This window comes from Peribacillus sp. NPDC056705, from assembly GCF_043656335.1.
This window is the reverse complement of the sequence record NZ_JBHTYI010000007.1, coordinates 1-115,049: the sequence shown is the minus strand read 5'-3', so window position 1 is coordinate 115,049 and position 115,049 is coordinate 1. Positions and strand designations below refer to the sequence as shown.

General features: G+C 42.3%; 123 protein-coding genes and 1 other annotated feature (1 of these 124 running past the window's edge). Of the genes, 21 read left to right on the top strand and 102 right to left on the bottom strand.

The genetic code is table 11. The annotated features are described in order from the left end of the window. Both rpmG and ACFRAK_RS11765 read right to left on the bottom strand, forming a co-directional pair. Positions 1-110 carry the 5' portion of a 50S ribosomal protein L33 gene (rpmG, locus tag ACFRAK_RS11770; protein WP_028391797.1) on the bottom strand. Its footprint begins 40 nt before the window's first position, so only the first 110 of its 150 coding nucleotides appear in the window; the start codon lies at positions 108-110; its stop codon lies off the left edge, out of view. A gap of 118 nt (positions 111-228) precedes the next feature. Further along, the gene (locus ACFRAK_RS11765; protein WP_387597963.1) at positions 229-837 is read right to left on the bottom strand and encodes a hypothetical protein; all 609 of its coding nucleotides are present in this window, start codon (positions 835-837) and stop codon (positions 229-231) included. 416 nt (positions 838-1,253) lie between these two features. Here ACFRAK_RS11765 and ACFRAK_RS11760 point away from each other — a divergent pair, with 416 nt between their 5' ends. Both ACFRAK_RS11760 and ACFRAK_RS11755 read left to right on the top strand, forming a co-directional pair. Continuing rightward, a complete protein-coding gene (locus ACFRAK_RS11760) occupies positions 1,254-1,634 on the top strand; it encodes a hypothetical protein (protein WP_387597966.1) in 381 nt (126 codons plus the stop codon). Continuing rightward, a complete protein-coding gene (locus tag ACFRAK_RS11755) occupies positions 1,631-2,089 on the top strand; it encodes a hypothetical protein (protein WP_387597969.1) in 459 nt (152 codons plus the stop codon). The genes ACFRAK_RS11760 and ACFRAK_RS11755 overlap by 4 nt, the downstream gene beginning before the upstream one ends. A 68-nt stretch (positions 2,090-2,157) precedes the next feature. On the opposite strand, the gene phoU is transcribed toward ACFRAK_RS11755, so the two are convergent. The 9 genes from phoU to ACFRAK_RS11710 form a co-directional block, all read right to left on the bottom strand. Next, complete coding sequence (gene phoU / locus ACFRAK_RS11750) at positions 2,158-2,811, bottom strand: phosphate signaling complex protein PhoU (protein ID WP_098187187.1); 654 nt, start codon at positions 2,809-2,811, stop codon at positions 2,158-2,160. An 18-nt stretch (positions 2,812-2,829) separates the two neighbouring features. Beyond that, entirely contained in the window at positions 2,830-3,663 is an 834-nt protein-coding gene (pstB, locus tag ACFRAK_RS11745) for a phosphate ABC transporter ATP-binding protein PstB (RefSeq protein WP_387597975.1), read from the bottom strand. 16 nt (positions 3,664-3,679) lie between these two features. Beyond that, entirely contained in the window at positions 3,680-4,558 is an 879-nt protein-coding gene (gene pstA, locus ACFRAK_RS11740; RefSeq protein ID WP_387597978.1) for a phosphate ABC transporter permease PstA, read from the bottom strand. A gap of 3 nt (positions 4,559-4,561) precedes the next feature. Then, positions 4,562-5,500: a phosphate ABC transporter permease subunit PstC gene (gene pstC / locus ACFRAK_RS11735; protein WP_377332255.1), complete on the bottom strand. Its 939-nt coding sequence runs from the start codon at positions 5,498-5,500 to the stop codon at positions 4,562-4,564. A gap of 87 nt (positions 5,501-5,587) precedes the next feature. Further along, positions 5,588-6,553, bottom strand: a complete 966-nt coding sequence (locus tag ACFRAK_RS11730; protein WP_098369797.1) for a PstS family phosphate ABC transporter substrate-binding protein — start codon at positions 6,551-6,553, stop codon at positions 5,588-5,590. Positions 6,554-6,919: 366 nt separating this feature from the next. Then, on the bottom strand, positions 6,920-9,094 hold the full coding sequence (locus ACFRAK_RS11725; protein ID WP_387705475.1) for a peptidoglycan D,D-transpeptidase FtsI family protein: 2,175 nt from the start codon (positions 9,092-9,094) through the stop codon (positions 6,920-6,922). A gap of 193 nt (positions 9,095-9,287) precedes the next feature. Next, on the bottom strand, positions 9,288-10,508 hold the full coding sequence (locus ACFRAK_RS11720) for an MFS transporter (protein WP_387597987.1): 1,221 nt from the start codon (positions 10,506-10,508) through the stop codon (positions 9,288-9,290). Between the two features lie 708 nt (positions 10,509-11,216). Beyond that, positions 11,217-11,825: a superoxide dismutase SodA gene (gene sodA / locus ACFRAK_RS11715; RefSeq protein WP_053346971.1), complete on the bottom strand. Its 609-nt coding sequence runs from the start codon at positions 11,823-11,825 to the stop codon at positions 11,217-11,219. Positions 11,826-11,968: 143 nt separating this feature from the next. Beyond that, a complete protein-coding gene (locus ACFRAK_RS11710) occupies positions 11,969-12,454 on the bottom strand; it encodes a DUF456 domain-containing protein (protein ID WP_394571768.1) in 486 nt (161 codons plus the stop codon). 162 nt (positions 12,455-12,616) lie between these two features. Here ACFRAK_RS11710 and ACFRAK_RS11705 point away from each other — a divergent pair, with 162 nt between their 5' ends. The 4 genes from ACFRAK_RS11705 (at position 12,617) to ispG (ending at position 15,640) form a co-directional block, all read left to right on the top strand. Further along, the gene (locus tag ACFRAK_RS11705) at positions 12,617-13,384 is read left to right on the top strand and encodes a DUF1189 domain-containing protein (protein WP_387597993.1); all 768 of its coding nucleotides are present in this window, start codon (positions 12,617-12,619) and stop codon (positions 13,382-13,384) included. A 353-nt stretch (positions 13,385-13,737) separates the two neighbouring features. Beyond that, the gene (locus ACFRAK_RS11700; RefSeq protein ID WP_387708231.1) at positions 13,738-13,875 is read left to right on the top strand and encodes an anti-repressor SinI family protein; all 138 of its coding nucleotides are present in this window, start codon (positions 13,738-13,740) and stop codon (positions 13,873-13,875) included. A gap of 119 nt (positions 13,876-13,994) precedes the next feature. After that, complete coding sequence (locus ACFRAK_RS11695) at positions 13,995-14,327, top strand: LysM peptidoglycan-binding domain-containing protein (RefSeq protein ID WP_260284709.1); 333 nt, start codon at positions 13,995-13,997, stop codon at positions 14,325-14,327. Between the two features lie 212 nt (positions 14,328-14,539). Beyond that, a complete protein-coding gene (gene ispG / locus ACFRAK_RS11690; protein WP_387598220.1) occupies positions 14,540-15,640 on the top strand; it encodes a flavodoxin-dependent (E)-4-hydroxy-3-methylbut-2-enyl-diphosphate synthase in 1,101 nt (366 codons plus the stop codon). Between the two features lie 90 nt (positions 15,641-15,730). On the opposite strand, the gene ACFRAK_RS11685 is transcribed toward ispG, so the two are convergent. Further along, a complete protein-coding gene (locus tag ACFRAK_RS11685) occupies positions 15,731-16,201 on the bottom strand; it encodes a DUF4190 domain-containing protein (RefSeq protein WP_387597996.1) in 471 nt (156 codons plus the stop codon). A gap of 166 nt (positions 16,202-16,367) precedes the next feature. Here ACFRAK_RS11685 and ACFRAK_RS11680 point away from each other — a divergent pair, with 166 nt between their 5' ends. Next, a complete protein-coding gene (locus ACFRAK_RS11680; protein WP_394571766.1) occupies positions 16,368-16,952 on the top strand; it encodes a 5' nucleotidase, NT5C type in 585 nt (194 codons plus the stop codon). A 36-nt stretch (positions 16,953-16,988) separates the two neighbouring features. Here the strand turns inward: ACFRAK_RS11680 and ACFRAK_RS11675 are convergent, their stop codons facing one another. From ACFRAK_RS11675 to ACFRAK_RS11665, 3 genes are read right to left on the bottom strand one after another with little or no spacing between them, the layout of a single operon-like run. Continuing rightward, the gene (locus ACFRAK_RS11675; RefSeq protein ID WP_214806778.1) at positions 16,989-17,414 is read right to left on the bottom strand and encodes a Fur family transcriptional regulator; all 426 of its coding nucleotides are present in this window, start codon (positions 17,412-17,414) and stop codon (positions 16,989-16,991) included. 15 nt (positions 17,415-17,429) lie between these two features. After that, positions 17,430-18,263, bottom strand: coding sequence for a metal ABC transporter permease (locus ACFRAK_RS11670; RefSeq protein WP_137019139.1), 834 nt, complete (start codon positions 18,261-18,263; stop codon positions 17,430-17,432). Between the two features lie 21 nt (positions 18,264-18,284). Further along, positions 18,285-19,049, bottom strand: coding sequence for a metal ABC transporter ATP-binding protein (locus ACFRAK_RS11665; protein ID WP_387598003.1), 765 nt, complete (start codon positions 19,047-19,049; stop codon positions 18,285-18,287). A gap of 213 nt (positions 19,050-19,262) precedes the next feature. Here ACFRAK_RS11665 and ACFRAK_RS11660 point away from each other — a divergent pair, with 213 nt between their 5' ends. After that, positions 19,263-19,523 (top strand): DUF2624 domain-containing protein, encoded by a 261-nt coding sequence (locus ACFRAK_RS11660; RefSeq protein ID WP_260284714.1) that lies wholly within the window; start codon positions 19,263-19,265, stop codon positions 19,521-19,523. Positions 19,524-19,621: 98 nt separating this feature from the next. Here ACFRAK_RS11660 and ACFRAK_RS11655 read toward each other — a convergent pair whose 3' ends face one another. Next, on the bottom strand, positions 19,622-20,518 hold the full coding sequence (locus ACFRAK_RS11655; RefSeq protein ID WP_387598007.1) for a deoxyribonuclease IV: 897 nt from the start codon (positions 20,516-20,518) through the stop codon (positions 19,622-19,624). Between the two features lie 12 nt (positions 20,519-20,530). After that, positions 20,531-21,844, bottom strand: coding sequence for a DEAD/DEAH box helicase (locus tag ACFRAK_RS11650; RefSeq protein ID WP_098369785.1), 1,314 nt, complete (start codon positions 21,842-21,844; stop codon positions 20,531-20,533). Between the two features lie 401 nt (positions 21,845-22,245). Between ACFRAK_RS11650 and vrrA the strand changes: the two genes are divergently transcribed. After that, entirely contained in the window at positions 22,246-22,938 is a 693-nt protein-coding gene (gene vrrA / locus ACFRAK_RS11645; protein ID WP_387598011.1) for a VrrA/YqfQ family protein, read from the top strand. 126 nt (positions 22,939-23,064) lie between these two features. Then, positions 23,065-24,009 carry a 4-hydroxy-3-methylbut-2-enyl diphosphate reductase gene (locus ACFRAK_RS11640; protein ID WP_387598014.1) on the top strand — a complete coding sequence of 315 codons (945 nt, stop codon included), beginning with the start codon at positions 23,065-23,067 and terminating at the stop codon, positions 24,007-24,009. A 48-nt stretch (positions 24,010-24,057) separates the two neighbouring features. Here ACFRAK_RS11640 and ACFRAK_RS11635 read toward each other — a convergent pair whose 3' ends face one another. From ACFRAK_RS11635 to rpsU, 26 genes are all read right to left on the bottom strand, one after another. Continuing rightward, positions 24,058-25,176: a Nif3-like dinuclear metal center hexameric protein gene (locus tag ACFRAK_RS11635; RefSeq protein WP_387598017.1), complete on the bottom strand. Its 1,119-nt coding sequence runs from the start codon at positions 25,174-25,176 to the stop codon at positions 24,058-24,060. Continuing rightward, entirely contained in the window at positions 25,173-25,880 is a 708-nt protein-coding gene (locus ACFRAK_RS11630) for a tRNA (adenine(22)-N(1))-methyltransferase (RefSeq protein WP_192205583.1), read from the bottom strand. The genes ACFRAK_RS11635 and ACFRAK_RS11630 overlap by 4 nt, the downstream gene beginning before the upstream one ends. A 216-nt stretch (positions 25,881-26,096) precedes the next feature. After that, positions 26,097-26,465: a cytochrome c550 gene (gene cccA / locus ACFRAK_RS11625; RefSeq protein WP_260284719.1), complete on the bottom strand. Its 369-nt coding sequence runs from the start codon at positions 26,463-26,465 to the stop codon at positions 26,097-26,099. 221 nt (positions 26,466-26,686) lie between these two features. Beyond that, positions 26,687-27,217: a hypothetical protein gene (locus ACFRAK_RS11620; protein ID WP_394571765.1), complete on the bottom strand. Its 531-nt coding sequence runs from the start codon at positions 27,215-27,217 to the stop codon at positions 26,687-26,689. Positions 27,218-27,404: 187 nt separating this feature from the next. Further along, entirely contained in the window at positions 27,405-28,538 is a 1,134-nt protein-coding gene (gene rpoD / locus ACFRAK_RS11615; RefSeq protein WP_034308477.1) for an RNA polymerase sigma factor RpoD, read from the bottom strand. 35 nt (positions 28,539-28,573) lie between these two features. After that, positions 28,574-30,379 carry a DNA primase gene (gene dnaG / locus ACFRAK_RS11610; protein ID WP_192208344.1) on the bottom strand — a complete coding sequence of 602 codons (1,806 nt, stop codon included), beginning with the start codon at positions 30,377-30,379 and terminating at the stop codon, positions 28,574-28,576. Positions 30,380-30,430: 51 nt separating this feature from the next. Then, positions 30,431-30,886, bottom strand: coding sequence for a YaiI/YqxD family protein (locus ACFRAK_RS11605; protein ID WP_144526817.1), 456 nt, complete (start codon positions 30,884-30,886; stop codon positions 30,431-30,433). A 514-nt stretch (positions 30,887-31,400) separates the two neighbouring features. Continuing rightward, on the bottom strand, positions 31,401-32,222 hold the full coding sequence (locus tag ACFRAK_RS11600) for a pyruvate, water dikinase regulatory protein (RefSeq protein ID WP_370662553.1): 822 nt from the start codon (positions 32,220-32,222) through the stop codon (positions 31,401-31,403). A 16-nt stretch (positions 32,223-32,238) separates the two neighbouring features. Then, positions 32,239-32,877 (bottom strand): transcriptional regulator CcpN, encoded by a 639-nt coding sequence (gene ccpN, locus ACFRAK_RS11595; protein ID WP_034308483.1) that lies wholly within the window; start codon positions 32,875-32,877, stop codon positions 32,239-32,241. Positions 32,878-33,039: 162 nt separating this feature from the next. After that, positions 33,040-35,109 carry a glycine--tRNA ligase subunit beta gene (glyS, locus tag ACFRAK_RS11590; protein ID WP_394571764.1) on the bottom strand — a complete coding sequence of 690 codons (2,070 nt, stop codon included), beginning with the start codon at positions 35,107-35,109 and terminating at the stop codon, positions 33,040-33,042. Continuing rightward, positions 35,096-35,992, bottom strand: a complete 897-nt coding sequence (gene glyQ / locus ACFRAK_RS11585; RefSeq protein ID WP_034308488.1) for a glycine--tRNA ligase subunit alpha — start codon at positions 35,990-35,992, stop codon at positions 35,096-35,098. Before glyQ ends, glyS begins: the two co-directional genes overlap by 14 nt. 100 nt (positions 35,993-36,092) lie before the next feature. Continuing rightward, positions 36,093-36,269: a binding site (T-box leader), on the bottom strand. Positions 36,270-36,327: 58 nt separating this feature from the next. Next, complete coding sequence (gene recO / locus ACFRAK_RS11580) at positions 36,328-37,080, bottom strand: DNA repair protein RecO (protein WP_260284722.1); 753 nt, start codon at positions 37,078-37,080, stop codon at positions 36,328-36,330. 33 nt (positions 37,081-37,113) lie between these two features. Beyond that, entirely contained in the window at positions 37,114-37,257 is a 144-nt protein-coding gene (locus ACFRAK_RS11575) for a YqzL family protein (RefSeq protein ID WP_387598027.1), read from the bottom strand. Positions 37,258-37,354: 97 nt separating this feature from the next. Then, positions 37,355-38,284, bottom strand: coding sequence for a GTPase Era (gene era, locus ACFRAK_RS11570; RefSeq protein WP_260284723.1), 930 nt, complete (start codon positions 38,282-38,284; stop codon positions 37,355-37,357). Further along, on the bottom strand, positions 38,277-38,705 hold the full coding sequence (locus ACFRAK_RS11565; RefSeq protein ID WP_387707896.1) for a cytidine deaminase: 429 nt from the start codon (positions 38,703-38,705) through the stop codon (positions 38,277-38,279). Before ACFRAK_RS11565 ends, era begins: the two co-directional genes overlap by 8 nt. A gap of 9 nt (positions 38,706-38,714) precedes the next feature. Then, positions 38,715-39,092: a diacylglycerol kinase family protein gene (locus ACFRAK_RS11560; protein ID WP_387598033.1), complete on the bottom strand. Its 378-nt coding sequence runs from the start codon at positions 39,090-39,092 to the stop codon at positions 38,715-38,717. Then, positions 39,070-39,546 (bottom strand): rRNA maturation RNase YbeY, encoded by a 477-nt coding sequence (ybeY, locus tag ACFRAK_RS11555; protein ID WP_394571763.1) that lies wholly within the window; start codon positions 39,544-39,546, stop codon positions 39,070-39,072. Before ybeY ends, ACFRAK_RS11560 begins: the two co-directional genes overlap by 23 nt. Beyond that, on the bottom strand, positions 39,543-41,717 hold the full coding sequence (locus ACFRAK_RS11550) for an HD family phosphohydrolase (protein WP_387598038.1): 2,175 nt from the start codon (positions 41,715-41,717) through the stop codon (positions 39,543-39,545). Before ACFRAK_RS11550 ends, ybeY begins: the two co-directional genes overlap by 4 nt. Positions 41,718-41,895: 178 nt before the next feature. Next, positions 41,896-42,858, bottom strand: a complete 963-nt coding sequence (locus ACFRAK_RS11545; protein ID WP_387598040.1) for a PhoH family protein — start codon at positions 42,856-42,858, stop codon at positions 41,896-41,898. A gap of 3 nt (positions 42,859-42,861) precedes the next feature. Further along, positions 42,862-44,049 (bottom strand): sporulation protein YqfD, encoded by a 1,188-nt coding sequence (gene yqfD, locus ACFRAK_RS11540; protein WP_394571762.1) that lies wholly within the window; start codon positions 44,047-44,049, stop codon positions 42,862-42,864. Between the two features lie 15 nt (positions 44,050-44,064). After that, positions 44,065-44,349, bottom strand: a complete 285-nt coding sequence (gene yqfC / locus ACFRAK_RS11535; RefSeq protein WP_387598044.1) for a sporulation protein YqfC — start codon at positions 44,347-44,349, stop codon at positions 44,065-44,067. A 127-nt stretch (positions 44,350-44,476) separates the two neighbouring features. After that, on the bottom strand, positions 44,477-44,980 hold the full coding sequence (locus tag ACFRAK_RS11530) for a hypothetical protein (protein ID WP_260284730.1): 504 nt from the start codon (positions 44,978-44,980) through the stop codon (positions 44,477-44,479). A gap of 22 nt (positions 44,981-45,002) precedes the next feature. Further along, the gene (gene floA / locus ACFRAK_RS11525) at positions 45,003-45,992 is read right to left on the bottom strand and encodes a flotillin-like protein FloA (RefSeq protein WP_387598227.1); all 990 of its coding nucleotides are present in this window, start codon (positions 45,990-45,992) and stop codon (positions 45,003-45,005) included. Positions 45,993-46,042: 50 nt separating this feature from the next. Continuing rightward, entirely contained in the window at positions 46,043-47,362 is a 1,320-nt protein-coding gene (locus ACFRAK_RS11520; RefSeq protein ID WP_387598229.1) for an NfeD family protein, read from the bottom strand. A gap of 306 nt (positions 47,363-47,668) precedes the next feature. Then, the gene (locus ACFRAK_RS11515; RefSeq protein ID WP_192205606.1) at positions 47,669-48,112 is read right to left on the bottom strand and encodes a GatB/YqeY domain-containing protein; all 444 of its coding nucleotides are present in this window, start codon (positions 48,110-48,112) and stop codon (positions 47,669-47,671) included. A 14-nt stretch (positions 48,113-48,126) separates the two neighbouring features. Further along, positions 48,127-48,300, bottom strand: a complete 174-nt coding sequence (gene rpsU / locus ACFRAK_RS11510) for a 30S ribosomal protein S21 (RefSeq protein WP_028391853.1) — start codon at positions 48,298-48,300, stop codon at positions 48,127-48,129. A 235-nt stretch (positions 48,301-48,535) separates the two neighbouring features. On the opposite strand from rpsU, the gene ACFRAK_RS11505 reads away from it, so the two are divergent. Beyond that, on the top strand, positions 48,536-49,468 hold the full coding sequence (locus tag ACFRAK_RS11505; protein WP_394571761.1) for a Na/Pi symporter: 933 nt from the start codon (positions 48,536-48,538) through the stop codon (positions 49,466-49,468). A gap of 542 nt (positions 49,469-50,010) precedes the next feature. Here ACFRAK_RS11505 and deoC read toward each other — a convergent pair. The 13 genes from deoC to gpr all read right to left on the bottom strand — a co-directional run bounded on the left by deoC (position 50,011) and on the right by gpr (position 65,182). Next, positions 50,011-50,682, bottom strand: a complete 672-nt coding sequence (gene deoC / locus ACFRAK_RS11500) for a deoxyribose-phosphate aldolase (protein WP_260284732.1) — start codon at positions 50,680-50,682, stop codon at positions 50,011-50,013. A gap of 156 nt (positions 50,683-50,838) precedes the next feature. Continuing rightward, positions 50,839-52,176 carry a tRNA (N(6)-L-threonylcarbamoyladenosine(37)-C(2))-methylthiotransferase MtaB gene (gene mtaB / locus ACFRAK_RS11495; protein ID WP_387598054.1) on the bottom strand — a complete coding sequence of 446 codons (1,338 nt, stop codon included), beginning with the start codon at positions 52,174-52,176 and terminating at the stop codon, positions 50,839-50,841. A 6-nt stretch (positions 52,177-52,182) separates the two neighbouring features. Beyond that, positions 52,183-52,935 (bottom strand): 16S rRNA (uracil(1498)-N(3))-methyltransferase, encoded by a 753-nt coding sequence (locus ACFRAK_RS11490; protein ID WP_394571760.1) that lies wholly within the window; start codon positions 52,933-52,935, stop codon positions 52,183-52,185. Between the two features lie 137 nt (positions 52,936-53,072). Next, the gene (prmA, locus tag ACFRAK_RS11485; protein ID WP_387598060.1) at positions 53,073-54,014 is read right to left on the bottom strand and encodes a 50S ribosomal protein L11 methyltransferase; all 942 of its coding nucleotides are present in this window, start codon (positions 54,012-54,014) and stop codon (positions 53,073-53,075) included. A gap of 36 nt (positions 54,015-54,050) precedes the next feature. Continuing rightward, positions 54,051-55,166: a molecular chaperone DnaJ gene (gene dnaJ / locus ACFRAK_RS11480; protein ID WP_394571759.1), complete on the bottom strand. Its 1,116-nt coding sequence runs from the start codon at positions 55,164-55,166 to the stop codon at positions 54,051-54,053. Between the two features lie 295 nt (positions 55,167-55,461). Then, positions 55,462-57,294 carry a molecular chaperone DnaK gene (gene dnaK / locus ACFRAK_RS11475; RefSeq protein ID WP_260284737.1) on the bottom strand — a complete coding sequence of 611 codons (1,833 nt, stop codon included), beginning with the start codon at positions 57,292-57,294 and terminating at the stop codon, positions 55,462-55,464. A 37-nt stretch (positions 57,295-57,331) separates the two neighbouring features. Next, positions 57,332-57,928 (bottom strand): nucleotide exchange factor GrpE, encoded by a 597-nt coding sequence (gene grpE / locus ACFRAK_RS11470; RefSeq protein WP_260284738.1) that lies wholly within the window; start codon positions 57,926-57,928, stop codon positions 57,332-57,334. 99 nt (positions 57,929-58,027) lie between these two features. Continuing rightward, a complete protein-coding gene (gene hrcA / locus ACFRAK_RS11465; protein ID WP_387598068.1) occupies positions 58,028-59,056 on the bottom strand; it encodes a heat-inducible transcriptional repressor HrcA in 1,029 nt (342 codons plus the stop codon). Positions 59,057-59,180: 124 nt separating this feature from the next. After that, positions 59,181-60,332 carry a radical SAM family heme chaperone HemW gene (gene hemW, locus ACFRAK_RS11460; RefSeq protein ID WP_394571758.1) on the bottom strand — a complete coding sequence of 384 codons (1,152 nt, stop codon included), beginning with the start codon at positions 60,330-60,332 and terminating at the stop codon, positions 59,181-59,183. Positions 60,333-60,421: 89 nt separating this feature from the next. Continuing rightward, positions 60,422-62,257, bottom strand: a complete 1,836-nt coding sequence (gene lepA, locus ACFRAK_RS11455) for a translation elongation factor 4 (RefSeq protein WP_387598074.1) — start codon at positions 62,255-62,257, stop codon at positions 60,422-60,424. A gap of 175 nt (positions 62,258-62,432) precedes the next feature. Then, entirely contained in the window at positions 62,433-62,756 is a 324-nt protein-coding gene (locus tag ACFRAK_RS11450) for a YqxA family protein (protein ID WP_098369759.1), read from the bottom strand. 21 nt (positions 62,757-62,777) lie between these two features. After that, complete coding sequence (spoIIP, locus tag ACFRAK_RS11445; RefSeq protein WP_260284742.1) at positions 62,778-63,977, bottom strand: stage II sporulation protein P; 1,200 nt, start codon at positions 63,975-63,977, stop codon at positions 62,778-62,780. An 86-nt stretch (positions 63,978-64,063) separates the two neighbouring features. After that, complete coding sequence (gpr, locus tag ACFRAK_RS11440) at positions 64,064-65,182, bottom strand: GPR endopeptidase (RefSeq protein WP_342614176.1); 1,119 nt, start codon at positions 65,180-65,182, stop codon at positions 64,064-64,066. Between the two features lie 274 nt (positions 65,183-65,456). Here gpr and rpsT point away from each other — a divergent pair, with 274 nt between their 5' ends. Then, positions 65,457-65,723: a 30S ribosomal protein S20 gene (rpsT, locus tag ACFRAK_RS11435; RefSeq protein WP_034308554.1), complete on the top strand. Its 267-nt coding sequence runs from the start codon at positions 65,457-65,459 to the stop codon at positions 65,721-65,723. Positions 65,724-65,811: 88 nt separating this feature from the next. Here the strand turns inward: rpsT and holA are convergent, their stop codons facing one another. Then, positions 65,812-66,825: a DNA polymerase III subunit delta gene (gene holA / locus ACFRAK_RS11430; RefSeq protein WP_394571757.1), complete on the bottom strand. Its 1,014-nt coding sequence runs from the start codon at positions 66,823-66,825 to the stop codon at positions 65,812-65,814. 342 nt (positions 66,826-67,167) lie between these two features. Between holA and ACFRAK_RS11425 the strand changes: the two genes are divergently transcribed. Next, entirely contained in the window at positions 67,168-67,302 is a 135-nt protein-coding gene (locus ACFRAK_RS11425) for a YqzM family protein (protein ID WP_034308559.1), read from the top strand. 76 nt (positions 67,303-67,378) lie between these two features. Here the strand turns inward: ACFRAK_RS11425 and ACFRAK_RS11420 are convergent, their stop codons facing one another. From ACFRAK_RS11420 to ACFRAK_RS11410, 3 genes are all read right to left on the bottom strand, one after another. Then, positions 67,379-69,685 (bottom strand): DNA internalization-related competence protein ComEC/Rec2, encoded by a 2,307-nt coding sequence (locus tag ACFRAK_RS11420; RefSeq protein WP_394571756.1) that lies wholly within the window; start codon positions 69,683-69,685, stop codon positions 67,379-67,381. Between the two features lie 18 nt (positions 69,686-69,703). Next, positions 69,704-70,264: a ComE operon protein 2 gene (locus ACFRAK_RS11415; protein ID WP_387598083.1), complete on the bottom strand. Its 561-nt coding sequence runs from the start codon at positions 70,262-70,264 to the stop codon at positions 69,704-69,706. 84 nt (positions 70,265-70,348) lie between these two features. Then, positions 70,349-70,984 (bottom strand): helix-hairpin-helix domain-containing protein, encoded by a 636-nt coding sequence (locus ACFRAK_RS11410; RefSeq protein WP_394571755.1) that lies wholly within the window; start codon positions 70,982-70,984, stop codon positions 70,349-70,351. A gap of 110 nt (positions 70,985-71,094) precedes the next feature. On the opposite strand from ACFRAK_RS11410, the gene comER reads away from it, so the two are divergent. Continuing rightward, positions 71,095-71,925, top strand: coding sequence for a late competence protein ComER (gene comER / locus ACFRAK_RS11405; protein WP_387598089.1), 831 nt, complete (start codon positions 71,095-71,097; stop codon positions 71,923-71,925). A 105-nt stretch (positions 71,926-72,030) separates the two neighbouring features. On the opposite strand, the gene ACFRAK_RS11400 is transcribed toward comER, so the two are convergent. Genes ACFRAK_RS11400 through ACFRAK_RS11365 form a run of 8 tightly spaced genes read right to left on the bottom strand, consistent with a single transcriptional unit; the run spans position 72,031 to position 77,044 of the window. Continuing rightward, the gene (locus ACFRAK_RS11400; protein WP_387598092.1) at positions 72,031-72,774 is read right to left on the bottom strand and encodes a class I SAM-dependent DNA methyltransferase; all 744 of its coding nucleotides are present in this window, start codon (positions 72,772-72,774) and stop codon (positions 72,031-72,033) included. Beyond that, positions 72,771-73,127 (bottom strand): ribosome silencing factor, encoded by a 357-nt coding sequence (gene rsfS, locus ACFRAK_RS11395; protein ID WP_034308569.1) that lies wholly within the window; start codon positions 73,125-73,127, stop codon positions 72,771-72,773. Before rsfS ends, ACFRAK_RS11400 begins: the two co-directional genes overlap by 4 nt. Next, entirely contained in the window at positions 73,127-73,699 is a 573-nt protein-coding gene (yqeK, locus tag ACFRAK_RS11390; RefSeq protein WP_387598095.1) for a bis(5'-nucleosyl)-tetraphosphatase (symmetrical) YqeK, read from the bottom strand. The genes rsfS and yqeK overlap by 1 nt, the downstream gene beginning before the upstream one ends. After that, positions 73,689-74,258: a nicotinate-nucleotide adenylyltransferase gene (locus tag ACFRAK_RS11385; protein ID WP_192205662.1), complete on the bottom strand. Its 570-nt coding sequence runs from the start codon at positions 74,256-74,258 to the stop codon at positions 73,689-73,691. The genes yqeK and ACFRAK_RS11385 overlap by 11 nt, the downstream gene beginning before the upstream one ends. Before the next feature lie 11 nt (positions 74,259-74,269). After that, positions 74,270-74,560 (bottom strand): ribosome assembly RNA-binding protein YhbY, encoded by a 291-nt coding sequence (gene yhbY, locus ACFRAK_RS11380; protein ID WP_076365174.1) that lies wholly within the window; start codon positions 74,558-74,560, stop codon positions 74,270-74,272. Further along, positions 74,554-75,396 (bottom strand): shikimate dehydrogenase, encoded by an 843-nt coding sequence (aroE, locus tag ACFRAK_RS11375; RefSeq protein ID WP_192205673.1) that lies wholly within the window; start codon positions 75,394-75,396, stop codon positions 74,554-74,556. Before aroE ends, yhbY begins: the two co-directional genes overlap by 7 nt. Positions 75,397-75,416: 20 nt before the next feature. Further along, positions 75,417-76,526 carry a ribosome biogenesis GTPase YqeH gene (gene yqeH, locus ACFRAK_RS11370; RefSeq protein WP_387598099.1) on the bottom strand — a complete coding sequence of 370 codons (1,110 nt, stop codon included), beginning with the start codon at positions 76,524-76,526 and terminating at the stop codon, positions 75,417-75,419. Continuing rightward, entirely contained in the window at positions 76,523-77,044 is a 522-nt protein-coding gene (locus ACFRAK_RS11365) for a YqeG family HAD IIIA-type phosphatase (protein ID WP_076365171.1), read from the bottom strand. Before ACFRAK_RS11365 ends, yqeH begins: the two co-directional genes overlap by 4 nt. 465 nt (positions 77,045-77,509) lie before the next feature. Between ACFRAK_RS11365 and ACFRAK_RS11360 the strand changes: the two genes are divergently transcribed. Then, positions 77,510-77,650 (top strand): sporulation histidine kinase inhibitor Sda, encoded by a 141-nt coding sequence (locus ACFRAK_RS11360; RefSeq protein WP_034311351.1) that lies wholly within the window; start codon positions 77,510-77,512, stop codon positions 77,648-77,650. Positions 77,651-77,702: 52 nt separating this feature from the next. On the opposite strand, the gene ACFRAK_RS11355 is transcribed toward ACFRAK_RS11360, so the two are convergent. Further along, positions 77,703-78,488 (bottom strand): phosphatidylserine decarboxylase, encoded by a 786-nt coding sequence (locus tag ACFRAK_RS11355; protein ID WP_387598103.1) that lies wholly within the window; start codon positions 78,486-78,488, stop codon positions 77,703-77,705. 135 nt (positions 78,489-78,623) lie between these two features. Here ACFRAK_RS11355 and pssA point away from each other — a divergent pair, with 135 nt between their 5' ends. Further along, a complete protein-coding gene (gene pssA / locus ACFRAK_RS11350) occupies positions 78,624-79,163 on the top strand; it encodes a CDP-diacylglycerol--serine O-phosphatidyltransferase (RefSeq protein WP_192205680.1) in 540 nt (179 codons plus the stop codon). Between the two features lie 68 nt (positions 79,164-79,231). On the opposite strand, the gene ACFRAK_RS11345 is transcribed toward pssA, so the two are convergent. Further along, complete coding sequence (locus ACFRAK_RS11345) at positions 79,232-81,022, bottom strand: M3 family oligoendopeptidase (RefSeq protein ID WP_394571794.1); 1,791 nt, start codon at positions 81,020-81,022, stop codon at positions 79,232-79,234. 162 nt (positions 81,023-81,184) lie between these two features. Here ACFRAK_RS11345 and ACFRAK_RS11340 point away from each other — a divergent pair, with 162 nt between their 5' ends. Then, the gene (locus ACFRAK_RS11340) at positions 81,185-81,487 is read left to right on the top strand and encodes a hypothetical protein (protein WP_394571754.1); all 303 of its coding nucleotides are present in this window, start codon (positions 81,185-81,187) and stop codon (positions 81,485-81,487) included. Between the two features lie 192 nt (positions 81,488-81,679). Here ACFRAK_RS11340 and sigK read toward each other — a convergent pair whose 3' ends face one another. Then, positions 81,680-82,402, bottom strand: a complete 723-nt coding sequence (gene sigK, locus ACFRAK_RS11335) for an RNA polymerase sporulation sigma factor SigK (protein WP_048682796.1) — start codon at positions 82,400-82,402, stop codon at positions 81,680-81,682. 187 nt (positions 82,403-82,589) lie between these two features. Between sigK and ACFRAK_RS11330 the strand changes: the two genes are divergently transcribed. After that, a complete protein-coding gene (locus tag ACFRAK_RS11330) occupies positions 82,590-82,778 on the top strand; it encodes a hypothetical protein (RefSeq protein ID WP_260284755.1) in 189 nt (62 codons plus the stop codon). Between the two features lie 299 nt (positions 82,779-83,077). On the opposite strand, the gene ACFRAK_RS11325 is transcribed toward ACFRAK_RS11330, so the two are convergent. The 6 genes from ACFRAK_RS11325 to ACFRAK_RS11300 form a co-directional block, all read right to left on the bottom strand. Continuing rightward, a complete protein-coding gene (locus ACFRAK_RS11325) occupies positions 83,078-83,218 on the bottom strand; it encodes a YrzI family small protein (protein WP_260284756.1) in 141 nt (46 codons plus the stop codon). 481 nt (positions 83,219-83,699) lie between these two features. Next, entirely contained in the window at positions 83,700-83,963 is a 264-nt protein-coding gene (locus ACFRAK_RS11320) for a YrhC family protein (RefSeq protein ID WP_394571753.1), read from the bottom strand. Positions 83,964-84,077: 114 nt separating this feature from the next. After that, positions 84,078-85,214: a bifunctional cystathionine gamma-lyase/homocysteine desulfhydrase gene (locus tag ACFRAK_RS11315; protein WP_387706889.1), complete on the bottom strand. Its 1,137-nt coding sequence runs from the start codon at positions 85,212-85,214 to the stop codon at positions 84,078-84,080. 1 nt (position 85,215) lies between these two features. Next, the gene (locus ACFRAK_RS11310; RefSeq protein WP_394571752.1) at positions 85,216-86,139 is read right to left on the bottom strand and encodes a PLP-dependent cysteine synthase family protein; all 924 of its coding nucleotides are present in this window, start codon (positions 86,137-86,139) and stop codon (positions 85,216-85,218) included. Between the two features lie 93 nt (positions 86,140-86,232). Then, positions 86,233-86,928 (bottom strand): 5'-methylthioadenosine/S-adenosylhomocysteine nucleosidase, encoded by a 696-nt coding sequence (mtnN, locus tag ACFRAK_RS11305; protein ID WP_387706885.1) that lies wholly within the window; start codon positions 86,926-86,928, stop codon positions 86,233-86,235. Positions 86,929-86,944: 16 nt separating this feature from the next. Then, on the bottom strand, positions 86,945-87,583 hold the full coding sequence (locus tag ACFRAK_RS11300; RefSeq protein WP_387598123.1) for a class I SAM-dependent DNA methyltransferase: 639 nt from the start codon (positions 87,581-87,583) through the stop codon (positions 86,945-86,947). Between the two features lie 157 nt (positions 87,584-87,740). Between ACFRAK_RS11300 and ACFRAK_RS11295 the strand changes: the two genes are divergently transcribed. After that, a complete protein-coding gene (locus ACFRAK_RS11295; protein ID WP_048682770.1) occupies positions 87,741-87,953 on the top strand; it encodes a DUF2536 family protein in 213 nt (70 codons plus the stop codon). Positions 87,954-88,018: 65 nt separating this feature from the next. Here the strand turns inward: ACFRAK_RS11295 and ACFRAK_RS11290 are convergent, their stop codons facing one another. The 8 genes from ACFRAK_RS11290 to mltG all read right to left on the bottom strand — a co-directional run bounded on the left by ACFRAK_RS11290 (position 88,019) and on the right by mltG (position 96,613). Then, a complete protein-coding gene (locus ACFRAK_RS11290) occupies positions 88,019-88,726 on the bottom strand; it encodes a YrrS family protein (RefSeq protein WP_394571751.1) in 708 nt (235 codons plus the stop codon). Positions 88,727-88,813: 87 nt separating this feature from the next. After that, positions 88,814-90,565: a peptidoglycan D,D-transpeptidase FtsI family protein gene (locus ACFRAK_RS11285; RefSeq protein WP_394571750.1), complete on the bottom strand. Its 1,752-nt coding sequence runs from the start codon at positions 90,563-90,565 to the stop codon at positions 88,814-88,816. Positions 90,566-90,687: 122 nt separating this feature from the next. After that, a complete protein-coding gene (gene greA / locus ACFRAK_RS11280) occupies positions 90,688-91,164 on the bottom strand; it encodes a transcription elongation factor GreA (RefSeq protein WP_192205694.1) in 477 nt (158 codons plus the stop codon). 305 nt (positions 91,165-91,469) lie between these two features. Then, complete coding sequence (gene udk / locus ACFRAK_RS11275; protein WP_034308619.1) at positions 91,470-92,108, bottom strand: uridine kinase; 639 nt, start codon at positions 92,106-92,108, stop codon at positions 91,470-91,472. A gap of 1 nt (position 92,109) precedes the next feature. After that, on the bottom strand, positions 92,110-93,381 hold the full coding sequence (locus ACFRAK_RS11270) for a peptidase U32 family protein (protein WP_349727956.1): 1,272 nt from the start codon (positions 93,379-93,381) through the stop codon (positions 92,110-92,112). Positions 93,382-93,413: 32 nt separating this feature from the next. Further along, positions 93,414-94,343 carry a peptidase U32 family protein gene (locus ACFRAK_RS11265; protein ID WP_387598137.1) on the bottom strand — a complete coding sequence of 310 codons (930 nt, stop codon included), beginning with the start codon at positions 94,341-94,343 and terminating at the stop codon, positions 93,414-93,416. After that, the gene (locus ACFRAK_RS11260; RefSeq protein ID WP_081395487.1) at positions 94,330-94,995 is read right to left on the bottom strand and encodes an O-methyltransferase; all 666 of its coding nucleotides are present in this window, start codon (positions 94,993-94,995) and stop codon (positions 94,330-94,332) included. The genes ACFRAK_RS11265 and ACFRAK_RS11260 overlap by 14 nt, the downstream gene beginning before the upstream one ends. 481 nt (positions 94,996-95,476) lie before the next feature. After that, the gene (gene mltG / locus ACFRAK_RS11255) at positions 95,477-96,613 is read right to left on the bottom strand and encodes an endolytic transglycosylase MltG (RefSeq protein WP_394571749.1); all 1,137 of its coding nucleotides are present in this window, start codon (positions 96,611-96,613) and stop codon (positions 95,477-95,479) included. A 335-nt stretch (positions 96,614-96,948) separates the two neighbouring features. On the opposite strand from mltG, the gene ACFRAK_RS11250 reads away from it, so the two are divergent. Further along, positions 96,949-97,104: a hypothetical protein gene (locus ACFRAK_RS11250; RefSeq protein ID WP_207437078.1), complete on the top strand. Its 156-nt coding sequence runs from the start codon at positions 96,949-96,951 to the stop codon at positions 97,102-97,104. Positions 97,105-97,299: 195 nt separating this feature from the next. Here the strand turns inward: ACFRAK_RS11250 and ACFRAK_RS11245 are convergent, their stop codons facing one another. The 15 genes from ACFRAK_RS11245 to cymR form a co-directional block, all read right to left on the bottom strand. Further along, complete coding sequence (locus ACFRAK_RS11245; RefSeq protein WP_063232962.1) at positions 97,300-97,590, bottom strand: DUF1292 domain-containing protein; 291 nt, start codon at positions 97,588-97,590, stop codon at positions 97,300-97,302. 11 nt (positions 97,591-97,601) lie between these two features. Further along, positions 97,602-98,027, bottom strand: a complete 426-nt coding sequence (ruvX, locus tag ACFRAK_RS11240) for a Holliday junction resolvase RuvX (RefSeq protein ID WP_034308633.1) — start codon at positions 98,025-98,027, stop codon at positions 97,602-97,604. Further along, the gene (locus ACFRAK_RS11235) at positions 98,027-98,296 is read right to left on the bottom strand and encodes an IreB family regulatory phosphoprotein (RefSeq protein WP_034311358.1); all 270 of its coding nucleotides are present in this window, start codon (positions 98,294-98,296) and stop codon (positions 98,027-98,029) included. Before ACFRAK_RS11235 ends, ruvX begins: the two co-directional genes overlap by 1 nt. A 66-nt stretch (positions 98,297-98,362) precedes the next feature. Continuing rightward, entirely contained in the window at positions 98,363-100,999 is a 2,637-nt protein-coding gene (gene alaS, locus ACFRAK_RS11230) for an alanine--tRNA ligase (RefSeq protein WP_387598146.1), read from the bottom strand. Positions 101,000-101,306: 307 nt separating this feature from the next. Beyond that, positions 101,307-102,383, bottom strand: a complete 1,077-nt coding sequence (locus ACFRAK_RS11225; protein ID WP_394571748.1) for an AI-2E family transporter — start codon at positions 102,381-102,383, stop codon at positions 101,307-101,309. A 229-nt stretch (positions 102,384-102,612) separates the two neighbouring features. After that, the gene (locus ACFRAK_RS11220; protein WP_063233024.1) at positions 102,613-102,828 is read right to left on the bottom strand and encodes a hypothetical protein; all 216 of its coding nucleotides are present in this window, start codon (positions 102,826-102,828) and stop codon (positions 102,613-102,615) included. Next, positions 102,818-103,276, bottom strand: a complete 459-nt coding sequence (locus ACFRAK_RS11215) for a PRC-barrel domain-containing protein (RefSeq protein ID WP_387598150.1) — start codon at positions 103,274-103,276, stop codon at positions 102,818-102,820. The genes ACFRAK_RS11220 and ACFRAK_RS11215 overlap by 11 nt, the downstream gene beginning before the upstream one ends. Before the next feature lie 28 nt (positions 103,277-103,304). Continuing rightward, positions 103,305-103,637 carry a hypothetical protein gene (locus tag ACFRAK_RS11210; RefSeq protein WP_394571747.1) on the bottom strand — a complete coding sequence of 111 codons (333 nt, stop codon included), beginning with the start codon at positions 103,635-103,637 and terminating at the stop codon, positions 103,305-103,307. Then, positions 103,609-104,379, bottom strand: coding sequence for a TPM domain-containing protein (locus ACFRAK_RS11205; RefSeq protein WP_260284769.1), 771 nt, complete (start codon positions 104,377-104,379; stop codon positions 103,609-103,611). The genes ACFRAK_RS11210 and ACFRAK_RS11205 overlap by 29 nt, the downstream gene beginning before the upstream one ends. Next, positions 104,379-104,945 (bottom strand): LemA family protein, encoded by a 567-nt coding sequence (locus ACFRAK_RS11200; RefSeq protein ID WP_141992124.1) that lies wholly within the window; start codon positions 104,943-104,945, stop codon positions 104,379-104,381. The genes ACFRAK_RS11205 and ACFRAK_RS11200 overlap by 1 nt, the downstream gene beginning before the upstream one ends. Before the next feature lie 90 nt (positions 104,946-105,035). Next, on the bottom strand, positions 105,036-107,441 hold the full coding sequence (gene recD2, locus ACFRAK_RS11195) for an SF1B family DNA helicase RecD2 (RefSeq protein WP_394571746.1): 2,406 nt from the start codon (positions 107,439-107,441) through the stop codon (positions 105,036-105,038). 36 nt (positions 107,442-107,477) lie between these two features. After that, positions 107,478-108,143: a tetratricopeptide repeat protein gene (locus ACFRAK_RS11190; protein WP_387706693.1), complete on the bottom strand. Its 666-nt coding sequence runs from the start codon at positions 108,141-108,143 to the stop codon at positions 107,478-107,480. Positions 108,144-108,265: 122 nt separating this feature from the next. Then, positions 108,266-109,381 carry a tRNA 2-thiouridine(34) synthase MnmA gene (mnmA, locus tag ACFRAK_RS11185; protein WP_387706695.1) on the bottom strand — a complete coding sequence of 372 codons (1,116 nt, stop codon included), beginning with the start codon at positions 109,379-109,381 and terminating at the stop codon, positions 108,266-108,268. 29 nt (positions 109,382-109,410) lie between these two features. Then, positions 109,411-110,556, bottom strand: coding sequence for a cysteine desulfurase family protein (locus ACFRAK_RS11180; protein ID WP_387598162.1), 1,146 nt, complete (start codon positions 110,554-110,556; stop codon positions 109,411-109,413). A 60-nt stretch (positions 110,557-110,616) separates the two neighbouring features. Next, a complete protein-coding gene (cymR, locus tag ACFRAK_RS11175; protein WP_034308657.1) occupies positions 110,617-111,036 on the bottom strand; it encodes a cysteine metabolism transcriptional regulator CymR in 420 nt (139 codons plus the stop codon). A 600-nt stretch (positions 111,037-111,636) separates the two neighbouring features. On the opposite strand from cymR, the gene ACFRAK_RS11170 reads away from it, so the two are divergent. Further along, positions 111,637-112,908, top strand: coding sequence for a replication-associated recombination protein A (locus ACFRAK_RS11170; protein ID WP_387598165.1), 1,272 nt, complete (start codon positions 111,637-111,639; stop codon positions 112,906-112,908). A gap of 508 nt (positions 112,909-113,416) precedes the next feature. Here ACFRAK_RS11170 and ACFRAK_RS11165 read toward each other — a convergent pair. Together ACFRAK_RS11165 and ACFRAK_RS11160 are read right to left on the bottom strand one after the other, a co-directional pair. Continuing rightward, entirely contained in the window at positions 113,417-113,725 is a 309-nt protein-coding gene (locus ACFRAK_RS11165) for a hypothetical protein (protein WP_387598167.1), read from the bottom strand. Between the two features lie 118 nt (positions 113,726-113,843). Further along, positions 113,844-114,047 (bottom strand): hypothetical protein, encoded by a 204-nt coding sequence (locus ACFRAK_RS11160; protein WP_387598170.1) that lies wholly within the window; start codon positions 114,045-114,047, stop codon positions 113,844-113,846. Positions 114,048-115,049 lie beyond the last annotated feature (1,002 nt).

Below are 115,049 nucleotides of genomic sequence, written 5' to 3'. Positions count from 1 at the left end.
GAGCAGTATTTTTTAAGCTCAAGACGGTCTGGATTGTTACGTTTATTTTTTTTAGAAATATAGTTACGGTCTCCACATTCAGTGCAAGCTAATGTAATATTCACGCGCATTGTGTATTTCCCTCCAAACATATTGACATTTTCACATAGGACTTTTCTATAATAGCATTATTCAATGCGAATTGCTAGTATGTTTTTTGGGAAATCCAACATTTACTTTTTTGAATTCTTAATTGTTCACGTTTTGCATAGTCAGGAGGAGCTGATTATTTATAACTTTCGCTTCTTCTTTCGTTTCAGCATGAATGACCCAAGCCACGGCTTCCACACATTCTTTCGGTAAGATTTCCGTCTCTAACGTAAACACGCTGGTCACTTCCCCTTTGGCGAGCGGTGAATAAGCCAGGAGCCCTTCTTTCAATGATTTGAAGCATCCCTCTTGATAAAGGCTTCCCTTACCTTGGATGCAATATTGAGAGATGCTTTTTCCTTTCACAAATCCACCCAATAAGGCAATCGATTGAGGGGCTACATGTAAAATCGCCCGTTCATTCGGACTGTAAAAGGCTACTGCCTGCCTTTCGAAAGCGTTTTCATAGTGAAAAAACACTTTAGGGCGCTTAGTCTCGAATGAGGTATTCCTAATCGTGAACTTCGAAAAGGTCACCTTCCCCTGGGTATATGTTTGTGAAAGTGTCCGGATCTCTCCATTAGGATGACTCATCATATCTTCCTCAGGATACCAATCAAAACTCTCATCCATCCATAGTCCAACCTTTAGTCCCTTGCGAAATATATCCTGGTTATCCTGCGGCATATACGCGAATAGCGAATTCATAATAATCATCCCTTCCCCTTTATTTATCCTTATATAACTTATCGTTAGGCGCTGACAGTGAAACAATCCACTATAGAATCTGCACACCATTTTCTTATAGGTCACCCGATTTTTAACTATTCATAATATTTTGTTTTTTCGATTTATTCTATCTTTATGTTAGCACTGAATTGGCTTATGGACAATAAACACTTTTTGTCGAATTTTATGTATGTTATCTCTCAAAGGTTTTTTTCCCATTTTAATACCTATTTTTTTTTCTTCAACGACGGTCATAAGGCATTTCGACAATATTATTTAAAAAACAGGCAATAAATGAAGGATAAGGCCCACTTAGAATAGGAAAATCTCCATTTTTTTAAAAATATGTGTAAAATATAAGTATATTGTCGAAATTTATCATCTGAGGTGAAAACATGGAAATACTTATCATCCTTCTTTTTTCATTAGCGATCGTCCTTCTCATCATTTCCTTTTTCGGTAAAGATAAAGTTGCCAAATTAGAAGAAGATTTAGAACAGATGACACTAACGTATATGCAGGATATCTATCAATTAAAGATGAAGGTGAAGATTCTTGAAGAGGAATTCGTTATCCAGGACGACATTGTTCCCCCTGTAAAGGATAAATCACCTGTCAATCCCAACGATATCGAACCCATTCATGAAATTCTAAAAAGCCAGGTTCTATCTTTATATAGTCAAGGTCTCTCTTTGGACCAGATCGCTAGACAATCCTCGTTGACGAAGGAACAAACCATAACAGTGATCGAGCAGCAAAGAGTGCGGGGTGAATGAAGATGAACAAAGCAGGACTGCAAGGTCTTTCCGCCGGTATCATTTTTACCACAACAATCTTTGCTGGCTTTTATTATGGCACCGGATTATCCGCAGGCACTTCCCCTACTGCTGAGGAAGCTAAGGAATTGCTCGTGAAGAAGGGATTCGTCGTTACACTCCCTATGGAGGAAGTTAAAGAGAACGTCCAACCAAAGGATCCGGATAAGGATTCAATGGAGAAAGAGGCTTCGAAAAAAGACCCTTCCATCGTCACCTATACAATTAAAGTGAAAACGAATATGACCACAACCGAAATTGCCGATAGCCTTTACAAAGAAAAAATCATCGATGATGCTGCTGAATTCGAAGCTTACATGAATGACCGGGATTTCTCAAAAAAAATACAAATCGGCGAGTTTGTTGTTACTAATAATATGTCATATAGACAATTGGCCAATACTTTGACCCATTAATGAATAAGAGAGACTTTTAAATGGACGATGTCCGAGAAAAAGCCTCTCTTTTTTAAATTAGGAAGGGTTCATTCATTCCTGCCAATATATCTCCCTCTTACCAGAAAATAAATGTTTTCAGCTATATTCGTTGTATGGTCAGCCGTTCTTTCTAAATAACGGGCAATTAAAGACAGTTGTGTGATCTGCTGAAGGTTTTTTTCATCTGAAAGTCGAAGGAGACTTCGAATCATCTCTCCATAAAAGCGATCGACCTCATCGTCCATTTCAATGATTTCTCTTGAAAGAACAACATCTTCCTTCTCGAATGCATCTATCGAAAGTTCAATCATCTTTAATGTAATATCATGCATCTGCTTTAATGGTGTTAATGGCAGAATAAATGGCTGGTCACCGATTCGGATGGCTGATTTAGCGATATTCACGCCAAAGTCCGCCATCCTTTCAATATCTGAAGCTATTTTTATGGCAGCAATGATACGCCTTAAATCAATCGCAACCGGCTGCTGCTTAGCAATCAGCAAAATTGCAAAGTCATTAATTTCCTCTTCTAGTAAATCAGCTATTGTATCATCATCAATAACTTCAAGAGCCTCTTCAACATTCTTGTTTTCCAGTGCGGTAAATGATTTTGATATCGCACCTGAAGCTAAATTAGCCAACTTCACTATTTTCTCTTGCAATTCTTTTAATTGAAGCTCAAAATTTTCACGAACAACCATTGTCGCATCTCCTTTTCATTAACCAAAACGTCCGGTAATATAATCTTCTGTTCTTTTATCATTCGGATTAGAGAAGATGGTGTTTGTATCAGTATATTCGATGACTTCCCCATTTAAGAAGAAGGCCGTTCTATCAGAAATACGCGCAGCCTGCTGCATGTTATGGGTAACGATGATGATGCTGAAATCCTTTTTCAGTTCTTGAACCAGTTCTTCTATTTTCAAGGTGGATATCGGATCAAGGGCAGAAGTCGGTTCATCCATTAAAATGACATCTGGTTCGATTGCCAAACATCTGGCAATACAAAGGCGCTGTTGCTGTCCACCTGAAAGTCCATATGCATTTTCATGCAGACGGTCTTTCACTTCATCCCAAATGGCTGCTCCTTTTAAACTCTTTTCAACGATCTCATCAAGAATTTTTTTATTTTTAATTCCATGGATCTTTGGTCCGTATACAACATTTTCATAAATTGATTTAGGAAAGGGATTAGGCTTTTGGAAGACCATCCCCACCTGTGTCCTTAAATCTTCCACCTTATAGGACTGATCGAGGATATTTCTGTTCCTATATTTAATCTGGCCTGTCGTTTTCACATCCGGAACTAGCTCAATCATTCGGTTCAATGTTTTGATGTAGGTAGATTTCCCACATCCTGAAGGCCCGATAATGGCGGTCACTTCATTTTGATACATATCCAGGTTAATATTTTTTAAAGCATGGTTTTCACCGTACCATAAATTGAGATCTGACGTTTCATACACCGTTTCTTTTAAGAAAACGGAATCTGCATTTGCATTTTCTATTCCAACTGTTGGAGCCTTTTTGGGTCCCGTTAATGTCATATTCATTCTTTCCTTCCTCCAATCAGTATCTTTTCTGGAATTTGTTACGGATTATGACAGCTATCGAATTCATTAAAATTAACAGAGCAAGTAAAACGATGATACCTGCAGCCGCAACCTGCTGGAATTCTTCCTGTGGCCGGGATGTCCAGTTATAGATTTGCATCGGTAGCACCGTAAATGTATCCATGACCGATTGCGGTAAAAAGGCGATGAACAACGGGATACCAACCACCACTAATGGTGCCGTTTCCCCAATCGCCCGGGATAAAGCGAGTATTCCACCTGTCAAAATACCAGGTATCGCAGCTGGAAGAACCACTTTCAAAATCGTCTGCCATTTTGTTGCACCCATTCCATAAGAAGCTTCCCTTAAATCACGCGGTACAGAACGTATGGCTTCCTGAGCTGCAACAATGATGACGGGCAAGACGAGTAGACTCATCGTCAAACCTGCTGCCAACACTGAGCGATCCAAGGCTAGAGCCCTAACAAAAACCGTCAAACCGAGCAATCCAAATACAATTGACGGAACACCTGCCAGGTTTGATATATTCAACTTTATAAAAGATGTGATCCAATTCTTTCGTGCATATTCCTCTAAATAAATCGCCGTTCCCACACCGAGAAGAAGGGAAACTGGGGTAACGACGGCCATTAACCATATCGAACCGATAAGAGCTGCCTTTACACCAGCCTCTTCCGGTCTCCTAGAAGCGAAATTCTGGAAGAAATCAAAATTTAAATGACCAATTCCTTGAGTCAATATCCGATAAAATAAGATGGCCAATACCAGAAGGCCAAATAAAGTTGCTAAGAAGAATAAGCCTTTACATATCGTGTTAACCGCCAGCCGAGTGGGCATTTTTTTTACAACATGATTTTTGTTTATCAGTTTCATGTTTTAATATTCCTCCCTGAACTTGCGGGAGATGAACTGCGCCAATAAATTCATAATAAGCGTAAAGACGAACAGTGTCATTCCAACCGCATATATGCTGTAGTAAATCGTTGTCCCATACCCTGCGTCTCCAGTACTCACCTGTACGATATAGGCAGTCATCGTTTGAATAGAATTTGTGACGTCCATACTCATACTTGGAGTCGATCCACCTGCGACACTTACTATCATGGTCTCTCCAATAGCTCTGGATAAAGCCAGGACAATTGAAGCAACGATACCGGACATAGCCGCTGGTAATACCACTTTAATCGTCGTTTCCAGTTTCGTAGCACCAAGAGCATACGCACCTTCACGAATCGATTTCGGTACTGAGACAAGTGCATCTTCCGATAAAGAGGCAATCATCGGCATGATCATGATTCCTACCACAATCCCAGGACTTAAAGCATTGAACATGTCAAGGGAAGGGAATATATCCCGCAATACTGGCGTTACAAAGGTTAAGGCAAAGAAGCCGTAAACGATAGTAGGGATTCCAGCTAAAACTTCTAAAATCGGCTTAATGATTCTCCGTGTTTTCTCAGATGCATATTCACTCAAGAAAATGGCGGTTGCAAGACCTATCGGAACTGCAACTATCGCCGCTATTACCGTTACCTTTAATGTTCCAACAACAAGTGGCATAACCCCAAAGGAAGGCGTGGATGCAAAGGGTAACCATTTATGTCCTGTTAAAAACTCCACGATGGACACTTTCTCAAAAAATATAAAAGTTTCAAAAATCAACGTAAGGACTATCCCAATGGTTATAAATACAGAAATCACTGCTGTAAGGAACAACAGCTTAGGAATGATTTTCTCTATATTCCATCTTTTTTTGCTTTTTTTTTCTAGAATCAATCGCTGTACAGAATAGGTATCTGTTTGTTTCGGTTCCAACATGTATCCTCCATTCAGACACGCAATATTAAGGGGCTACCCAATCCCTCTATTTATAAGAAGAGATTGGGCAGCCTGTTAAATAGATTATTTTTTTAGTTCATTCAATTTTTCAAGATCCTTCTTGTACTCTTCTTCAGGTAAGCTGACGTAGCCTACTTCTTCAGAAAGCTCTCCAGCATTTTCAATGACGAATTGAGTATAATCAGCCACTTGTTCCTTTTCAGCTACACTTTTATTGGATACATATGTGTACAGAGGACGAGACAGTGGTGCATACTCTCCGCTTTTAATCGTTTCATGGGTAGGCTCAACAGCACCCTTACCATTATCAATTGATACAACTTTTAATTTATCCTTATTTTCTGCATAGTAAGCAAATCCGAAGAAACCAATCGCATTTTTGTCACCTTCGACCCCTTGTACAAGAACGTTATCATCTTCAGAAAGAGTCGCATTTTCGACCATTGGTTTTTCCTCTAAAATAACTTCGTTGAAATAATCGTATGTGCCAGAATCAGTTCCCGGAGAGTAAAATTTAATTTCTTCCTTCGGCCATTCCGGACGTATATCAGACCATTTCTTCACTGAGCCATTGTCAACCCAAAGCTTTTTTAGTTCGTCAACTGTCATTTTATCGATGAACTCATTATCTTTATTGACAACGATAGAAATACCATCAAACGCAAGTTTCATTTCTGTATACTTAACTCCCTTTTCATCAAGTAACGCACTTTCTTCGTCTTTGACTGGTCGGGACGCATTACTTAGATCCGTTTCACCAGCGATGAATTTTTTAAATCCGCCACCTGTTCCCGATGATCCTACAGATACTTTAACATCAGGTTGTTCCGCCATATATTCTTCAGCAACTGCCTCCATGATTGGAAACACAGTCGATGAACCATCCATAATCACTTCGCCCTTGAGTTGATCTGAAGCCGTTTCATTTCCTTTACCGCTGTTTGTAGTATCATTAGATCCACATCCAGCTGCCACTGCGATTACTCCACCCATTACTGCAGTCATTGCCATAAATTTGAAACGTCTCATTTGTATATCCCCCTAAGAATTTTGTATGAATATTTTGTCCTACTATCACATCATACTTTCAGACTGTAAATTCCGTTTAAAGCAATTGTAAATGTTCAGTAAATAATTGTTTATATATTGTAAAGGTAGTCAGAAAGTAATTAACAACAGTTTTTCCACTTTAATCACTCTCTTATTTTGTGCCCAGTGGCTGTTTACATGAGCGGAAAATTACTCCAACTCCTACTGAAGTGATTATAAGTCTTTTTCATAAGGGGAAAGTGCAAAGGTCGTCGAGGCATACTGATAGCATGACACCACTGAGCAATTTTACTTTATGACAAAAAAACACGTTTTCGGTTTTACCCAAAAACGTGTTTTAACCTTTTATTCATTTTCCTGGCTTTTCCTAACTTCAGCCTGATCCTTTTGAACGTCTTTACCATTCTCCACTTTCAAATCAGTCGAGGGTTCGGTATTTTCCTTATCCTTTTTAGCCCGTTCTTTTTTCAGTTCGAAATAAGTATCCATAATCTCTTCACCTATCTCTTTACTCATGCTGTGGCCTGTATGTCCTTGGTATGCCCACGGTACAACGACCGCAAAAGCTACCTCCGGATTTTTGGCTGGGGCATAGCCAACAAGCGTGATGTTCATCGTATCTTGGGGCTCGCTATAATCCAACCGGTTCGGGCCGTCATAGAATGCTTGCGCCGTCCCGGTTTTAGCTGCCACTGTATACGATTTATTCCCAAAATACTTATAAGCCGTTCCGCCTTGTTCCATCGCCACTTTATCGAAACCGCTCTGAACACGTTCAATCCACTCTTCCTTCATATCAAGACGATTAAGGACAGTCGGTGAAACATCTTCTGCAACAGGTCCCAATTCCTCGTTATTATCAACTGGATCGCGGATTTCCTTGACCATATGCGGCTTCATGCGGTTACCGCCATTCGCAATGGCTGAAACATATTGCACGAGCTGCATGGGTGTGTACGTATCATACTGTCCGATAGCCAGGTCAAGCAGCTTACCTGGAGATGTTTCGGAACCTTTGAACCCGCTCATTTCATTCGGGAGATCAATCCCCGTGCGGACACCCAAGCCAAACTGGGCAAATGAATTCCGCATGGTCGAAAAGGCACTGGAACTAACATTCAATGGCTCATTCGGCACATAATGCGCACCTGCAATATTAATTGCCGTTCTGAACATATAAACGTTCGAAGAAACCTTCAATGCTGTCAAATCATTTATGTTCCCGAAGTTACTATATGAACCTTTGGGCTTTGTACCTTTGATTTTCAACTTCGTATCATAAAAGTACGTACCCGGCTGGATCGCACCTTGCTGATAACCGGTTAAAACGGTAGCGCCTTTTACAGAGGAGCCCATCGTATAGGAAGTCGTGATATTCCCTAATGCAAAGTCCTCTATGGAAGATTTCCCTGTTTTCGGATCCTTCTCATATTTCTTGCCGGCCATCGTTAAAACTTCCCCTGTATAAGGATCCATCATAACGACAAAGGCCCTGTCCAAGAATTTGGTGTTACCCATTTTTTTCTTGGCGATCAATTGCTTTTCAATGATTTCCTCTGTTGCAAGCTGTAAATCCATATCTATTGTCAATATAAGATCTTTTCCTCGCGAACCTTCGGTAACCACTTCGGAATCGACGACATTTCCTGATTTATCGGTCACATTCCTTACTTTCGCTTTCTGCCCTTGGAGGATATCTTCATATTGCGCCTCAATATAACTCTTACCTACACGGTCATTCCGGCTGTAATCACGTGCAAGGTAGTAGTTCAGGCTTTCACTGGGCAACCCTTCTTCAGATGAGGAAACTTTACCCAATACAGATTTAAGTGTTTTATTATATGTATAAAAACGATCCCAATCTGTAGATACATCGACCCCTGGGAGAGAATCAAGGTTTTCACTCACCTTGGCGAATTCTTCTTTTGTTACTTTCTTGTTTTTCACAATTTGCGGGGTAAGGGCATATCCGCTTGCAAATTCCCTGTAGATGGCAAGGACTTCCAGATCTTTTTCCGAAAGCTTTGTTTCTTCTTCAGTAATCCGATCAAGCTGAAGCTTATACAAATCACTTTCTTCCATCTCGCCCTCTTCCACTTTTTTCCGTTCTTTATCCGTAATCTTTTTCTCGGCCAGCTTTGGATTTTTCAAAATCCAAAAATCCTTTTTATCGCGCTCAGTCACTTTGTCTGTTTCCTTTTCGATCAACTTCGCGAGTTTCTCGGCCGTTTCCACCATTTCCGTTTGTTTCGTACCTTGCTTTCGTGTATATGTAATTGCATCCAGTGGTTGGTTATCGACCATCATTTTTAAATTCCGGTCATACATTTTCCCACGGGGCACCGAATTATTCACGGTCACTTCCTCTGTTCTTTCAATCTCACGCCGGTAATCATCACCATAAACAATCTGTACAACACCCAAGCGTAAAATTAAAGCGGAAAACAAAACAAACACTAAAAAGAAAAGAATATTCAATCTGAAAGGCACATGCGTCTTTTTCTTTTTCTTTTTATTCACACTAAGCCACACATCCTTTTTACATAGTCATAATAGGTCCTATACTATTCTATAGAACATTTATATTTTTTTCTACCTTAGTGTTCTAGAAATATTAAACAACTAACGAACTTTACATAAAAAGTGACTTACGGCTCATAAATCCTAAAACCGTAAGTCATGTACATTGAAAAGAGGCCGCTAAGGCCTCTTTTCAATCTTGGTCAATGATATCGATTTTCCGTACAAACCAATATATCACGGTATGCCCTGCACCGACGATTAACAGATAAATCGGCAGTAATTGCTCTAGGTCGAATAACATGACGGAAATTATGAATCCTGAAATGGATACAATCCTTCCAATATGAACGAACAGTTCCCTGACAACGATATATTCAATCCTCATTTCCGCTGCTTTCCAAGCGCGGCCTATAATGTCATAAGTCAATGATATATAAGGTACCAAAAGAATTGGATAAGCGGTAGCGACAATTGCCCCATAAATGAGAAGCTTCCCGAATGTGATATCAAATGCAATCAATAAGACCCCTGCATACAACAGGATTCCTCCAATAAGAATTGCTTTTTTTCGCATCGGCTGTTTTATATACCGTGAAGCTAAAAAATACGCAACGAATGATATGGCCGAATTTAACAGTCCATAGCTCCCTAATGCAAGTTCACTTTCCGTCTGAATGAAAACGATAATCGAAATGATGAACATGAATGTGCCCTCTCGTATCCCTTGAAAAAAGTGAGCACGAGTAATCAAGAGCCAATTCCGATTATTTTTCCGTTCCTGCAATATCCGAAGGAAACAGTATCTGCCATGCGCTGGACGTCTTTTTAACGAAAAGCTAAGAAACACCGCAACGGAAAACAAAAGCAAAGACAATCCGAATACAATGGAATAACCCGTGAATTTTTCTAGCCTCGAAATGATGAACCCTGAAAGAATCGGACCGACCATTCCCCCAAATGATGATAGAATCCCTAAAAAACCATTGAAGAAATCTCTTGTTTCCGGTTCAGTTATTTCAAAAGTCAATACATTATAGGCAAGCCAATAAAACCCATAACCGATTCCTAACAGTCCTCCAAGCAACCAAAGGAATTCTGTAGCCCGTGTGCCGACCAATAGGACTGATAAATAAAATAGGGCCAAAAAGATAACACCCAGACGCAAAACAATGATTCGATCAACCTTTTTCGCCAGCCTGCCAGCAAAGACAAAAGTCAGCGGTTGAAATAGCACCACGGTTAGATTATACACGGCAATATCAACAATTTGACCGGATTGTTTCCACAAGTACACATTAACGAATGTATTGGATAAAGCAATACTTAGGCTGTACAGCCCGCCAATAAACAAAAGGAGGTGCAGATCCTTCTTCCCTCCCGCTTCACCCAACCATCTCTCTAAAATACCCATTGTTTTAACTCTCCTTTAAATTCCACTCTAGTGTTTGAAAAAACAAAAGAATTTATGTGAAAAAAGGTAAAGAAAACTCTTCGATTGGCGAAGACAGAGAAGTAGTTGCACTTACACTGTTTTCCTTTTGAACTTGAAAAAAATAAACAGTGTAAAGAAAACTCTTCGATTGGCGAAGACGAAGGGGATGTTCATGAATTTGGAGTGTTTACTCGTGAATTTCGGGCTTTTACTCGTGATTTTGTGTGTTACTCGTGAATTCGGGCTTTTACTCGTGAGTTTGTGTGTTACTCGTGAATTCGGGCGTTTACTCGTGAGTTTTGAGTGTTTACTCGTGATTTTGAAGATTTTATTCGTGAGTTTCGAGATTTCACTCAGGAATTTGAGCGTTTACTCGTGATTTTGTGTGTTTACTCGTGAATTCGGGGCGTTTACTCGTGAATTCGGGGCGTTTACTCGTGAGTTTTGAGTGTTTACTCGTGAATTCGGGGCGTTTACTCGTGAGTTTTGAGTGTTTACTCGTGAATTTGTGCGTTTCTCTTATATTTGCAGCTTTTACTGCTGAATTTCTTGCACTTCTTTTGGCGAACAGCAATACGAGTTGCCTTTATATTGTTTTTCATTAATTTTCCCTTTCGGATAAAAGAAACGAAAAAAAAAGACAGGATTCCTTTTCACATAAGGAATCCTGTCTTTTTTAATTACAAATTATTTTGCAGCACTGTAACGTTTTGCAACTTCATCCCAGTTTACAACATTCCAGAAAGAATTGATGTATTCAGGACGGCGGTTTTGGTAGTTTAAGTAGTAAGCATGTTCCCAAACGTCCAATCCAAGAAGCGGTGTTTTACCTTCTGATAATGGATTGTCTTGGTTCGGTGTACTAGTTACTTCTAACTCGCCATTGTTGACTGCAAGCCAAGCCCAGCCAGATCCAAAACGAGTAGTAGCCGCTTTAGCAAACTCTTCTTTAAAGCTGTCAAAGCTTCCGAATTTTGAAGTGATAGCATCCGCTAATTCACCAGTTGGTTGTCCGCCGCCGTTAGGTGAAAGGATTTCCCAGAATAAAGAGTGGTTAGCATGTCCGCCACCATTGTTGCGTACAGCTGTACGAACAGCTTCAGGTACTGCATCAAGGTTAGCGACGATTTCTTCAACGCTTTTGCTTAGAAGTTCTTGGTTGCCTTCTAGCGCATTGTTCAGGTTTGTCACATATGTGTTGTGATGTTTAGTGTGATGAATGTTCATTGTTTCTTTGTCGATGTGCGGTTCTAATGCATCATATGCATACGGTAATTGCGGAAGTTCAAAAGCCATAATAAAATTCCTCCCTATGTAAGCTGTTTTTTTGAGGGCTTCAGTTCTCGAAAGATACCTAAAGCTCGCTAGAAATAGAGTATCAAATTTTTGTAACCGTTTCAAACCTTATGCCTCAAATTTTCATTTTTCGATTATATTTCCTATGAGAATACCACGAATATAAAATATCCAATCATCAGAAGTTGAATGATGCCTTTTGTGATTACGCTGCTTATAAAGCCTATAACGGAACCAAGGCCGATTTTTGAAGCAGTGACCAGGTCTTTTTTATGTACAATTATCTCAGCCAGGAATGCCCCGATGAAAGGACCTATTAGTATTCCGACGAACGGAATCACGAATGGCCCGACCAGAAGCCCGATCGTACTGCCCCAAATCCCCGCTTTCGTGCCGCCATACTTTTTGACCCCGACCATATTCGCTATATAATCAGCTGCAAATAAAAGGATGACGAATAAAATTTGGACCGTCCAGAAAAACCAGCCAAATGGTTCAAAAGAATAAAATAGTCCATATAACAATATTCCGCCGAAAATGAACAAAACACTTGGGATGATTGGAAAAATCAGACCGACAAATCCCATTATGAACATGAGGGTAATTATTATCCAAAATAGTGTATCCATAACTAAACGCCCCTTTCTCAAATCATTTATGATTTGACTTTATCTCTCCATAATTGCCTCATTACTGATGATTGAAACCAATGAAGTGGAATACAGGTTGTTTTATTTTTCCCATATAGTTAAAATTGGTTAGGAATCTTATATAGTTAGGTGCTGAAAACATTGAACATATTCAAACAACTTTGGGTAAGCTTATATTCTCCTAAAGATATCGCTTCCTTTCAAAACCAAGGTATCGGGAAAACGATTTTATTCGTTTTCTTTATAAGTCTCATCGCCTTTCTCCCTTCAGCTTTTTATTTCGGTACAATGGTAGCTGACGGGATAGATGCCATGCACGAAACAGTATCCGAAGACTTACCGCCATTTGAAATCAAAAATGGCACGTTGACGACTGAAAAAGATGAGCCATTTAGCCTGAATAAAAACGGCTATCAAATTTTTGTAGATGGCACGGGAACCTTGGCCCCGGAAGAAGTAGCTGCAAAAGCTGATGAGGCTGTCGCGCTTTTAAAGTCTGATCTGGTTTTCGTATCCGGAGGCAACGTGCAATCCTCTCCATATTCAGTTCTGGAGGGAAATAATCAGGAAATATCCACTTGGCTTGATTCAGTGGAATCTGTGCTGCCAATCATCCTTCCATTGCTTCTACTTATATTATACCTGTTTACTGCTAGCGGAATCTTCATTAAAGTGACAATCCTTGCCGCTTTCGGTCTTTTTTTCAAAAATGCTCTTGGCCGTCCTCTTTCCTATAGGCATCTTTGGAGAATCAGTGCATACAGCATAACGCTTGCCACCATATTTTTCACCATCATGGATGCTTTTCAAGCAATTGTACCATTCGCTTCCATCATTAGTTGGTTTGTGACATTGATGATGTTATATTTATCCATTAAAGAAACATCAGCCAATAAGATCGGAAATTGAATTAAAAAGATTCGAACTCATACTATAGGCAAACTTGATTCTCATCGGGTTTGCCTACAGTATTTATGGGTTTGTAAAATTCGAACGTTGATTGGAACGTAGGACACTGACTTTCCGCTGGCGGTCCTCTTTGCTCCCGCGGGTTCTATCAACATGTTAAATTTAGATAGAACTCATTAGCCTCCAAACCAAGATCCGACGCACCTGTTCCGGATCTTTTTGCTTTTGTATAAAATCGATTAATCCGTGCCTTTCCGCATATGACTACAGTAATCATTTTTTTATATCTACTTAATTCGACAAAATACTCACCAAGTTATTCCTATACTTATGTTTGAAATAGTATTTAAGAGGTGATAGACGTGAAGGAGAGTCATATTGATGTACAGTGGTTGTTACTCATAATGGAGGCAAAAAAGATCGGCCTGACCCCAAAGGAAATTCGCTCCTTTCTTAGCACACATTCAAATATTAAGGATGTTCCTCAATAACCAAAATAGATATGAATGGTCAATCTCACATTCCATTTTAAAAAACCGCCCATTTTTAGGCATATTTTTTGTTCCCTCCAAGTATGATGAATTAAAGACAAGCTTGGGAGGATGGAAAATTGAAACGGCTACTGCTTTTTATCTCATTCTGTTTCACTTTATTCATTATTTATTTTGATTTGACTACTGGTACCCTGCCGGCTTCCCATCCACCGGCCTCTACAGGCGAACCGGCCGTGCCGGCCAGCCAGACAGCATCCGCACCATCTGCCGCTTATAAAGAAATCACCATGAAACCCGGGGATACCTTACTCTCCATTGTTGAAACGGAAAAAGACGGATCCAATCAGCCAATCGAAACGATCATCGCTGACTTTCAAAGTTTGAATGAAGGATTGAAACCCGAAAATATGCAGATTGGCAAAACATATAAGATACCCGTTTATAAATAACTGTCAAAAGGGATCTGCGCCTTCACAAGAACCATTAAAGTGGTTTTCCAAGCATCAGGTATATCCTGAAATAGGAAATATCTCATATTGAAAAAAGATTATGCGACCTATTTCCTTGTCAAGCGGTATGTACATTGATACAATATTTCAGAGAAGCAAATTAAAAATCAAAACTGATTTTTTCCTAAAGGAGAGAATTCCACTTGAGTGAAATCATACATCGCACCAAGACGCGGCCAATTAAAGTCGGAAACTTAACGATTGGCGGCAATAATGAAGTTATCGTACAAAGCATGACAACGACAAAAACACATGATGTTGAAGCAACGGTTGCAGAAATCCTTCGTCTTGAAGAAGCGGGATGTCAAATCGTACGTGTCGCCTGTCCGGATGAAAGGGCAGCTGATGCAATTTCTGAGATAAAAAAACGGATAAACATCCCTCTAGTAGTCGATATTCATTTCGATTACAAACTTGCTCTGAAGGCCATTGAAGGCGGAGCGGATAAAATCAGGATAAATCCTGGTAACATCGGACGCCGTGAAAAGGTTGAAGCAGTCGTAAAAGCTGCAAAGGCTAAAGGAATCCCAATCCGAATCGGGGTAAATGCTGGTTCTCTCGAGAAGAAAATCATCGAGAAATATGGCTTCCCGACTGCTGATGGAATGGTGGAAAGTGCTTTACACCATATCAAGATCCTGGAAGACCTCGATTTTCATGACATTATCGTTTCCATGAAAGCTTCCGATGTCAATTTAGCCATCGAAGCATATGAAAAAGCTTCAAAAGCATTCGATTATCCTTTACATCTTGGAATTACGGAATCAGGAACACTGTTCTCCGGGACCGTAAAAAGCGCTGCCGGACTAGGTGCCATCCTAAGTCAAGGTATCGGGAGCACGATGCGTGTTTCCTTAAGTGCCGATCCTGTCGAAGAGGTGAAGGTGGCAAGGGAGCTTCTAAAAGTATTTGGCCTTGCGTCTAACATGGCCACTTTAATTTCCTGCCCTACTTGCGGCCGAATCGAGATTGATTTGATTTCCATCGCCAATGAAGTTGAAGAGTACATCCAGACGATTAAAGCACCAATCAAGGTATCAGTGCTTGGTTGTGCGGTAAACGGCCCTGGAGAAGCCCGTGAGGCTGATATCGGCATTGCCGGGGCCCGAGGTGAAGGTTTACTGTTTAGAAAAGGTCAAATCGTACGTAAAGTGCCTGAAGAGACGATGGTCGAAGAACTGAAAAAGGAAATTGACAAAATCGCTGAAGAGTACTATGAAAAACAAAGAGCCGAAGCTGCTGTAAATAAATAAAACAAAAAAATCCCGAATTTTCATTCGGGATTTTTTTGTTTTATTTGAAAAACCCTTTGATGCATAATGACATCAAAGGGTTTAATGAAGCTAAAAGAACGGCAGGATGAATATGGCAACGATGATGGAGACTGCACCTATGCCAATGGCCCAGGTACCCAGGTTCGACCCTCGGCTTCTGGCCACTATTCCTACAATGATACCTACAATCCCTAAAATGAAAGGCATCATGAATAACGATAAAATGGAGATGATCAATGATATGACACCAATCGCTTTTCCTCTTGATGCCACATCCCCCGAACCATTATCCTCTGCAGGTTCATCATTTCTATATGACCCGATTCGCTGAGGTGGTGTTGAAATCTCGGCAGACGTTTCTTCCTGATACCGGTTATCCATATTGGTTATGGACCCACGACTCTCATATCGTCTGTCATCTTCAGGAGTATCTTCATTATAATACCGTTCATGATGCTGATCATCCACAACGGTTGGTTCACTGCCCTCTTTCGCCAATTGCATTTCATCGTCGATACTGGAGTATTGATCTTTTTCCATCGCGCATCCCTCACTTTCGTTTGTGAAGCATTTATAGTGTATGTAAAAATTGCAGAAACCATCGTGAAAATGGTTTCATGTCTTGGAAATAAATACGGGTTTTTACCAAAGCTCTGAGGGGATATGTTACACTATTACAAGTATTGAAAATGAGGAGAGATTCATCATGAAAAAACGTTTTGGCATCGATATAGACGGGACTGTCACAAGACCTGATTCCATGGTCCCCTTTTTAAATAAAGCTTTTCAGCTGAATTTAGCTTATGAAGACATTACCGAATATGACTTATTCCCTTTCGTGAATGTTCCAAAAGAGGATTTCACTAAATGGTTCATTGAGACCGAACCACTCATCTATTCCGAATCATTATTGGCTGAGGGTGCGAAAGATGTATTGGAAAAATGGACAGAACAAGCCAACCTTTATTTCATCAGTGCCAGGAGCACCCGTCTATTGGATGTAACGAAGGATTGGTTCACGACTAATCAAGTCCTATATGATCATATAGAACTTGTAGGTTCACATGATAAGATTGCTGCAGCCAAAAAATTCGAAGTCGATCTCTTTTTAGAGGACAAGCACGATAACGCAGTGGCGATTTCGGAAGAGTGTAAAATACCCGTGATTTTATTTAATACCCCCTACAACCAAGATCCTGTGCCTGAAAGGGTGATACGGGTCAACAATTGGCAAGAAGCCTCAGCCTGGGTGAATAATTGGATGTCAGGGAAAGTGGCGAGTATAAAATGAGACAAGAAAAAACCATTGACTGGAGGTCAATGGTTTTTATGCTTCCAAAGATACGCTACATGCGGGACAGCGTCCGTAAATTTCAAATTTATGCCCCGAAACATCGTATTCCTTCAAGCTTTCCTGAAGTTCCTGCATCGGGCACAGTTCGATTTCTTTCGTTTTTCCACAATTCAAACAGATGAAATGGTGATGGTGGGAAGAATGACCGCATGTAAAACGAAAACGCTTTTCCCCTTCCAACTCGGTCGCTTCAAAGATGCCAAGTTCGACAAATAAGGAAAGGTTCCTGTAAATCGTATCGAAGCTTAATCCTGGATAATCCTGCTTCATATTCTCCAATACATCTTTGGCCGTTAAATATTTATCACTGGAAGAGAAAAGCTGAAGCATTTCTTCCCTCTTTCCTGTATGCTTAAAACCTTTATCTTTTAAAAGTTGCATCGCAGTAGTTACGTTCAAAATACATCACCCCATCTATCGATTTTTCCACTTATCAAACAAAATTGACAAGATGAGAATTAGTACAGCTATTATTACAATGGTCCCACCAGGAGCGAGGTCAAGGTTGTATGATATGAATAATCCGCCAATGACAGAAACTTCACCGAATAATACCGAATAACCGATCATTTGCTTAAAGCCCTTCGCAAAGCGAAGACTAGCTGCTACCGGGAGCGTCATGAGCGAAGAAACAAGTAATATGCCAATGATTTTCATGGAAGCCGCAATGACCAGTGCGACCATGACAATAAAAATAAAATGTATCGCTTTATACGGTATTCCAGACGCTTTGGCATGCTCTTCATCAAAAGATAACAGAAATAATTCTTTATATAATAAGGTAAGCATCAAGGCTACGACTAACCCCACTGCCAAAATGACATACAGGTCCGCCCGGCTGACGGCACTGACACTGCCGAATAAATAACCATATAAATCGGTATTGAAACCATCTGCAATGGATATGAAAATGACACTAAGACCCATGCCTCCGGACATTATGATCGGGATTGCAAGCTCTTGGTAATGCTTGTACACCCCTCTTAATTTTTCAATGAATAATGAACCACCTACAGAAAACGCCATTCCAATATAAAGTGGATTCAATCCTGCTAAAGATAGAAAGCTCTTCTGCAGCAATAAACTAAACGCTATACCAGCAAGCGCTACATGACTGAGCGCATCGGAAATCATCGACATCCGCCTTACCACGACAAAAACGCCCACTAATGGCGCAATCGCTCCGATGATGATTCCGGTCAAGAATGCGTTCTGCAAAAATTCAAATTGCAATATCCCCGATATCATTGGGCTATCCTCCAAAACATATTAATGATCATGATTTAAAAATTGGACCCCATGTCCATAGATGGACGAGAGCTCACCTTCATCCAATTCATTATATTCACGGGCATCCCCATGAAAATGAAGCTTTTTATTCAAGCAGGCGACATGCGTGACTTTATCGGTCACAGTACCAACATCATGTGTTACTAAAATCAGGGTTATTCCTAATTTTTTATTCAACATCTCAAGCATTTCATAAAATTGATGGACGTTTTTTGAATCAACGCCAACCGTAGGTTCATCCAATATCATCAATTCCGGTTCGCTGACCAGTGAACGGGCAATGAATACCCTTTGCTGTTGGCCTCCGGACAATTCCCCGATATTACGGTTCTGATATTCAAGCATATCCACGGATTCCAGAGCCTTCTTCACCTTTTGCTTATCTTCTTTGCCTGCAAACTTAAACAAGCCAATTTTTTTGGTCAAACCGCTCTGAACCACTTCAAAAACAGTGGCAGGGAATCCTGAGTTGAAGGAATTCGCCTTTTGGGAAACGAACCCGACCTTTTGCCAATCTTTAAAGCGTCGTATGTCTTCCCCGAATATTTGAATTTTACCCTTTTGGAGCTTAAACAGACCAAGCAACAACTTCAAAAGCGTTGACTTACCGGATCCATTCGGCCCGACGATAGCTAAGAAGGCCCCTTTGGGAATTTCAAGTGAAACATGTTCCAGCACTAGATCTTTTGTATATTTGTAAGATATATCTTCAAATTTAACTATGGGGTTTACTACATTGTCCAAAGAGATCACCTATTTTTTAAGAATCATTACGATTAACAATCGTTAGTATAAATCAAAGAAGTCCAGTTGTAAAGAATCCGGTCTTCTTAACATGTGCCGATACACCCCGAAACACAAAAAATGTCATCTGAACCAATTTACCGTAACCAAAACGAAGTTTCATGTTCACATCCGCCGGCCTCCTTCATATGTTTTAACAAAGGAGGAGATCGTTTGAAATTATTTGAAATGATGGTCAATCATAAAATCAACAATATACGCCCCGGTGAACTGCTTTCCCTTGCTAAACAGCATAAGGTTGCACTCACTCAAAAACAGGCACAGGATATCACTGTACTTCTAGCCGGTAAAAATATTAACATTTTTGATATACGTCAAAGACAGAACGTACTTGGTCAAATTACAAAAGTTGCCGGTGCAAGCACAGCCAGGGAGATAGAATCCCTCTTCAACAACCTTACTTCCACTTTTTAAAGATCTTATGCCTGTTGCTATTTGAGCATACTTAATCCAAATACAAAATGAAAGGACGATTCATCTTCATTTCAATGAATCGTCCTTTTCTATAATGATTATTGTTGGAACCTGATCTTTTCCAATAAATCTTCTTCAAATTGATTATTCTTGAACATATCAATTTCGAATTTATAAGGTGCCCTTTTGTCTTTTTTGTCTTCCCCTACATAAGGTGTTTCCAGGATTTTCGGAACAGTGCTTAATTGAGGATGGTGCACAATATCATTCAGCGCCTTAAAGCCAATATGACCAAATCCAATGTTTTCATGGCGGTCCTTACGGGCGCCGCGTTCGTTTTTGCTATCGTTTATATGAAGGACCTTGATACGATCAACACCGACCAATTTATCGAATTCATTCAGTACGCCATCAAAATCCTCGATGATGTTATATCCGGCATCATGAGTATGGCAAGTATCGAAGCATACCGATAATTTTTCATTATGGGTTACACCATCAATGATCATCGCCAGCTCCTCGAAAGACCTGCCACATTCAGAACCTTTACCCGCCATCGTTTCAAGGGCAATCTGAACTTTATCGTCGGCAGTCAGCACTTCATTCAAACCCTCAATGATTCTCTTGATCCCCAGTTCACTGCCTGCACCAACATGAGCACCTGGATGAAGTACGATTTGCCTTGCACCAATCGCTTCAGTCCGGTCGATTTCGCTGCGTAAAAAGTTGACTCCAAGCTCATATGTGGCTGGATTCGTGGTATTTCCTATGTTAATGATATATGGAGCATGGACTACGATATCGCTGATTCCATTCTCCTCCATATGCAGTCTTCCGGCTTCGATATTTAAATCCTCGATTTTTTTACGTCTTGTGTTTTGAGGGGCCCCTGTATAGATCATGAATGTGTTGGAGCCATACGAAGCCGCTTCTTGACTCGCAGCAAGAAGCATACCTTTCCCGCTCATTGAAACATGCGATCCAATCTTCAGCATCTGATTTCTCCCCTATTTCTTTCTCTGTATACGACGTTCGCGTTTTTTAAAGTTTTCCACATCTCGTTGAATTTTCTTCTTGTATCCTGGCTTAACTTTAGTTGGCTTCTTGACGTGCCTGCTCGCTTTAACATCAATATCAGATTTTTGTTTTTTACGGTTTTTTCGTTTATTACGTTCGTCGATATCAACCCAATCACCATTTTGGATATCGGCATCACGGAACTGAATGCCCATTTTTTCAAGGCGGTTCAATGAATCTTCATCGGAAGTATCGTATATGGTAGTGGCAATGCCTGAATATCCTGCACGAGCGGTCCTACCCGTCCTATGGATATAAAAGTCCAAGTCTGAAGGCAATTCATAGTTAATGATATGACTTACACCTTCAATATCGATTCCACGGGAAGCCAGATCTGTCGCAACGATGAATTGATACTCCAAATCATTGATTTGCTTCATCATTTTTTTACGCTCACGAGGCGTTAAATCCCCATGAATTCGGCCGACATTCAATCCTTTTTCGCTCAAGGAATTAGCCACATGATCCGCCATTTTCTTTGTGTTCGTGAAAACAATCGCCAAATATGGATTATAACGAACGATGATATCATGAAGTAACTGCTCTTTGTTACGGTGGCGAAGCGGTATAAGAACATGTTCAATTTTCGAAGCTGTCGCTTGCTTGGGATTTACTTGAACATACTTTGGATTCTCCATATATTTATTCAAAAACGGCTTCAATTTTTCTGGAATGGTTGCCGAAAAGACAAGCATTTGAATTTTTTCAGCCATACGTGATGCAAATAAATCGACATCTTCAATGAATCCCATGTCTAGCATAAGGTCCGCTTCATCGACTACAAGCATTTTAGCTGTATACACCTGTAATGCCTGAGCTTCAACCAAGTCCTTGATCCGGCCCGGGGTACCAATTACCAATTGTGGCTGTGTCTTCAATTTATCTATCATTCGCTGTTTATCAGTGCCACCGATGAAACAACGGACTTGAATCTGCTCATCCTCAGGGAAATGGTCAGCAATTTTCAAAGCTTCTTTGTAGATTTGGTTCGCTAACTCACGGGTTGGTGCGGAAATAATCGCTTGAACCTCATTTTTACCAGCATCAAGCCTGTTCATGATCGGCAGCAAATAGGAATGTGTCTTGCCTGTACCTGTTTGCGACTGGCCAATTAAGCTACTTCCCTTTAAAAGCGACGGAAGCACGCGCTCTTGAATTTCCGTCGGCTTATCGAACCCTAAAGTACGAACCGCATCTAGAATGTAGCTTTTCAAATTAAATCGTTCAAATTGATTTTGTTTCATCAAAAAACTCCTTTATCCTGTCAGTCATTAGACATGTCCTGTTATTATAATAAATTTTACACAAAAAGCGCAAGCGCCTGGGTTGCTCGTGAAGAAAATAGGGATTGCCCCATAATGGTCAGGCCATCTACTTTTTTCCCTGTGACCCATTTACTTAAATCACAAAAGCGCATGCGCTGAGGTTAGTTCTCTTAAAATGGACTCTTGCAAACGAAAAGCCCCTGTCCTGGTCATAGCGTATCCCCCGCAGACATGGAGCTAAAAAGACTACCGTTACCATCTTACCTTCTTTCCGGTTACTTCACAACTGCCCAGTCACTCTTTCCTCAAACCTTTTCTGCCGAGTTGCATAATTTATATAGAAGAGTACATCGCATATAAAAACTGAGGAGGTGAAACCTATGTTCCCAAATAGAAATCGTCAACCCGGACCCGGTTTTCAGCCACCCAATGGCCGAGGGATGCAGCAGCAGCCTGCTCCTTTCAGACAGCCGCGGCAAATTCCCCATCCTTATCAGCAGATGCAGAGGCCGATGGTCCAAAACAGACCGCAGAGGCCACAGCCACAGGGACCTCAAGGTTTCCGAGGCCCTTTCTCCCAACCGCAGCGGCAGGAAATGCCGCCAGCAAAGAAAGAGGGGCTATTGTCAAAAATACTCGGTAAGTCGAAACAAAAAGGAGCTTCACCCAATTTGTTTGCGCCAGCCGCTTCCACTAACAAAAGTTCTTCAAGAAGCAGCGGAGGCGGTATTTTAGAAACATTAAAAAACCCCGATTCGCTTAATAATATGCTTTCCAACACGCAAAAAGTGTTGCAGGCCGCGGAACAATTCACGCCTATGGTGGAACAATACGGGCCAGTGATTAAAAATCTGCCTTCCATGTGGAAAGTTTTCAGGAGCATATCATCAGCCGATGAGACCAAGGATGCGGGAGCTACCGTTGAAAGCGGGCCAAAGGTTGAGGAACAAAAAAGCAGTGAAGTAAAAACAGATTCGAAGAAAAAAGATAAAGCTAAAGAAGCTAGCCCCATCGCCCAAGTTCGTACCGAAACGAAAAGGGAAAGATCATCCGGACCCAAGCTTTATATATAATGTCTGCAAAAATTTTTCCAATAACTGATTTTATGTAAATATGATGTTTTGTAATATCATCTATGGTCTTATATAATAGAAAGGTATAAAAAGTGGGAGTTTCTTGCCTTGAAGGAGGACACATAGATGAAAGTGATTAAAATTTCCCCGCGCGGCTATTGTTATGGCGTTGTCGATGCCATGGTCATCGCCCGAAATGCGGCTTTAGATAAAACCTTGCCACGTCCCATTTACATTTTAGGAATGATCGTGCATAACAAACATGTGACGGATGCGTTCGAAGAAGAAGGCATCATCACGTTGGACGGAAGCAACCGCAACGATATCATCGAACAGGTGGACAGCGGAACCGTCATCTTTACTGCTCACGGCGTTTCACCTGAGATTAGGAAGATCGCTGAGAAAAAAGGGCTTGTGACACTCGATGCAACATGTCCCGATGTTACCGCAACACATGACTTAATTCGGGAAAAACAAGCGGAAGGCTATCAAATCATTTATATTGGCAAAAAAGGGCATCCGGAACCAGAAGGTGCTGTCGGAGTTGCTCCTGATGTCGTTCACCTGGTTCAAAAGGATGAAGATGTGGAAGCCTTGACTTTGAATAGTGATAAGATCATCGTCACCAATCAAACAACGATGAGCCAATGGGATGTTTTGGATATAATGGATAAGGTCAAGGATAAATTCCCGCATGCCGAAGTCCATAAGGAAATTTGTTTAGCGACACAGGTTCGCCAAGAAGCGGTTGCCGAACAAGCTGGCGAAGCTGATGTTTTAATCGTTGTCGGAGATCCCAAGAGTAATAATTCAAACCGTCTTGCACAAGTGTCCCAAGAGATTGCCGGCACGAGAGCTTATCGAATCGCTGACATTTCCGAGCTGAATCTTGAATGGCTAAAGGATGCAGAAACGGTTGCCGTCACTTCGGGGGCTTCTACACCAACTCCGATCACGAAGGAAGTCATCACATTTCTAGAGCAATATGAAGCAAATGATGAATCGACTTGGAATACCGAAAAGAAAACGCCATTGCATAAGATTTTACCAAAAATTAAAGTGAAGAAATGATTGCACAAAAATAAAGGCAGCCACTAAGGGCTGCCTTTTTCGTGTTATTTAAATGAAGCGGAAAGGGTCTGTATTCAGCCGGGATGGAATGAATTCAACATCGTAGTTCTTTTCGCGGCACATTTTTTCAAGGATCCGTGCAACACCTTTTTTCATCACCTTTTCAACATTGTGGCCCGGGTCCACAATATTCAATCCAATCATCATCGCGTCATGGGCTGTATGGTAATACATATCACCTGTAACGTAAACATCAGCTCCCTTGAATTTCGCTGTCGTAAAGTATTTATTGCCGTCTCCGCCCAAAACGGCCACTTTTTTTATCGGACTTTGCAAATCTCCAACGACACGCACCCTTTCAACATCGAGAGTCCGCTTCACATGTTCGGAAAATTGTTCGAGTGTCATCTCTTCAGCAAGTACACCAACCTTTCCTAAGCCAAGAGACTCACCTTTGTTCTCCAGTTTATATATATCGTGAGCAACTTCTTCATATGGATGGGCTTTAATCATCGCAGCTAGCACTTTCTTCTCGATATTTTCCGGGAATATCGTTTCAATCCTCATTTCAGCTACCTCTTCAAGCTTACCTTTAGAGCCAATTACCGGTTCACTGCCTTCACCTGGCAAAAAGCGTCCGGTCCCTTCCCCGGAAAACGAACAATTGCTGTAGTTCCCGATCGCTCCGGCCCCTGCCTTACCCAGGGCATCCCTCACCTTTTGTTCGTCAGTCTTTGGAACATATACGACCAATTTCTTTAGAGCCGTCTCATAAGTCGGAATCAATACCTCTGTATCCTGCAATTGTAGCGCTTCGGCAAGTAAATCATTCACTCCGCCCTTAGCAACATCCAAATTGGTATGTGCAGCATAAACAGCGATATCATGTTTGATCAGCTTCTCGATGATTCGGCCTCCAGCTGCGTTTGTATCGATCTTTTTCAATGGTCGGTAAATAAGCGGATGGTGGGCGATGATCAATTCCACGCCATGTTCTATCGCTTCGTCTACAACCTCTTCCAGCACATCAAGGGCAATCAGCACTTTAGTAACCGGCTTATTGAGCTGCCCGACATGCAGCCCGATTGGATCTCCCTCCATTGCATAATGCTTTGGGGAGAATTGTTCAAACGTTTCAATGATTTCGTGGCCATTCACTGTCTTCACCCTTTAAGCACCTCCTCAATTACTGAAATCTGAGATCTTAATTCATTGCGCTTCGTTTCCAGTCCGCTTCTTCCGCTTTCATCCAATTGTTCGATGATTCTTTCCAAATGTTTTTTCTCAAGCTGCCATTTTTTTATGAAAATGTCACTGAATTGCTCTCTTAAGTATGGACCGAAAGTGAGGCCGGCTTGCTTGTTCACCCCATAAGGGCGTAGCGGTTCTCCTTTTTTCGCAATTAAGATCTCGTAGATTTTCCCATCTTCTTCAAGGATTTCCTCTCCACTAAGTTCCCAGCCGTTTTCGATTAACCAGCTGCGAACATTCGCTGCACCTACATTAGGCTGAAGGATAAGCCTTTCTGCCTTGCCGAGTTTTCCTTTTCCGCTTTCCAATATACTTGATATTAACGTTCCACCCATGCCTGCAATCGTAATGCATGTCGCTTCATCAGGATTCAATACTTCAAGCCCGTCTCCTTTACGGACTTCTATCTTGTCCCCAAGCCCCGTCATTGCCACTTGCTTGCGTGCTGACTGATAGGGACCTTCTACAACCTCACCTGCTATAGCACTGTCACACAAGCCGTTAGTCACCGCATAGCACGGTAAGTAAGCATGGTCTGAACCTATATCTGCTAGAATGCTTCCTTTTGGTATATGTATGGCAACACGTTCTAATCTCATCGATAGTTTTTCATGATTCATATTTATCAACTCTCTTAATTCAAATAATGTCTTACTATAATAAGTTTCCCATTCGATTATACCAAGTTCAATCGAAAAATTACAGATAAGAGAAATGGGGCCCTTTCTATGCAGTTGGCAAAAGAAATCTTCCACCTGGAATCTCCCTTTTCCGAAAAATGAAAAACTGACTCAAAAAGCTCGCTTTCCAACGATTTCTTGAGTCAGTTTCATGACTTATTTCAGTCCATGAATATATTCGGCCATGGCGTCAATATTCTGTTCTTCGACTAGACCTGGCGGCATTGCACCTCGTCCATTAGTGATCACTTCTTTAACCTCATCCACCGACAGACGATCGCCAACTCCTTTTAGGGCAGGCCCTACACCGCCTTGATAGGCGTCACCATGACAAGAGATACAGTTTTGCTTATAAATGTCCTCAGGTGATGCTGAGGCATTTTCTGTTTCTTCTGTCTTTTCGCCGCCCTCTTTTTCCTTAGCAAGATCTTTGGCATCACCCAAACCTTTAAACGAAAGTAAAAACATAAGTCCAATACCAAAAACCATGATAATAATAAAAGGCATTACTGGATTGCGATTCATAGTATTCCCTCCCCTATGTAGAACCTAAACTTACCATAATTAATATTATATACAAACAACTATATATTATTTTACTTGAAAAGAGTTTCAAGTAAAAGCCCAAAAATAGAAGATATTATATAATTTCTTAAAATTGTCAAAAACTTATGTATATTTCCAAACATTTTACTTTTTCTTACATATGTTCATAGTACCCTAAATTCATCATTTGAAACCGCTGGTTATGTTAATAAAAAGTAAAGAATGACAAGTGCTCCCAGGCCTCCCGCTATGGAAAAATGGAGCAGCTTCAGTTTTTTGCCCATTAGTATCCAGAGTCCGCAATTAATGAACAAGAAAATATAAAGGATACCTACTTTGCTGGGTGCCATGAATTCCGCAAAACTGATGGTTAGTAAAAGCAATGATAGCACCATTCCCATCAACGACATTTGAAAAATGATTTTCCTGCCGTTAAAGCGGCGGACCGCCAGCCAAAAGACAAGTATTGAAATTGTTGTCATAAGCATTTGCATTCTTATGGGTATTTCAGTAAAATAATTCAAAAATACAATAAATGCAAAAAGGGCTCCGATAAACAGCCCTGAAAAGATGCCGTTTTTTTTGCTCTCGGTTTTAATCGATTTAGATGGCGGCTGTTCGCCTTGACAGTATAATGCAAGCAGATAATTACAATATTGTTCTGGAAGCATACGGCTTTCCTTCCAGGAGTTTATTTCTTGAATGATGATTTTCTTTCTCATCTCATCCATGGATCTCACTTCCTCATCACTTTTTAACGGCTTAGCTTTTTAGTTATGTAAATTGTTTCCGATTCCCATTATACGGAAAAATGGATACGTATTGTTCTTTCAAGGATATTTTTACATCAAAATTTAAAAAAGAGCCGCTCCCGAACGCTAGGCATTCAAAGAGGGCTCTGTAAAGGACATATACATTCTATTCAAGGAAATCTTTCAAGCGTTTGCTGCGGCTTGGATGTCTCAGTTTACGTAGCGCCTTCGCTTCGATTTGACGGATACGCTCGCGGGTGACCCCGAACACTTTACCCACCTCTTCAAGAGTACGGGTGCGGCCATCATCAAGTCCAAAGCGGAGTCTCAAGACGTTCTCTTCACGGTCTGTAAGAGTATCCAATACGTCTTCCAGCTGTTCTTTCAAAAGTTCATATGCTGCATGTTCCGATGGGGAAGTCGCATCCTGATCTTCAATGAAATCACCTAAATGTGAATCGTCCTCTTCACCTATTGGCGTTTCCAATGAAACAGGCTCCTGAGCTATTTTCAAGATTTCACGAACTTTTTCAGGTGTTAAGTCCATATCCTCCGCAATTTCTTCCGGAGAAGGTTCACGGCCTAAATCCTGAAGAAGCTGTCTTTGGACACGGATCAATTTATTGATGGTTTCCACCATATGCACCGGTATCCGGATCGTTCGTGCTTGGTCGGCAATGGCACGGGTTATCGCCTGGCGAATCCACCATGTTGCATACGTACTGAACTTGAATCCCTTGCGGTAATCAAATTTTTCCACTGCTTTGATAAGTCCCATATTACCTTCCTGAATCAAATCAAGGAAAAGCATTCCGCGTCCGACATAGCGCTTGGCGATACTGACAACAAGACGAAGGTTAGCTTCTGCCAAACGGCGTTTCGCTTCTTCATCTCCATCTTCAATTCTCGTCGCCAGAGATATTTCCTCTTCTGCCGATAAAAGGTCGACCCGACCAATTTCCTTTAAATACATGCGTACTGGGTCATTAATTTTAACGCCAGGAGGAACACTTAAATCATTTAAGTCAAACTCTTCTTCTTTTGCAAGTTTCTTCTCATCTGGATCGTCTTCATCTTCGTCTTCCTCACCATCAGTGAGTATTTCGACGCCATTTTCTGCTAACACCTCATAGAACTCATCCATTTGATCGGAATCCAACTCAAAACCGCCAATCATTTCAGCAATTTTTTCTAAAGTCAAAGAGCCCCGTTTTTTACCTAGCTCTAGTAATTTTTCTTTCACCTGTTCAAGGCTAAATTCATTATCAACTTGTTTGGAACGTGCTGGTTTTTCAGCCATTAGTTCCCCTCCTTCCAGGACTTACACCTAAACGACTACAACATTTTACGCAATTTAATGATTTCCATGGCAATTTGTGCAGCAGTGACATAATCACTTCGTCTAACTGCATCTTTTTCTTCAACTTGTTTTTCTTTTATCTTTAACAACTTTTCATATTTCAACACTTGATTTATACAATCGGTCAGTTCTTTATCGGTAACTTCCTCATTCACTGACATCATTTCTATTTCAGAAACGATCCTTCTCAAGTTTGGATCCGGTAAATAAGTAAGGAAAAAGCTTGTATCCGGTTCGTGTCCATCTTCATAGAACGCATATAAATAGGTGATGATTGCCTGATGTTCATCTACATGAAAGACCGTTTGACCAAGCAACTGCTGAATTTTGAATGTCATATCCCTGCTTTTTAGCATATGGGCAATCAACTTCATTTCAGCATTATGGTGAGCAGGCTTTAACTTATGCTCATATTGCAGGGCCATCTTCTTTGGAGCTGCTGGCTGCGGCAGTGTCCCCTTCTTGCGTTCCGTAAAGAACACCTGACGCTGCTGCTGTTCCAGCGCATCCAATGAAAGGGAAAATTCAGAGGATAGCTGCCGGAGATAATGATCCCTCTCCACTGCATTGGGCAATCGCGAAATTTCTTTAAGGACTTCTTCGATATATTGAATTCGATCTCCTTCATTATTTACATTTTTCCCTCGACGCAAATAATGCATTTTGAATGCCATGTAGGTTAAACTGGCCCCTATTACTTCAGAAACAAAGCTTTTTTCACCGAATTCCTTTATGTAGTCATCGGGGTCCAAGTTATCAGGCATGAGAGCGACTTTCACGGAAAACTCATGGTCCTGTAACATATTAACTGCACGATTGGCAGCGTTCAATCCCGCAGAGTCCGAATCGTAGCAAATAAGTATCTGGTCAGTATTTCTTTTTAAAAGCTGGATATGCTGGTCCGTCAGGGCAGTACCCATTGTAGCGACCGCATTCTCCACACCTGCGCCAACTGCTGAAATGCAATCGGCAAAGCCTTCAAAAATGACAGCTTGTTCTTTCTTTCGTATGTGTGGTCTTGCATGATGGAAATTATATAAAGTTTTACTTTTATTAAAGATTGGCGTTTCAGGACTATTCAAATATTTGGGCTCATCGTCCCCCATCGCTCTTCCTGAAAACGCAATCGTATTTCCTTGATGATCCATAATTGGAAACATGACTCTATTTCTGAAACGGTCAAAATATGACTCGTCTTTTTCCCTGTAAATAATAAGCCCTGCCTGCTCCATGTATTCCGCTGGAAACCCGCGTTTTAAAAGGAATTTGGACACGAAGTCCCATGAATCCAAAGAGTAGCCAATTTGGAACTTTTCTATCGTTTCTTCAGTAAACCCGCGTTTAAGTAAATATTCGAGAGCATCCTGCCCCTCTTTCGTATTAACGAGGAGATGATGATAAAACTTCCTCAGCAGGTCATGGGCTTCAATCATTTGCTGAGAGCCTGCCGGCATGTTAGATCGCTTGGAATCCTTATTGATTTCAACATCCAAAGGAACATTTCCCTTTTCAGCTAAAACTTTTGCAGATTCCACAAAGCTGTAGCCTTCTATATCCATCAAGAAGGTAAAAATATTCCCGCCTGCCCCGCAACCAAAACAGTGAAAAATTTGTTTTTCCGTTGAAACGGAAAACGAAGGCGAGTTTTCACCATGAAAAGGACATAGGCCAAAGTAATTGCGCCCCTGCTTCTTCAGCTGGACATACTCCCCAATTAAATCAACAATGTCAACAGCTTCGCGAATTTGATTAATTTTCTCATCTTCTATACGGCCATTTATCATTTTTCCACCTTGCAATATTGGTGATAGTTTTTAATTCGATACTGATTCCTAATTCCCTGCAAAGTTCGACAATGTTTTCATAAGTTTATTTGTAAAACATGCACGGTCTTCCTTTGTGAATGCTTTCGGCCCTTTCGTATGCTTACCCTGCCTGCGGAGTTTCGCCGACTGATAACGCATATCCAAGAGCATGAAAATATTCTCGTCAGTGTATTCTTTTCCCCTTGGCGAAAGGACATAAACGTTTTTAGGAAGCAGGGTCCCAGCCAAACCAATATCTGCTGTAACGACAATATCACCCTTTTTTACTGAGTTTACTATATAAAGATCTGCCGCTTCTTTGTCTGCATCGACATAAACCCATTTACCTTCAGGGTTATTCATCATATTTTTATATGATGCAACAAAACAGACTTCAACATCGTGCAAATTTGCACAATGAAGGATTTCGTCTTTCACCGGGCATGCATCGGCATCGACGTGTATCGTAGGTTTATTATTCATACCTTCTAATTCTACATCTTTCTGCATAATCCTTTTTCTCCCCTAAAATTTATGAAGATATGGTGAATTTTCAGCATTGATTCAGAGGATTCCCTCTAAAAAGAGCACAAATCATTCTTCAAAGAATACCTGCTTATTTAAGTGAAAGCACCTCTTTTGCCTTGAAAAAGACCAGCCCTTCCTGAATTATACGGAACATGTCGAATTATTTTTATAATAAAAACCTTGACATCTCATTAACCTTTAGTTTATTCCTTATTAATTAAGTCTAAACCTTAAGATTACTTTTTTCTCACAATTTTTTATTATAGTCTATTTGATTAGAAGATGCCAACATTTAAATTCTGAATGTTTTTTCATGCAAATCAACGGATTTTCGTTTGGAAACCAAGAGGGATTTTATGTAATTATTTTGAACTTATTCTTGTTATTCCCTTTTTCGTCCTTGGCATTAAAATGTGAGCTGACACATAGAGTGTCTAGCTCACATTTTGATTTGCCTTAATTATAAGGATCAACGGTTTTTATTTTGAAGGATATTGATTATCAAATTGGCTGTTTCTTCGACAGCCTTATTGGTTACATCAATGATAGGACAGTTCAACCTTGATATGATTGTATCAAAGTATGTCAATTCTTCTTTTATTCGCTCCACATTTGCGTAAATGGCATGATCATTGAGCCCAAGTGACTTTAATCGTTCTTTACGAATATGGTTCAGCTTTTCCGGGCTGATCTTCAAACCGATGCATTTTTCAGGAGGTACCAGGAACAGCTCTTCTGGAGGTTCCACTTCAGGCACTAAAGGTACGTTCGCCACTTTATAGCGCTTGTGGGCTAAATACTGTGATAATGGTGTTTTGGAAGTGCGCGAAACACCCACAAGGACGATATCTGCACGTAAAATGCCCCGTGGGTCACGTCCATCATCATATTTCACAGCAAATTCAATGGCTTCCACACGCTTGAAATAGTCATCATCCAGCTTTCTCACCAGACCAGGTTCATTAAGCGGCCCTTTTGGCGCCCTTTCCTGAAGGATGTCCATGAGCGGCCCTAAAATGTCATAAGCAGACAGGTTTTCTTTCTCGACCTGTGCTTTCATATACGCTCTAATGGCTGGCTTGACAAGAGTATAAGCAATGATCGCCCCATCCAACTTAGCCAGTGATATCACTTCATCCACGTTTTGTTCATCTTCAATATACGGAATTCTCTTTATGGAAAAAGCAGATCCCGAGAACTGGCTTGCAGCGGCTTTTGTAACCAATTCCGCTGTTTCCCCTACTGAATCCGATACAACATATATAATTGAACCGTTCATATTCTCCGTCATTCCTTTTGCAAGCCCCCTAATAGCCTTCATCAGCCAAAGCTACGAATGCTTTCGTAATATTGGTTTTTGTAATCCTTCCAATTACTTCATAGCCTTTTTCTGTGTCTTTGACGACTGGTAATGAGTCGATTTGTTTATCAATCAATTTTTTGGCAACATCAATCAACAGGTCTTCTTTTGAACACATGGTTATATTGGGCATCCTAGTCATGATGATGTTGACTGGAATGGAGTTAAGCTCCTGTTTCCCAATACTCGCACGCAACAAGTCTTTCCTTGATAAGACACCAACAAGCAATGCATGCTTATCGACGACGAACATTGTTCCGACATCTTCTAAAAACATCATGACTATTGCATCATATACGGAAATGCCCTCGTCAACAACGACAGGTATCGATTGGTAGTCTCGTACATAAAGATGGTTGAGGCTATCTGTCAAAAGCTGTGTCCCTGACCTGCCTGTATAGAAATACCCCACCCGGGGCCTGGCATCAAGAAAACCTGCCATCGTTAAAATCGCTAGATCTGGACGAAGTGTCGCCCTGGTAAGGTTCAATCTATCCGCAATATGTTCTCCAGTAATCGGTCCGTTTTCTTTTACGATTTGTAAAATCTGTTCCTGACGCTTATTCAATTGGATTATAATCACCACCCCACTGCTTTCGCAGAGTAAAGTAACAAAAGTTGTTCATTTAATAATTATATACTAAATTATTTAATTAGGGCATTTTTGTCCTATTTATTGACCATTTATCTTTTGAAGAAATCGGAAGCCCTTATTTAAAGGGTTTCCGATTTCCATACATCCTTTCGATCATGTAAGGATGATTTTATTCATGGCAGCAAAACCTGCAACTAAATCACTGATTTCCTTCATTAAGGATAAACGGTTATTACGGATTGCTTCATCCTCTGCCATGACCATTGTATTCTCGAAATATGACTCTATTTCCGTTTGCAGCGAAACAAGCTGTTCAAACCGCTCATTCTCATCTTTGGATTCCATATAATGCTTTGCCACTTTTTGATATTTTTCGTATAACGCATTCTCTTGATCATTTTCAAAGGCACTAGGGTCGACAGTTACCTTTTTGTCACATTTCACGGCAATGTTCATGACCCGACTCAAAGCTTCCAGATTTTCTTTAAAGCCAGCTTCGTCTTTTTTCGCATTCAAGACATGTGCACGTTCCACGATGGAATGAATATAGCCGATCTCATTGAACAGAACTGCATCAATCAAATCGTAACGGATTTGCTGTTCTTGAAGCAGGTGTTTGACACGGGCTTTAAAGAATGTGAACATATCCGCTTTAACTTCTTCAAGATCACGTTTTAAGATGCCTTTTGATTCCAGTCCTTTAAGGCCTAAAACAATAAGCTCCTCTAAAGAAATATCCCATTTTTTCTCAGCTAGAATTTGGACGACCCCGCTCGCCTGCCTTCTTAATGCGTAAGGATCCTGGGAACCTGTCGGAATGACACCAATAGCGAAGAATGAAGACAAAGTATCAATTTTTTCAGCTAAACTCACAACCGCACCAATGACTGAAGGCGGTACAATGTCATCCGCATGTCTTGGCATATAATGTTCATTGATAGCCGCGGCCACTTCTTTGGCTTCCCCTTTTAGGAGAGCATATTTTTCACCCATATACCCTTGCAATTCAGGGAATTCATAAACCATATGACTCACCAAATCGAACTTGGCAATTGCCGCTGTACGAAGCGCCATTTCTTTTTCGGCCTTTAAATTCAAAGCATCCGCAAGGGCACCGGTCACTGCAGTTACCCGGGCAGTTTTCTCGGCTAATGTACCAATTTCTTCATGATAAACGATACTGTCAAGTTTTTTCAAAGCATCCGAAATCTCTTTTTTCTGATCTTCTTTATAGAAAAATGCTGCATCCGATAAGCGGGCACGCAATACTTTTTCATTCCCTTTAGAGACCTTATCCAAATGACGGTCATCGCCGTTACGCACGGTTACAAAGTAAGCAAGCAGTTTCCCGTCCTTATCTTTAACAGGGAAATAGCGTTGGTGTTCCTTCATTGAAGTGATAAGTACCTCAGCAGGAAGCTCTAGGAATTCTTCTTCAAAATGTCCAAATAACACCGTTGGATACTCTACCAAATTATTGACTTCTTCAAGCAGATCTTCATCGACCGGGATGATCCAGCCTTTCTCCTGCTCAAGCTCTTTAATCTGATCCAATATAACTTGTCGGCGTTTATCTGGATCCGCCATTATAAATTGTTCTTTTAGCGTATCCTCATACCGTTCCGGCTGCTCGATGATTGCGCTATCGCCCAAGAAACGGTGTCCTTTTGTTTCACGGCCCGTTTTCACGTCAGCAATGCTGAATGGAACTATATCATTGCCGAATAAGGCAATCAGCCATTTAATCGGACGGACGAAGCGGAGCTCCTGATTGGCCCAGCGCATATTTTTCGGGAACGTCATGCCGCTGATGATTTCCTGAAGCTCAGATAAAAGCTGAGCAGTCTGCTGTCCTTTTATGAATTTATTCACATGGGCATATTCCACACCCTTGAGTTCTTTAAAATAAATGTCCTCTGAAGTCATGCCTTGACCCCTGACGAATCCCAATGCGGCTTTAGACCAGTTGCCTTCACTGTCCAAAGCGATTTTCTTCGCCGGACCTTTTGCTTCTTCTTCGATATCCTTTTGGGATTCTTCCACATCTTTCACCAATACAGCTAAACGTCTTGGTGTGGAAAAAGCTTCAACCGTTCCGAATTCAATCGCTTTTTCCGTTAGCCATTGCTGTACTTTATCTGACAATTGTTTCATCGATGCTGTCACAAAACGGGCAGGCAGCTCTTCCAATCCAATCTCCAATAACAAATCACGCTTGCTCATTTGTATTCTCCCCTTTCACTTTCAGGATCGGGAAGCCTAATTTTTCCCGCTCTTCATAGAAGGTTTTGGCAACCTTACGCGCTAAGTTACGGCACCGGGCAATATAACCCGTTCTTTCCGTCACCGAGATGGCACCTTTGGCATCCAAAAGGTTAAATGTATGTGAACATTTCAAAACATAATCATATGCAGGATGTACAAGTCCTTCTTCCATTTGGCGATGCGCTTCCTTTTCATACATCGTGAAAAGCTGGAATAGCATATCAAGGTCGGAGGTTTCGAACGTATATTTCGAATGTTCGTATTCCGGCTGACCAAATATATCCCGAACTGTGAATCCATCTGTCCATTCTAGGTCAAATACGTTTTCCTTATCTTGAATGTAAGAAGCGAGACGTTCGATTCCGTATGTAATTTCCACTGAAACCGGCTTACACTCAAGGCCGCCCACTTGTTGGAAATATGTAAATTGAGTGATTTCCATTCCATCAAGCCATACTTCCCAACCTAGACCAGCACATCCTAGTGATGGATTTTCCCAGTTGTCCTCCACAAAACGAATATCATGCTCAAGCGGATTTATCCCTAATGCGCGTAATGAATCCAAATATAACTCTTGGATATTGTCAGGCGACGGCTTCATGATCACTTGGAACTGATGATGCTGATACAGTCGATTAGGGTTCTCGCCATAACGGCCGTCAGCAGGACGGCGGGAAGGTTCCACGTAAGCAACGCTCCAAGGCTCCGGTCCAATGGCTCTCAGGAACGTGTATGGGCTCATCGTTCCTGCCCCTTTCTCTACATCATAAGCATTCATCAATATGCAGCCTTGTTCAGACCAATGCTTTTGTAACGTTAAAATCATATTTTGAATATTCATCGTACACCTCCAGATTATTTAAAACGGCTCTTATTAAAATTCAGGAATAGGAACCCATTACATCTTGGCAAACAAAAAACTCCCGTCCCTATGCGAAATGCATAGGGACGAGAGTATACCCGCGGTTCCACCCTAATTGCCGTTTATAAAACGGCCTCTTTTCAAAGCAACATGCTCCGGAAACGCCCTTCCCTGTATATCCATATCCCGGCTTCCACCGTCCCGGGTTCGCTTTTTATGGAGAATGACAGATACTCTTTTCCATCAACGCAATCTTCTTATTTTAATGATTAGAATTTTATACAAACTAGCTTGGAATGTCAATAGGTCAGATCCTAAAACATATCTTTCATCGTATCAATCTGTTTCAGGAACTTTTTTGATTTCAAATGCAGACCGGAATATTCCTCATAATATGCATCGATGATCTTCCGAAGTTCTTTTTTCGTTTCAGGCTTAACGGAAATGTTTCCGAGCCTTGATAAATCGAAATAATAAAAGATTCGAAGCAGTTTGACGGCCGCAGGTGAAATTTTATAATGATAAGGGTCTTTTCCCAGACAGCGATGACAGATAAAGCCCGCTTCCCGAAGCGAGAAGGAGAATTCCCCTTCCGTTTCACCACATACAGCACACTGATTCAGCACTGGGTTAATCCCATTTACGGGCAGCATCTTCATTTCAAAAATGAATTTCAAAACCTCTGCGTCATATTCCTCGTTTATGTAATGCAAGGTTTGTGAAAGCAATTCATATAAATACGGATTCGGTTTCTTATCCTCGACACTTTTATCAAGCAATTCAACAATATATGAAGCATAGGCAGTGGCAAAAAGATCCTCCCGTATGAAACGGAGTGAATCGACCATTTCGCCTTGCTGAAGACTGCCGAGTCCGGTTGATGTGGTTACAAGAAAATACCCGGAGCAAAAAAGCTGTGTGACGGCAGAAAGCCTGCTGTTAGGTTTACTGGCTCCTCTAGCCATAACGCCAATTTTTCCTAGCTCACGGGTATATATAGTAATAATTTTGTTATTTTCTCCATATGCAGTTCGCCTTATGACAATGCCCTCACATTTTTGGAGCATACCAAGACACCACCCATGCTCGCCAAGACTAACCTATGAAACAGGAAAATCAATTTCTGCTAGCTCATCGTTCAAAACCAAGTGTCCTTCCTGTCTCTCGACTTCTATCTCCTTAAACAGCAAATAGGTGTCCACATTACCTGTTTCAGTAAATAACTCCCAGGTAAAATCCAACATATAAAGCCCACCTTTCATTTTTAACTAGCAATGAATATCCGACCATATGGTTAGCTTGACCGTTTTCCGAACTTTCATGACGCGTAAATTTTGTTAATTAATACTCGCTTTCATTGAAGCCATAATCGCGAAGCTGGCTTGCTTTGTTCCGCCAATCCTTCTGTACCTTCACCCATAGTTCCAAGAAAACTTTCGAGCCCAATAAGTTTTCGATATCCACCCTGGCACGGCTGCCGACTTCTTTAAGCATTTTCCCTTGCTTTCCGATGACAATGCCTTTTTGTGAATCACGTTCGACAACGATCGTCGCCATGACATTAATGGTATCACTGTTGTCCATTTTTTTAATTGAATCGATGACAACAGCCACTGAATGCGGAATTTCTTCACGTGTCAGGTGCAGTACCTTTTCGCGGACCAATTCGGAAATGATAAAACGCTCCGGGTGGTCTGTCACTTGGTCAGCTGGATAAAACTGGGGACCCTCTGGCAGATGTTCCTTGATTTGTTCAAGAAGTGTATCAACATTATTTCCTTCAAGCGCAGAAATCGGAACGACCGCCGCAAAAGGGTATAGCTGTTGGTATTTTTCTATGATCGGAAGTAAATCATCTGGATGCATCGCATCGATTTTGTTTACAACCAGGAAAACAGGCGTTTTTACGGATTGAAGTTTTTCGATGATAAACTCGTCACCGCGTCCGTATCCTTCCGTCGCATTGATCATGAAGAGAATCAAATCGACTTCCTTCAATGTATTCGTTGCCACTTTCATCATGAAGTCACCAAGCTTATGCTTTGGTTTATGAATGCCGGGTGTATCGATGAAAATCATTTGTGAATCGTTCTGCGTAAGTACACCCTGGACCTTATTTCTTGTAGTTTGCGGTTTATCGCTCATAATGGCAATCTTTTGACCGATGACCCGATTCAGAAATGTACTCTTCCCAACATTGGGTCGTCCAATAATCGATATGAAACCTGATTTGTAACCTTTTACTTGAGTATCATCAAATAGTTTATTCATTTAAATCCTCCGGTGAAAAAGCTCCTGGAAGCAATTCCTGTACTGTTAGTTCTTTTATATCCCCATGTAAGTTGGTTAAAACGACCGGCATATCCTTTTCACACAGTTCCGAAATAACTTGTCTGCATGCCCCGCATGGGGATACGGGACCATCGGTATCTGCCACGACTGCAAGTTTAGTGAATTTTTTATCGTTATGGGCATAAGCGCTGAATAAAGCTGTCCTTTCGGCGCAGTTACACATGCTGTATGCAGCATTTTCTATATTGCAACCATGATAGACCTTTCCATCAGAGGTTAAAAGGGCAGCCCCCACCTTAAATTTGGAGTAAGGCACATAAGCTTTATCCCTTGCTTTTTTAGCTTCCTCAATCAATTCGTTTGTATTCAATTCACATCTTCCTTTCAAATTGAGTACCATTTTGGCAACCTACAGGCCAAACTTGGGCAAAAAGATAATCAATCCAACTATTATAGAAAATATAGCATATATGAATACAGCTCCGGCTGCAATATCTTTTGCCTGCTTGGCAAGCGGATGGATTTGATCCGTTACCAGGTCCACTACCCTTTCAATCGCTGAATTAACGAGCTCCAGCGTAATAGTACCGGCTATTGCCGCTAAAATGAAAAGCCACTCCATCCCATTCAATGAGAAGTACCAACCAAAGAATACGACGATTGCCGTTATCGCGAAATGTATCTTGATATTGCGTTCCGTCCTAACGGCCTCCAAAATTCCCTGACAGGCAAAAGAGAAACTTTTTAATAAAGGATACTTTTTTTTACCCTTCTCTTGAAAGTCCATATTCTTCCAAGATCTCCTTTTGTTTAGTGAACATCACTTTTTCATCTTCTTCATTCATGTGGTCGAATCCTAATAAATGCAGAAAACCATGCAGTGCTAAAAATCCAAGTTCCCGGTCAAATGAATGACCATATTCTTCAGCCTGTTCTTTCGTGCGTTCAATGGAAATGATGATATCCCCTAACATGCGGGGCATTTCCGCACCGACGATTTCCACTTCATCTTCTCTCATTTCTTCAAGCGCAAAGGAAATGACATCTGTAGCTGAATCTTTATGCCGATATTCTTTATTGATTTCCCGAATCCTATCATTGTCTACAAATGTAACTGACAGCTCGGTGTCTTTTTCAATGTTTTCTTTTCTTGCCGCAAATTGCAGAATGCTTTCAACAAGCTGCTGAGCTTCCTCCGTTACTTCATTCGTTTCATCCATTAAATCGATAGCTAAAATCATTCTTTCACCTTCTGTCCTAATTTATCCGGCTCCGGATATTCAATCCTGGAGTGGAAGATACCATTCAGCGATTCACATAAGGAATGCTTCACGATACTCAATTCTCTCATAGTAATGTCACATTCATCAAATTGACCATCAGAAATCCTATCCTGAATGATGAAACTTACCAGCTCTTCAATTTTCTCCGGAGTTGGGTGCTTCATCGATCTCACTGCAGCTTCCACACTATCGGCTATGCCGATGACGGCCACTTCCTTCATTATCGCCCTCGGCCCGGGATATCGATAGGCAGCTTCAAGTGTGGACTCATCCTGTTTTTTTGCTTTATGGTAGAAAAACTTCAATAAAGTCGTGCCATGATGCTGCTCTGCAATATCGACAATCTCTTTCGGGAATTTGTGACCTCGCAGCATCTCCCCGCCATCTACGGCATGGGCAATGATGATATCCCTGCTCGTTTCCGGCTGCAGCCGATCATGCGGGTTCTCTTCATTCATCTGATTTTCGATGAAGAAGTGCGGCCGCTTCGTTTTACCTATATCATGATAATAGCTGCCGACCCTTGCCAGCAACCCATTCGACCCGATGGCTTCACAAGCCGATTCCGCCAAATTGGCGACCATTACACTGTGATGATATGTCCCCGGTGCCTCAATCAAGATCCTCCGCAATAACGGATGATTGGGATTCGAGAGCTCGATAAGCTTAATCGATGATAAGATCCCGAAACCTGCCTCGAAAAACGGTAACAGGCCCATTGTCAAAACGGCTGAACCCACTCCAGAACCTATGGCGGCAGCAGCATAATACAAGTACTCCATTCTAGTATAATGGCTGTCCATAATAAAGATGAGCGAAAAAACAAATGCCATATTGATTATAGACAATAGCAGCCCAGCTACCAGCACCTTTGATTTAAAATTTGGCCTGGATAGAATGATGATTGCCGTCAATCCCCCGAAAATGATATAAAGCCCCATCGAGAAATCCAGATTTCCAGGTGTATCACCATTAAATATAATCGTACCATACGAACCTAACAATATGATCATTGCCACCGCTAACTTATCATTCAATAATATCTTGATGAGCATCGCCGCCATGGCACCCGGAAAAATGTATTCCAAATTCGAGTTTTTCAAGTCTGCCAGAATGCTGACCGTTTTCATGGTAACCATTGAAAGGATAAAGACAAGACTGAAGATCAATAACTGATTGTACTTGTTATCCTTTTTGGAAATGGAATAGTAGAAATAGTAATAAAAAGCGGCAAAGGTCAGGAATATGAATAATAGCAGGCCGATATACGGGTAAATGGTAGACTCTGTATTTAAGAAGCCTGCCAATTCAAGCTGCCTATATACATCCCTGTCCACTAATTGATTTTCTTCAACGATGATCTGACCTTGAAGGATCCTGATCGGCTCCACGCTTTCAACCGCTTTCCTTCGCTGTTCCTCGGTTTTATCCTTATCAAAAAATACATTCTGAATGATTGCCGTACGTGCAAGGGAAGTGGAGGCTTTTTTCATATCGCCACTAATGCTCATATAATCCAATTCCTCTACAACCTTTTTCTTGGCATTTTCGACATCACTTGCAGCGATCCGCGAGCTCATCACATTATTCACGGCTGTAATGGTTGAATCCTTCGCTATTTTCAACTCATCTTCATCCGCCTGAACTAATGCCAGGAATACGGATTCCTCGATATTTCTATTCACTTCATCGGTCAATTTTTCTTTTAATATGGAAACTTTTTGAGCATCCGTCTTTACGGTCTCTTTTTTATTGTCTTTTCCCTCCTCTTCTTTATGGTCTTTATCGGGGTCCGTTTCTTTATTGACCTCTATTGCAGAATCGAAAATGGATGAAATCAGATCGACTTTATTTTTGGCATATTCCTTTTTTAAAGAATAAACATCCGCCACCTGTTTTGAAATCTCTTCTTTTTCCTGTTCCGTCTTATAGGTATCTTCCACAGTCTTGGTTGAACGGATTGTTTGTTCCGCAGGCTTAAAAAGCTCTACCTGGACCCTTTCCGGCTTAACATTGGAGAACATTAACGCATACGCAAATAAACCAAGTATGATGAACAGAAGCACTTGAAAAAAGCGATGGACCAACAGCCCTTTTATTTGAGTGAAAAATTTCTGGATACGATTCAAGGAAGGTCCTCCTAAAAAAATGATGTTTATTATTCTAGATATGTAAAATCATAACAGTTTTCATGTGAATTTTCACCTTCGTATTGATAAATGTAGCTTCTTATCCACTTTTTCCCCATAAAGTTTGTCATTTAGACACATCACGAAAAATCCGCCGATTGAAATGGCGGATTTTTTCTTATGACTTCGCCTGCTCGTAAGCAGTAATGATTTTGGCGACAAGCGGATGCCTTACTACATCACTTTGTTCAAAATAAACAAAGGAAAGGCCTTTAACATTCTTCAAGATCTCTTCTACCCGGACTAGACCTGACTTCATGCCTTTCGGAAGGTCAATCTGGGTCCGATCTCCCGTAATGACCATTTTCGACCCGAAACCAAGCCGGGTCAAGAACATCTTCATTTGGGCTTCCGTCGTGTTCTGGGCTTCATCCAATATGACAAAGGCATCTTCAAGCGTACGGCCCCTCATATAAGCCAGAGGAGCTATTTCGATCGTTCCGCGCTCTATCATCCTTTGCGTCTGTTCCATCCCTAGGAGGTCATGGAGAGCGTCATACAGCGGCCGTAGATAAGGATCTACCTTTTCCTTCAGATCACCAGGCAGAAAGCCAAGGCTTTCCCCCGCTTCGACGGCAGGCCGTGTCAGGATGATCCGTTTAACATGTCCATTTTTCAATGCGTTGATGGCCATCACTACAGCAAGGTAGGTCTTCCCGGTTCCGGCAGGCCCAATTCCAAATACAAGATCCTGTTTCTTTATAGCCTGAATATAGTATCTTTGCCCGATTGTTTTGACTTTAATGGATTTCCCCTTAGCCGTTTTAGCGATTTCCTCATCATATAATTCACCGAAGTACTCCAATGTGCCTTTTCTTGCCATTTCAATTGCATAAAGCACATCCCTGGAACTGATTGCGGTTCCTTTTCTCACCACTGTCAATAATGCATTGAGGATTTCCTCCCCCATCGTTACCCGCTCGATATCCCCGGCAACACTCACCGCTTCACCTCGGGTTATGACAGAAATGCCAAGCTCCTCTTCAAGCACTTTTACATTTGAATCTCCATTGCCCAATAATGCGATCGCTTCATTGGGTGATTTTATTTCGAGCTTAATTACTTTCACATCATCTGCCATTCGTTAGTCTCCTTGAATGATTGGCTGTCCAATCGCTATATCTTCAATAACTTGGTAATGTATAGATAATTTAACTTTACCATTCTCCATGCTTTCGTGCAAAATTTTTTCCTCGATGATTTCATCTTCCTCTTCCAAATGCTTTTTCAATTCTGCTTTAGCCATTTTCCGGCCTTCCTTCACCGCTTCTTCCTCGGTATAACTTCGTACAATATCTTCCTTGCTCCTCAAGGTCACTTGTTTATAGGAAACGGGTAGTTCCCATTGAAGAAAGTGAAAAGGCCTCACTGTCGTTTCTTTTTCCTGTTTTTCATATCCCGGATCCTTGAAACCCCATACCGGAAGGGAAAAGCCCCCGATTTTCAAAAAGTGCCTGCTCGTTTCATCTCCGTTAAAAACAGAAAACTTGGTTTTTAACGGAACTTCCACTTTCGCTTTATACCACGTTTTCCCTTTTATTACTCCCTGTGCCGATACAATCTCCTGTTTATCCTCTTTTCCAATCAATCCTGAAACAAGAAGCTGTCCTTTTCCTACATAATCATTCACATTAACAATAGATTGTCCCTTTTCAACGAACATATCAGCGATGATCGCTTTTTTTGAAGCAACCAAATTTTGTGGAGATGTTTTCTCGACCTCTTTAGGCTGCCGTTTTTCTACTACCCGAAAATGGTATGTCGTTCCCTTTAGCTCTACCCCTACCCATGTCAATGCCCCAATCCGGTCCGACAGCTTACGCTGAATCGTATCCACATCATCAACAAAGAATTGCACTTTCCCGATCTTCACGCCCATCTTGTCCAATTCTTTCCGGATCGCATGCTCGGTTGCCGGTTTGGCATCTTGAACCTCGATGCCCCAAACCATATTGGAAAGTACAAATATACAGAGCAGGAAAGCGATCATCCCCGCTAAAAACCCACTGTTTTTCATGACTCTCTTCATCAGGAAAGGGAACCCCTTTCCCTGCATGAACTTCACTTTACAATCGCTCTTACGCATGACCTGACGGAGTTTGGGGATATCCCTGATATCCAGATGGAAAATCAGGGCTTCACTTCCGACACGCTTCACATCCCAGATATGAAGCCCCCTTCTCGTCAGCATATTAATCAGCCGTTCTGCACCTTTGCCATAAGCCTTCACCTTTACATAGCCTGTATAATAGTTTGTCCATTGGTTTTTCATGGAGACCTCCCGGGATCATTCATTAATAAAATAGACCTTATCGATTTTGCCTTCGAGCATGATTTCTTCCGGCAAAATCGTCTTTATGACAAAGGCATTTCCCTTTATCAGCAACTGCCCGTTTTTCAGCATCAATCGCACTTCACTGTCTGAAAAAGCCAATAAGCCACGATGGTTTTCAATATAAATATGTAATTGTCCGATCATTGTAATTCGCGGCAGGTCCATCATGACATCTTGCGGAAGGTCCATTGTTTTGGTCATAAGCTGTTTCACTTTTTTTCCCCAATTGCGTGCCATAAAAAAGAACCCCCTTTCATCTCAATGTATGAAATGAAAGAGGGTTCTAGCACAAAATTATAAGTGATGAAAGTCTATTTTTTCATGCTCATTTAATGACGGGCTTAAAAAAGCCCGTGGTTCCGAATCACCTTCTGGACCTCTGAAGACTTCTCTTCGCCCTTGGCGGTCCCAGCACTTCTGACATGATGATGCCATCAATCAGCTGCTTTTTACCAAAAGAAGGCCCTTTGCGATAGACCGGACTGTCATTATCTGAAATCGTTGATGTGATTTGATCCGCCTTCGCTTTTTGATATAAACGCTGCTGATCGTACTTCTGCTGAAGCCTTCTAAGCTCCGCAATCCTTTTGTTCGCCTCATTCGTCGTCTCATCGATCACTTCAACAGCCTGAGCTGCCTGCTGTTCGACTTTCCTTACGGGAGCAGGCGCAGGGCTTTGCTGCGGATTCTCCTGCTGCATTTCACCTTGAAGCTCCCGCATGACCTCCTGCCATTTCTTTTTCGGAGGCTTGTTAGGATCATCATATTGCTGAGGCTGCTTTTTCTTTCCTAACATGGACGTTAAAATACCGATCAAGACAATGATAAGGAATGGGTTCTTGAGAAAGAAATCAATAAAATCTCCCATTTAAAGACCTTCCTTCCCTGACCTAAATATTATTATTGTTATTGTTGTTATCTTTTGGATTGTCTGATATTTTACTGATGGAATCGCGCATATCCGTATCGGCCGTGATATTTTGGATATTCATATAATCCATCACTCCAAGATTTCCGCTTTTCAGTGCATCGGCCATGGCCAATGGAACTTCCGCTTCGGATTGAACAACCTTCGCTCTCATTTCCTGAACACGGGCAACCATTTCCTGTTCAAGCGCAACAGCCATCGCACGGCGTTCTTCGGCCTTTGCCTGGGCAATTTTCTTATCGGCTTCGGCTTGGTCCGTCTGTAATATGGCCCCGATATTTTTTCCGATATCCACTTCAGCGATATCAATGGAAAGGATTTCGAATGCCGTTCCTGAATCCAGCCCTTTCGATAATACCGTTCTTGAAATCAAATCGGGGTTCTCAAGTACATCCGTATGCATTTTCGAAGCACCGATCGTCGATACGATCCCTTCACCTACACGGGCAATGATCGTCTCTTCACCGGCACCACCGACAAGGCGTTCAATATTGGCCCGGACCGTTATCCTTGCCTTCGCTTTCACTTCAATACCATTCATCGCCACACCAGAGATGAACGGAGTTTCGATCACTTTCGGGTTAACGCTCATTTGAACGGCTTCCAGTACATCACGTCCTGCAAGGTCAATGGCTGCACCCCGTTCGAAAGGAAGCACGATATTGGCACGTTCTGCAGCAATTAATGCATTCACCACTCGATCGACATTACCGCCTGCAAGGTAATGGCTTTCCAATTGATTCGTTGAAACATTGATTCCAGCCTTATGGGCCTTGATAAGCGGGTTGACGACCCTGCTTGGTATAACACGGCGAAGCCTCATCCCTACTAATGTAAATATACTGATTTTGACTCCTGCCGCTAAAGCGGAAATCCACAGCATTACTGGTACGAATGTGAAAAACACTGCCAATACGATGATGGCAGCAATCACTGCCAGTACAATAAATATCGTTCCTGAAGTTATCACTTAATGATTCATCCTTCCTGTATCTTTTAATTTTAATTTGAATCCGGAATTTCCCGGACGACTACCCTTGATCCTTCAACTTTAACGATGATGATTGACGAACCTTTGGAAATAAAGCTTCCTTCGGTCACGACATCCACTCTTTCTTCTTTGACCAAAGCTGTTCCTGAAGGCCTCAAATCTGTAAGGGCCTTCCCTTCTACGCCTAATAAATCCAAACGGTTCGGATTGCTGACATATCCTTGTTCCGTTTTTGTTGCATCGGTTAATATCATTTTCCTGAAAAATTTCATCTGTTTTCCAAACACCTTTACAAGTAGGATGAATACCAAAATGGATACGGTGACCGCAATTAGCAAGGATATCGTCATATGGACCGGATCACCTGTTGCGAGGAATAAACTCCCCACTATCGCGGTAAATCCGAGCAGCCCGATAATCCCACCTGGGATAAAAAATTCAATTAGTACGAGAATGACCCCGATGATGAACATCGCCAACGATTCGTATCCGGTGATACCGGCGACAAGATGACCATAGAAAAATAAGACAAGACTGGTGATCCCAACGACCCCCGGAATTCCAAAACCGGGTGAAAACAATTCGATCACAATCCCGATTCCCGCTATCGTTAACAAAATGGGAACGACGATCGGGTTGGTCAAAAAGCGGGCAAGTTTCTCAGGAAAGCTTTCTTCGATTGAACGAATATCAGCATCCTCGACTCCAAGTATTCTATACAGCTCCGCTTTCCCAGAGACGGTGCCTTCACTATATCCAGCCTTTTTTGCCTGTTCAGCTGTAAATGTCAGCAACTTCCCTTTTTCTGCACCATATTCGGGCAGATCGATGTCAACATCCGCCATCGCCTGGGCGTATATGGGATCACGTCCATTTTGTTCTGCAGCAGTCTTCATGGCAGCTAACCAATAAGACTGCGCTTTCTTACCTGCAGCATTCCCCGTTGAATCTATCACAGCCGCAGATCCCATGGTGGCGCTCGGAACCATATAGATCTCATCTGCACTTAGAGAAATGTATGCCCCTGCAGATAACGCCCTGTTATTGACATAGGCAACTGTCTTGATTGGTGAATCCGACAGTAACTTTGCAATTTCCCCCGCTGCATCCACAGCACCTCCAGGGGTATTCACCTCGAAAACGACAAGATCTGCATCAGCTGCCTCAGCAGTTGTCAGCGCGCGCTCCAAAAAGGCCGAGAGTCCCTTTTCCACCGTTTCTTCAATTGGAACATGGTAAACGATCTTCTCGTTTGCAGATGCCGTCGCCCCCCAAAAAGAAGACATGGTGAACAGCAATCCAAATAAGAGTACAGATAAATAACGCCAAATTTTCAACGGAACGCCCCCTTTCCCGTATTAAACGCGGTAAGTGCCTCCATCGTTCAGGAGGAACACCTACCAGTAAATTCAGCACGCAACTAAAATTCGAATAAGGAGCAAATGAAGCGACCCTTTACTCTGTTCTTTAGTTATTACGTATGTATATGAAAAAGGTTTCAAAAAAAAGCAAATAAAATTAAAAGTGACCCCATTTTCTTGGGCTGCGTCTCAATAATATACGCTAAAAATTCATGAAATACACAAAAACCACAGGCAATTTGCCTGCGGTTAGGTTTCGAGTTTTAAGTTTAGAGTTTAAGATAGATGTTGTTGTACTAATTTGTTTACTAGAGAACCATCCGCTTTACCTTTAACTTTAGGCATTAAAGCTCCCATAACTCGCCCCATATCTGCTTTGGATGTTGCTTTGACTTCTTCAATCGTTTGTTTAACGATTTTAGAAATGTCTTCTTCTGAAAGTTGCTCAGGCATATATGCCTCTACGTATACTAGTTCGGTGCGGACTTTATCCACGAGATCTGAACGACCTGCGTTTTCAAACTCCTGGAGGGAGTCTTTGCGTTGTTTTAATTCGCGAGAGAGCACTGTCAATTCTTCATCATCTGTTAAATCTTGTCTCTGCTTCATGGCTTCGTTTTGAATAGAAGCTTTCAGCATCCGAATAACAGATAGTTTGTCCTTTTCCTTGTTCTTCATCGCTTGTTTCATATCATTATTTAAACGCTCGAGAAGACTCATCTTTCCACCCTCTCTTAGAATTTACGTTTTCTTGCAGCTTCAGACTTTTTCTTACGTTTTACGCTTGGTTTTTCATAAAATTCACGCTTCCTAGCTTCCTGAAGCGATCCTGCTTTAGATACAGTACGTTTGAAACGACGAAGAGCATCTTCAAGCGATTCGTTTTTACGAACGACGGTTTTAGACATCTCTTTCCCTCCCTCCGAAAACAACACACTAACTCAAGTTGTCAACATGTTATACATGTACTAAACAATTATAATATATCATCTTTAGCAGGTCAACTAATAAAATCAAACTTATTTTGAATATCATCATGTTATTATCATACTTTTTCACTAAACGATGATTAATTTGCATGAGAATCCAAATTATAGCATGTCTCCCGTCATTGGGCCATAAGCTTACTATGAGGTGACAGTCATGCATGAGCTATTATCATTCCTTTTATTCATTGCGATATTTTTGGCAGGTATGTCGGTTTTACGAATCGGACTGTTCAATATGTCGGGTGCAGCATTAAAAACTTTTCTCTCAAAGGTTACGGATAAGCCATGGAAAGGCTTCATTGCCGGAACCATCTTTACCGGGATCCTGCAGAGCAGCTCGGCGGTCATGGTCATGACGGTCGGCCTCGTTTCCGCAGGAAGCATAACGTTCCCGCAAACAATCGGGATTATTCTTGGAACGAATATCGGATCCACCTTTACAGCAGAGTTCATGACCTTCTCTCTGGATCGTTGGATCATCCCCGGTGTCGTAAGCGGCGCTTTCCTATGCCTCTTGCCGAAAGCATTACCGAGAAGCATAGGGATGTCACTGATCGGAATCTCGGCCATCTTCGCGGCGATGAGTGGTTTTAAAACGCTTTCGACACCGATTGCAGCCTATCCATCCATACAAACGCTCATCCATTACATAGAGGGCCACATGAGCTATGCCCTATTAGCCGGGATATTATTGACAGCACTCATCCACTCCAGTTCGGCAACCATCGGGATAGCCATGAGCTTTTTGATGAATGGGGAGTTATCCGTCTCTTCCGCAATCATCATCATGCTCGGATCGAATATAGGCACTTGCATCACCGGATACATGGCCAGCATCGGTTCCGGTAGACAAGCCGCCTTCACAGCTTATGCACATATTTGGCTAAACGTCATCGGGGTTGCCGCATTCCTGCCTTTTGTGGACATCTTGGAAAGGACTGCTGCCTTTTTCACCGAAAACAAAGGGACACAGCTGGCCCATGCCAGTGTCATTTTCAATATCTTGACTTCATTGGCCGTCTTGCCATTAGCAAGGCAATTCTCCAACCTCATTCTTTTGGTGCATCGGCCACATTTTAAAAAATAAGGAGCTGTCCAAAAGTCATTGGAGACTTTTGGACAGCTTCGCGGGAAGGATGGATATCACATGTAGCTGCACCAGATATAAATGGATGAATGATTACCGGGGGTCTTTCAATAAGCTCAAACCACTCAATATAAAGCAGCTGATATCAAAACCTTTATTAGAGAAAGATGTTAAATCAAAAAACGGTTATTGAAGTGTCATATACCCAAAATTTCACCACTCATATAAAGTGGTGTTAATGATAAAAGAAAATTAAAAACCTTTTTTCATTTCCCTCCCCCTGTTCATGCATTTATATAAGCTATTTTACTTCCTGTTTGATTCCCCTTACTATTCATTAAATCCACAATAAGCTTTTTTTCAATTCATGGGTTCCAAAATGAGACGGGTCCTCTTTTTTCATGGAAGAAAAAGGAGTGGGTCATTACCATTTCAATTACCATCCGTTTTTTATGGAAGTAATAAAAAAAGGCGAAGAAAAATAAAATATTTTTCTTCGCCTCTTTTATTTCAGGGAGTTATTATACGTTCCCTTTTTAAAATCAATAATCGGAATCAGCCGTTAAGCCCTTTACGATGGAGACACCTGCGCTCGCTCCAATTCTTGTTGCACCAGCTTCAATCACTTTCTGGGCATCGCTCGTGTTACGGACTCCGCCTGAAGCTTTGACACCGATATCCGGGCCAACCGTTTTTCTCATAAGCGTGATATCTTCAACAGTCGCTCCGCCGGTCGAAAAACCAGTTGATGTTTTCACATAATCCGTTCCTGCTTTTACGGCCAATTCACATGCACGGACCTTTTCTTCATCAGTCAATAAAGAAGTTTCAATGATTACCTTTGAAAGAGCCTTACCAGTGGATGCCGCTATTACAGCACGGATATCCCGCTCTACCAACTCATCATCCTTGTCCTTCAATGCGCCGATATTGATTACCATATCAACTTCGTGAGCGCCATTGGAGATGGCGTCTTTCGTTTCAAAAGCTTTGGTTTCCGGTGTGGTTGCACCTAGAGGGAAACCGATGACCGTACAAACTTTCACTTCTGAACCTTCCAAAAGTTCGCTTGCATATTTCACCCAAGTCGGGTTTACGCATACGGAAGCAAAGTTATACTCTCTCGCTTCTTCGCATAATACCTTAATTTGCTCTTTGGTTGCATCTGCTTTTAATAACGTGTGGTCAATTATACCTGCTACATTTTGTGACATTAATAAATCCTCCTCAAAAACAATCTATAACTAGTTGTACGTACCTCTCATGATACCATAGTTTATCCACTTTGACGATATATATAGTCTTTACCCGAAAGTGCCAAGAAAACACATAAAAAGAGGATAAAAAAAAGACAGCGATTAACCGCTGTCTTAGATATTGGATGCTTGTTGCAACGGAAAATCCTTCACTACCGTCACGAACTGACCTTCACTAGATGGATAGCCAGACTTTGTAATCTTCACTTTGACGATTTCACCGACCATTTCATCTGAAGCCGGAAAGATGATTTTCATGTAATTATCGGAGTAACCCTCATAAAGGCCACTTTCCAACTTCGTTTCAGGAATGACTTCCAGAACTTCCCCCTCGAATCGGGAGGCATACTCTTTTGCCAGCTGATCCGACAACGCGATAAGACGGTGGACGCGTTCATTTTTGATATCTTCATCCACTTGATCTTCCATACGGGCAGCAGGAGTCCCTGTCCTTTTTGAATAAGGGAAAACATGAAGTTCGGAGAATTTATATTTTTCTATAAAGTTATATGTCTCCATGAATTCTTCTTCGGTTTCACCCGGGAAACCTACGATGACATCAGAGGTAACAGCAAGACCCGGAAGTGCAATTTTCAACTTTTCGATTCGATCACCGAAGAAATCCATCGTATATTTACGTCTCATCCGTTTTAGAACTGTATCGGAACCCGATTGGATTGGTATATGCAAATGACGTACCACTTTTTTCGAATTCGTCAGCACTTCGATGATTTCATCTGTAATTTGGCTGGCTTCAATGGAGGAAATACGGATACGCTTCAGCCCATCGACTTTTTCCAAGTCCTGCAGCAGCATCGCCAAATTATAGTCTTTTAAATCGTCTCCGTAACCGCCAGTATGAATACCGGTGAGGACTAGCTCTTTATAGCCTGCCTCGACAAGCTGTTCAGCTTGGTGAATGACTTCTTTTGGATCGCGGGAACGCATCAAGCCACGGGCCCAAGGGATGATGCAGAAAGTGCAGAAATTATTGCAACCTTCCTGGATCTTAAGTGAAGCGCGTGTACGGTCTGTAAAAGCAGGTACATCCAGCTCTTCATAGACACGGTTTTTCATGATATTTCCTACAGCATTGATCGGTTCGCGTTCCAGCTTGAATTGCTCAATGTAATCAAGGAGTTTAACCCTATCTTGTGTTCCTACAACAATATCCACACCTGGTATGGCCATGATTTCTGCCGGCGATGTCTGTGCATAACATCCCGTTACCGCTATGACGGCATTCGGGTTCTTACGAATGGCACGACGGATGACCTGACGGCTTTTCTTATCGCCAGTGTTTGTCACCGTGCATGTGTTGATGACATATACATCCGATGCATTTTCAAACTCAACACGATCATATCCCCCAGTTTTGAATAATTGCCATATAGCCTCTGTTTCATAATGATTCACTTTACAGCCTAATGTATGGAAAGCGACCGTTGCCATTTTTCATCACCTCAAAAGTTCTACATGATAAGAAACAGCGGAAAGTGCATATAAAGGTGCTGTTTCAGTTCTTAATATTCTTGGTCCAAGACCGCAAGCCATAAAACCGGCATCAGTCAGTTTTTCAATTTCCTTATCTGCTAAACCGCCTTCAGGCCCAAATACGAATAGGATGGATTGCCCAGCGGTTAAATCTTTAAAGACAGAAGCGAGTACAGAAGCTTCCCCCCGTTTTGCCTCTTCTTCAAAAGCGATTAATTTATGATCGAAACCGGAAGCATAACCAGCAAGCTGATCTGCCGTCATCGGTTCCTTGATGGCAGGGATAACCGTGCGGTGGGATTGCTCAGCCGCCTCTTTTGAAATCTTCTGGAGTCTCTCCAATTTCTTACCTACCTTTTTGTGGTCCCATTTTACCACCGAACGAGCAGCAATAAAAGGGATAAATTCAACGGCACCCAGTTCAGTACCCTTTTGAACGATATATTCCAATTTATCCCCTTTAGGCAGACCGCTCGCTATCACAACCCTTACAGGAAGTTCCTTTTCTTCATTCTTCCATTCGGTAACTGTCCCTATAACAGCATCATCAGTAATTTCCGAAATTTCCGCGATAGCCGTCATACCATTACCTTTAACCGTGATGATCCGTTCCCCTGGTCCCATTCTCATCACCCTGGCTATATGGTGAAAATCATCGCCTGATATCTTCACCGTGTTTCCATTGATGTCTACTTCGTTAAGAAAATACCGTTGCACACTGCCACCTACTTCGTCTAGTCTAAAAAACTCACAGGCTAACAGTCAGGAATCCGGAATGCAAGCCGTGCAAAGATTCAAGCTAAAAAAAGGTACTCTGACTATCAAAAAACCCGATAATCAGAGTAACTTTTCAATTAATCATTTCTTTTCGCGATTATTGCCACCCAATCTTCCATCAAGATCGTTTCCTCAACGGTGAATCCAGATGCTATAATCGCTTCCTTTACATCTTGTTTCTTAGTTTGAATGATTCCGGAAGCGATGAAATATCCGCCAGGTTTAACCACTTTCGCTACATCATCCGTAAAACGCATGATCACTTCGGCAAGAATATTAGCCACGACGATATCCGCTTGTTCATTCACACCATCCAGTAAATTGCCTTGTGAGACAGACACTTTATCCTGCACTTTATTTAGTTCCACGTTTTGTTTGGCTGACTGTACTGCCACTTCATCCAAATCAAGGGACTGGATTCGTTTTGCGTCCAATAATGCAGCTGCTATACTCAGAACACCAGAACCAGTTCCTACATCAACGACTAAATCCCCAGGCTGCACTGTACGCTCCAGCGCTTGGATGCACATGACCGTCGTCGGGTGTGTACCCGTTCCGAAGGCCATGCCTGGATCAAGTTCAATGATCAATTCGTCACTGCTTACTGGAGTGTAGTCTTCCCATGTTGGCACGATGGTAAAACGTTCGGATATCTTGACAGGGTTATAATATTTTTTCCAAGCCGTCGCCCACTCTTCTTCATTCACTTCACTAATTGAAACAACATTCTTCCCAAGGTCTATATCAAAAAGAAGGAGATTATTGATTGATTCCTTAATGGCATCAATGGTATCGCCAAGGAAGCTGTTAACAGGCAGATAAGCCTTAATGACAACACCTTCATTCGGATAATCATCTGGGTTTAAGTGGTAGATTTCGCCAAAAACATTTTCTCGTTCCTTGACTAATTCTAGAGGATCCTCAATGACAACACCACTCGCACCTGCCTCATGAAGAATATTCGAAACAGGTTCAACCGCTTCATTCGTTGTTTGGATTGCAAATTCAGACCACTTCATAATCTACCAACTCCCAATTTGTTCTTTTACTTTTATTCACCTATCTTTAAAAGCACGCTTTACCTTTGAGAAAAATCCATCATCTTGTTCATCTACACCTTGTCCGCTGATATCACTGAACTCACGAAGCAGGTCCTTTTGTTTTTCCGTTAATTTCTTAGGCGTGACCACTAATACGACCACATGCTGATCTCCTTGGCCATATCCTCTGACATTCGGAACCCCTTTGCCTTTTAAACGGAAACGAGTGCTTGTTTGTGTACCTGCTGGAATCTTCAGCTTCACTTTTCCATGAAGCGTCGGAACTTCTATTTCATCCCCTAATGCTGCCTGGGCAAAAGTAACCGGCATTTCGCAATAAATATCATCGCCATCCCGCTCAAAGAATTCATGGCTGCGCACATGGAAGACTACATATAGGTCTCCTGCCGGACCGCCATTGATTCCTGGCTCTCCTTGGCCGGTTACACGCAACTGCTGGCCATCATCAATGCCTGCTGGCACCTTGACTTGGATCTTTTTACGTTTTTGGACTTTTCCGTCTCCGCCGCATGTTGAACATTTATGCGGAATGATTTTTCCTGTTCCTTGACAATGGTGACATGCTCTCCGGTTCACAATCCTTCCGAACGCTGTGTTTTGTTCAACATTCAATTGACCGGTTCCATGGCAATGTGAACAGTTTTCCACTTTTGTACCTGGTTTGGCACCGGATCCTTTACAAGTATCACAATCCTCTTCACGCGGAATTTCGATTTCAGTATCTTTTCCGAATGCAGCCTCTTCAAAAGAGAGCGTCATCGTATATTGTAAATCCGCCCCTTGACGCGGTGCATTAGGATCTCTCCTGCGTCCGCCGCCGCCAAAAAAACTACTGAAAATATCTTCAAAACCGCCGAAACCGCCAAAGTCCTGACCGCCAAAGCCTTGATTTGGATCTGTGTGTCCGAATTGGTCATAATGGGCCTTTTTCTGTTCGTCACTCAATACTTCGTAAGCTTCTTTGATTTCCTTGAATTTATCCGCAGCATCGTCCGCTTTATTAATATCAGGGTGATATTGTTTGGAGAGCTTTCGATACGCTTTTTTGATTTCATCCTTCGAAGCACTCTTCGAAAGGCCTAACACCTCATAATAATCGCGTTTACTCATATCTAAAATCCACTCCCGATTCGATTCACATAAAGGTAATATTATCACTGAACGAAGATAATAATCAACTAGAAAAGTGCAAACGGCTTTAACACATTTTTGCAAATGGTATAGCCAGTGCCAATTTGCACACATTTCCCTCTAAAATCCAACGATTCCCCACCAGTGATTGTAACACTTCCAGAATTCCATTCACTGTAAAAAAAGCCAAAGTCAAGATAACCTGACTTTGACTTTTTTTACAATGGCAGGCAGAAATACTGCCCAATATATCAGTGTCCCGATTGGGCCACTTTTATTTTTTCTCTTCTTCGTTAACTTCCGTGTATTCAGCATCAACCACATTATCGTCTTTAGCAGACTCGCCAGCACCGGCTTCGCCAGCTTGCTGAGCTTTTGCCGCTTCTTCATAAAGCTTCATTGTCAAAGCTTGAACGATTTCGTTAAGCGCATCCTTTTTCACGCGGATTTCTTCAAGCTCATTTTTCTCGATTGCAGCTTTCAGTTCATCCTTCGCTTCATTCGCTTTTGTTACTTCCGCTTCGTCCACTTTACCTTCTAGATCTTTAAGCGTTTTTTCCGTTTGGAAAACTAATTGATCGGCTTCGTTACGAAGTTCGACTTCTTCTTTACGTTGTTTGTCGCTATCGGCATTTTCTTCCGCTTCACGTACCATGCGTTCGATCTCTTCATCAGAAAGTCCTGAAGATGATTTGATGGTGATCGCTTGTTCTTTGTTTGTGCCAAGATCTTTCGCACGAACGTTCACGATACCGTTTTTATCGATATCGAATGTCACTTCAACTTGTGGAATTCCACGAGGTGCCGGTGGAATGTCACTCAATTGGAAACGACCAAGAGTTTTGTTATCCGCTGACATTGGACGCTCACCTTGAAGGACATGGATATCAACTGCCGTTTGATTATCAGCGGCTGTCGAGAATACTTGTGATTTACTTGTCGGAATCGTAGTATTACGGTCAATCAGTTTCGTGAATACTCCGCCCATCGTTTCAATTCCAAGTGAAAGTGGTGTCACATCAAGAAGGACAACGTCTTTAACATCCCCTGTCAATACGCCACCTTGAATTGCAGCACCCATAGCCACTACTTCATCAGGGTTTACACCTTTGCTTGGTTCTTGACCGATTTCCTTTTTGATCGCTTCAACAACCGCAGGAATACGTGTAGATCCACCAACAAGGATTACTTTGTCGATTTCAGATGCTGAAAGACCAGCATCTTTCAATGCTTGACGAGTTGGTCCCATAGTGCGTTCCACAAGACCTGCAGAAAGCTCATCGAACTTAGCTCTAGTCATCGATACATCCAAGTGAAGCGGGCCAGCTTCTCCAGCAGTGATGAACGGTAAAGAAATTTGAGTTGATGTTACGCCGGAAAGATCTTTTTTCGCTTTTTCAGCAGCATCTTTCAAACGTTGAACCGCCATTTTATCTTTTGAAAGATCAATTCCGTTTTCTTTCTTGAATGCTTCAACTAAGTAATCGATGATGACTTGGTCGAAATCATCCCCACCTAGACGGTTGTCACCAGCTGTGGACTTAACTTCGAAAACGCCGTCCCCAAGTTCCATGATCGATACGTCAAATGTACCGCCGCCAAGGTCGAATACAAGGATCGTTTGATCTTCTTCCGTTTTATCCAAACCGTATGCAAGTGCTGCAGCTGTCGGTTCGTTGATGATACGTTCCACTTCAAGTCCGGCAATTTGACCAGCATCCTTAGTTGCTTGACGTTCTGCATCATTGAAGTAAGCAGGTACTGTGATAACAGCTTTAGTAACTTTTTCACCAAGATACTCTTCAGCATATGATTTCAAGTATTGAAGAATGATTGCAGAAACTTCTTGAGGTGAGTATTCTTTTCCTTCAATGACTTCTTTATGGTCGGTACCCATATGGCGTTTAATGGAAATGATCGTGTTAGGGTTTGTAATCGCTTGGCGTTTCGCCACTTCCCCTACTTGCCTTTCTCCATTTTTGAATGCCACTACGGATGGAGTTGTACGGTTTCCTTCTGGATTCGGGATTACTTTTGGTTCCCCGCCTTCAAGTACAGATACACAAGAGTTTGTTGTACCTAAGTCAATACCAATAATCTTGCTCATAGTTTCACTACCTCCCAATTATTTATATGTAAAAATCCTATTCGTTCACTTTTACCATTGCAGGTCGAATCACACGGTCTTTAAGGATGTATCCTTTTTGGAATTCCTCGACGACGATGTTCGAACCGAAATTTTCATCTTGAACTTGCATGACCGCTTGATGCAAACGCGGATCGAACTCTTCGCCAACTGAACTGATCGGTTCGATGCCTTCTTTATTCAATGCATCAATGATCGCTTTATAGACCATTTCCATGCCGGATAGCAAGGATTTTGTCTGTTCATTATCCGCTTCGATTTTTGTAGCTCTTTCAAAATTATCAAGAGCCTCCACCAAATCACTAGCAATACTTTGAACTCTATATTTTTGGGCCGCCTCCATATCAAGCTTGGCACGGCGTCTTGAATTATCAAAATCGGCCTGCAGACGAAGGTAACGGTTATCCATTTCTTCGATTTTCGCCTCAAGTTCGGCAATCTTTTCATGAGCCAATTGAAGTTCATCTTTTTCAACCGGAGTTTCCTCATGGTTTTCTTCCGCCGGAATTTCTTCTTCAGCGAAAACTGCTTCTGCAGTGCTTTCCTCGATTGTTTCATTTTCCAATGTTTGTTCTTCGTTTTTATTTTCTGTCACAATCTCACCTCCCTAAAAGGGTTATACAATTTATGCTAAAGTAATATGCCAGGCCGCGGAATATACTCCTCCGCCACCTTAACAATATTACCTTTGCTACTATTTTTGATACAGTTTTGTCATCAAGGCCGTTAAATCTTTCGAGAAAAACGAAAGCAAACTGATCACTCTCGAGTATTCCATTCTCGTTGGACCCAATATGGCCAATGTGCCAACTTGCTCCTGCCCGATTGAGTAGGTTGCCGTAATCAAACTGCAGTCATCGAGCACTGTGTTTTGATTTTCACGGCCGATCTTGACGTGGATGCCCGATGGATTTTGAGTAATAAGTTCATAAAATCCCTGTTCCTGCTCAATCATCGATAAAAGCGTGCTTACTTTAGCAATATCATGGAACTCCGGCTGCCTCAGCATATTCGTTTTCCCGCCGAAAAATATTTTTTCGGGCTTTGTGTCCGTCAGGGTCTCCGCAAGGATCGAGACCATCGATCCATAGTTATGAATGTGGCGGCTCAATAGAACTGCAACTTCCTTATAGATCTTATCCTTTAAATCAACTAACGGAACATCGACCAAGCGGGAATTCAATATGTTCACCATCTTTTCAATTTCGTTTATATCTAAAGAAGGCGGTAAGGAAATCATTCGATTTTCCACATGACCTGTATCCGTAATAATGATGGCTATTGCCGTTTCAGGACTTAAAGGAATGATCTGGATTTTTTTCAGCTTATGCTCATTCACTTTTGGCCCGAGTACAATCGCCGTATAATTCGTCAGTTCCGAAAGTATTTTCGCCGACTTCTGAACGATCTTTTCCAATTCATAAATTCGTTCTACAAAGACGGATTTTAATATCTTCACTTCATTCTTTTTCGGAGCTTGAGGAGAAAGTAAATGATCCACATAATATCTATACCCTTTTTCAGAAGGAATCCTACCGGAAGAAGTATGGGTTTTTTCTAAAAATCCCATTTCTTCAAGATCAGACATTTCGTTGCGAATTGTGGCAGAGCTGAACGTAATTTCATCTTTCTTCGACAAGCTTCGCGACCCGACTGGCTGGGCAGAATGGATGAAATCCTCGATTATCACTTGTAGAATCAATAATTGACGATCAGTTAGCATGTAAGATCACCTCTGTTAGCACTCTGTCTTATCGAGTGCTAATATACTAATAAATTATCAAATGAAGCTTATGATGTCAACAATGAAAACCGCTAATTCACCGTTAAAATTACATAGATTTCCTTCAGTCGGAATCAATAACGCCTAAAAATGATTGGAACACTTCATTTCCCAGCAGTTTGCCGTGCTCAGTCAAGCGCACAAACCCGTCTTCCACCTTAAGCAGACCCTTTACCGACCCTTCTTCGAGCGGTTTCCTGAAAATCTCCGTCATTTCAACAAAAAATTTATTCTTAAAGATTTCCAATGAAACTCCTTCCGTTTTCCTGAGCCCCAAAAACATCTCCTCTTCCATCCGTTCATGAAGCGGTACCGGGTGTTCTTCCAGCACAGGCAGCTCGTTCGCCTGCAATGGCGTGATATATTTCTTCACAGGCCCATGATTGGCCACCCTATTACCTCCAGTATAGCCATGTGCACCTGCACCAATCCCATAATACTCCGCATTATTCCAATATGTCAGGTTGTGCCTGCTTTCAAACCCAGCTCGGGCAAAATTACTGATTTCATATTGATGCAGACCATGCTTCTCCATCTCTTCCATCAGCCTCTCATACATCGAAGCCTCGAGCTCCTGCGGCGGCAGGTTTAATTTGCCCCTTCGCATCTGGTTATAAAAAACCGTCTTCGGCTCAACGATCAATGAGTAGCTGGAATAGTGCGGCAATTGAAGGGCAATCGCTTTATCCAGCGTATCCTTGAAATCTTCCATCGTTTGGCCCGGCAATCCATAAATCAAGTCGATGCTTATATTCGTAAAGCCAACCTCTTGGGCCAAATGAATCGTTTCATATACTTCAGAGGCCCGGTGGGTCCGGCCAATTCGTTTTAATAATTCATCATTGAAGCTTTGCACTCCAAAGCTAAGCCTATTGACCCCCGAATCATATAGTATCTCGAGTTTTTCCCTCGAAAGATCCCCTGGATTGGCTTCGAATGTATATTCAGCCTTTTCAGGATCAAAGGGCAGGGTGTCATTGATTGCTTCACATAAGAATGCAAGCTGCTTTTCATCTAGAGAGGTCGGTGTCCCTCCACCGACGAAAACCGTCTCCAAGCCTGCAGTCGGGTATTTGGAAAGCTGCATCACCATTTCCCTTTTCATCATCTGTAAATATTCGTCGACCGGCTGTCCCTGCAAAAATACTTTATTGAAATCACAATAATGACAAATATGTTCACAAAATGGTATATGGAGGTAGGCGCTTTTGATCATTGTGTTCACAACCTTTTAATCGAATGAGTCGATAGAAAAAGAGGCTAGATCTCCTCTACCCTCTTTTTTCTAACTATCGTTTATTTTATTTATTTTTTTGGTGTCGTATCATCCATTTTCAAAACAGCCATGAAAGCTTCTTGCGGAACTTCAACTGAACCTACTTGTTTCATCCGCTTTTTACCTTCTTTCTGTTTTTCGAGCAACTTACGTTTACGGGAAATATCGCCGCCGTAACATTTAGCCAATACGTTTTTGCGCATTGCACTAATCGAAGAACGGGCAATGATTTTTTGCCCGATTGCCGCTTGGATCGGCACTTCAAATTGTTGTCTTGGAATTAGCTTCTTCAATTTTTCAACAATGACCTTCCCGCGTTCATAAGCAAAGTCCTTATGAACAATGAAACTTAAAGCATCGACAGTTTCAGAATTCAATAAGATATCCATCTTCACTAGCTTGGACGGTTTGTAGCCGATCAACTCATAATCGAATGAAGCATAGCCTCTTGTATTGGATTTCAATTGATCGAAGAAATCATACACGATTTCCGATAATGGAATTTCGTAATGAATGCTCACACGAGTCTCATCGATATATTCCATATCAATGAAGTTACCGCGTTTATTTTGACAGATTTCCATGATCGTCCCAACAAACTCCGTCGGTGCCATCATCGTTGCTTTGACATATGGCTCCTCGACCCGTTCGATCTTTTGAGCATCAGGCATATTAGATGGGTTATCCACTTTCAGGACCGTTCCGTCTGTTTGGACCACATCATAAATAACACTAGGTGCAGTGGTGATCAGATCGATTTTGAATTCACGCTCAATCCGTTCCTGGATAATTTCCATATGAAGGAGTCCAAGGAATCCGCAACGGAAACCGAAGCCCAATGCTTGCGATGATTCCGCTTCGAACTGAAGCGCTGAATCGTTCAATTCCAATTTTTCCAATGCATCCCGTAAATCATTGAATTTCGATGCGTCAATCGGGTATAAACCGCAATATACCATCGGATTCATCTTCCTGTAACCCGGCAATGGTTCTGTCGCGCCATTCACGGCACTTGTAATCGTATCACCGACAGTTGTATCACCAACGTTTTTAATGGATGCCGTAAGGAAACCTACATCACCGACGTTCAGTTCATCCAACAGCTGGGTCTTAGGGTTGAAGACACCCAATTCGGTAACATCGAATTCTTTGCCAGTGGACATCATTTTGATTTTGTCGCCCACTTTAACGGAACCCTCGACAACACGGATATAGGCAACTACACCGCGGTACGCATCAAACAGCGAATCGAAAATAAGCGCCTTGAAAGGAGCATCGGGATCACCTTGTGGAGCTGGAACCAATTCAACGACCTGTTCCAAAATCTCCTCGATTCCGATTCCGGCTTTAGCCGAAGCCAAGACTGCATCGGAAGCATCCAATCCGATCACTTCCTCGATTTCTCCACGCACCCGTTCCGGATCTGCACTCGGCAAATCAATTTTATTGATGACCGGAATGATTTCAAGGTTGTTATCCAAAGCTAAATACACGTTTGCAAGCGTTTGGGCCTCAATACCTTGTGCCGCATCGACAACAAGGACAGCGCCTTCACACGCTGCAAGGCTTCGTGACACTTCATACGTAAAATCGACATGTCCCGGTGTATCAATAAGATGGAAGATATATTCTTCTCCATCTTTCGCGTTATATTTCAATTGAATCGCATTCAATTTAATCGTAATTCCGCGCTCACGCTCTAAATCCATGGAATCCAACAACTGACTCTTCATTTCACGCTGAGTCATGGCGTTCGTTTTTTCAATGATACGATCCGCCAATGTAGATTTACCATGATCAATATGAGCGATGATGGAAAAGTTACGAATTTTTGATTGTCTTTTTAATTTTTCTTCTCTATTCATGACGTTCACTCCCACTAGTCGACACAATACACTATTTTTTATTATATCAATAGAAAATGCAAGATTCAACAGAATAGTTACAAAAGAAGCATCATTGCAGGGCAATGGATAAAAAAAGGCTGCATTCCGAATTCGGATGCAGCTTTTGGCAGGGCACACTCAACTTGTTTCATACCTAAATCATATCAATCAGGGCTTGAAAAGCACCTGATATGGACTCTCCCAGCGTTTTGCCGATCGATGAAAAAAAGTTGAAGGCTTTCATTTCTTCAAGTTTTTCTTTTTTCGTCTCCAAATCATGACTTGTTACTTTTTCGCCAAGGATATCCGCTTCCATCTCCCCTTGGTCCGATTGGTTAATCATGAATGCACTATTCAAAGAGGGATCTTCGTACCCCTTCATTTTTTTCATCCCGTCGTTTGCTTGCTGCATCCCAATCAGAACACCTAAAAATAATACGAGCACGATCCCTGTACATTTCAACCAAAATCGAACCATGATAAGAGAACTCCTTTCAAATCACTTCGCTTCCGAATCCCCGGTCGGGTTATCCACTGCTTTGGCATCCCAGTAAAACTCACTGAAAACATCGCTAAAGGCATCTACGGTCAAGTACATTTCCTCGAAAGTATTATCAACACCGCCAATTTCAATGAGCATGGAATTGCCTGATAAATCCTGATTGTATACTCCATTCTGCCCCGCTCCGCCTTGTTTCATAACCCCGCGTGAAATACCTGGGTATTTTTTCTCCAAAGCTTTATGAAGCTTATTGGCAAGCGCGGCATTTTTTTCGAAGTTCGGGTTATTGCCCCCAATCACGAAGGCAATCTTGGCATAATCTTTACCGTTAATGTTAATGGTCGTATGTTTTTTTCGTTTCGAATCACGGTGGATATCAATCATATATTCTAGATTTTTGTTAGTGGCCAATGCCGTCTGAACAGACTTTCGGGATTCTTGATAGGATTTGGCATAATTTAATCCTTTATTATTCAGATTTCCCATGATATCCGTTTTATCGAGCGAGGAACCGATCCCCTTATCAGCCAGATCTTCAACCATCCTTTCACCGAGTTTCGTAATATTGATTTTAGAATGGTAGGCCAGGTCCGGATTTGTCACGCCTTTTAAATATGGAAGATATGACTCCCGATTATGACTATGGTAAATCTCGACCACTTTCCGTCCATTGGTCGTTTGTTTCGGCTGATTGGCCGCTCCTTTTTCCGGTTCTTCAATCTCATCCAGGTTTTGCAGGGATGCATCCCTTTCTTCATTCAGGACGTCTACTGGCGGCGAAGATTCATATGGCATATTCGTATAGTTCGTTCCTTCCCCAGCAACGAGAATTTCATTATCAAAAATCGAAAAGCCAGGCAGTTCCCTTCCAAGTAAACTTCGCGGGTCCTCGAGTGAAATGTTTGTCGAGACTTTTATCAATTGATTCGTGATCACTGATTCCTGCTTACCTTCCGGCAGGGCATTAAAAAGGTAATGGTTTTCATTGGCCAGCATCGAGAACAGCATTTTTCCCGAGAATTGGTTGGCTACAGTATGTACGGAATTAGAAGATATCCGATACTCCGGTCTTAGGGAAGTCATGACCCCACTGACTGAAAAAACAAAAAGAAGCAAGGCGAGAATACCTAGAAAAGTTTTTATTATTGTTGATCCGTGAACGGCTGTTATGATTCCTGGGGAATTTCTTCTTTTCATCCTTCCACCCTCTCTATAGCTTGTCTATTAATACCTATGACTTTGCTAGAAAGGGTAGAACACCATTTTTGGGCACTGAAAATGATTTAACGGGTGTAGTAGCCGGCATTATCCTGATTTATTGAATGATGCAAGGCTGCATTTAAACCATTGGCTATCAAATTGGCCATATCCTCAATGAAAACATCGACTTCTTTCGGTGTAACCATTAAATTTTGACCAAGAGGTGACAGCACTTCATAAATCAATTTCCGTTTCTCTTCATCAGGGAGGACACCTATCATTCCCAAGAAGGTTTGGCGCTCCTTTTCACCTGGCATATCCTCTTCCGTCAACTTCGTGCGCTTCCCGAAACTGAATCCAGCGGGTGCCAACGATCGTGATGGTCTGTCCCCTTCATTCAGTTCCTTGCCAAAGTGCTTCAAAATATAATCTATCGTATCGCTGGCAATTGATACGGCATCCACGACGGTAGGTATTCCAATTGCTATAACAGGAACTCCCAGTGTATCCTGGCTCAATTCCTTTCGTTTATTTCCAACACCAGACCCTGGATGGATGCCTGTATCCGTAATTTGGATCGTGGAATTCACCCGTTCGATCGAACGGGCAGCCAATGCGTCAACGACGATCAGGAAATCAGGTTTACTTTTTTCGATGACTCCTTTAATGATGTCACTCGTCTCGATTCCCGTAATCCCCATCACACCAGGGGAAATCGCACTGACCGGCCGATAGCCTTCCTTGACGGACTCCGGCTGCAATTCGAACAAATGCCTTGTGACTACAAGGTTCTCAACGACTGCTGGTCCCAGAGCATCGGGAGTAACATTCCAATTACCAAGACCGACAACCAAACAGCTGCTTTCTTTGGTGATCTTATTCCGTTTCAAGAAGTAAGCCAGTTCGTTGGCGAACACCTTTTCCACCCGTTGCTGCGTTTCCGTATCCTGCTGGCGGATGCCCTGCACTTCGATGGTCAAATAACTGCCCTGTTTCTTACCGATTTCCTTTTCCCCCTCAGCCGTGACCTCGACCAAGGATACCTTCAGATCATCCACTTCTTTTTCCTTGATAATGACCCCTTCGATACGAGATACATCAACTTCCTCTACAACACCTTTATGTTCAAGGGCAATTTCCTTTGCTTCTATCGCCAAATCTGTACGAATTCCGTATTCACTAAGGTCCAAATTATTTTCCATAACGGCCTCCTGATGTTTGAATTGTATCGAATCTAGTATTTTCAATAGTCTCTCTTAAACATTCTGTCATTTTTGCTTTTTTATTATTCATTTTTTTGGTACAATGAGTGATGACGAGATGAATTTATTCCCGAAATTATAATTCCTTTTCGATTCTCAATCTGAAGTATTGCATATTTATGAGCAGTCTGATAGAATATCACTTGTGCTATTTGATATGGATTTGAAAAGTCGAGTTCATATAATCTCGATTTCTTTGTAGGAGGTGAACGGAATGCCAAACATTAAATCTGCTATTAAACGTGTGAAAATTAACGACAAAAAACGCGTTCATAACATTACTGTTAGATCAACTATGCGTACTACAGTGAAAAACGCTGAAGTTGCATTAGCTGGTGAAAACGTTGAAGCTGCTAAAGAAGCTCTTTTAACAGCTGCTGTGAAATTAGACAAAGCTGCATCTAAAGGATTAATCCATAAAAATGCGGCAGCCCGTAAAAAATCTCGTTTAGCGAAAAGACTTAACGCTCTTAACGCATAATGACAAAAAATAAACGATCCAATCGGATCGTTTTTTTTGTGCCGTTTTTTGCATAAAAAAGGTGACAGGATATCTGTCACCTTTTTTATCATCTAATTTTTAAAAGCAGCAGCTCAAGGGTGATTGCCTTATCCGCTTGGCCGGTCTTCATTTTATAATCCGCTTCCGCTAAATCGTTCATGATGCTCAACAGCTCGCGTTCCTGGAATTTCCCCGTCTTTTCAAGTGCCAGCTTTACCCGGTAAGGGTGCACCTTCAGTTGACCCGCAATTTTTTGCTGGCTATAACCCTGACGGGAAAGCTCCTTCACTTGATACATGAGCCTGACCTGGCCTGCAATGACACTCAAGATCTTGATGGGTTCTTCATTCTGCCTGAGAAGATCGTGCAGTATCGTCATGGCACTCTCCATCTTTCGCTGTAACACATGATCAACAAGCGTGAAGATATTCTGTTCAAGGGATTTAGCGACCAGCTTTTCCACTATCCCCACCGTTATATGTTTATCATCTTCTGCATAAAGCACCATTTTATCCAGTTCATTCGTCAGCATCATCAGATTCGTTCCTGCAAGTTCAAGTAAAAGCTCTATAGCTTGCTCATCTATTTGGACTGAAGAAGTTTCGACCCTCTCCTTCACCCACCCCTTTAATTCATGATCACCAAGCTTCTTCGCTTCAACGAGAACCGCCTTACGCTTAAGTTCCTTGGTGATTTTTTTCCGTTCATCCAGTTTCTCATAAGGTGCTGTCAATACGACAATAGAATAAGGGACCGGGTCAGCCAAATACGCTTCCAGTCTTTTTACATTATGCTCAACTCTTGACTTCGTTTTTTCAGCTGTCAAAAAAAATGGGTTTTGCATGAAAACAAGGCGCCTTTCCCCGATAAACGGGAGGGTTTCGACATCTTCAAGCGCAGTTTCAACAGGCGTCTCTTCTAAATCAAATTGAGCAAAGTTAAAATCCATCTCATCTTCGTGAAGGACATTCTCGATCAACAGCTGCTTCGTTTCATTAATTAGATAGGCTTCTGTTCCATATAACAAGTATACTGGAGCGAATTGCCCTTTTTTTATACTTTTCCAAACATCTAATACCAATAGAATCCGCCTCTTTACTATGTATTCTTCCCTAATGGTATAGGTGGATGGACCATTTGACAAGCTATAAAGGGAACTAACCCTTAAAAAGGGCTAGTTCCGGATCTATATGAACACTTACAAGAAAGGCCCGGGTAATCTTCCTTGAAAGCGGGTAGAGTATTCATGTAGAACAAAAAATGAGCTTTTCTCTTTCGCTTGCTTTGTTTGTACTTATATTTTGACCTCAAAAATCCAAACTATTTGTGTCAACTCTTGTCAGTAAAGGAAATGAGGAATGAAGCCTGTAGATTTTTTTTTGGTAATGTTTTATACTATTAGCAGAAATAGGAGGGGTAAATAATGAACGAATTCGAAAAGAATGTTCAGTCAAAAACAGATGACGTCGCTGATTCCGCTATAGGATTCATCGGTTCTTTTGTATTTTTCGCTGCCATGTTCACCATAGCTGTCGTCATTAAAGCTGTCGGATCCTGATTTCTTTAACTACATGCACTTATTTTTCCTGATGGAGGCTGCCGCTGCAGTCTCTTTCTTTTTGATTTTCTACATACTATGGGAGTATCTTCCGAAAGGTTCCACTGCTTTTGTAATACTTGTAAATAATAGAACCATCCTCGTCCGTCCTGAACACCTTTATGCCACTTTTCTCAAGATTCGCAATTACGTCTCCATGAGGGTGACCGTAGCGATTATCCTTTCCAACTGAAATAAGTGCCGCTTTCGCCTGTATCTGTTCAAGGAATGCCGCGGAAGAAGAAGTTTTACTGCCATGGTGTCCAACCTTCAAGATATCCGCCTGCAACTGCGGAAATGTGCTCAATAATTCCCTTTCACCTTCTTCTCCCATATCACCGGTTAATAACCAAGACAATCCCCCAAGCTCCGTGAATAGAACTATGGATGAATCATTCTTATTTTCCTCTTTCTTATATGGACCGAGAACAGCAAACGGCGCTCCTCCAGCAAACCAATTATCCCCCCTTCTCAGTACAGTCATTTTCATTTTTTTATCTCTAGCCACAGACACAAAATCCATATCCCTATATTGCTCTTCACTCCAGCCTCCAATGATGATCTCCCCAACTTTAAAATTCTCAATCAATTCTTTTGCACTTCCCATATGATCTGCATCCGGATGGGTTAAAATGAGTTTGTCCAATTGGTGGATTCCCTTACTTTTCAATAATGGAATGATGATATCATCCGCGGTGTTGAACTTCTTTCGCTTTTTTGCCCACGTGTCGATTGGAAATGTAATTTGCCCACCCGTATCGATCAAATAATTGCCGCGATTGAACGGCAGGATAATTAAATTGGAGTCACCTTGTCCAACGTCGATGATCTGCACTTCACCAAAAGGAGAGAACCTTTGTAAATTATATTGAAAAAACAAAAGGACAATCATTATTCCGCACCAGATTTTACTTTTTTCAAAAGATATATCCCAAGTCAGGTATAACCCTAAAAGGGAAATAACAAGTAATACCATCATGATGAAAGGTGGTTTTCCAAACGGAATGGAAGCCAGCGGCAAATCCGATGCTGCATCCGCGGCTTTATTGCATAGTACGAATGTGAAATTCAATAATGATATGAGGGGTTGCCCCAAGGGAGGCAGCAATAAATGAATAAGGAGGGAAATCAGCGAAAGCGGCAGCAATATGATGGAATAAAGCGGAACATACAATACGTTTAGAAACACGCCAAGAAAGGATACTTCAAAAAAGTGGAAAAGCAAAATCGGAAGGGCCGCCAATTGGCAGATGGAACTGATGATGAATAGCTGCGTTGTTTTCTTAGGATATTGTAAGAAAATGCTTGAAGACATGATAATGGAGAAAGTGACTGCGAATGAAAGCTGAAAACCTATATCATAGATCATGTTAGGCTGAAAAAACAATAATGCCATATAAGTCAATCCGATTGCGGCACCCGCAGAGAGTCGCTTCTTGAATAACAGGAGCAGAAAGAAAAGCATAGCCATTAAACAGGACCTCACCACAGATGGACTTGCACCTGATAGTAACATGTAAACCGGAAGGAAGATTAAGATGGCCACCATCATTCTTTCCCGTGTAATCCCAACCCTGATGCCGAAGTAAAATAACATCCCTGTTAAAAAACTGACATGGAGACCGGAAATCGCAAGTAAGTGAACTAGCCCTAACCGCTGGTAATTAGTAAGGTCGCCTTCATCTATATATGTCTGGTCGCCGAATATGAGAGCTGTGACAAAACCGCTTGATTCTTCTGGAAATCGTTCCATAATATACGTAATTCCCTTCAGGCGCAAATTACGAATCGAAACCGGAATCGAATTTTCAGCCTTTTTGCATTCTTCAAAGGAAATGGAATCTGCTTTGAATATCCAATGGATGCCTTGGCGAAAAAGATAACGTTGGTAATCGAAACTGTTTTCATTCCTGTTTTTGTCGGGAATTTGCAATGTCCCTCGAGCCGGACATGATAAACCGATGCGCAGAAACCGACTCAGCTTTTCCTGTTCCAATTCGGTTGTGATTTTATAACGAAGCACTAGCCGTTCACCTTTCTCACCGCGCACGAATCCTTTTAACGAATTTCCATCTATATTCGGTTCGTCGGTAAATGTGATGATAAATCGGCTTTCCGTACCATGATAGGCTGTTTTGTTTCGGTGATCAGAGAAGGAGGCAGCCCCTAAAAGTATCCCCATGATCACCAAATGATAACTTAGGGCCTTCACGCTTAACCCCACCGAAAAATAAAGGAAACAGAGAAAAATAAAGATAATGATCAGCAGCCTTACATTTAAAAAAGAATGGGCCGTAACACCAAATGTAGCCGAAACGGCTAGTAAGATAAGATGTCTAGCCATGCCTGCCCCCCGTCCTTTTTAATTTTCAAATATTTGATTGGCCCGCTTTTCCAACTCCATTAAATCTTCTTTTGTCAGGTCTGTTCGTTCAAGCTGAGCCAGCAATGAAAATACAAAGTCCTTTTTTTGTTTTCCATTAACATCGATGGCCCCTTTTGCTTCAACTTTCTCGGTCTTGACACCAGCCTGTTTGAATAATTCCAGGGCATATGGATGATTTTTGTAATCTTCCGCATAATAAACAGCCTTTATGCCAGCTTGGATGAGTGATTTACAGCACTGAAGACATGGAAAATGCGTTACATATATTTCTGCCCCATCAGTGGGCACCCCAAATTTCGCACATTGTAAAAGTGCATTCATTTCTGCATGTATCGTTCTGATACAATGATTATCAATTACATAACAGCCGTCATCAATACAATGCGTCCCTCCCGCAATGGACCCATTATATCCCCCCGCAATGATTCGGTTGTCCCTGACGATGGTCGCCCCTACAGTGAGGCGTGTACATGTGCTTCTTAAAGCTAATAAATGGCTTTGCGCCATGAAATATTGATCCCAACTAATTCTGTTCATGTTCTATCCCTATCCCCTTACCACTAGAATGATTTTCTTCAATTTTACCCTCTTCCTGGCCATTTGTGTAGCATATTCAATCATTCATTTAACCGAAATGGAATCCCGTAACCTTTCAAATGTTTTATCGCCGATTCCCGTTACCTTCTTCAAGTCATCGACCTCCTTGAATTTCCCTACCGTTTCCCTGTATTCCAGGATTGCATTCGCTTTTGATGGTCCAATTCCCGTCAGGGTTTCCAATTCTTCCTGTGTAGCTGTATTCAAGTTCACCAGTCCTCCTGATGTCCTCCCAGAGACGGCATCACCAGACGGCCCGACTTGCATATTCTCCAACTTCCCCTCGTCTTCTTCACCTATTTCCGGAACATAAATGACCATTTGGTCTTCGACGATTTGAGCAAAATTCACTTTATCTTTATCAGCCTTGTCCGTAAAACTCCCCGCAGCCGAAATCAAATCGATCACCCGGTCACCTGCCTGTGCAGTGAATAGGCCTGGGGATTTGACCGCTCCTTTAACGTCCACTTTAATGATCTCAGGTTCGGCAGGAGTTTCCTCTTCACTCTGTTTAATTTCAGCATCTTTTGCAGTAATGGCAAAGATATCTTCTGTATCAGCCGGACCCTCCCCTTGTTGCAAAAAAAAGTAAATGCCCGCTGCCACAAATGCCACGGCAACAGTTACCAACATCCATTTCCGTTTTAGGATCGCTTCCATTTCTTTACCTCCTTGTTGGATTTCGCACGATACATTGTCATAGGACAGATTAAAAATACATAGTGTTTCTAGGAGAATCAATCGCTTTAAGTGAGAGGAGTTGATCGGAATTGAAGAAAATCGGTGTTATCGGAACCGGAAATATGGGAACCATTTTAATCGAGGCATGGCTGGAGGCAAAAATATTGAATCCGGCGGATCTAATCATTACAAATCGCACGCTTGCCAAAGCATTGCTACTGAAAGAAAAACACCCTGGTATCAAAGTTGCGGAAAGCGCAGCCGAAATCGTCCAACAAGCTGACTTTATCTTTCTCTGTGTAAAACCATTGCAAATTAACAGCCTATTACAGGACATCAAACATCATATAAAAAGGGATCAGCTGGTTATTTCCATCACAAGCCCGCTTTCAGTCTCCCAGCTTGAATCCGCCGTGAACGCCCCTTGTGCCCGTTTTATCCCGAGCATAACCAACCGTGTGGGTTCAGGGGTATCGTTACTGAGCTTCAGCAATAGCTGCAGTAAGGAGAAAGTGTCAGCTTTATTTGATTTGGCCTCTGCCATATCGGCACCGGTCATCATTGAAAATGATATCACCCGGGTAGCTTCCGATATCGTCAGCTGCGGTCCTGCCTTTTTCAGCTATTTAGCACAAGCTTTTATTGACGCGGCTTGCCAAACGACGAAGATAGATAAGGAAACGGCTACGACTTTGACTGAGAATATGCTGGTTGGCTTAGGGGAACTGCTCGGTAAAGGGGTTTATACATTGCCGACCTTACAGGAAAAGGTTTGTGTAAAGGGTGGAATAACAGGTGAGGGGATCAAGGTTTTAGAAGCGGAAACCGGGGAAATGTTCCATCATCTTTTTCAAGCGACACATGAAAAGTTTGCAGAGGATCTTCACGAAGTTGAAGAGCAGTTCGGCCATCCTTATTAATATTCGCAATCAATATCTTTAACTCCTTCTGAAAGTATAAAAAAGAAGAGGTCAGACCTCCGCTCGTACAGTAAGATGTACGAACGGGGGCTCTTGACCTCTTTATCATTTACTGGCTACAAATAAGATTCTTTCGGTTTCCGCTACAAGCGGTGCTTCTTCAAGGTCCGCCAGAATTTCAGAAACCGTAAAACCTGCTTGCTCCAACCACTTTTTATATTGTTCAACCGGATAGGTCCGTTGATAATGCAACTCATCAAAACGGTCATACAGACCGCTTTCATCATCCCTTACGAAAAAACTTAAATCATGTTCCACACTGTAAGGTTCTTCACCTGGGAAGCAGTCCCATATATAGGATACTTCTTCACCATTGACAGCAAACGTATTATCACGAAAGATTTCTTCCATTTTATAAATGGAATGGACATCAAACAAAAATAATCCGCCATCCTTCAAATGCTCATGAACCCGGCTGAACGTCTTGGCTATATCTTCCTCATTACGAAGGTAGTTCAGCGAATCACAAAAAATCGTGACACAATCAAATTGGCCAAGTCCTTCGAGTTCTGCCATATTCTGCTGGAAAAGCGGAATCGATAATCCAAGCTTAACCGCTTTTTCATTAGCAACAAGAAGCATTTCATCAGATAAATCCACACCGGTGACTTCGAATCCGTGTTGCGCCAATTCAACAGTCATTTCCCCGGTTCCACACGCTAAATCCAGGACTTTCCTGCCGCCAATTCCGTACTGTTCCAGCTTCGCCGTAAGGATCATCAGCCATTTTTCATAAGGTGCGTCCTTCATCAGTTCATCGTATACATAGGCAAAGCGTTCGTACGTCATGAAGTCAGTTCACTCTCTAGATCTTCAAAAGGTGCATCTCCCCATAAACGTTCGAGATTATAGTAATTTCTTTCATCTTTATGGAAAATGTGGGCCACTACATCGCCAAGATCAACAAGCACCCATTTCGCCTCGTCAAAACCTTCAAGACGTTTTACATTGATTCCTGATTCATCAGCTTTGCTCTTCATTTCACGAGCTATTGCTTGTACTTGTTTTTCAGAATTACCGTGGCAGATCAAAAAGTAATCCGCTACTAGGGAAATACCTTGCATGTTCAATGCCACGATATCCTCCGCTCTTTTATCGTCCGCCGCTTTTGCTGCAATTACAAGAAGTTCACGTTCAGTCATTACATCTTCTCCTTCAAATTTATGATCAAATCATTATATGTCTTAAATGTGTCAGGGTAAATTGCCTGATTCCTTTTCATTAAAAAAACAACTGTATTCCTTAAAGCCTGAATGACAGCATGATCCAAATTTTGCTTTGCCGTCTGCCTGACTTCATCGACACCGGGAAAAGAACGTCCCGGCTCAATATAGTCAGCAAGGTATACGACTTTATCCAATAGGCTCATGCCAACCCTGCCAGACGTGTGATAGGCAATCGCATCCAAGATTTCAGCGTCCTGAATGCCAGCTTCCTTTTTCACCAGATAAGCCCCGACAGGAGCGTGCCACAGCTCCATATTGTATTCAAGTAGAGCCTGGTCCATTTTTTCAGCGATTATTATTTGCTCCATTTCCTCTTTTGGACGAAATTTTGCATAATCATGGAAAATGGCTGCCAGTTCGGCTTTTTTGACGTCGGCACCATACCGTTCAGCAAGTTCAATCGCTGACTCGACCACACCCAATGTATGAATGTACCTTCGCTCGGTGATTTGTTCTTTGACCAGCGCCAATGCTTTCTCACGATTCATATAAACCATTCCCTTTAATATACTTCACCACTGGATCTGCTATTAAATATTTCACGGTTTTCCCCGTTCTTAACTTCCTTCGTATCATGGAAGATGAAATGAACATCTGGGGGACTTTCACCATCGTGATTGGGTATAAGGTCTTTTCGTTATATCCAGGGCGCTTCACACCGACGAAATTGACCATATGCACCAGCTCGTCGATACGGTGCCAATTTGGTAAGTACTCAATCATATCTGCGCCAATTATGAAATAGAACTCATTGGTTGGCTCTAGTTCTTTCAGCAATTTTATTGTGTCATACGTATAAGATGTGCCTTTTCTTTCAATTTCAATACCCTCAATATAAAAAGATGGGTTTCCGGCTAGCGCGTTTTCCAACATGGCCAGCCTGTCCATATCGGTTACTTCCTCCGATTTTTCCTTATGCGGAGGAACGTGATTCGGCATGAACCTGATTTCATCTAGCTCAAGGGCATCCAGCACTTCATTCGCTATAATTAAATGCCCGATATGCGGAGGATTGAATGTACCGCCAAGAATTCCAATTTTTTTCATAGATAGGTTCCTTAAGGTAATTTAAGTTGTTTGTTTTCTTTTGATTCTTTATACAGCACAATTGTGTTGCCGATAATCTGAACCAATTCCGCCCGTGCACCTTTTGATAAAGAAAGTCCCACATCATCGCGGTCCTCTTCACAGTTTTGAAGGATGCTGACCTTGATTAATTCACGTACTTCTAGCGCCTCACCAATTTGCTTGATGAGATTATCATTGACTCCGCCTTTACCAACTTGAAAAATTGGATTGAGGTGATGGGCCTTTGATCGTAAAAATCTTTTCTGTTTTCCTGTTAACATGTGTTACCTCCTAGTTTGTTCAAGACAATATCTGTCATTCTTGCTGTATCCGGCATAATGCCTGTCCATATCTCAAATGCGAGCGCAGCCTGGTTGATGAACATCCCCAAACCATTTTGCGTTTCCGCCCCTTTTTCCCCCGCTTCACGAAGCAGTTTGGTTTGCAAGGGGTTATAGATGATATCACTGACAATTGCACCGGTTTTAAGCTGGTCGACCTTTAACGGTGAATGATCCAATTCCGGGCTCATTCCAGAAGAAGTCGTTTGGATGATTAAATCATATTGTGATAAGCTTTCTTCCGCTTCGATAATCGAGAGTGCCTTCGATACTTTATCATATGGGCAATCAGAAACAAGCTGGGCCGCTCTTTCCTTTGTCCGGTTTGCAATATCAACTTGCTTTACCCCTTCTTTTACAAGGGTAAAATAAATCGCACGCGCAGCACCGCCCGCTCCGATCACTAACGTTTTTTTAGCCTTGATGTCACTTGATATTTCATCGCATAAAGATTTGAAAAATCCTTTTCCGTCTGTATTATACCCTATAAACCGACCATTTTTGTTAACAACCGTATTTACAGCCCCGATTGCAAGGGCCAGTTCATCCACTTCATCAAGGAATGGAATGATTGAAGTCTTATGAGGAATCGTGATGTTAAACCCTTCTATACCAAGGGCTTTCATGCCTTTCACGGCATCGTTCAAACCTTCTTTCGTCACATGAAAATGATGATAAACCGCTTCTATATTTTCTTTTTCAAATGCATCATTATGAATGTCCGGTGACATCGAATGTGCAATTGGATCTCCCATTACCCCATATATCTTTTTCATAGACTTGACGACCCCTATATTTAGATTAATGATTTGCGAACGATCACATTGACGCCCTTTGGAACATGTGCAACGATTTTCGCTCCCGGCTCATTGACCGTCACCCAGCCAAGACCAGAAAACACAATATCCATTTTACCATCTTTCAAGGAGAACTCATGTGGAATCAGCTTCGGAAACTCCTCGATTTGTTCAGGCCGTGGGGGCGTCAGTAATTCCCCGGCATGGTTCTTATACAATTCATCGGCTTTTTCGAGTTTTGTACGGTGAATATTCAATTCATTCGAAAGGTAGCAAGTCAATGAACGCCTTCCGCCTGAGACATAGTCCAACCGGGCCAACCCTCCGAAAAATAGCGTCTGCGCTTCATTCAGTTGGTACACTCTCGGCTTGATTTCCTTTTTCGGCATAATCACCTTGAAGTCCCGTTTGTCCACATAGTGAGCCATTTGATGATGATTAATGATTCCCGGTGTATCGATCAATGCCTGTCCATCATCCAAAGGAATTTCGATCATATCCAAGGTAGTCCCAGGGAAGTGGGAAGTCGTGATGATATCACCTTCCCCGCTCACTTCTTTTATAAGACGGTTGATGAAAGTCGATTTCCCTACATTCGTACAACCCACTACATAGACATCTTTACCTCTCCGATACCGCTCAATCGCATCAGCCGCTTCAAGTATGTGCTTTCCCTTTTCCGCACTGACAAGCAGGACATCCACCGGGTTAAGACCCAATTCCTTGGACGATTGCTTCATCCAATTGATCAATTTGTTCGGTTTTACGGATTTAGGCAATAAATCAACCTTATTTCCGATCAGAAGAACATCATTTCTTCCTACAAATCGATGCAGGCCAGGCAGCCAGCTTCCATTGAAATCAAAAATATCGACGATTTTGACGATTAAAGAGTCGGTTTCGCCTACTTTATTCAAGATTTTCAGGAAGTCATCGTCTGTTAAGGAAACATCCTGAACTTCGTTATAATGTTTCAATTTAAAGCAGCGCTGACAAACGATGGTCTCCTTTTCCAGAGCTGATTTAGGGGCAAAGCCCAATTCCTTCGGATCTTCAGTCTGGACCTTCACACCGCAGCCGATGCACACTAATTCTTGATGATTGTTCAATTGTGATCCTCCCATTCTATCATTCCTTTTCGTTTAAAAAACGCCATGATCTTTCTTTCAAAATAACGATTGATCCTTGTTCTGAATTCGTCGGTTTGTGCCACTGGGAGCACTAAGATCGTATGAAACCCGCCTCTGTTCCCTCCCAATACATCCGTCAATAACTGATCGCCGATTACCACCGTTTCTTCCAATTTCAACCCCATTGCCTTACGGGCCTTATGGAAAGCTCTTGCCATCGGTTTTCTGGCCTGGAAGATAAACGGAATGTGAAGCGGATCGGAAAAAGCCCGAACCCGATTTTCATTATTATTGGACACAATCGTCACTAAAATCCCATGATCCCGCATATTGTCGAACCATTTGATTAAATCGGGGGTGGCAGTTGGCCTGTCCCATTCAACGAGAGTATTATCCAAATCGGTAATGACTCCCTTAATCCCTCTTTTTTTCAATTCTTGAGGATCTATATTAAAAATGCTTTTAACATGTTCACTCGGCAAAAATAATTTAAGCATATTGACACCTCTATATTTTCGTTAAAATTTACCGTCTCCATCATATCGAATTTTCAGCACACTTTCAAAAAAAATTAGGAAAGAAGGGCTGTCGGTAAAGAAACATCATAATGTATGTTTTCTGATATGGAAAGGCATTTTTCATTAAATAATGGGAAATTTGCAGTCTGACCAGAACAAAAGAACTAATTATTCATAAAAGATTTCGACAAAAATTTCATTTATTCAACCTGTGGATAACTTTACTAACATTTTCCATACTGATGTGCACCATTTCGCCTACCTTGTAAACAACTTAACCACAAGTTATCCACTTTCAACTGTGGATAACAGAACGATTGTTCTCCACGTTTATTTCTGATACAGTAGGGGTACATCAAGGAAGACTTATCAATATATGCAAGTAAGCACCAAATTATTCCCCGCAATTCCTACTGGAGGTGAGCAGCCGCAAATGGCGTTCTGATGCAAAAACTATCTGATGACCTGTTGCTTGAATCCTATTTTAAAGCACAGAATTTAAAGTTGAGTACCGATTTCATCCGCCTCATAGAAACGGAAATTCATCGAAGATCCCTGACACATAAAATCCGATCAATATTTTAATATGAAATACATAGGCTGACATCAAATGTCAGCCTCTTATTTTCATTTGAAGTTAGACGGCCCTCATGAATCCGATTGTTTCACCAACACGGACATCTGCGGGAATTGATATGTTTCCTTCAAGTTCAAAACTCCCTTTTTCAAAAAGAAGCACCACTGTGGACCCAAAGCTGAAATAAGAAAATTCCTGTCCTTTTTCCAATTCATCCGATTCATCAGTAATGACGATCGAATTTATGAACATGGCCCCGACTTTCACCATTGCCAGACTTCCCGCTTCATTTTGAAGTTCAGTTATTGTCCGGTAATTTTTTGATAAAGGCTCTTTTCCATATTTCATCCCCCATTTATTAACGGGATACGATTTCCTTCCAAGGGTCCAGCGTTTGACCACGGAACCCTTTATTGGTGCATGGATCCTATGGTAATGACTCGGGCTTAAGTATAGCACGAGATATTTGCCCCCTAAGTACTTTTCCAAAAAAAGCTCATCCCCGAGCATTTCCTCCATTGAATATACCTTTCCCTTAACGACGATATTTTTATCAGCGTGTATCTCCCCTGAATCCTCAAGAACACCGTCCACAGGACAAGCTACCGCAGAAGGAATTGCCGTAATTGGCCTGGCATCCGCCTTTAACTGCCTGGTAAATAGCTCGTGCAGGTTCGTATAAGCTTTTACCTCCTTACCAAATTCCTGTTGATTAAGATTAAATGTTTTTACATATAGTAAAATTAAGGGCCTGCTCCAACGAGATTGGCTAAAATGCTTTAATAAACCAGATGAATACTGACCATTCGTCAGTTCAATAAGAATGCGATACAAAGACTGAAACAAATAAACCCACTCCAAATTGTAAAATTATTCTAAAATCTCTTGCATAAATTGTGTTAAATAAAATATTATTATATAATAAATACTTGTGTTTACTATATTTTGTTTTAATTTGTTTCATTTGAAAGGAGTGAAAAGATGTTTTTATTACACGCCCTAGATCAATCCATTAAAAAATTGAAAGCACAAACAGCAAATATACTTACTTTAATTAATTTATCCCTTGGTGGATTTGCGATAATTGCCGTAATGCACGGCCAATTGAATTTAAGCCTGTTATTAATTTTCCTGGCTGCCCTTGCAGATCGCTTTGACGGTATGGTTGCTCGGAAATTCAACATTGAATCGGAATTGGGTAAGCAACTTGACTCGATGTGTGACATCATATCCTTTGGAGTCGCACCAGCTCTATTATTATACCAAGGAATATTAATAGAATTCGGAGCACCTGGCACACTGTTCACGGTTTTCTATATTGGCTGTGGCGCATTTCGTCTCGCCCGCTTCAATATAAGTGAAAGCAATGGATATTTTACAGGAGTGCCAATTACAGTTGCGGGCTGCATCGCTACTTTAAGTTATCTAGCCATCCCGTATTTCCATCCGGTCTTTTTTTTATCCCTCATGATTATATTATCATTACTTATGGTCAGTCCATTTAAACTGAAAAAAGTTTAAATAAGAAAGGCGGATGCCCTATACCGGACATCCGCTTTTTTCATTCATATTCCCTCCGAAAACCCATTTCAAGCTTTTCGGACCAGTGGGTCGGTCAAGCGCAAGAATTCTTCTACATCCTCCATACAGGCATTGACTGCTTCTTCCCAAAAATCCCGGGTCTTCAAATCGACGCCTAAATGTTTCTCAGCCAAATCCTCGACCTTCATGGAACCGGTATCCTTCAATAGAGCGATATATTTTTCTTCGAATCCTGCTGGTTCTTTCAGGGCATTCGCGTATATGCCTAATGAGAATAAGTATCCGAATGTGTACGGAAAATTATAAAATGGTACACCTGTAATATAAAAATGGAGCTTTGAAGCCCAGAATGTTGGATTATAATCACTTAAAGCATCGCCATAAGCTTCTTTTTGTGCATCGACCATCAGTTCATTCAACCGTTCGGCACTGACATACCCTTGTTTTCTCTCATCATAAAACCTTGTTTCGAATAAGTAGCGGGCATGGATATTCATCAATAATGCCACGGATCGCTGAATTTTATCTTCTAAAAGCACCAGCTTTTCTTCCTCACTGGCAGCTTCCTTCACAGCTGCATCCGCAACGACCATTTCAGCAAAAGTAGAAGCGGTTTCAGCAACGTTCATGGCATATGACCGATTCAATGGATGGATCTCCCTCATCGCATATGAATGGAATGCATGTCCCAATTCATGGGCCAATGTCGATACATTGGATGGGGTGCCCGAATACGTCATGAAGATTCTTGACTGCTTATTTAATGGAAAGCCGGTGCAAAAACCGCCTGGTCTCTTACCTGGTCTGTCCTCCGCTTCAATCCAGCTGTCTTTAAAAGCTTTTTGGGTGAAGTTTGCTAATTGAGAGCCGAACTTAGAGAATTGCTGTATGATGAAGTCTGCACCTTCTTGATAATCCATTACTTTGGTCTCTGCTGTAACAGCGAGCGGTGCATCCAAATCCGCCCAACTTAATTTATCCAAATCCAGTAACTCCGCTTTCCTTTCTAAAAACCTCACAAGCGGCTCCTTATGATCGGCGATTACATTCCACATGCTCTCGAGGGTTTCTTTTTTCATCCTCCCTATTTCAAGAGGCTCTTTCAAAATATCATCCCAGCCCCGTTTTTCATTCACACTGAGACGAAATCCGGCCAAGTGGTTCAAAGTCCGGGCAAAAAGGTCACTTTTCCCCTCCCAAGCCTGTTCCCACGCAGTAAATAATTCTTTCCGGTTCCTTTCATCAGGATCGGAAAATTTATTCGCCGCTTGGCCTACAGAAAGCTTTTCACCTTTATAAGGGATGGTCATTGAACCGACGATCGTATCGTACATTTGGCTCCAACCTTCGAAACCGTCCATGGCCAATTGAGTGATTAATGATTCTTCCTTCACGGAAAGCTTTTCCTTTGCCTTTTCCCGCCGTTCATTCAATACGAATTTCAATTCATTCAATGGTTCTTTTTCGAGAATTTTTTTAAAGAAAGCATCATCAAGCTGTATCAACTTTTCATCCAGCTTACTTAACACCATTTTTAGTGAAGCGACTATCTTCATTTGTTTGATCCGCAGCTGACCAGCCTTTTTATCCTGTGCATTTTGAGCTTCAAGGCAGCCGATGAATGCACTTGCCTGCGTGGATTTCATATTGGTATTTTTAAAAAGATCAAATGCCTGGATTAAACGGCTCTCATCATTTCCTTCTGGATTGATATTGCTTACAATTCGGTCTAATTCTTTTACCTCGTCGTTGATTTCATCTAAAAAAATCAGGAACTCCTTAGAAGAGCTTCCTCCTTTAAAAAAGATATCCAAATCCCACGTCAAAGAATATCCCATCATGCTTTGCCCCCTTTTTATCACTAATCCCATTATAGAGGTAAAGCCAACATTTTTCTAATTAAAAGGAATTTTCAGTATTTTTCCGGAACATTTTTCTATATCCCGGATTAAAAGCATGTTATGATGAATATATTCTTGGGAAAGGGGTGGTTGATTCATATGAAATTCTTTATTCACATGTCTGCCATCATCCTGCTCCTTTGGACACTGCCTATACAGTTCCATCATCATGCACAGCAGCTAAACATTGAGGAACATACCGATGCGCACCATTGGGATAAGGCCGACAAGAAACAGCCTTTCGTGCCTTCCTTGAGTTCCTGGCAGTCTCTTACCATTATTATCTTTTTCGAATTTTCGATTTTAAGTTTTCTTTATTTTCACTCAAATCTTCGCCGGCGGTATCTCGGTCCGGTTTTTTTCCAGGCGAATTACGTAGCCTTACGCTCTGACATTTTATAAAAATTAAAATGGAGGAGTGATTCATATGTGGTTTCGCTTTATTATGATAGGGGTCTTATCTTTAACCGCTTCACGCATGTTCCTTTTTCAGGGAATCGAGATTTATCACGCTTTTGCAGATATGATCAGAAATAAATATTAAAAAATGAGTGCGGGGATATTTTCCCGCACTCTCTTTGCCTTTTACAATTCCTATCCTTTGGCTTTCTTTTCCTTCTCTTTTTCTGCTCTGTAAAATTCGTGGAACATTTTCATTAAGGCACGTTTTTCAATCCTCGATACATAACTGCGGGAAATGCCAAGCTCTTTGGCGATTTCCCTCTGGGTTTTTTCCTTTTTCAAATCCAGTCCGAACCTGCCTACAATGACTTCCTTTTCGCGTTCATCCAAAATATCAATATACTTTTTCACTTTTTCAATTTCCATATTGAGCTGAATCGTATCGATGACATCTTCCGATTCCGATTTCAGTACATCGATTAAACTGATTTCATTCCCTTCTTTATCTTGACCGATCGGATCATGCAGGGAAATATCTTTCTTCGTTTTCTTTGTCGCCCGTAAATGCATCAAGATCTCATTCTCAATGCATCGCGCCGCATATGTGGCCAGCTTCGTACCCTTCCCATCCGAATAACTCTCAATGGCCTTTATCAAACCAATTGTCCCAATCGAAATCAAATCTTCAGTATCTTCGCCCGTATTTTCGAATTTCTTGACGATATGGGCAACAAGTCTGAGATTATGTTCGATCAGGATGTTACGGGCATCACCGTCTCCCTCGCTCATTAGCTTCAGATATCTCTTTTCATCCTGAGATGACAAGGGCTGGGGAAAAGCGTTGTTTTTCACATAGGAAACGAATAAGTAAAATTCTTTGATAATATAACCGACAACTGTAAGTATTCCGGGCATTGGTTTCATCCCCCGTTTCTTTGGCTCCCTATTCATACCTATGCAGCAGTGGGCTTGTTCGTGTCTGTCCCACTAAAAGAAATGATGAAAGTGTTGAATGTTCAAACCAGCCTGGATGGATTCCCAAACGAACGAAGAAAATGTTCATATAATAATAGGGGATTTTTTAGGGAAAGGGGGTTTTTCGATGGGATATAACTATGGACCATACGGATGCAGCTATGGTTATCCGGCTCCCGCGCCTTGTTATGCAGGGTCCGGTTACTGCTTTGGTTATGGCCTGTTTATTGTCCTCCTGATTTTATTGCTCATTTTCGGGTTTTGGTGGCTGCCGGGATGCGGATGTGGTTTTGGAGGATCAGGTCCGTGCTGCTGATTCAGGCAAAGAAAAAACTCGGCCCGAGTGCCGAGTTTTTCCATTTACATATTCATTTCCAACGTTGCAGTTCCTAGTTAAGCAGCGTCATAACCATTACTAACCATACCTTCACTTTTTCATGTTTCCAATGGCCTTTTATACAAACCATGACAAGGCTTGGGATGCGCGGGCAGCGTTAGCCGGTATCCTTCTCCTGCCAATAGCAACGCTTCTCTCCTCTTACGTTTAACAAATTGAACATATTAACCTCCACCTTTCTTAATTTTTTTTATGAACGGAATACCAACCTCGTATTTTTAGAAAAAAGGACGATGTTTCAACGCCTTATCTAGATGTTCTTCTCGAATCTTGTGGAATCTCTCCTGTTGCAAACATTCCTCGGCAGTCATTTTTTTCATTTTAATCGTGATTGTGAAAAAAAGCATATTCAGTGTCATAATATCACCTCCTTTAAGGGAGCGGCCCAACAAAAAGGCATAAAAAGGCCGCAGAAAGTTACGTCCTCCTGCGGGATTTTTAAAAAAATATAAAAAGGCCGCAGGATAAAACACTTCTCCCTGCGGCCGCTATGTCTGAATGATTAATAAAGCCAAATTGCTTTAGAAATATTCCGCTTGGCACAGGTCGAATGTTATGTGATTGTCAATTGAAACGGACCGGCTAATAGTGGCGACTCCATATAGATGCAATGTCATTTTCTTCGACCTCCTTTGGAATATTTTTTATTACCTGGTAAGTATATCCACAAATTCAATATTTGTAAACGGCTTTTGCCTATTTTTTTGAAATTTCCACCTTTTTCCCCATTTTCAAGGGCTATTATTACCTAAAAAGGCAGGTAGTATGGTAAATCTGCCCCTATTGGGAAACAACGTTAGTAAAAAAACCTGATTCCATTAAGAATCAGGTTTGCTTCTATTATTGTAAAGACTCTTGGTCATCCATTTCGGCCAAGGTCTTTTTGTATTTTTTGGATAATGAGAAAAAAACTATGGACATGCCTAGGAACGTTATGGTCGCTCCCATATAGACATATGTGTCAATCATCGCTTTGTCGCCAGAGGGAAGGATGGTTCCTAAATAGAAGAACGAACCCACACATAACAAAGTGATCGCAAATTGTTTAAAATCGACCATTTTCGAACGCAGCAATGCAACCGTTTGTTTTTTGCGGTTTTTCATGCCATTCCACCTTCTTTCAAGCTTATAAGATATCGATATCTCATTCTACCATATTTATTCCAAATGACAGGGGTGTAAATAATGGCAGTCAGCAATGAAGCGGTCCTTCTCCGATTATCCTTGCAGCGCTTGTTCCAAGTCTTCCAATAAGTCTTCAACATCTTCCAGACCTACTGAAATACGAATCAACCCATCCGTTATTCCAAGGTCTGCACGGCGCTCAGCCGGAATGGAAGCATGTGTCATCAAAGCCGGAATGGAAATTAAGCTCTCCACTGCCCCCAGACTTTCCGCAAGCGTAAAGAGTTTCACTTTATTCAAAACGGATTCGGCTTTTTCGGCACTGCCGACATCAAATGAAACCATACCGCCGAATCCACGCGATTGTTTTTTGGCAATATCATGATTTGGGTGGTTTTCAAGACCTGGGTAATAGATTTTCGAAACGTCTTTATGCCCGGATAGGAAACGGACGATTTCAGATGTATTTTTTTCATGTTCTTCCATCCTGATTCCCAGCGTTTTAATGCCTCGCATAAGCAACCATGAATCCTGAGGCCCTAGCACGCCTCCTGTAGAGTTTTGGATGAAATGAAGGTCATTGCCAAGATTCTCATCATTCACCACGACAAGACCCGCTACAACATCGCTGTGTCCCCCCAGGTACTTCGTGGCGCTATGAAGCACGATATCGGCTCCAAGTGAAAGCGGATTTTGCCAGTATGGCGTACTGAAGGTATTATCCACAATGGTGAGGATACCGTTTTCTTTAGCTATTTTCGATACTTCTTCCAGATCGGTGATTTTCAATAATGGGTTCGTCGGTGTTTCAATGAACAATGCCTTCGTATTGTCCTTTATCTCTTTTTCGATCGAGTGGATGTCACTCGTATTGATGAACGTAGCTTCCACCCCGAAGCGGTTAAGGACTTTAGTGATGACCCGGAAAGACCCTCCATAAACGTCATCTGTCATCAATACATGATCACCTTGACTGAACAGCATCATAACCGCGGTCATCGCTGCCATTCCTGATCCGAAGGCGAAACCTCTTTTTCCTTCTTCGAGATCCTTGATCAATTCTTCGAGGGCATGGCGGGTTGGGTTTCCCGTACGGGAATATTCATATCCCCGATGGTTCCCCGGACCATCCTGTTTATAGGTGCTCACTTGATAAATCGGCACCGAAACCGCTCCTGTTTTTTCATCACCAAAAATGCCGCCATGGATCAATTGTGTTTTCTTTCTCATTTTAAATACCTCCCTGATAAATTTTTTTGCTTAAGTATCGTTCACTGGAATCCGGAAATATGACGACGATATTCGACCCCCGTGGGGCCTTTGCCGCTTCTTTCATGGCCGCTGCAAATGCCGCGCCTGAAGAACTGCCGACAAGGAGGCCTTCTTTAATCGCCAATTCCTTTACCATATGGAAAGCTTCAAGATCGCTTACCGTATGGATTTGGTCAAAATACCTTTCATCCATATAGGCAGGTAAAAATTCCATCCCGATCCCCTCTGTTTTATGGGGTCCTGCCTTGCCGCCGTTTAAAATCGATCCTTCTGGTTCGACTATGACCGTTTTGACAGCAGCGTCCTTTTCTTTTAAATATCGCGATGTTCCCATGAATGTCCCGCCCGTCCCGGAACCGGCTACAAACACAGCCACATCGCCTTCCATCTGTTCCCATATTTCAGGTCCCAGCGTTTTATAATATGCATCAGGATTGGATGGGTTGGCGAACTGCTGGGGACAATATGATCCCGGAATTTCACCCAGCAGCGCCTTAGCCTTTGCGATTGCCCCTGTCATTCCTTCCTCTGTCGGGGTCTGGACCACATTCGCTCCAAGGGCACGCATCAATTCCTGTTTCTCGGCACTGAATTTCTCCGGAACGCAAAATATCACGTCCACTCCACTGTTTATCGCAGCCAACGCCAAGCCAATCCCAGTATTTCCGGCAGTCGGTTCGATGATCGTCCCGCCCTTTTTCACCTTCCCTGTCTGTAATGCTTGGGCTAACAGTTCTTGACCAAGCCGATCCTTCACACTGCCTCCCGGATTAAAGTATTCCAGTTTGGCAAAGATACGGACCTCATCCGGAAGCGGGAAATGGGTGATTTCCATTACCGGCGTTTTCCCTATCAACTCATGAATATTTTGAAAGACTTTCATATTAGACATCCTTTCATAGTTATCCTACCAACTTAATGAGAATTATGCAATAAAGAATGATCAGCAGAAAGGCTTCCGCTGATCACTTACCATTCATTTCATTTTTTCAACCATTTTCAAAATCAGTGCCGCTGAATGGAGAGCCGCAGTTTCCAGGAATTTATCAAAGGAAATATTGGACTCCTTACCAGCGATATCCGAAAGGGAACGAATGATGACAAACGGTGTCTTGAATTGGAAGGCTACCTGTGCAATGGCTGCCGCTTCCATTTCCACCGCGTATAAATCGGAGAATTTCCCTCTGACGAATTCAACCCTGTCAGGATCATTCATGAAAGAATCCCCCGTCACGATCAACCCTTTTGCCACTTGTATATCCTCGATTTCTTTTGCTGCTTCTTCCGCTATCGTGAAAAGCTTCTCATCCGGAGTGAAAGCTGCAGGCAGCTGAGGGACTTGACCGTATTCATATCCGAAAATCGTCACATCGACATCATGATGGCGCACTTCCGAGGATATGACCACATCCCCTACATTAAGTGCTGGATGATAACCGCCGGCAGAGCCAGTATTGATGACCGCATCCGGTTTGAATTTTTCTAACAGGATCGCAGTGGACATTGCCGCATTCACTTTACCGATTCCCGACTTAAGCAAAATGACCTCGACACCATTCAATGTGCCTGTATTGAACTCGGAACCGGCAATGGTCACCTGCTCCAAACCTTCCAATTTATCACGTAAAATCGTAACTTCTTCTTCCATTGCTCCGATTATGGCTACCTTCATTAGTAAAAACCTCTTCCTATAATTTTTCAGCCTCCATAATCCAGACAAATTGATTGCAGCGCTCGAAGTTCACCTTATATCCGTTTGCTTCAAGCACTTTTCCCAAAAAAGGAATCGTAGTATAATATTCGGTTTGCAAATCGTTTGCCAAATTATGAAAGCCTGCCTGCCTTGCATCTTGAATCGCTTGTTCATGCGCTTCCCTTGATTGATACATCGTATCCGCAAACACTATTTTACCACCAGTATTCAGTAACTTTCCATAGTTGGCTATAGCTTTTTCTTTTTCTTCATCGGTTAAATGATGAAACGCGTACGTACTCACGATCGAATCAACCTGTTCCGGCTTCGGAAAATCGATGAAATCGCCATCCACAACTTCTGTTCTTCCGTCCAGCTTGCTTACCGCTATTTCCCTCATCGCAGGTGAAGGTTCTATTCCCGATACCTTCAGGCCTTTCTTCAAAAGCCTTTCCGTCAAATTCCCGGTACCTACTCCGAACTCCAGCACATGGCCATGAGCCCGATCCGTGACGCTGTCCAATATACTATCATAATGTTTAAATACCTCTTGATACTCAATATCGTGTCCACCAACGGTATCATCATACGATTTCGACCACTCTTCAAATAAATCTATAAATTCTCTGCCCATTTTTAATCACCTTTTATGATAAGATAATAAAACCTATAAGCATAATATGAAATGGACACAGAAACAGTTCTTGTTTTTAGGCAAATCATTCAACCGGTTCAGATTCGGCCAAAATGGTGTTAAACTATCAGTATCTGAATGTTGGAGGGGAACAGTCATGAGTTTTCAACTCGACTTAAACTTATTCGAAGATAAAATAGAATTTTTCGAGGCAGAGAGCATTAAGAATCTTGAAGAAAAAATCCAATCACAAATTGAAATCAATAAAGCAATCATGCTTCAGGTGGAATCCGTGTCACACCAAATGTATGTAAGTGAAGAAGGCAGACGTTTTTATAGTGCAGTCGTCCACTTTAAAGCAAAAAAGTGATCACCATGAAAAACCCCCGAAAGTGAAATTCCTTTCGGGGGTTTTCTTATATAAATTTTTGACCATTACCTTTTATCGTTTGTCTTCAGCTCTTCGACTTTTACAGGTTTCCAACCTGATCCGTCCACCCATTCAATATAAACGCGGTAGGTTTTAGGATTATCTCCTTCAGAAACCGTACCGATTGCCGTGCTGGGCGAACCCCCGTTTTGCAGCCACCATAGCTTCATGCTGCCTTCATCGATTCCAGCCCCGCTTGCTATGGCTTTACTCATTTCATTCCAATCGACCGAGCCCTTTTCGAAGCTTGTAGTGTGCTCCCCGGATTGCTGAGTTCCAACTGGTTTCCAGCCCTCACTCGTATATGTAGACGCAACATTGCCATCGCCGCTGCCGTCCACTTCCACAAGTTCGGCATCTCCTGCTTTTTCTGGATTTGCACCATCTTCAGCCTTATCTTCTGCATCTTCCTCTGTTGCTTTACTGTCTTCTTCTCCTGCATCTTCTTCTTTTGCTTTACTATCTCCTACTGCGTCTTCCTTCTCAGAATCCGTTTCTTCTTCTTTGCCAGCAGGCTTGTCCGCTACTTTCCCCGAATCTGTATCGGCGATTTGCTTTGGTTCAGTCGTGGCTTTTTTTGAATCCGTGCCATCATCACTTAAGAAAATCGAGACTGCGACAATGACGATTAAAATGGAAACGATGGTGATTGCAATATTATATATTTTATTTACTTTTCTTTTTTGATCTCTCTGATTGAAACGTGAGCCCAAGGTCCATTCCTCCCTTACCATTTCTTACTGCCTCATTTTAACATGATTTAGCCCGAGATAGAAGGGAAGGGTTTCCTACACTTTTCGTCAATTCTCGTTTTTGTCCTGGTCCTTGGAGTACAGGACTTTTACAATATCTGAAAAAAGGGGCGTCATGCTGGAACTGTTTTCCTTCGTTTCAAAACTTACGGTAACAAGAGCATATTTGGGATTTTTATATGGAAAGTAGCCCGCAAACCATTTATTCAGCTGCCCTTTTTCGATATTGGTCTGAGCAGTTCCAGACTTGCCAGCGACCTCCACAGGCAAATCCCTCAAGGAAGCGCCCGTCCCTTTCTCTTCCGTCACGACCTTCCTAAGAAGATGCTGCATCTTCATCGTTGTATAAGGAGACAGTGTCTCGCCGCCAATACTTTGATTCGGAAAATCGACTACGGTCGTACTATTGTTAAATTCGACTTTGGAAACGGCTTTGACCTGTTCCTTCTTGCCGCCGCGGGCAATCGTTGCCATCATATTCGCTATCGCGAGCGGTGTCGTTTGGACATCCTGCTGGCCAATTGCTGTTTTGGCAATCATTTTAGGATCTTTTTTTAAATCGTCATCATGCCAGACCTTCCCGGTTTGTTCATGATGCAATTGCGTCACTTCCGTGTGATAGACATCCCCTTGCCAGCCCGATTCACCAACAAGCCCTAACATTTTTGCATATTTGTCCAAAAATTCCGGATCCTTCACTGCTATTTCCTGTGACAATTCGGCAAACGTCCTGTTGCAGCTCTGGGCAAAGCTATTTTCAAAATTCAGCGTGCCCAGTTCCCTCTGTTTATCCGTTTTGCCGTCTATCGTCAAATTACAATTGAATGTCCTGGTGGGACTGGCCGCTTCATAATCGATGGCAGCTGCTGCCGTGACCGTTTTAAAGACGGAACCCGGCGTTTTTTGAGTCAGCATCATATTGACGGCCCCTTCGCCATTCGGATCTTTTATATTAAGCGCCGGACGTGAGACCATTGCGACGATTTCACTTTTTTCGATATCGATCAGTACGAGACCGCCTTTTTTTATCCCGCGTTCATCGACGAGCTTCTCCGCTTTCTCCTGAATTTCTTTATCGATCGTCGTCACCACCTTCACCGGGTAAAGCGGATTTGCAGGTTCCACATATTTAACATCGACACCGAACATCGGGCCTCCACTGGCGTCCACATGAAAAACGAGCTTGGATTCCCCAGCGGAAAGCAAGAACTCATCGAAGGTCCTTTGCAACCCCGTATTGCCTATTTTCGTTTCAGGAGATAAATTCATGTCCGGATAACGTTTTTTCTTTTCCGCATCCGATATATTCGTCGTTCCGATCAATTGCGCTGCAGGGGTTTGATCAGGATATAATTTCTCATTCACGGCAAAAACCCCGGGAATCTTCAATTCATTGATTGCCTTCGATTGGCTGGACGTCAACTCTATCGGTTCATCCCCGCCAAATACGAATGGTTCATCCGCTTGTTCTATCGCCCGTTTTAACTCCGCTTCCGATTTGCCTATTATCGAGGCCACTTCATCTATGGGCCATGTCATTTTTTTTAAAAATGGAAATAGGACGAGCGTCGGGATTTCTTCATGTGCAAGCGGTTCTCCATTTCTGTCATAAAACTTTCCGCGTCCATCATCAATCTTTACTATCTGTGAACGCTGATTCACGCTTGCTTCTAACAGGTTCACATCATGCTTTGAAAAAGATTCTGTCGATACAAGTTGGATGTACGCAAGCCTGCCTATGAGCATCAGCATGACAGTGGTCAAAAAAACAGCCAGCAACCTCATTCGTTTCTTTTTCATAAAATACACCTCGTAACCATTGTTGACGAGGTGCGAATTTTTAAACAATTATGAACAAATTTAACGCGGCACATTTTCGATAAAAAAAAGGATGCCCCATGGACACCCTCTTTTGCTTTTATTTAGTCGATGGATACAATCTTCACGCTCATTTCGCCGCCAGGTGTCATGATCGATACCTTGTCGCCGACCCTTTTCCCCATCAGGCTTTTCGCGATCGGGGAATCATTGGAGATTTTCCCTTCGAATGGGTCTGCCTCAACGCTTCCTACGATGGAATACGTTTCTTCGTCTCCATTTGGAAGTTCCACGAATGTTACCGACTTCCCTAGAGAAACTGTATCTGTATTCGAATCATCGCCCTCAATGATTTTTGCATTGCGGATCATGTTTTCGATTGTTGTAATGCGTCCTTCAACGAAAGCCTGCTCTTCTTTTGCGGAATCGTACTCTGAGTTCTCGGAAAGGTCCCCAAAACTGCGGGCGATTTTGATTCTTTCCACCACTTCTTTACGTTTAACCGTTTTTAACTGTTCCAGTTCCTGTTCAAGCTTTAACTTACCTTCTTTAGTCATTGGATATTCTTTTTCAATTGCCAAAACCCTTCACTCCTTCAAATTCTTTACAGCAAGCTTTCGCTGTGACAAGTTTATGTACTATATAGTGCTTAACCCTGAAATCGAGTCAAAATATATAATTGCGCGACTTAAAAAGTACGCGCTTCGATACTAGGAAACAATCCGTTCCTTAGTATATAAACCGACTGCGGTGAACAGCCGGTTCGTTCTGTATCAAGAATAGAGTATTGCGTTTTCCAACATTTGTCCAGTCTTTCCCAATAAATAAATGGGATTATTTAAATAAACGGAGGAAAATGGCACCTATCATTATTTATGCTATGTTATTACAAAAAAGACTTTTGTTCAAGGATTGTTTGAATTTTTGTCACCATAAGGTCAATCGCCACATGGTTCTGACCGCCTTCTGGAATGATGATGTCAGCATAACGCTTCGTCGGTTCTATGAACTGATTATGCATCGGACGGACGACACTGATGTATTGCTCGATGACGGAATCTATGGAACGGCCGCGTTCTTTAATATCACGGGTCATCCGACGAAGGATCCGCAAGTCTGCGTCCGTATCAACATAAAGCTTCATATCCATCAGGTCCCGGAGGCGCTCATCCTCCAGCACAAGAATCCCTTCAAGGATGATGACATCCTGGGGCTCCACTGTGATGACTTCTTCTGAACGCGTATGGATCGAATAATCATAAACGGGTTTTTCTATCGTTTCATAGCGCAGCAATGCGTTAATGTGATCGATTAGCAAATCATTATCAAATGCAAGCGGATGATCATAGTTCGTTTTCAAGCGCTCTTCAAAAGGCAGATGACTTTGATCTTTATAGTAATAATCTTGTTCGATCATCAAGATGGAATGTCCTTGAAAGAATTCAAAAATGGAACGGGTAACACTTGTTTTACCTGATCCCGACCCTCCGGTAACTCCGATGACCACTGGTTTCTTTCTTGTCATATCAATTCTCCTTCCGCATCATATTGTTCACATGAACTCTATTATCTACTTGAATGCGGACAATTTGTAGCGGATGGCGGGCTGCCTCCAGCTCCTTACCTGACTCATCCCAGATCGTACCGATTTTTTGAGTGAAGTTTTCGATTTCCGGTCCAAAAAACTCCACTTCATCCCCGGGCTTGAAGAAATTACGCTGCTGCATGGTAACGATTTTAGTTTCCTCGTTGTAATCAAGCACCAATCCTGCGAAGTCGAAGCGAGTCTTTACGGTATGATTCCCGAACATTTGCTGTTTATACCCAGGAATTTCCCCTTCCATGAACGATGATGCCGTCTCACGATTCGCACATTTATCAAGCTCTTCCAGCCATTCTTGTTTAACCTTGAAATGGTCAGGATCGGCACAATACGCATCAATCACTTTACGATAGACGCTGACAACTGTTGCAATATAATGAATCGATTTCATTCTGCCTTCGACTTTTAAGCTGTCTATGCCAATTTCAATCATGCCTGGCAGTGATTCAATCAGCTTCAAGTCTTTCGGACTCATTGCGAATGGGGCATCTTCTTTATCGAATAAAGCCTTTTCCCCGTCTTGATCCAACTCATATAAATCATAATCCCAACGGCAAGACTGACAGCAGCCGCCGCGGTTCGAATCACGCGCCGTCATATGGTTCGAAAGGGTGCAGCGTCCAGAATAGGCAATGCACATGGCCCCATGAACGAAAGCCTCGATTTCGATATCGACCTTCTCCTTCATTTCACGGATTTCATCAGCACTCGTCTCACGTGCCAAAACGACACGCTCCAAGCCTTCCTCTTTCCAATACTGAACAGCCTTCCAGTTCGACAGCGATTGCTGCGTGCTTAAATGGATCTCGACGTTCGGAGCGACCCTTTTACATGTTTCGATGATTAATGGATCGGCGACGATGATACCATGAACCCCAGCCTCCTGAAGACCTTCCAGGTATTCATCCAGACCATCGATATTTTCATTATGTGCGAAGATATTGGTTGTTACATATACTTTAGCACCATACTTATTAGCGAATTCGACGCCTTCCTTCATTTCCTCAAACGTGAAGTTGCCTGCATTGGAACGAAGACCATATTCCTGGCCGCCAATGAACACGGCATCCGCGCCGTAATGGACGGCAATTTTTAACTTTTCAAGGTTGCCGGCCGGAGCCAGCAATTCCGGTTTTTTTACAATGACTCTCTTTCCATCAACGATCTTGGAAATTTTATCAGCAATAGCATTCAAGGCTATTCCTCCTCTTTCTCTTACCCTTTTCTTTAATAAACCGATTCTTTAAAGAAGAACCCGGTATCCAACTCACGGTTATCCGGCTGAACCGCTTTGACTTTTTCAAAAAGTTCCGCTTTCACATCATCATAGCGGTCAGGGTCTTCAGCACATACGTCAATCGCTTCCCGATATAACTTTGTCATTTCAATGATATATTCCGGTGTTTGTAATAATCCTTCGATTTTCAGTGAATCGATTTCCGCTTCAATCAATTCCTGCAGTTCATCGATCATGCACATATCATTCGGACTCATGATATGTGTACCATTCTCATCTTCATAAATCGGATATTTATTTTCACGTTCCTTATCATGCAAGAACATATTTCGCTGTTCCTTCCGATTTTCCACTTCCAATGCCTTGCCTTGGTATTCAAAGTAATTACCAAGGAGCGTACGCTTCGATTGGAACATGCATGTCATGCCATGCACTTGGACTTCAATCTCCACTTCGGCATTTTCCTTCATTTCCACTATCTCGTCCAGACTTATCTCACGGGCAGCAACGGCACGGACAGCACCGCGTTTCCCCCAGTAATTACATGTGTACCAGTTCGTTACCGTCATCTCTGTATTCCAGTGCAGGGGCATATCAGGTGCGACAGCACGGACAGCCATCAAGACTGCGGGATCACCGAATATGATCCGGTCGGCACCAGCCTCTTTAAGGAATGTGACGTACCCTTCAAGCTCGTCCACTTTTTCATTATGGAAAATGGCGTTCATCGATACGTACACTTTCTTGCCCGCGGCATGTGCAAGCTCAATCGCCTTCTCCACATCTTCACGTTTGAACTCCCCTGCCAGCCTAAGCGCATAACGTTGTTCGCCAATGACGAAGGCGTCAGCGCCAGCATCGATGAGTTCTGTCATATGATCGACACTTGTCGGAGTCACAAGTAATTCAGGCTTTTTCATTTTTGTCACCTCTATGTTTACTAATGGCCACACCATCACCTATCGGCAAAATTACGGTATCGAAGTTGGGATGGTCATGTAACCAGATGTTAAAGTCTCTTATTTTTTTTATAAGGGCTCGCTTTCTTCTCGTCATTTCCATTTCCTCAATGTTTTCGGCAACCAAGCCTTTGAATAAAACATTATCGGTAATGATAATGCCAGCACCAGCAAGGAATGGTTCAAACAGTTCAAAGAATCGCTTGTACTGCCCTTTAGCTGCATCAACGAAGATGATATCAAACGGACCATGTTCCATCACTTTCGGTCCCGCTTCAAGGGCATCCCCTTCAATGAGGGTGATCCTTTCCGACAGTCCCGCCTTCTTGAAGTTAGCCCTTGCCTGCTCAATACGGGCTTCATTGCGTTCAAGTGTGACGATTCGGGCTTCCGGAAGGGTCTCAGCCATCCTAATGGCCGAATAGCCAATTGCCGAACCTACTTCCAATATCGCCTTTGGCTGATGAAGCCTTAAAATCTGAAGCAGCACCTCAATGCCTTCGGGCTCCATGATCGGCACATTATTTTCCATCGCAAAATCTTCCAACTCCTTAAGCAAACCCGTACGCTCCGGAATTAAGGAATGAAGATATTGTTCTATTTTTCCGTTCAAAACGTTTCCTCCATTTATAAGGAAAACAAAAGCGCTTGGTCAGTAACATGAAAAAATTGATTGGACAATTTCTTCACAAGGAGCTGAAACAAGTATGCTTGACGATCTAAATTTCCTTATCTTTCAAAATAAAACCCGGCATTCGCCGAGTTACGTCACCGATAAGAATCGGATCAAAAATTCACTTGTACTATTCTATCATAAAAACAAGGGGAAAGTAATATCTCTCCCCCCACAGTCTCATTGCTATTTTTTCATTTAGGCTGTTTTCGCATACTTTGTTGCTAACCAAGTATTGCGGTGTGGTTGATTTCCTCTCCATAGCTCGCTTTCCGCGGGGCGGGCGGTGAGCCTCCTCGGCATAAACGCCTGTGGGGTCTCACCTGGCCCGCTGCTCCCCCAGGAGTCTCGCACTTCCGCTCCAATCAACCTTAAATCGTTTCTTTTTAAAAACAACAATCATTACGAAAAGAGCTTTCATTTATTTATTGGAAATATGCTCTGCCTTTTTGTTATTGTGGTCATCCAAGGTCTTGGAGTAAAGGACTTCCCCTTCAGGTGTGGCCAAAAAGTATAGATAATCCGTTTTCTCAGGTTTCAATACCGCATCGATCGATGTCGTTCCGGCATTGGCTATCGGCCCTGGCGGCAGCCCCTTGTGCTTATACGTATTATAAGGGGATTTCACCTCAAGGTCTTTATAATATACCCTGCTCTTATGTGAACCCTTCGCATACAAAACGGTCGGATCCGTTTGAAGCGGCATATCTTCCTCAATACGATTGTAAAAGACGGAAGCTATTTTTCCGCGATCGACTTGCGCCGTCGCCTCTTCTTCGACAAGCGAAGCGAAGGTCAGCATCTGGTGCACGGAATAACCGTTCTTGTCCATTTGGCTCTCGTAAGCCTGCAATGTTTCTTCGGTTTTCTTCAGCATCTCGATGACGATCGACTCCAGGGTCGGCTTTTCCTCATAAAAGTCATAAGTAGCCGGGAAAAGGTACCCTTCAAGCGGATATAAAACCTTTTCATTTTCAATTTCCGACGTCAAGAGCTGCGGAAATTTCTCTTGCATGGAATTTACGAACTTTTTATCATTCAATTTCTTAAAGACCTTTTTCGGATCTTCACCAGTCTTCACTGCGATGATATCAGCAATTTGGCTCAGCTGCTTTCCTTCAGGTATCGTTATCTTCATTGCAGCTTCCTTCATGAGCTTTCCGGTTTTGATGCTTGTGACGATATCCTTAATAGGCATGGAAGGTGATAATTTATACTCCCCTGCCTGAAAACCGGATTCATTGCGGAATTTAATATAATATTTGAATACGCGTGCGTCCTTGATTATTCCCTGCTCTTCAAGCAGCGTTGAAATTCCGTTAACGGAAGAACCGATTGGGATTTTCACTTTCTTGATGGTATCATCATCCGGATCGACTGGCTTCATGGCTGAGTTGATATATAAAAAGCCCACAAGACCAACGATCCCAATTAGTAAAATAAGCGAAGCTATCGTAATCATGATGATTTTACGAACCAGCTTTGCTTCTCCTTGCTGTTCTAACAATTTCATTTGGATATGTTCCTTTTTAGATAAATTTTTATCTTTTTCATCCATTTTCATTCCCCCTGCAAACTCACACCAACTACAGAATGGTATCTTGATGATGCTTTCTCTAATTAATCTTCGCTTCGAACATTATACTAAAATCAACAAATAATTACATGTTTTTTGCAAAACTACATTCATTAATACTCTATTTATGGCAAAAATGCACTTGTTTTGTCAATATTCAGATGTTATTTAACAGGAATATAGTTATATCTAATTTCTTCAGCTTAAAAGATGCGCTCTAATTTTTTCCCTGAATGTGTTAGGCATTTCAGGAAATGACAGGAATATTCATGTAGGAATGGTACTATTCATTTAAGATGAAGGAAGGTGTGAAGGAGTTGGATAATTCTTATTTTGTAGGTTGGGGGACATTGGCACTCATAAACGCCGGACTTGCTCAAGGAAAAAATAGAACGGCATTGAATTGGTTCTTGCTATCATTATTTTTGGGTCCGCTCGCTACATTTATACTTTTATTCGCAAAGAAAAGATAAGGGGTTACCGGAACATACATGAACATTTATGGAGGCGGGTTCAGACTGAAAATCGAATACGGATTTTAAAGGTATGTACAAACGATGATTTCCCTTCAGGCACTCGCTTTCCCGCACGATTCTCGCACACACGTTCCAATCACCTTGTCCTTTTGTCAAAAAAAACCGACCTTTAGGGCCGGTTTTTTTCTAATCTTATTCTTCTTCAGCTTCTTCTTGGTCAAGGAATGTATTTAACATTTCTTCAACAAGATCCCATTCTTCTTCTGTTTCGATCGGTGTAAGTTCACCATCTTTATTATCTTCGCTTGGTACGAATGATGAAGCGTGGATTTCAATTTCTTCCTCGTCATCTTCTGCAGACATCGGATAATAAAGTACATAAGATTTGTTGAATTTATCTGAATCGAATGTGAAAAGGATTTCGCAAAGCTGCTCGTTTCCGTTTTCATCTACTACTGTAATGTTGTTTTCGCCGTGTTCCATTAGTATTCACCTCATATTGAATTTGTTTGTCTGTCCAAGAATCCTTGCAGAATCATGACAGCAGCCATTTTATCAATGACTTTCTTGCGTTTGCTTCGGCTCACGTCCGCCTCAAGAAGGACACGTTCAGCCGCCATAGTTGTCAACCGTTCATCCCAGAGAAACACCGGCAGCTTGAATTTGTTTTCTAATCGTTTAGCGAAATCTTGGCTGATTTCGCCCCGCGGTCCAACAGTCCCATTCATGTTTTTAGGTAAACCGAGGACAATTTTAGAAACATCATGCTCTTTTATAATTTCATTGAGGCGTTTAAAGCCGAAGTCATTTCCAGCTTCGTTAATTTTGATCGTTTCCAATCCTTGTGCAGTCCAACCCATCGCGTCACTCAGGGCAACGCCTATGGTTTTTGAACCTAAATCAAGTCCCATTGTGCGCATTAGTATTCCTCTCGATGGTTCTTAAGATACGATTTAACCAATTCTTCGATGATTTCATCGCGTTCAAGCTTACGAATAATGTTCCGAGCATCCATATGGCGCGGGATGTAGGCCGGGTCACCAGATAATAGATAACCGACAATCTGGTTTATAGGGTTATAACCTTTTTCCTGAAGTGCAACATATACTTGAGACAGTACTTCTTGTACATCTCTTTCGAATGGTTCTTCGGGAAAATTAAATTTCATCGTTTTATCAAAGGAACTCATTAACATGCACCTCTCCTCAGCGTCCAGAATCCACTATTACCTACATTGTACAACACTTTCCATTGATTATGAAATCGATAAGACCCATTCTTCAACAAAATTAAGTGCTGCATCCAATTTTTCAGGGTCTTTTCCGCCGGCTTGGGCCATATCTGGACGGCCGCCGCCGCCGCCGCCGCAGCGGGAAGCAACTTCTTTGACCAATTTACCAGCATGGAAACCGCGATCGATGTAATCCTTGGTCACCCCGGCAATCAAATTGACTTTATCACCTTGCGCCGAACCTAATACGATGATGACAGAATCGAGCTTTTGTTTCAAATCATCCGCCATGGCACGCAGATTATTCATGTCGGTAGCTTGAACCTTCGCCACCAATACTTGAACCCCATTTACTTCTTTTACGTTAGAAACAAGACTGCTTGCTTCGATATTGCTTAATTTTGCAGTTAGGCTTTCATTCTCACGATGAAGATCCTTCACTTCTGCCAGTACCGTTTCAATTCTTGAAGGTACGTCTTTCAAGTTTGTTTTCAATTTAGCAGCTGCATCCTTCAAGACACCGATTTGCTCAGTCATCAATTGGTATGCCCCGGCACCCGTTACCGCTTCTATACGGCGGGTCCCAGCTCCGATGCCGCTTTCGGAAACGATTTTGAACAAGCCGATTACCGCTGTATTCGGAACATGGACACCGCCGCAAAGTTCTAGGCTGTAATCACCTATTTGAACGACACGGACAATCTTGCCGTATTTTTCGCCGAACAAGGCCATTGCGCCCATAGCCTTTGCTTCATCGATGTTTTTATAGTCCGTATTCACTTGTAAGCTTTGCCAAATCTTTTCATTTACAATCGTTTCGATTTGTTCAATCTCTTCCGCCGTTATCTGGCCAAAATGAGAGAAGTCGAAGCGAAGGCGCTCAGCCTGTACGAGTGAACCAGCTTGGTTGACATGTGTACCAAGCACATCTTTCAACGCCTGATGCAGAAGGTGCGTCGCTGTATGGTTTTTCGTGATATGGATGCGGTTTTCTTGATTTACCGCAGCAACGATATTGGAATCTGCTGTTAAAGTGCCGGCAGTAACCGTTACACGGTGCAGGTTTTGTCCATTAGGAGCTTTTTGGACATCAAGGACATCAACCTTCACGGATTCACTGGCCATCGTTCCTATATCGGCTATTTGTCCGCCGCTTTCCGCGTAGAAAGGAGTCTTGTTCAGTATCACTTGAACTTCTTCTCCTTCTTCTGCCTCCGTTACAAGCTCGCCATTTTTTACGATGGCAGCAACTGTGGCTTCGACAGCTACTTGATCATAGCCGACAAATTCACTTTCAACTTTTATATCGCCCAATACCCCGCCTTGGATTTGCATCGAATCCACATCTTGACGCGCTGAACGGGCACGTTCACGCTGTGCATCCATCTCTTTTTCAAATCCGGCTTGATCGACCGTCATGCCTTCTTCTTCTGCATATTCTTCCGTTAACTCAATCGGGAAACCATATGTGTCATATAAACGGAATGCATCACTGCCCGGAATGGTCGTACCGCCTTTTTCCTTTTCCTTTTTAATGACTTCAGAAAGGATGGACAGTCCATCATTCAGGGTTTCATGGAAGCGTTCCTCTTCATTTTTGATTACTTTTGCAATGAACTCTTTATTCTTGAGGACTTCAGGGTAGAAGTCTTTCATGATTTCGCCTACGACCGTCACAAGCTCGAACATGAATGGTCGATTGATGTTGATTTGCTTAGCATATCGAACCGCTCTGCGAAGTAAACGGCGCAATACATAACCGCGGCCTTCGTTGGATGGAAGAGCCCCGTCGCCTACTGCAAAGGCTACCGTACGAATATGGTCGGCAATGACCTTGAAGGCCACATCTTTTTCTGTATCGGCACCATACTTCACATCGGAAATCTCTTCGACTGCCCGGATGATCGGCATGAATAAATCTGTATCATAGTTCGTCGCCACATCTTGAACGACGGAAGCCATACGTTCAAGGCCCATTCCTGTATCGATATTCTTCTTTGGAAGAGGTGTGTAAGAACCATCAGGATTATGGTTGAATTGAGAAAACACAAGGTTCCAGACTTCCAGATGACGTTCATTTTCCCCGCCTGGATATAGTTCCGGATCATTCGGATCATCGCCATATGCCGGTCCCCGGTCATAGAAAATCTCTGTATTCGGGCCGCTTGGACCCTCACCAATATCCCAGAAGTTTTCTTCCAGGCGAATGATCCTTTCAGCAGGAACACCTATTTTCTTATTCCAGAGTTCGAATGCTTCATCATCTTCAGGATGGATCGTCACAGCCAATTTCTCTTTGTCGAAGCCAATCCATTTTTCATCCGTCAAAAACTCCCAAGCCCATGTAATGGCTTCTTCTTTGAAGTATTCACCAATGGAGAAGTTTCCGAGCATTTCGAAAAACGTATGATGACGTGCCGTTTTCCCCACGTTTTCAATATCGTTCGTACGGATGGCCTTTTGGGCATTTGTGATCCTTGGATTTTCTGGAATCACCCGTCCATCAAAATATTTCTTTAACGTCGCCACCCCGGAATTGATCCAAAGCAATGATGGATCTTCATGAGGAACCAATGACGCACTTGGTTCGATGTTATGGCCTTTTTCACTGAAAAAATCTAAATACATTTGGCGGATTTGAGCACCAGTTAAATACTTCATATATATCCTCCTTTTAAAATTATGTAATTTTGAGCACACAAAAAACCCCCATCCCAAAAACAGGGACGAGAGTTGACTCGCGGTACCACCCTGATTATGGACGCAGGAATTCACCTAGGCCCATCACCTTCATAAAAGCCTTAACGCGGCATGACGGCAGGTATTAGCTGCTCTCAGGACTAGCTTTCTGCTGCTCTTCACCTGGCAGTCCCTTTCAGCCTGGGGGACCCCTCTCTTTTAGATGGACTTCAGCATACTTCATCCTTCAACGAATTATCTTATGTAAAGGATTATATTCACAAGACTTTTATTTGTCAATAAGGGGCGGCTTCTTTCTAAAGTGAACGCGGGCATGAAGTACAAAAACTTTCAACACAGCCAAGAGGGGAATCGAAACGACCATGCCCACGATACCGCCTATTTCGCCCCCCGCCAATAATGCAAGCATGATGAACAGGGGATGCATATGGAGGCTTTTACCGACAATTAACGGTGACAGGATATTTCCCTCAAGAAATTGAAGTACGAGCACGATGACCGCAATGATCAACACCATTTTAACTGACATTGTCGCGGCGATGACCACTGCAGGAATGGCCCCGATAATCGGCCCGAAATACGGGATGACATTCGTTATTCCGATTATCGCCCCCAATAGAAGCGGATATTTCATTCCGACTAACCAGAAGAGCAGCGAGGAAATCAAACCGATCACGGCACAAACGATGATTTGCCCGCGGATATAGCCGCCAAGCGACGCATCCACATCACGAACGAAAGCCCGTCCCTGTTTGCGCCATTTTTTCGGGGTCATATACCATGCCATTTTTTTTAACACAGTGAAATCCTTCAGGATATAAAAAGCAATGAATGGAATCAAAGCAATCAGGACGATGAAATCAATCATCTTCATTGCATACTCCATCGCCATTTCAGGTATACCCTTCAGCCAACCTTCGAAAAGGGTGACACCTTCTTCGAATCTTTCATGAATTCCGAACGGCCAGGCCGCCGTTTGATGATTGAGCTTATCAATCCTGCCCCGGTACTGTTCAACCAGTTCCGGCACGCTTTCCGACAGCTCGCGAACCTGGCTGACAATCATTGGAATACCTTTATAAACAGCAAAGCCGATCCCTCCGAAAAACAACAAATAGATGATCGTAATCGAAAGCCAGCGGCGCATCCCTTTCTCATTTAAATATTCCACTACAGGGTGCAGCAAGTAACTGATGAACGCACCAATCAAAAAAGGCAGCAGTACCGTCACGCATACAGTAACGGCAGGTCCCCACATGGGTTTGAGTTTCATAAAAATATAGATAACGAAAAATAAGAGCAATAAAAAACCCAGGCGATAAAACCATTTTAAACGAATACTCACAATAAACACCTCCCGCTTATTTATTCTTCGAAAGGCGGAAGGTTTTCATACATAAAAAAGAGTGCCCTCATTAATTCAGGACACCCATTCCTGCTATAATAATGATTTTAATCTTTTGCGTATTTTCTTCATGTTCCGTTTGATCATCTTCGAGTTCATCAAGTCCGAACCCATATTCATTAGAGTATTGCGTGAACGTCTAGCCATTTGCAAACACCTCTTCCGTTAATTACATACTGAAGCGGCGGTCATTTTCCTCAAACAAATCGTCCAATGAGCTTAAACTTCCATCTTCCTCGACCTGATGCGTATTAATAAGCCCTTCGGATAGGGTCATTTCAATAAAGCAATTCCAACAATAATATTGATTTACACCAATCTTCCCGACATCTTTACTGCGGCAATTCGGACATTTAATTTCCAAAATGGACACCTCACTGTTCATAAACTGAAACAATGATGGTATCCTTCCCTAATGCAGGCGGCTGTTTTGATTCTATCACTGTCGACTCAGAGAAAAATCCATCCGTTGTTTCATACGCTATAATCGTGCCCATTTTCTCCTTGAAATATACATCCTGCAGTAAACCAAGTTCTTCACCCATTTCTGAAAAAAGCATGCGCCCCAATAACTCGTCCTTCGATAGGCAAATGGAATCCGCAGGCACTTTACTTAAGGTAGAATCTTGTTGCCTGATCACGATCCCATCCGGACCGAATGAAGAAATACCGTCAAGTTCCAAATGAAAAGCTCTTTTGAACAATGCTTGTTGATGAACGACCAACCCCGTTACTTGTCCCATTTCAGAAATTGACAAATCGTGGACCGTGCCGATTCTTTCTCCTTTGATCGTAAAAACCGGCATTCCTTTCAATAAAGAAAACGTCCGCAAGGTCATCCCGCCTTTCCGAACATTTTTATTATCTCTTTCCTGCTGAAAATAGATGTGCTGAAAGGTTTTCCATTGTTGGTCCAACTTCCATATTATAAATACAGGGAACAGACATAAAAAAAGGCTGTTTTCGCATACTTTGTTGGTTATTCACCAAGTAATGCGGTGTGGTTGATTTCCCCTCCATTGCTCGCTTTCCGCGGGGCGGGCGGTGCTCCCGCAGGAGTCTCGCACTTCCGCTCCAATCAACCTTAAATCGTTTCGTTTTAAAAACAACAATCTTTACGAAAAGAGCATAAAAAAAGACCGGTTTCCCGGTCAGACCCACTGCTTTACCATCCTCTGCTGGAACCTCCGCCACCGGAACTTCCTCCTCCGCCGCCCCGTGGACCGCCGCTTCCGCCTCCACGGCCCCCGCCTCCGCGACTGATGAATATCAAAAGGATATTGATTAGCGTTTGAAGGAAAAATCCTTTAAAGAACTTGGCATCGAGGATGAATACGATGATGACAACGATGATAATCAGGAAAATCTGTAAACCTGATGGCTGAAAGTTTTCTGACTCAGGCTGAACGGAAAGATCTTGATAAAACTCGTCACCCAGGTTGTATTCTTTCGTGACATCGTTATAAACGGCCTTATAGGTTTCCGTCAGGGCCACATCATATTTACCCTCTTTCAGCGCAGGGATAGCCACATCGTCCAAAATCTGTCCAGATTTTATATCGGTAATGGCCCCCTCCAAACCGTACCCCACCTCAATACGGATTTTCTGTTCTTCCATGGCCAGCACAATGAGGACTCCATTGTTCAGCTCGGCATCCCCAAGCTTGAATGATCTCAATGCCTCGACCGAGTACTCCTCGATCTCGGATCCTTCCATCGAATCAACCGTCAAAACGGAAATTTGTGCTTTTGTGGCATCATCCAATCTTTTCCCTAGTTCGATGAGTTCGGATTTTTCCTGTTCACTCAGGACTCCGGCAAAGTCCTGAACATAAATATCCCCAATTGGTTCAGGAATGTTAGGTTGTGCTGCGGCCACGTTTGCTAAACTGAACGTGAGTATGAAGAATAGCGCAAACACAGCGAGTTTTTTCATTATTTATCGCTCCCGAAATCAACCTTTGGCGTTTCTTTTTCTTGATCGGTCACTTCAAAATATGGTTTGGCATCGAACCCGAACGCCCCTGCCATCACATTCTTCGGAAAGCGTTTAATCATTTTATTATAGTTGGTAACTTCATCATTATAGTCTTTTCGGGCAACAGTCAGCCGATTTTCCGTTCCTTCCAAACTATCCATGAGACCCTTGAAGTTCTCATTGGCCTTTAAATCCGGATAGTTCTCGACAACTACCAAAAGCCGGCTCAAGGCCCCGCTTAATTGTTGGTCGGCTGCAATCGCATCTTCAGTCGAATTGGCACCAGCCAGCTTCGAGCGTGCATCGCTCACCGCTTTAATGGCTTCCGTTTCATGCGAAGCATAACCCTTCACCGTTTCCACAAGATTCGGAATCAAATCCGCTCTCCGTTTTAATTGGTTATCCACCTGTGACCATTTATTGTCGACGTCTTCACTGGCACTTACAAGGCCGTTGTACGAAGATGCACCAAAAATGACCAGTAAAACGACAACGACTATTCCTATTATCCAACCCTTTTTCATCCAATCCCCCCTACTCTTTCACAAAAAAGTTATATTCTATAGTTCCACCAAAACTATGAATTTTAAACAAAATTCATCAAATAGAACCAGCTACATAAAATCATATGGCGTGACATTCTCCATCCCGATCATCGGATCAGCATGCATGAGAATATCAAGATAACTTGATTGTTGATGTACCTCTTCCTTTTCCGCCGGAATTTCTCCTTCACTCAAAATCTCTTGCAGCTTTTCACGCAAAGTCGTTTTCCGGCGCATCTCATCATTACGCTCGATCCCTAAACGGAATGCATCTTCTTCACCACAAAGGATCAAGAAATTTTTACTGCGGGTAATCGCCGTATACAATAAATTACGGCGGAGCATCCGATAATAACTTTTCACTACAGGTAAAATGACAATGGGGAATTCGCTTCCCTGCGATTTATGGATGGAGCAGCAATAGGCATGTGTAATCTGGTTCAAGTCCTGTTTCGTGTAAGTCACTTCGATGCCTTCGAACGATATGATTACTTTATCGACATGATCGGTATTTTCTTTAGCGAACAAGATGGACACGATTTCACCCATATCGCCATTAAAGACTCCCTCCTCCGGCTGGTTCACCAGTTGAAGCACCTTATCTCCCGTTCTGTATATCACATCTCCGAATTTTATTTCCCGCCGCTTCTCATTCGCATTGCTATTGAACACTTCCTGAAGCATTTTATTCAGGGCATCAATCCCTGCAGGCCCTCTATACATGGGAGCCAGCACCTGTATATCCTTGGCCGTGAAGCCTTTCGTCCTCGCATTGGCAACCACCTTCTCGATTACTTGGGGGATTTGACCAGTTTGGCAGCGAATGAACGATCGATCTTCTTGCTGTTTCGTGACATCATCCGGAAGCCTTCCTTTTTTGATTTCATGGGCCAATTCAATGATCGATGAGCCATCAGCTTGACGATAAATATGTTCCAGACTGACAGTCGGTACACAATTCGATGCAAGCAAATCCTTTAAAACCTGCCCAGGTCCAACAGATGGCAGCTGATCTTCATCACCAACCAATATCACTTGGACATTTTCCGGCAGAGCTTTAAACAATTGATGGGCCAGCCACGTATCCACCATGGAAACCTCATCGATGATCACGATACGGCCATCCAGCTGATTATCCTCATCATGGGAAAAGCCTTCGCTCCCGTTCCACCCCAGCAAACGGTGAATCGTAACAGCCGGGAGCCCAGTCGATTCGGCCATTCGTTTCGCTGCACGGCCAGTAGGGGCCGCAAGTACGAATGGAAATGGATCGCTTCCTTCTTTTTTATAATCGTTAATATCCATGGATACACCATGCAGCTCTGCATATAGCTCAACGATGCCTTTGATGACTGTCGTCTTACCGGTACCAGGTCCGCCCGTCAAGATTAACATGGGTGATTGCAGGGCTGTTTGGATCGCTTCCTTTTGGGCCGGTGCATAAGATACATCCAGCCGTTCTTCCAGCTCCCCAAGTGCCAGCAAGAACTCCGATTCCGGGAACTGGTCCTCATACTCGGTTTGAGCAAGCAGCCTCTTGATGTTCATCACGATTCCCTTTTCCGAATAGAATAGCGAAGGCGGATAAATCCGTTGATCCTCGACAACTATTTTCCCCTCTTGCGTCAATTCGATTATTTCCGAGGAAATGTTCGTGAACTCAATACGATCCCGTTTATTTTCCTCCAGAAGACGTTTGACAGCCTCCAATAGCTGCTCGGCTTCTATGTAGATATTTCCGTCCTGGAGGCATTGTGATTCAAGTGTATACAAACACGCAGCCTTGATTCGATCGGGATGGCTGCCGGAAATGCCCAGCTGATGCCCAAGCTCATCCGCCCTTCCAAAGCCAATCCCTTCAATATCCTCAACAAGCTTATACGGATTTCCCTGAACCATCGTGATCGTATCCTGCTTATACATTTGATATATTTTCATCGACAGTTGCGGACCGAAGCCATATTGATTCAGGGCAATCATCACCTGCTCCAGCCCTTGATGCTCGACCAATGTATCATAGAGCCCCTTTGCCTTTTCCCCGGATAGCTTCGGGATGTCATCAAGTAGCGAAGGCTGAGCCAGAATTTTTGAAATTGCCTTTTCACCCAGTGTCTCAACAATGCTTTCAGCTGTTTTTTTCCCGATGCCCTTGAAAAGGTCACCGGATAAATAACTGACGATTCCTTCCTTGGATTGAGGCAGATCCTTGCGAAAATGCTCTACATGGTATTGAAGGCCAAAACGCGGATGTTCCTTCATGGCCCCATAAAAAATATAGATTTCATCCTCATGCATCCTTGGAAAATACCCTGTTACGACAGCTTCCTTCTCTTCATAATTCAGATTCGTTTCATGCACGCGAATTCTTACAACCGAGTACATGTTTTCTTCATTATGAAAGATCGTCACTAAATGACTTCCTTTCATGAACATTTTCTCTTCTGAAAACAAATCCAACGAATCTTGCTGGCTCAACGCTTCTCCCCACCTTTCCATGCATATGCATTTTATTTACTCAGCATTCATTTCTTCCATCAGTTTCTTTCCGTGCGCAGCAAGCATATGGTCTGGCTGTGCTTCCAAAGCCTTATCAAAATAACCCATCGCCGCTTGCGCATCCTCACGGTACCCTGCAAACGCAACGCCTAAATTATAATAAGCATCCGCATGGCCCGGATCCTGTTCCACAATTAAATTCAGTTGATTGATCAATTCATCATACAATTCCGCATTGGCAAGACAAAGCGCATATTGGAATCTCGCATCAACGTCCTCAGGGCTCAGCTCCACCGTCCTCTGTAAATAAGGCATTGCCAATTTCGGTTGATCTAACGCCATCAAGGTCAATCCAAGCATGAAGTAGGCATCGCTGTTATCCAGTCCCAAACGGATTGCCTTTTCAAACATATCCTTCGCTTCGACCAGTTTAGAATCGGATTCATAATATAAGTTCCCTAATGAATAGTAAGCCGCTGCTGCATTTTCATCCAGCTCAATCGCCTTTTTGTAAAACTTGACCGCTTTATCCGTTTCACCCACGGCAGTCAATACATTCCCAAAGTTTATGTAGGCAACAGGCTCATTCGGATTTTCCTCGATCGCCTCATTAAAAACTTTCGCCGCTTCTTCGTATTTCCCTTGCTGCATAAATTCAATTCCTTGTTGATTCTTATCCATATCCATTCACACTCCATTTTTATATTAAAAAGTATAGCATAAGCCAGTGGACGAATTCAGGCGGTACACCCGCAATCCAAAAGAAGTCCCCAACCGCAAACACAGCTGGGGACATGCTTATTTTACCCTACGTAAGTCAGTTTTTCACCTTTTTTAAATACTTCATCAATCGTACCGCCGCCAAGGCACACTTCACCATCATAGAATACGACTGCTTGTCCAGGTGTGATCGCCCGGACTGGCTCGTCAAAGATGACTTCGACATCACCATTTTCCAATACCTTCACCTTAACCCCGCTATCCACTTGACGGTACCTGAACTTTGCCGTACATGTAAATTCACCAGCCGGTATATGTTCCGCTACCCAGCTGACATTCACTGCACGAAGGGAATTCGAATACAGCACATCATTATCAAAGCCTTGACACACATATAAAACATTGCGCTTCAAGTCTTTTCCCGCAACAAACCAAGGTTCGCCGCTGCCGCCAATCCCCAGACCGTGGCGCTGACCGATGGTGTAATACATCAAACCATCATGCTTGCCCATCACCTTGCCATCCATCGTGACCATATCACCGGGCTGAGCTGGGAGGTAATTGCTTAAAAACTCTTTGAAATTGCGTTCACCGATAAAACAGATCCCGGTGGAATCTTTTTTAGTTGCCGTGGCAAGGCCTGCTTCCTTCGCAATTTCACGGACTTCCTTCTTATCAATGTGCCCAAGCGGGAACATGACTTTTTCCAACTGTTCTTGAGTAAGCTGGTTCAAGAAGTACGTTTGATCTTTATTATTATCAACACCGCGAAGCATTTTGTATTCGCCATCCCGGTATTCAACCTGTGCGTAATGACCTGTAGCCACATAATCGGCCCCAAGGCTTACGGCATGTTCAAGGAAGGCCTTGAACTTGATTTCCTTATTGCACATTACATCCGGATTCGGGGTACGGCCCGCTTTATACTCATCCAAGAAATAAGTGAAAACTTTATCCCAATACTGCTTTTCGAAATTGACCGCATAATAAGGGATGCCGATTTGATTACAAACGGCAATTACATCATTGTAATCTTCCGTTGCCGTACAAACTCCGTTTTCATCTGTATCATCCCAGTTCTTCATGAAAATCCCGACCACATCATAGCCTTGATTCTTCAATAGCAGGGCTGACACAGAAGAATCCACGCCTCCTGACATACCCACGACGACGCGGGTGTCCTGTGGTGCTTTTCTCATTCTGTCACCTCATTTATTTAAAGCGGGAATTATCTTCCCACTAATCTATTAACGATTTTCACGGTGGTTTCAGCCGCCTGCCTTACTTCCTCTTCCGTATTGTTCAGACCGAAGCTGAAACGAATCGAATTCTTCGTCCGCTCCGAATCCTTCCCGAACATCGCCACAAGCACATGCGACGGATCGATTGACCCAGCAGTACAAGCGGATCCGCTCGATACAGCAACACCTGCCAAGTCCATATTGACGAGCATCGATTCCACATTCGTACCCGGAAAACTGACATTCAGCAAATGCGGCAGCGACTGTTCCATAGATCCGTTAATTTCATATTGTACATCCGCCTCAGCAAAGACGGCAAGCAATACGTCTTTAAATCGCTTGTATTGCTCCTTTTTCTTTTCCATCGTGCTTTGTGCAATTGAAACAGCTTCTGAAAAACCGGCAATTGCCGGCACACTTTCCGTACCAGCACGGCGCTTGCGTTCTTGTTCACCGCCATATAATTGCGGATTCAGCTTCAAGCCTTCACGCATATAAAGAAAACCGATTCCTTTGGGACCGTTGATTTTATGCGCGGATACACTCAGCAAATCCACACCCAACTCGCGAACGTCGATAGAGATCAAACCATATGCCTGAACCGCATCCGTATGGAAAATGGCTTGATGCCCCTTAAGCAGCTGTCCGATTTCAGCAATCGGCTGGATCGTTCCAACCTCATTATTGCCGAACATGACCGAAACCAAAATCGTGTCGTCCCGCAATGCCGCCCTTAAATCGGCAATTGAAATAAGCCCAGCTTCATTCACAGGTAAATACGTGACCTCAAAGCCAGACTTCTCAAGGTATTGGCATGTATGCAAAACCGCATGATGCTCGATCTCCGTCGTAATGATGTGCTTCCCTTTTTCTTTATAGGCATTCGCAACACCTATGATCGCCGTATTATCAGCCTCGGTTCCACCGCTCGTGAAAATGATTTCATTCCGCCCCGCACCGATGCTAGCCGCAACACTCGAACGTGCCTCATCCAAAACATGGCGCGCCTCCCGCCCGAAAGCATGAATGCTCGATGGATTTCCGAAGTCATGGCTCATGACTGTCATCATCCTATCGATCACCTTCGGATGCATCGGTGAAGTCGCAGCATGATCTAAGTATATTCTGTCCACTTTTTTGTCGCCTCCATTAAAAAACGCAAGCGCCTACATAATAGGCGCATTGCTAATCAATTAAATATAGTACATATAAGAATCGATTTCACCCGTATCCTTGTAGCTCGCCAAATCCATAAGCGTCGTATTATCCAATACATCCTTCACTGCATCGCGGATCCTGATCCAAAGCTGGCGCTTAACCGGCTCCTCATCCTCAATTCCTTCAACAGGGGTAATCGGCCCTTCCAATACACGAATGACATCACCCGAAGTAATCTCCTGAGGATCTTTGGACAGGACATACCCGCCATACGCACCGCGGACACTCTTCACCAACCCCGCATTACGAAGCGGTGCAATCAATTGCTCCAAATAATGCTCCGAAAGATTATGCGTCTGGGCAATCGATTTCAAACTCTTCGGTCCTTCTCCATAATGTTTAGCAAGCTCGATCATGATCGTCAAACCATAACGGCCTTTAGTAGATATCTTCATACATATACACCTCAAATTATTTATCCGTTTCTAAATTCTTTTGAAATTATAGCATATTCCCGCCGGAAATGCATTCACCCGCCCTCCATTTGTCAAATTATCCTAATTGGAGAGGTAGGATAAATGAAAGAAAAGAATGAATGCTTTCAAAAATTGAATTAAATAACAAATATAACGAAAACGATTATCGAATTTATTGCCGTTGGTCACATTCCTTATATCCCCAAGCCGCTAGAGAATGATAGAATTCCGATTACCGCCTCCGAACCGAAGTATTCTGCATTTTCCCTGGAGCGGCAATCAAGAAAGCGGATTTTCCGTACCTATTTGGACATTTCCCTTGTTGCTCACATTTCAGCACTTCATGACTTTCTATACCTTTTTAAACCTACCATTACAAACCAGCCCATACCAGCCAGACTAAAGGCAGAGTTTATCTATTAAATTCCCTCATAGAAGGATAGGTCTCGATTTATCACCTTACAGCACAAATTAAATCCCCAAAGGAACTGCCATAATCGAATTCGCCTTCTTTTACAGCATAATCAGCGCATTTCCCCCATCAGTTGTGATACCTTATATAAAAAGGAGAGGTGCGCAATGAATATAAAACCGCTTGCTTTCCGGATGCGGCCTCGGTCGATTGATGAGATCATCGGTCAGGAGCATCTGGTCGGTGAAGGAAAAATTATCGCGAGGATGGTGAAAGCCAAACAGCTTTCGTCCATGATCCTGTATGGTCCGCCGGGAATTGGCAAGACATCTATTGCAAGTGCGATTGCCGGAAGCACGAAGTTTGCTTTCCGGACGCTGAACGCGGTGACCAATAATAAAAAGGATATGGAAATCGTCGCAGCGGAGGCTAAGATGTCCGGAAAAGTGATTCTGCTGCTCGATGAGGTTCATCGACTCGATAAGGCGAAACAGGACTTCCTATTGCCTTATCTCGAAAACGGGATGATCACCTTGATCGGTGCAACAACCAGCAATCCCTATCATGCCATCAATCCGGCCATCAGAAGCCGGTGCCAGATTTTCGAGCTCAAATCATTGGATACCAATGATATAACCAAAGCCCTGGAACGGGCACTTCATGATGAAGAGCGGGGGCTTGGTGCGTATAAAACCGATGTCAGCCTTGATGCCCTTACCCATTTCGCGACCGCTTCGAACGGAGATGTCCGCAGTGCACTTAACGCTCTTGAGCTCGCCGTCATTTCCACCGAACCCGATGAATCCGGAACCATTCATATAGATCTGCAAATTGCCGAGGAATGCATGCAGAAAAAAAGCTTCTCACATGACAAGGATGGAGATGCCCATTATGATGTACTGTCGGCTTTCCAAAAATCAATTCGCGGCAGTGATGTGAATGCAGCCCTTCATTATTTGGGGCGCTTGGTCGAAGCCGGTGATCTTGTCAGCATCGCCCGCCGCTTGGTAGTCATCGCTTACGAGGACATAGCTCTTGCCAATCCGCAGGCTGGTCCCAGGGCCCTCGCTGCAGTCGAAGCCGCTGAACGACTCGGTTTTCCCGAAGCCCGGATTCCACTTGCCAACTCAGTGATCGAGTTATGCCTATCACCTAAATCAAACACGGCCATTGTCGCAATTGATGCAGCGCTTTCCGACATACGCAGCGGCCATAGTGGAGATGTACCAAATCATCTTAAGGATGCCCATTACAAAGGAGCCACAGATCTCGGACGAGGCATCGACTACCTTTATCCCCATAACTACGAGAATGGCTGGGTGAAGCAACAATACTTACCGGACAAACTGCGCAGCAAAAAATATTACAAACCGAAAAAGAGCGGAAAATTTGAACAAGCCCTTGCCTCGGTCTACGAAAATATCGAGAAGAAAAAATAACTCCGGATCACTTCAGATCTGGAGTTTTTTTGTGAAAAATGAAAACTTTTAACATGCCTTTTGACAAAAGCCTCCTCCCCTTGAACATTCACCATCAATGATGCCAACTTTCGCTGAAAAGTGTACAGCTACATTCGATTTCGGCACAGTCAAGATTTCTCCTTTTCGAACATCATTTCGAAACTTCCTTCTATTAAAATCCCGACTAGATGAATAATTCCAGAGAATTCCAGATAGATTGACCAATAAATTTGGAGGCCATAAAAAACAACCTATATCCAAACAGTAAGCCATTGTGTCCAAATCATCCACAAGCAGTATGTACAACTGTCAGCTAAACGCTCCGGCCAGACCTTTAACTCTTAGGCTAAATTCCCTTTGAATCGCCTAGCTTCGTTAAGGTTTCATCAGCACGTACTTAGTAAGAGGATATGTCAATTACCGCTGCTAACGGCATGTCCCTTTCCATAAGAAGGCACAACAACTTCTAGTTGCTGTACCTGTGTAGTCAATCTTCTTTATAAATACCCTTCGAAGCTTTAATCATATTTTCCAGCCACATTTTCTTAAATACATTCACACGGCGAGGACGGCTATCCTCCTCTTCCTCTGTTGAATTTTCAATTTCCTCTGCGGCCTCAGGAAGGATTTCATTTGAATTCCCTTCATCTGATGAACTTTCCGTTGAACTGCTTTCATCTGATGAGCTTTCCGTTGATTCACTCTCGTTCGATGAACTCTCCGTTGATTCGCTCTCGTATGATGAGCTTTCCGTTGATTCACTTTCGTACGCTGAACTTTCCATTGAATATTCCATTTATTCTTAGCCTCCAATATATTTTATCCTCAGGGATATCCATATTCATATCTAATAGGAACTTGGCTTATTACCCACTTTAAAGTAATCTTCTAATTTAAATATTTATTAAATCCGATTAGCTTTCCGTCGATTCATCCTCGTCCGCTGATCTCTCCGTTGATTCATCCTCATCCGCTGATCTCTCCGTTGATTCACCCTCATACGAAGAGCTTTCCGTTGATTCACTCTCGTACGAAGAGCTTTCCGCTGATTCACTCTCGTACGAAGAGCTTTCCGTTGATTCACTTTCGTATGCTGAACTTTCCGTTAAATATTCCATTTATTCTTTAGCCTCCAATATTCATTATTCTTTAGGGATATCCGTACTGCATATATATGCGCCTTCTTTCTAATAGGGACTTTCCTAATCACCCATTTTAAAGTAACACTCCATCCGTTTTGCAAAATTCAGAAAGTCCATTTTAACTGGTCAAATTCATTAGATTGAAAAACTTCTCTCCTTGCAAACAAAAAAATAACCTCGGAATCTTTTCCGAAGCCACATTATTATTTTTCCTTCATATTAGCTATGAATGTCCCTTAAGCCAACCGAACACCGATTACCCGCTACTTTCGTGAAGAAGGCCCTCGACAATTCCCTTTGCGATGATCTCGCCATCCTTAATCAGAATGACTTCATCAAGGATGTTCTCATGATAACCATTTGCCTAACAAAATCGTGTAAGACAGCAAGCTTCGTACAATCGCCTTCCGGACCATAACGCCCAACCCTGAGAATGGTTCGTCCGATCATACGACCGGTGCGCCAGCACTAATATAGGCTTCCCTCGATTTACTACATCGACGAACCACTAAAATCCGGTACAGCCCAAATATCATCACTGAAGTGACACAAAAAGCCGCTGAATCCTTTCGAGTTCATGAAACACTCCCCATAAAAACACCATTAACATAAGTAATGACAAAACTTACCGCCGTCACAATATTTTACGTCCAAACAACATCGCTGCAGCCTGGGAATTGTAAATCCACAATCGCATCTTCCCTTCATAGTCTAAACAAATCAAAGAGAATATAATAAATGGCTGTAAGATCCAGATTATAAAAAGACTTGCCATCTCTAAATATCTGAATGTAAACAAAAAAATAAACACTAGGCCAAATTACACAATAAGCAACGAAAAAAATGTAGATTTCTCAATCGGTCACTGCATTAAACTTTTAATGAATCTAAATTCCTACCCCCTCAGATCTGTTCTAATCACTAGTAAACAACACACCAAAATATGGTAAAGGTATTATAAAATAGTAAATTATACTA

Excerpts from the sequence above, each read along its gene's own strand:
- ACFRAK_RS11765 (WP_387597963.1), bottom strand. The coding sequence starts at position 837 with ATGAATTCGCTATTCGCGTATATGCCGCAGGATAACCAGGATATATTT.
- ACFRAK_RS11760 (WP_387597966.1), top strand. The coding sequence starts at position 1,254 with ATGGAAATACTTATCATCCTTCTTTTTTCATTAGCGATCGTCCTTCTC.
- ACFRAK_RS11755 (WP_387597969.1), top strand. The coding sequence starts at position 1,631 with ATGAAGATGAACAAAGCAGGACTGCAAGGTCTTTCCGCCGGTATCATT.
- phoU (WP_098187187.1), bottom strand. The coding sequence starts at position 2,811 with ATGGTTGTTCGTGAAAATTTTGAGCTTCAATTAAAAGAATTGCAAGAG.
- pstB (WP_387597975.1), bottom strand. The coding sequence starts at position 3,663 with ATGAATATGACATTAACGGGACCCAAAAAGGCTCCAACAGTTGGAATA.
- pstA (WP_387597978.1), bottom strand. The coding sequence starts at position 4,558 with ATGAAACTGATAAACAAAAATCATGTTGTAAAAAAAATGCCCACTCGG.
- ACFRAK_RS11730 (WP_098369797.1), bottom strand. The coding sequence starts at position 6,553 with ATGAGACGTTTCAAATTTATGGCAATGACTGCAGTAATGGGTGGAGTA.
- ACFRAK_RS11720 (WP_387597987.1), bottom strand. The coding sequence starts at position 10,508 with ATGGGTATTTTAGAGAGATGGTTGGGTGAAGCGGGAGGGAAGAAGGAT.
- sodA (WP_053346971.1), bottom strand. The coding sequence starts at position 11,825 with ATGGCTTTTGAACTTCCGCAATTACCGTATGCATATGATGCATTAGAA.
- ACFRAK_RS11710 (WP_394571768.1), bottom strand. The coding sequence starts at position 12,454 with ATGGATACACTATTTTGGATAATAATTACCCTCATGTTCATAATGGGA.
- ACFRAK_RS11685 (WP_387597996.1), bottom strand. The coding sequence starts at position 16,201 with ATGGAAAAAGATCAATACTCCAGTATCGACGATGAAATGCAATTGGCG.
- ACFRAK_RS11680 (WP_394571766.1), top strand. The coding sequence starts at position 16,368 with ATGAAAAAACGTTTTGGCATCGATATAGACGGGACTGTCACAAGACCT.
- ACFRAK_RS11670 (WP_137019139.1), bottom strand. The coding sequence starts at position 18,263 with ATGATATCGGGGATATTGCAATTTGAATTTTTGCAGAACGCATTCTTG.
- ACFRAK_RS11655 (WP_387598007.1), bottom strand. The coding sequence starts at position 20,518 with ATGCTGAAGATTGGATCGCATGTTTCAATGAGCGGGAAAGGTATGCTT.
- ACFRAK_RS11650 (WP_098369785.1), bottom strand. The coding sequence starts at position 21,844 with ATGAAACAAAATCAATTTGAACGATTTAATTTGAAAAGCTACATTCTA.
- vrrA (WP_387598011.1), top strand. The coding sequence starts at position 22,246 with ATGTTCCCAAATAGAAATCGTCAACCCGGACCCGGTTTTCAGCCACCC.
- ACFRAK_RS11640 (WP_387598014.1), top strand. The coding sequence starts at position 23,065 with ATGAAAGTGATTAAAATTTCCCCGCGCGGCTATTGTTATGGCGTTGTC.
- ACFRAK_RS11630 (WP_192205583.1), bottom strand. The coding sequence starts at position 25,880 with ATGAATCATGAAAAACTATCGATGAGATTAGAACGTGTTGCCATACAT.
- cccA (WP_260284719.1), bottom strand. The coding sequence starts at position 26,465 with ATGAATCGCAATCCAGTAATGCCTTTTATTATTATCATGGTTTTTGGT.
- ACFRAK_RS11620 (WP_394571765.1), bottom strand. The coding sequence starts at position 27,217 with ATGGATGAGATGAGAAAGAAAATCATCATTCAAGAAATAAACTCCTGG.
- rpoD (WP_034308477.1), bottom strand. The coding sequence starts at position 28,538 with ATGGCTGAAAAACCAGCACGTTCCAAACAAGTTGATAATGAATTTAGC.
- ACFRAK_RS11605 (WP_144526817.1), bottom strand. The coding sequence starts at position 30,886 with ATGAATAATAAACCTACGATACACGTCGATGCCGATGCATGCCCGGTG.
- ACFRAK_RS11600 (WP_370662553.1), bottom strand. The coding sequence starts at position 32,222 with ATGACGGAGAATATGAACGGTTCAATTATATATGTTGTATCGGATTCA.
- glyS (WP_394571764.1), bottom strand. The coding sequence starts at position 35,109 with ATGAGCAAGCGTGATTTGTTATTGGAGATTGGATTGGAAGAGCTGCCT.
- glyQ (WP_034308488.1), bottom strand. The coding sequence starts at position 35,992 with ATGAATATTCAAAATATGATTTTAACGTTACAAAAGCATTGGTCTGAA.
- recO (WP_260284722.1), bottom strand. The coding sequence starts at position 37,080 with ATGCTCCAAAAATGTGAGGGCATTGTCATAAGGCGAACTGCATATGGA.
- ACFRAK_RS11575 (WP_387598027.1), bottom strand. The coding sequence starts at position 37,257 with ATGTTGGATTTTACCTGGGAGTTATTTACTGAAACAGGTAATGTGGAC.
- era (WP_260284723.1), bottom strand. The coding sequence starts at position 38,284 with ATGAATAAACTATTTGATGATACTCAAGTAAAAGGTTACAAATCAGGT.
- ACFRAK_RS11565 (WP_387707896.1), bottom strand. The coding sequence starts at position 38,705 with ATGGTACTCAATTTGAAAGGAAGATGTGAATTGAATACAAACGAATTG.
- ACFRAK_RS11560 (WP_387598033.1), bottom strand. The coding sequence starts at position 39,092 with ATGGACTTTCAAGAGAAGGGTAAAAAAAAGTATCCTTTATTAAAAAGT.
- ybeY (WP_394571763.1), bottom strand. The coding sequence starts at position 39,546 with ATGATTTTAGCTATCGATTTAATGGATGAAACGAATGAAGTAACGGAG.
- ACFRAK_RS11545 (WP_387598040.1), bottom strand. The coding sequence starts at position 42,858 with ATGGCAGATGATGTGAAAGTAATTAAGCTCGAAATAAAATCACCCAAT.
- yqfD (WP_394571762.1), bottom strand. The coding sequence starts at position 44,049 with ATGAAAAACCAATGGACAAACTATTATACAGGCTATGTAAAGGTGAAG.
- yqfC (WP_387598044.1), bottom strand. The coding sequence starts at position 44,349 with ATGGCACGCAATTGGGGAAAAAAAGTGAAACAGCTTATGACCAAAACA.
- ACFRAK_RS11530 (WP_260284730.1), bottom strand. The coding sequence starts at position 44,980 with ATGGGAGATTTTATTGATTTCTTTCTCAAGAACCCATTCCTTATCATT.
- ACFRAK_RS11515 (WP_192205606.1), bottom strand. The coding sequence starts at position 48,112 with ATGAGTCTTCTCGAGCGTTTAAATAATGATATGAAACAAGCGATGAAG.
- rpsU (WP_028391853.1), bottom strand. The coding sequence starts at position 48,300 with ATGTCTAAAACCGTCGTTCGTAAAAACGAATCGCTTGAAGATGCTCTT.
- ACFRAK_RS11505 (WP_394571761.1), top strand. The coding sequence starts at position 48,536 with ATGCATGAGCTATTATCATTCCTTTTATTCATTGCGATATTTTTGGCA.
- deoC (WP_260284732.1), bottom strand. The coding sequence starts at position 50,682 with ATGTCACAAAATGTAGCAGGTATAATTGACCACACGTTATTAAAAGCA.
- mtaB (WP_387598054.1), bottom strand. The coding sequence starts at position 52,176 with ATGGCAACGGTCGCTTTCCATACATTAGGCTGTAAAGTGAATCATTAT.
- prmA (WP_387598060.1), bottom strand. The coding sequence starts at position 54,014 with ATGAAGTGGTCTGAATTTGCAATCCAAACAACGAATGAAGCGGTTGAA.
- dnaJ (WP_394571759.1), bottom strand. The coding sequence starts at position 55,166 with ATGAGTAAACGCGATTATTATGAGGTGTTAGGCCTTTCGAAGAGTGCT.
- dnaK (WP_260284737.1), bottom strand. The coding sequence starts at position 57,294 with ATGAGCAAGATTATTGGTATTGACTTAGGTACAACAAACTCTTGTGTA.
- hrcA (WP_387598068.1), bottom strand. The coding sequence starts at position 59,056 with ATGCTAACTGATCGTCAATTATTGATTCTACAAGTGATAATCGAGGAT.
- hemW (WP_394571758.1), bottom strand. The coding sequence starts at position 60,332 with ATGATCAAAAGCGCCTACCTCCATATACCATTTTGTGAACATATTTGT.
- lepA (WP_387598074.1), bottom strand. The coding sequence starts at position 62,257 with ATGAATAGAGAAGAAAAATTAAAAAGACAATCAAAAATTCGTAACTTT.
- ACFRAK_RS11450 (WP_098369759.1), bottom strand. The coding sequence starts at position 62,756 with ATGGTTCGATTTTGGTTGAAATGTACAGGGATCGTGCTCGTATTATTT.
- spoIIP (WP_260284742.1), bottom strand. The coding sequence starts at position 63,977 with ATGAAAAGAAGAAATTCCCCAGGAATCATAACAGCCGTTCACGGATCA.
- gpr (WP_342614176.1), bottom strand. The coding sequence starts at position 65,182 with ATGGAAAATAATTTGGACCTTAGTGAATACGGAATTCGTACAGATTTG.
- rpsT (WP_034308554.1), top strand. The coding sequence starts at position 65,457 with ATGCCAAACATTAAATCTGCTATTAAACGTGTGAAAATTAACGACAAA.
- ACFRAK_RS11425 (WP_034308559.1), top strand. The coding sequence starts at position 67,168 with ATGAACGAATTCGAAAAGAATGTTCAGTCAAAAACAGATGACGTCGCT.
- ACFRAK_RS11420 (WP_394571756.1), bottom strand. The coding sequence starts at position 69,685 with ATGGCTAGACATCTTATCTTACTAGCCGTTTCGGCTACATTTGGTGTT.
- ACFRAK_RS11415 (WP_387598083.1), bottom strand. The coding sequence starts at position 70,264 with ATGAACAGAATTAGTTGGGATCAATATTTCATGGCGCAAAGCCATTTA.
- ACFRAK_RS11410 (WP_394571755.1), bottom strand. The coding sequence starts at position 70,984 with ATGGAAGCGATCCTAAAACGGAAATGGATGTTGGTAACTGTTGCCGTG.
- ACFRAK_RS11400 (WP_387598092.1), bottom strand. The coding sequence starts at position 72,774 with ATGACGTACGAACGCTTTGCCTATGTATACGATGAACTGATGAAGGAC.
- rsfS (WP_034308569.1), bottom strand. The coding sequence starts at position 73,127 with ATGACTGAACGTGAACTTCTTGTAATTGCAGCAAAAGCGGCGGACGAT.
- yqeK (WP_387598095.1), bottom strand. The coding sequence starts at position 73,699 with ATGAATCGTGAGAAAGCATTGGCGCTGGTCAAAGAACAAATCACCGAG.
- ACFRAK_RS11385 (WP_192205662.1), bottom strand. The coding sequence starts at position 74,258 with ATGAAAAAAATTGGAATTCTTGGCGGTACATTCAATCCTCCGCATATC.
- yhbY (WP_076365174.1), bottom strand. The coding sequence starts at position 74,560 with ATGTTAACAGGAAAACAGAAAAGATTTTTACGATCAAAGGCCCATCAC.
- aroE (WP_192205673.1), bottom strand. The coding sequence starts at position 75,396 with ATGAAAAAGATATATGGGGTAATGGGAGATCCAATTGCACATTCGATG.
- ACFRAK_RS11365 (WP_076365171.1), bottom strand. The coding sequence starts at position 77,044 with ATGCTTAAATTATTTTTGCCGAGTGAACATGTTAAAAGCATTTTTAAT.
- ACFRAK_RS11360 (WP_034311351.1), top strand. The coding sequence starts at position 77,510 with ATGCAAAAACTATCTGATGACCTGTTGCTTGAATCCTATTTTAAAGCA.
- pssA (WP_192205680.1), top strand. The coding sequence starts at position 78,624 with ATGTTTTTATTACACGCCCTAGATCAATCCATTAAAAAATTGAAAGCA.
- ACFRAK_RS11345 (WP_394571794.1), bottom strand. The coding sequence starts at position 81,022 with ATGGGATATTCTTTGACGTGGGATTTGGATATCTTTTTTAAAGGAGGA.
- ACFRAK_RS11340 (WP_394571754.1), top strand. The coding sequence starts at position 81,185 with ATGAAATTCTTTATTCACATGTCTGCCATCATCCTGCTCCTTTGGACA.
- sigK (WP_048682796.1), bottom strand. The coding sequence starts at position 82,402 with ATGCCCGGAATACTTACAGTTGTCGGTTATATTATCAAAGAATTTTAC.
- ACFRAK_RS11330 (WP_260284755.1), top strand. The coding sequence starts at position 82,590 with ATGGGATATAACTATGGACCATACGGATGCAGCTATGGTTATCCGGCT.
- ACFRAK_RS11325 (WP_260284756.1), bottom strand. The coding sequence starts at position 83,218 with ATGACACTGAATATGCTTTTTTTCACAATCACGATTAAAATGAAAAAA.
- ACFRAK_RS11320 (WP_394571753.1), bottom strand. The coding sequence starts at position 83,963 with ATGAAAAACCGCAAAAAACAAACGGTTGCATTGCTGCGTTCGAAAATG.
- ACFRAK_RS11315 (WP_387706889.1), bottom strand. The coding sequence starts at position 85,214 with ATGAGAAAGAAAACACAATTGATCCATGGCGGCATTTTTGGTGATGAA.
- ACFRAK_RS11310 (WP_394571752.1), bottom strand. The coding sequence starts at position 86,139 with ATGAAAGTCTTTCAAAATATTCATGAGTTGATAGGGAAAACGCCGGTA.
- mtnN (WP_387706885.1), bottom strand. The coding sequence starts at position 86,928 with ATGAAGGTAGCCATAATCGGAGCAATGGAAGAAGAAGTTACGATTTTA.
- ACFRAK_RS11300 (WP_387598123.1), bottom strand. The coding sequence starts at position 87,583 with ATGGGCAGAGAATTTATAGATTTATTTGAAGAGTGGTCGAAATCGTAT.
- ACFRAK_RS11295 (WP_048682770.1), top strand. The coding sequence starts at position 87,741 with ATGAGTTTTCAACTCGACTTAAACTTATTCGAAGATAAAATAGAATTT.
- ACFRAK_RS11285 (WP_394571750.1), bottom strand. The coding sequence starts at position 90,565 with ATGAAAAAGAAACGAATGAGGTTGCTGGCTGTTTTTTTGACCACTGTC.
- udk (WP_034308619.1), bottom strand. The coding sequence starts at position 92,108 with ATGACAAGAAAGAAACCAGTGGTCATCGGAGTTACCGGAGGGTCGGGA.
- ACFRAK_RS11265 (WP_387598137.1), bottom strand. The coding sequence starts at position 94,343 with ATGAAAAAGCCTGAATTACTTGTGACTCCGACAAGTGTCGATCATATG.
- mltG (WP_394571749.1), bottom strand. The coding sequence starts at position 96,613 with ATGGATGAAAAAGATAAAAATTTATCTAAAAAGGAACATATCCAAATG.
- ACFRAK_RS11245 (WP_063232962.1), bottom strand. The coding sequence starts at position 97,590 with ATGGAACACGGCGAAAACAACATTACAGTAGTAGATGAAAACGGAAAC.
- ruvX (WP_034308633.1), bottom strand. The coding sequence starts at position 98,027 with ATGCGCACAATGGGACTTGATTTAGGTTCAAAAACCATAGGCGTTGCC.
- ACFRAK_RS11235 (WP_034311358.1), bottom strand. The coding sequence starts at position 98,296 with ATGAGTTCCTTTGATAAAACGATGAAATTTAATTTTCCCGAAGAACCA.
- alaS (WP_387598146.1), bottom strand. The coding sequence starts at position 100,999 with ATGAAGTATTTAACTGGTGCTCAAATCCGCCAAATGTATTTAGATTTT.
- ACFRAK_RS11220 (WP_063233024.1), bottom strand. The coding sequence starts at position 102,828 with ATGAACAGTGAGGTGTCCATTTTGGAAATTAAATGTCCGAATTGCCGC.
- ACFRAK_RS11205 (WP_260284769.1), bottom strand. The coding sequence starts at position 104,379 with ATGAAAAAACTCGCTGTGTTTGCGCTATTCTTCATACTCACGTTCAGT.
- ACFRAK_RS11200 (WP_141992124.1), bottom strand. The coding sequence starts at position 104,945 with ATGAAAAAGGGTTGGATAATAGGAATAGTCGTTGTCGTTTTACTGGTC.
- ACFRAK_RS11190 (WP_387706693.1), bottom strand. The coding sequence starts at position 108,143 with ATGGATAAGAATCAACAAGGAATTGAATTTATGCAGCAAGGGAAATAC.
- mnmA (WP_387706695.1), bottom strand. The coding sequence starts at position 109,381 with ATGAGAAAAGCACCACAGGACACCCGCGTCGTCGTGGGTATGTCAGGA.
- cymR (WP_034308657.1), bottom strand. The coding sequence starts at position 111,036 with ATGAAGATATCTACTAAAGGCCGTTATGGTTTGACGATCATGATCGAG.
- ACFRAK_RS11170 (WP_387598165.1), top strand. The coding sequence starts at position 111,637 with ATGAATATAAAACCGCTTGCTTTCCGGATGCGGCCTCGGTCGATTGAT.
- ACFRAK_RS11165 (WP_387598167.1), bottom strand. The coding sequence starts at position 113,725 with ATGGAATATTCAATGGAAAGTTCAGCGTACGAAAGTGAATCAACGGAA.
- ACFRAK_RS11160 (WP_387598170.1), bottom strand. The coding sequence starts at position 114,047 with ATGGAATATTTAACGGAAAGTTCAGCATACGAAAGTGAATCAACGGAA.